This window comes from Ruegeria sp. C8 (genome assembly GCF_056537565.1).
This window is the reverse complement of sequence record NZ_JBQFRV010000012.1, coordinates 1-112,572: the sequence shown is the minus strand read 5'-3', so window position 1 is coordinate 112,572 and position 112,572 is coordinate 1. Positions and strand designations below refer to the sequence as shown.

Annotated in this window: 110 protein-coding genes (1 of these 110 only partly in view); 51 read left to right on the top strand and 59 right to left on the bottom strand. The window is 59.6% G+C overall.

Annotated elements, in window-relative coordinates; genetic code table 11:
* A protein-coding gene (locus ACR0KL_RS16095) for a BCCT family transporter (RefSeq protein ID WP_170555456.1) crosses the window boundary here: on the bottom strand, nt 1-770 show its 5' end (the start). 832 nt of this gene lie to the left of the window's left edge; the window shows 770 of its 1,602 coding nt (coding positions 1-770); it begins with the start codon at nt 768-770; its stop codon lies off the left edge, out of view.
* A gap of 426 nt (nt 771-1,196) precedes the next feature.
* Here ACR0KL_RS16095 and pnp point away from each other — a divergent pair, with 426 nt between their 5' ends.
* Entirely contained in the window at nt 1,197-3,344 is a 2,148-nt protein-coding gene (pnp, locus tag ACR0KL_RS16090) for a polyribonucleotide nucleotidyltransferase (RefSeq protein WP_170679404.1), read from the top strand.
* 87 nt (nt 3,345-3,431) lie between these two features.
* Nucleotides 3,432-3,821 (top strand): nuclear transport factor 2 family protein, encoded by a 390-nt coding sequence (locus tag ACR0KL_RS16085; protein ID WP_170679406.1) that lies wholly within the window; start codon nt 3,432-3,434, stop codon nt 3,819-3,821.
* A 3-nt stretch (nt 3,822-3,824) separates the two neighbouring features.
* Here the strand turns inward: ACR0KL_RS16085 and ACR0KL_RS16080 are convergent, their stop codons facing one another.
* Nucleotides 3,825-4,460, bottom strand: coding sequence for a DUF1326 domain-containing protein (locus ACR0KL_RS16080; RefSeq protein ID WP_170473102.1), 636 nt, complete (start codon nt 4,458-4,460; stop codon nt 3,825-3,827).
* 198 nt (nt 4,461-4,658) lie between these two features.
* Between ACR0KL_RS16080 and ACR0KL_RS16075 the strand changes: the two genes are divergently transcribed.
* Nucleotides 4,659-5,390: a glycosyltransferase family 25 protein gene (locus ACR0KL_RS16075; RefSeq protein WP_480777266.1), complete on the top strand. Its 732-nt coding sequence runs from the start codon at nt 4,659-4,661 to the stop codon at nt 5,388-5,390.
* A 68-nt stretch (nt 5,391-5,458) separates the two neighbouring features.
* Here ACR0KL_RS16075 and ACR0KL_RS16070 read toward each other — a convergent pair whose 3' ends face one another.
* Entirely contained in the window at nt 5,459-6,109 is a 651-nt protein-coding gene (locus ACR0KL_RS16070; protein WP_170459651.1) for a peroxiredoxin, read from the bottom strand.
* Nucleotides 6,110-6,312: 203 nt separating this feature from the next.
* Here ACR0KL_RS16070 and ACR0KL_RS16065 point away from each other — a divergent pair, with 203 nt between their 5' ends.
* Complete coding sequence (locus tag ACR0KL_RS16065; RefSeq protein ID WP_480777265.1) at nt 6,313-7,752, top strand: aldehyde dehydrogenase family protein; 1,440 nt, start codon at nt 6,313-6,315, stop codon at nt 7,750-7,752.
* 50 nt (nt 7,753-7,802) lie between these two features.
* On the opposite strand, the gene ACR0KL_RS16060 is transcribed toward ACR0KL_RS16065, so the two are convergent.
* Nucleotides 7,803-8,645, bottom strand: coding sequence for a bifunctional helix-turn-helix domain-containing protein/methylated-DNA--[protein]-cysteine S-methyltransferase (locus ACR0KL_RS16060; RefSeq protein ID WP_170679412.1), 843 nt, complete (start codon nt 8,643-8,645; stop codon nt 7,803-7,805).
* A 118-nt stretch (nt 8,646-8,763) separates the two neighbouring features.
* On the opposite strand from ACR0KL_RS16060, the gene nth reads away from it, so the two are divergent.
* Together nth and ACR0KL_RS16050 are read left to right on the top strand one after the other, a co-directional pair.
* Nucleotides 8,764-9,408: an endonuclease III gene (gene nth, locus ACR0KL_RS16055; RefSeq protein ID WP_480777278.1), complete on the top strand. Its 645-nt coding sequence runs from the start codon at nt 8,764-8,766 to the stop codon at nt 9,406-9,408.
* Nucleotides 9,405-10,394, top strand: a complete 990-nt coding sequence (locus tag ACR0KL_RS16050) for an adenosine kinase (protein WP_170643666.1) — start codon at nt 9,405-9,407, stop codon at nt 10,392-10,394. The genes nth and ACR0KL_RS16050 overlap by 4 nt, the downstream gene beginning before the upstream one ends.
* Before the next feature lie 175 nt (nt 10,395-10,569).
* On the opposite strand, the gene ACR0KL_RS16045 is transcribed toward ACR0KL_RS16050, so the two are convergent.
* From ACR0KL_RS16045 to ACR0KL_RS16035, 3 genes are all read right to left on the bottom strand, one after another.
* Nucleotides 10,570-11,409 (bottom strand): DUF547 domain-containing protein, encoded by an 840-nt coding sequence (locus tag ACR0KL_RS16045; protein WP_170679414.1) that lies wholly within the window; start codon nt 11,407-11,409, stop codon nt 10,570-10,572.
* Nucleotides 11,406-12,779 carry a radical SAM protein gene (locus tag ACR0KL_RS16040; protein ID WP_170679416.1) on the bottom strand — a complete coding sequence of 458 codons (1,374 nt, stop codon included), beginning with the start codon at nt 12,777-12,779 and terminating at the stop codon, nt 11,406-11,408. The genes ACR0KL_RS16045 and ACR0KL_RS16040 overlap by 4 nt, the downstream gene beginning before the upstream one ends.
* A 66-nt stretch (nt 12,780-12,845) precedes the next feature.
* Nucleotides 12,846-13,331, bottom strand: a complete 486-nt coding sequence (locus ACR0KL_RS16035) for an RNA pyrophosphohydrolase (RefSeq protein ID WP_170767870.1) — start codon at nt 13,329-13,331, stop codon at nt 12,846-12,848.
* Between the two features lie 137 nt (nt 13,332-13,468).
* On the opposite strand from ACR0KL_RS16035, the gene ACR0KL_RS16030 reads away from it, so the two are divergent.
* Nucleotides 13,469-15,496: a 2,4-dienoyl-CoA reductase FMN-binding domain-containing protein gene (locus ACR0KL_RS16030; RefSeq protein ID WP_480777264.1), complete on the top strand. Its 2,028-nt coding sequence runs from the start codon at nt 13,469-13,471 to the stop codon at nt 15,494-15,496.
* A 12-nt stretch (nt 15,497-15,508) separates the two neighbouring features.
* Here the strand turns inward: ACR0KL_RS16030 and ACR0KL_RS16025 are convergent, their stop codons facing one another.
* Nucleotides 15,509-16,441: a glycosyltransferase family 8 protein gene (locus ACR0KL_RS16025; RefSeq protein WP_480777263.1), complete on the bottom strand. Its 933-nt coding sequence runs from the start codon at nt 16,439-16,441 to the stop codon at nt 15,509-15,511.
* Nucleotides 16,442-16,556: 115 nt separating this feature from the next.
* On the bottom strand, nt 16,557-16,997 hold the full coding sequence (locus tag ACR0KL_RS16020) for a DUF4399 domain-containing protein (RefSeq protein WP_480777262.1): 441 nt from the start codon (nt 16,995-16,997) through the stop codon (nt 16,557-16,559).
* A gap of 227 nt (nt 16,998-17,224) precedes the next feature.
* Here ACR0KL_RS16020 and ACR0KL_RS16015 point away from each other — a divergent pair, with 227 nt between their 5' ends.
* Nucleotides 17,225-18,130 carry a LysR family transcriptional regulator gene (locus ACR0KL_RS16015; RefSeq protein ID WP_480777261.1) on the top strand — a complete coding sequence of 302 codons (906 nt, stop codon included), beginning with the start codon at nt 17,225-17,227 and terminating at the stop codon, nt 18,128-18,130.
* Between the two features lie 63 nt (nt 18,131-18,193).
* Here the strand turns inward: ACR0KL_RS16015 and ACR0KL_RS16010 are convergent, their stop codons facing one another.
* From ACR0KL_RS16010 to ACR0KL_RS15995, 4 genes are read right to left on the bottom strand one after another with little or no spacing between them, the layout of a single operon-like run.
* The gene (locus ACR0KL_RS16010) at nt 18,194-19,096 is read right to left on the bottom strand and encodes an OmpA family protein (RefSeq protein ID WP_480777260.1); all 903 of its coding nucleotides are present in this window, start codon (nt 19,094-19,096) and stop codon (nt 18,194-18,196) included.
* A complete protein-coding gene (locus ACR0KL_RS16005) occupies nt 19,093-19,665 on the bottom strand; it encodes a peroxidase-related enzyme (protein WP_480777259.1) in 573 nt (190 codons plus the stop codon). The genes ACR0KL_RS16010 and ACR0KL_RS16005 overlap by 4 nt, the downstream gene beginning before the upstream one ends.
* Nucleotides 19,666-19,681: 16 nt before the next feature.
* Nucleotides 19,682-20,392 (bottom strand): GNAT family N-acetyltransferase, encoded by a 711-nt coding sequence (locus ACR0KL_RS16000; protein WP_480777258.1) that lies wholly within the window; start codon nt 20,390-20,392, stop codon nt 19,682-19,684.
* Nucleotides 20,389-21,111, bottom strand: coding sequence for a molybdopterin-binding protein (locus ACR0KL_RS15995; protein ID WP_170679429.1), 723 nt, complete (start codon nt 21,109-21,111; stop codon nt 20,389-20,391). Before ACR0KL_RS15995 ends, ACR0KL_RS16000 begins: the two co-directional genes overlap by 4 nt.
* A gap of 51 nt (nt 21,112-21,162) precedes the next feature.
* Between ACR0KL_RS15995 and sfsA the strand changes: the two genes are divergently transcribed.
* Nucleotides 21,163-21,870: a DNA/RNA nuclease SfsA gene (sfsA, locus tag ACR0KL_RS15990; protein WP_480777257.1), complete on the top strand. Its 708-nt coding sequence runs from the start codon at nt 21,163-21,165 to the stop codon at nt 21,868-21,870.
* On the opposite strand, the gene ACR0KL_RS15985 is transcribed toward sfsA, so the two are convergent.
* Entirely contained in the window at nt 21,867-22,232 is a 366-nt protein-coding gene (locus tag ACR0KL_RS15985; RefSeq protein ID WP_170679433.1) for a hypothetical protein, read from the bottom strand. The two genes, sfsA and ACR0KL_RS15985, sit on opposite strands and share 4 nt — an antisense overlap.
* Nucleotides 22,233-22,331: 99 nt before the next feature.
* A complete protein-coding gene (locus tag ACR0KL_RS15980; protein ID WP_480777256.1) occupies nt 22,332-23,987 on the bottom strand; it encodes a tetratricopeptide repeat-containing sulfotransferase family protein in 1,656 nt (551 codons plus the stop codon).
* Between the two features lie 190 nt (nt 23,988-24,177).
* On the opposite strand from ACR0KL_RS15980, the gene map reads away from it, so the two are divergent.
* Nucleotides 24,178-24,990, top strand: coding sequence for a type I methionyl aminopeptidase (gene map, locus ACR0KL_RS15975; protein ID WP_170679438.1), 813 nt, complete (start codon nt 24,178-24,180; stop codon nt 24,988-24,990).
* Here map and ACR0KL_RS15970 read toward each other — a convergent pair.
* The 4 genes from ACR0KL_RS15970 to ACR0KL_RS15955 all read right to left on the bottom strand — a co-directional run bounded on the left by ACR0KL_RS15970 (nt 24,978) and on the right by ACR0KL_RS15955 (nt 27,452).
* Nucleotides 24,978-25,157 carry a hypothetical protein gene (locus ACR0KL_RS15970; RefSeq protein WP_170679440.1) on the bottom strand — a complete coding sequence of 60 codons (180 nt, stop codon included), beginning with the start codon at nt 25,155-25,157 and terminating at the stop codon, nt 24,978-24,980. The two genes, map and ACR0KL_RS15970, sit on opposite strands and share 13 nt — an antisense overlap.
* A gap of 42 nt (nt 25,158-25,199) precedes the next feature.
* The gene (locus ACR0KL_RS15965; RefSeq protein ID WP_170679442.1) at nt 25,200-25,547 is read right to left on the bottom strand and encodes a hypothetical protein; all 348 of its coding nucleotides are present in this window, start codon (nt 25,545-25,547) and stop codon (nt 25,200-25,202) included.
* 130 nt (nt 25,548-25,677) lie between these two features.
* Complete coding sequence (gene rsmD / locus ACR0KL_RS15960) at nt 25,678-26,244, bottom strand: 16S rRNA (guanine(966)-N(2))-methyltransferase RsmD (RefSeq protein ID WP_170679444.1); 567 nt, start codon at nt 26,242-26,244, stop codon at nt 25,678-25,680.
* Complete coding sequence (locus ACR0KL_RS15955) at nt 26,241-27,452, bottom strand: NAD(P)/FAD-dependent oxidoreductase (protein ID WP_170679688.1); 1,212 nt, start codon at nt 27,450-27,452, stop codon at nt 26,241-26,243. The genes rsmD and ACR0KL_RS15955 overlap by 4 nt, the downstream gene beginning before the upstream one ends.
* A 99-nt stretch (nt 27,453-27,551) precedes the next feature.
* Here ACR0KL_RS15955 and ACR0KL_RS15950 point away from each other — a divergent pair, with 99 nt between their 5' ends.
* The 4 genes from ACR0KL_RS15950 to ACR0KL_RS15935 all read left to right on the top strand — a co-directional run bounded on the left by ACR0KL_RS15950 (nt 27,552) and on the right by ACR0KL_RS15935 (nt 29,068).
* Nucleotides 27,552-28,037: a peroxiredoxin family protein gene (locus ACR0KL_RS15950; RefSeq protein WP_170679446.1), complete on the top strand. Its 486-nt coding sequence runs from the start codon at nt 27,552-27,554 to the stop codon at nt 28,035-28,037.
* A 103-nt stretch (nt 28,038-28,140) separates the two neighbouring features.
* Nucleotides 28,141-28,386, top strand: a complete 246-nt coding sequence (locus ACR0KL_RS15945; protein WP_170679448.1) for a glycine zipper 2TM domain-containing protein — start codon at nt 28,141-28,143, stop codon at nt 28,384-28,386.
* Between the two features lie 11 nt (nt 28,387-28,397).
* A complete protein-coding gene (locus ACR0KL_RS15940) occupies nt 28,398-28,742 on the top strand; it encodes an EF-hand domain-containing protein (protein WP_480555046.1) in 345 nt (114 codons plus the stop codon).
* A 14-nt stretch (nt 28,743-28,756) separates the two neighbouring features.
* Nucleotides 28,757-29,068, top strand: a complete 312-nt coding sequence (locus ACR0KL_RS15935) for a hypothetical protein (RefSeq protein WP_170679452.1) — start codon at nt 28,757-28,759, stop codon at nt 29,066-29,068.
* Here the strand turns inward: ACR0KL_RS15935 and ACR0KL_RS15930 are convergent.
* From ACR0KL_RS15930 to ACR0KL_RS15915, 4 genes are read right to left on the bottom strand one after another with little or no spacing between them, the layout of a single operon-like run.
* Entirely contained in the window at nt 29,065-29,358 is a 294-nt protein-coding gene (locus tag ACR0KL_RS15930; protein ID WP_170379422.1) for a 4a-hydroxytetrahydrobiopterin dehydratase, read from the bottom strand. The two genes, ACR0KL_RS15935 and ACR0KL_RS15930, sit on opposite strands and share 4 nt — an antisense overlap.
* Entirely contained in the window at nt 29,355-30,542 is a 1,188-nt protein-coding gene (locus ACR0KL_RS15925; RefSeq protein WP_170679454.1) for a GNAT family N-acetyltransferase, read from the bottom strand. Before ACR0KL_RS15925 ends, ACR0KL_RS15930 begins: the two co-directional genes overlap by 4 nt.
* Before the next feature lie 45 nt (nt 30,543-30,587).
* Nucleotides 30,588-31,355, bottom strand: a complete 768-nt coding sequence (locus ACR0KL_RS15920; protein WP_170679456.1) for a glycerophosphodiester phosphodiesterase family protein — start codon at nt 31,353-31,355, stop codon at nt 30,588-30,590.
* Entirely contained in the window at nt 31,352-31,807 is a 456-nt protein-coding gene (locus ACR0KL_RS15915) for a RidA family protein (protein WP_170679458.1), read from the bottom strand. The genes ACR0KL_RS15920 and ACR0KL_RS15915 overlap by 4 nt, the downstream gene beginning before the upstream one ends.
* Nucleotides 31,808-32,140: 333 nt before the next feature.
* Between ACR0KL_RS15915 and ACR0KL_RS15910 the strand changes: the two genes are divergently transcribed.
* Both ACR0KL_RS15910 and ACR0KL_RS15905 read left to right on the top strand, forming a co-directional pair.
* Nucleotides 32,141-32,911, top strand: a complete 771-nt coding sequence (locus ACR0KL_RS15910) for an MlaA family lipoprotein (RefSeq protein ID WP_170473255.1) — start codon at nt 32,141-32,143, stop codon at nt 32,909-32,911.
* The gene (locus ACR0KL_RS15905; RefSeq protein ID WP_170379430.1) at nt 32,901-33,509 is read left to right on the top strand and encodes an ABC transporter substrate-binding protein; all 609 of its coding nucleotides are present in this window, start codon (nt 32,901-32,903) and stop codon (nt 33,507-33,509) included. Before ACR0KL_RS15910 ends, ACR0KL_RS15905 begins: the two co-directional genes overlap by 11 nt.
* 183 nt (nt 33,510-33,692) lie before the next feature.
* Here the strand turns inward: ACR0KL_RS15905 and fliP are convergent, their stop codons facing one another.
* Genes fliP through fliF form a run of 4 tightly spaced genes read right to left on the bottom strand, consistent with a single transcriptional unit; the run spans nt 33,693 to nt 36,883 of the window.
* A complete protein-coding gene (gene fliP, locus ACR0KL_RS15900) occupies nt 33,693-34,424 on the bottom strand; it encodes a flagellar type III secretion system pore protein FliP (protein ID WP_170679461.1) in 732 nt (243 codons plus the stop codon).
* Entirely contained in the window at nt 34,424-34,702 is a 279-nt protein-coding gene (locus ACR0KL_RS15895) for a FliM/FliN family flagellar motor C-terminal domain-containing protein (protein WP_170459591.1), read from the bottom strand. The genes fliP and ACR0KL_RS15895 overlap by 1 nt, the downstream gene beginning before the upstream one ends.
* A complete protein-coding gene (locus ACR0KL_RS15890; RefSeq protein ID WP_480777255.1) occupies nt 34,695-35,291 on the bottom strand; it encodes a FliH/SctL family protein in 597 nt (198 codons plus the stop codon). Before ACR0KL_RS15890 ends, ACR0KL_RS15895 begins: the two co-directional genes overlap by 8 nt.
* The gene (gene fliF / locus ACR0KL_RS15885; RefSeq protein WP_170679463.1) at nt 35,291-36,883 is read right to left on the bottom strand and encodes a flagellar basal-body MS-ring/collar protein FliF; all 1,593 of its coding nucleotides are present in this window, start codon (nt 36,881-36,883) and stop codon (nt 35,291-35,293) included. The genes ACR0KL_RS15890 and fliF overlap by 1 nt, the downstream gene beginning before the upstream one ends.
* Before the next feature lie 119 nt (nt 36,884-37,002).
* On the opposite strand from fliF, the gene ACR0KL_RS15880 reads away from it, so the two are divergent.
* Genes ACR0KL_RS15880 through ACR0KL_RS15860 form a run of 5 tightly spaced genes read left to right on the top strand, consistent with a single transcriptional unit; the run spans nt 37,003 to nt 41,656 of the window.
* On the top strand, nt 37,003-37,500 hold the full coding sequence (locus ACR0KL_RS15880; RefSeq protein ID WP_480777254.1) for a flagellar basal body-associated FliL family protein: 498 nt from the start codon (nt 37,003-37,005) through the stop codon (nt 37,498-37,500).
* Between the two features lie 9 nt (nt 37,501-37,509).
* Nucleotides 37,510-38,013: a DUF6468 domain-containing protein gene (locus ACR0KL_RS15875; protein ID WP_170679465.1), complete on the top strand. Its 504-nt coding sequence runs from the start codon at nt 37,510-37,512 to the stop codon at nt 38,011-38,013.
* Nucleotides 38,010-38,594, top strand: a complete 585-nt coding sequence (locus tag ACR0KL_RS15870) for a MotE family protein (RefSeq protein WP_170679467.1) — start codon at nt 38,010-38,012, stop codon at nt 38,592-38,594. The genes ACR0KL_RS15875 and ACR0KL_RS15870 overlap by 4 nt, the downstream gene beginning before the upstream one ends.
* A gap of 45 nt (nt 38,595-38,639) precedes the next feature.
* Nucleotides 38,640-39,509 carry a flagellar motor stator protein MotA gene (gene motA / locus ACR0KL_RS15865; RefSeq protein ID WP_170679469.1) on the top strand — a complete coding sequence of 290 codons (870 nt, stop codon included), beginning with the start codon at nt 38,640-38,642 and terminating at the stop codon, nt 39,507-39,509.
* The gene (locus tag ACR0KL_RS15860) at nt 39,506-41,656 is read left to right on the top strand and encodes a hypothetical protein (protein ID WP_170679471.1); all 2,151 of its coding nucleotides are present in this window, start codon (nt 39,506-39,508) and stop codon (nt 41,654-41,656) included. The genes motA and ACR0KL_RS15860 overlap by 4 nt, the downstream gene beginning before the upstream one ends.
* A gap of 565 nt (nt 41,657-42,221) precedes the next feature.
* On the opposite strand, the gene betB is transcribed toward ACR0KL_RS15860, so the two are convergent.
* On the bottom strand, nt 42,222-43,676 hold the full coding sequence (gene betB, locus ACR0KL_RS15855) for a betaine-aldehyde dehydrogenase (RefSeq protein ID WP_170679473.1): 1,455 nt from the start codon (nt 43,674-43,676) through the stop codon (nt 42,222-42,224).
* 164 nt (nt 43,677-43,840) lie between these two features.
* On the opposite strand from betB, the gene ACR0KL_RS15850 reads away from it, so the two are divergent.
* The gene (locus ACR0KL_RS15850; protein ID WP_170679475.1) at nt 43,841-44,170 is read left to right on the top strand and encodes a hypothetical protein; all 330 of its coding nucleotides are present in this window, start codon (nt 43,841-43,843) and stop codon (nt 44,168-44,170) included.
* 103 nt (nt 44,171-44,273) lie between these two features.
* Here ACR0KL_RS15850 and ACR0KL_RS15845 read toward each other — a convergent pair whose 3' ends face one another.
* Both ACR0KL_RS15845 and trhO read right to left on the bottom strand, forming a co-directional pair.
* Nucleotides 44,274-44,774 carry a potassium channel family protein gene (locus ACR0KL_RS15845; protein WP_170379453.1) on the bottom strand — a complete coding sequence of 167 codons (501 nt, stop codon included), beginning with the start codon at nt 44,772-44,774 and terminating at the stop codon, nt 44,274-44,276.
* Between the two features lie 64 nt (nt 44,775-44,838).
* Entirely contained in the window at nt 44,839-45,744 is a 906-nt protein-coding gene (trhO, locus tag ACR0KL_RS15840; protein ID WP_480777253.1) for an oxygen-dependent tRNA uridine(34) hydroxylase TrhO, read from the bottom strand.
* Nucleotides 45,745-45,838: 94 nt separating this feature from the next.
* Between trhO and pncA the strand changes: the two genes are divergently transcribed.
* Nucleotides 45,839-46,435 carry a bifunctional nicotinamidase/pyrazinamidase gene (gene pncA / locus ACR0KL_RS15835; protein ID WP_480777252.1) on the top strand — a complete coding sequence of 199 codons (597 nt, stop codon included), beginning with the start codon at nt 45,839-45,841 and terminating at the stop codon, nt 46,433-46,435.
* On the opposite strand, the gene ACR0KL_RS15830 is transcribed toward pncA, so the two are convergent.
* A complete protein-coding gene (locus tag ACR0KL_RS15830) occupies nt 46,432-46,797 on the bottom strand; it encodes a hypothetical protein (protein ID WP_480777251.1) in 366 nt (121 codons plus the stop codon). The two genes, pncA and ACR0KL_RS15830, sit on opposite strands and share 4 nt — an antisense overlap.
* Nucleotides 46,798-47,094: 297 nt before the next feature.
* Between ACR0KL_RS15830 and pncB the strand changes: the two genes are divergently transcribed.
* Nucleotides 47,095-48,387, top strand: a complete 1,293-nt coding sequence (gene pncB / locus ACR0KL_RS15825) for a nicotinate phosphoribosyltransferase (RefSeq protein WP_480777250.1) — start codon at nt 47,095-47,097, stop codon at nt 48,385-48,387.
* Nucleotides 48,388-48,482: 95 nt separating this feature from the next.
* Here pncB and ACR0KL_RS15820 read toward each other — a convergent pair whose 3' ends face one another.
* From ACR0KL_RS15820 to ACR0KL_RS15805, 4 genes are read right to left on the bottom strand one after another with little or no spacing between them, the layout of a single operon-like run.
* Nucleotides 48,483-49,934 (bottom strand): aldehyde dehydrogenase family protein, encoded by a 1,452-nt coding sequence (locus ACR0KL_RS15820; protein WP_170679484.1) that lies wholly within the window; start codon nt 49,932-49,934, stop codon nt 48,483-48,485.
* 22 nt (nt 49,935-49,956) lie between these two features.
* Entirely contained in the window at nt 49,957-51,570 is a 1,614-nt protein-coding gene (locus ACR0KL_RS15815) for a dipeptide ABC transporter ATP-binding protein (RefSeq protein WP_170679486.1), read from the bottom strand.
* Nucleotides 51,567-52,382, bottom strand: a complete 816-nt coding sequence (locus tag ACR0KL_RS15810) for an ABC transporter permease (RefSeq protein WP_170640558.1) — start codon at nt 52,380-52,382, stop codon at nt 51,567-51,569. Before ACR0KL_RS15810 ends, ACR0KL_RS15815 begins: the two co-directional genes overlap by 4 nt.
* Complete coding sequence (locus ACR0KL_RS15805; RefSeq protein WP_170679490.1) at nt 52,379-53,326, bottom strand: ABC transporter permease; 948 nt, start codon at nt 53,324-53,326, stop codon at nt 52,379-52,381. Before ACR0KL_RS15805 ends, ACR0KL_RS15810 begins: the two co-directional genes overlap by 4 nt.
* 105 nt (nt 53,327-53,431) lie before the next feature.
* Between ACR0KL_RS15805 and ACR0KL_RS15800 the strand changes: the two genes are divergently transcribed.
* Nucleotides 53,432-53,758 (top strand): SH3 domain-containing protein, encoded by a 327-nt coding sequence (locus ACR0KL_RS15800; RefSeq protein WP_170379470.1) that lies wholly within the window; start codon nt 53,432-53,434, stop codon nt 53,756-53,758.
* A 9-nt stretch (nt 53,759-53,767) separates the two neighbouring features.
* Here the strand turns inward: ACR0KL_RS15800 and ACR0KL_RS15795 are convergent, their stop codons facing one another.
* Nucleotides 53,768-55,255: an ABC transporter substrate-binding protein gene (locus ACR0KL_RS15795; protein WP_170679492.1), complete on the bottom strand. Its 1,488-nt coding sequence runs from the start codon at nt 55,253-55,255 to the stop codon at nt 53,768-53,770.
* 170 nt (nt 55,256-55,425) lie between these two features.
* Here ACR0KL_RS15795 and panB point away from each other — a divergent pair, with 170 nt between their 5' ends.
* The 3 genes from panB (at nt 55,426) to glpK (ending at nt 58,661) form a co-directional block, all read left to right on the top strand.
* Nucleotides 55,426-56,262 (top strand): 3-methyl-2-oxobutanoate hydroxymethyltransferase, encoded by an 837-nt coding sequence (panB, locus tag ACR0KL_RS15790; RefSeq protein WP_480777249.1) that lies wholly within the window; start codon nt 55,426-55,428, stop codon nt 56,260-56,262.
* Nucleotides 56,259-57,110, top strand: coding sequence for a pantoate--beta-alanine ligase (gene panC, locus ACR0KL_RS15785; protein WP_170679496.1), 852 nt, complete (start codon nt 56,259-56,261; stop codon nt 57,108-57,110). Before panB ends, panC begins: the two co-directional genes overlap by 4 nt.
* Nucleotides 57,111-57,182: 72 nt before the next feature.
* Complete coding sequence (gene glpK / locus ACR0KL_RS15780) at nt 57,183-58,661, top strand: glycerol kinase GlpK (RefSeq protein WP_480777248.1); 1,479 nt, start codon at nt 57,183-57,185, stop codon at nt 58,659-58,661.
* Nucleotides 58,662-58,724: 63 nt separating this feature from the next.
* On the opposite strand, the gene smpB is transcribed toward glpK, so the two are convergent.
* From smpB to ACR0KL_RS15730, 10 genes are all read right to left on the bottom strand, one after another.
* The gene (gene smpB / locus ACR0KL_RS15775; RefSeq protein ID WP_170379480.1) at nt 58,725-59,201 is read right to left on the bottom strand and encodes an SsrA-binding protein SmpB; all 477 of its coding nucleotides are present in this window, start codon (nt 59,199-59,201) and stop codon (nt 58,725-58,727) included.
* A gap of 47 nt (nt 59,202-59,248) precedes the next feature.
* Nucleotides 59,249-59,791 carry an isopentenyl-diphosphate Delta-isomerase gene (gene idi, locus ACR0KL_RS15770; protein ID WP_170459547.1) on the bottom strand — a complete coding sequence of 181 codons (543 nt, stop codon included), beginning with the start codon at nt 59,789-59,791 and terminating at the stop codon, nt 59,249-59,251.
* A gap of 204 nt (nt 59,792-59,995) precedes the next feature.
* Nucleotides 59,996-60,409, bottom strand: coding sequence for a cytochrome c family protein (locus ACR0KL_RS15765; RefSeq protein WP_170679500.1), 414 nt, complete (start codon nt 60,407-60,409; stop codon nt 59,996-59,998).
* A gap of 109 nt (nt 60,410-60,518) precedes the next feature.
* Nucleotides 60,519-61,532: a P1 family peptidase gene (locus ACR0KL_RS15760; RefSeq protein ID WP_170679502.1), complete on the bottom strand. Its 1,014-nt coding sequence runs from the start codon at nt 61,530-61,532 to the stop codon at nt 60,519-60,521.
* Between the two features lie 81 nt (nt 61,533-61,613).
* Nucleotides 61,614-62,360: an SDR family oxidoreductase gene (locus ACR0KL_RS15755; RefSeq protein WP_170679504.1), complete on the bottom strand. Its 747-nt coding sequence runs from the start codon at nt 62,358-62,360 to the stop codon at nt 61,614-61,616.
* 60 nt (nt 62,361-62,420) lie between these two features.
* Entirely contained in the window at nt 62,421-62,840 is a 420-nt protein-coding gene (gene arfB, locus ACR0KL_RS15750; RefSeq protein ID WP_170679506.1) for an alternative ribosome rescue aminoacyl-tRNA hydrolase ArfB, read from the bottom strand.
* 264 nt (nt 62,841-63,104) lie between these two features.
* Nucleotides 63,105-63,752, bottom strand: coding sequence for a queuosine precursor transporter (locus ACR0KL_RS15745; protein WP_170379493.1), 648 nt, complete (start codon nt 63,750-63,752; stop codon nt 63,105-63,107).
* 91 nt (nt 63,753-63,843) lie between these two features.
* Nucleotides 63,844-64,728, bottom strand: coding sequence for an esterase-like activity of phytase family protein (locus ACR0KL_RS15740; RefSeq protein WP_170679508.1), 885 nt, complete (start codon nt 64,726-64,728; stop codon nt 63,844-63,846).
* A complete protein-coding gene (mepA, locus tag ACR0KL_RS15735; protein ID WP_170679510.1) occupies nt 64,701-65,564 on the bottom strand; it encodes a penicillin-insensitive murein endopeptidase in 864 nt (287 codons plus the stop codon). Before mepA ends, ACR0KL_RS15740 begins: the two co-directional genes overlap by 28 nt.
* The gene (locus ACR0KL_RS15730) at nt 65,561-66,928 is read right to left on the bottom strand and encodes an MFS transporter (RefSeq protein WP_170679512.1); all 1,368 of its coding nucleotides are present in this window, start codon (nt 66,926-66,928) and stop codon (nt 65,561-65,563) included. Before ACR0KL_RS15730 ends, mepA begins: the two co-directional genes overlap by 4 nt.
* A 129-nt stretch (nt 66,929-67,057) precedes the next feature.
* Between ACR0KL_RS15730 and ACR0KL_RS15725 the strand changes: the two genes are divergently transcribed.
* From ACR0KL_RS15725 to yaaA, 3 genes are all read left to right on the top strand, one after another.
* A complete protein-coding gene (locus ACR0KL_RS15725) occupies nt 67,058-67,345 on the top strand; it encodes a YggT family protein (RefSeq protein WP_170472916.1) in 288 nt (95 codons plus the stop codon).
* A gap of 78 nt (nt 67,346-67,423) precedes the next feature.
* Nucleotides 67,424-69,463: a DNA helicase RecQ gene (gene recQ / locus ACR0KL_RS15720; protein ID WP_170679514.1), complete on the top strand. Its 2,040-nt coding sequence runs from the start codon at nt 67,424-67,426 to the stop codon at nt 69,461-69,463.
* A 33-nt stretch (nt 69,464-69,496) separates the two neighbouring features.
* On the top strand, nt 69,497-70,267 hold the full coding sequence (gene yaaA / locus ACR0KL_RS15715; RefSeq protein ID WP_170679516.1) for a peroxide stress protein YaaA: 771 nt from the start codon (nt 69,497-69,499) through the stop codon (nt 70,265-70,267).
* A gap of 73 nt (nt 70,268-70,340) precedes the next feature.
* Here the strand turns inward: yaaA and ACR0KL_RS15710 are convergent, their stop codons facing one another.
* On the bottom strand, nt 70,341-72,548 hold the full coding sequence (locus ACR0KL_RS15710; protein WP_480777247.1) for a response regulator: 2,208 nt from the start codon (nt 72,546-72,548) through the stop codon (nt 70,341-70,343).
* A gap of 116 nt (nt 72,549-72,664) precedes the next feature.
* On the opposite strand from ACR0KL_RS15710, the gene ACR0KL_RS15705 reads away from it, so the two are divergent.
* Both ACR0KL_RS15705 and pbpC read left to right on the top strand, forming a co-directional pair.
* The gene (locus ACR0KL_RS15705) at nt 72,665-78,088 is read left to right on the top strand and encodes an alpha-2-macroglobulin family protein (RefSeq protein WP_480777246.1); all 5,424 of its coding nucleotides are present in this window, start codon (nt 72,665-72,667) and stop codon (nt 78,086-78,088) included.
* A complete protein-coding gene (gene pbpC / locus ACR0KL_RS15700) occupies nt 78,085-80,145 on the top strand; it encodes a penicillin-binding protein 1C (RefSeq protein ID WP_480777245.1) in 2,061 nt (686 codons plus the stop codon). The genes ACR0KL_RS15705 and pbpC overlap by 4 nt, the downstream gene beginning before the upstream one ends.
* Nucleotides 80,146-80,188: 43 nt before the next feature.
* Here pbpC and ACR0KL_RS15695 read toward each other — a convergent pair whose 3' ends face one another.
* From ACR0KL_RS15695 to ACR0KL_RS15680, 4 genes are read right to left on the bottom strand one after another with little or no spacing between them, the layout of a single operon-like run.
* Complete coding sequence (locus tag ACR0KL_RS15695; RefSeq protein WP_170767919.1) at nt 80,189-82,231, bottom strand: hypothetical protein; 2,043 nt, start codon at nt 82,229-82,231, stop codon at nt 80,189-80,191.
* The gene (locus tag ACR0KL_RS15690; protein WP_480777244.1) at nt 82,228-84,990 is read right to left on the bottom strand and encodes a DUF4159 domain-containing protein; all 2,763 of its coding nucleotides are present in this window, start codon (nt 84,988-84,990) and stop codon (nt 82,228-82,230) included. Before ACR0KL_RS15690 ends, ACR0KL_RS15695 begins: the two co-directional genes overlap by 4 nt.
* Nucleotides 84,987-85,862: a DUF58 domain-containing protein gene (locus ACR0KL_RS15685; protein ID WP_170679527.1), complete on the bottom strand. Its 876-nt coding sequence runs from the start codon at nt 85,860-85,862 to the stop codon at nt 84,987-84,989. The genes ACR0KL_RS15690 and ACR0KL_RS15685 overlap by 4 nt, the downstream gene beginning before the upstream one ends.
* Nucleotides 85,859-86,866 carry an AAA family ATPase gene (locus tag ACR0KL_RS15680; protein ID WP_170679529.1) on the bottom strand — a complete coding sequence of 336 codons (1,008 nt, stop codon included), beginning with the start codon at nt 86,864-86,866 and terminating at the stop codon, nt 85,859-85,861. The genes ACR0KL_RS15685 and ACR0KL_RS15680 overlap by 4 nt, the downstream gene beginning before the upstream one ends.
* Nucleotides 86,867-86,930: 64 nt before the next feature.
* Here ACR0KL_RS15680 and ACR0KL_RS15675 point away from each other — a divergent pair, with 64 nt between their 5' ends.
* Nucleotides 86,931-87,509: a DUF1285 domain-containing protein gene (locus ACR0KL_RS15675; protein ID WP_170679531.1), complete on the top strand. Its 579-nt coding sequence runs from the start codon at nt 86,931-86,933 to the stop codon at nt 87,507-87,509.
* On the opposite strand, the gene ACR0KL_RS15670 is transcribed toward ACR0KL_RS15675, so the two are convergent.
* The gene (locus tag ACR0KL_RS15670; protein ID WP_480555063.1) at nt 87,506-88,405 is read right to left on the bottom strand and encodes a DMT family transporter; all 900 of its coding nucleotides are present in this window, start codon (nt 88,403-88,405) and stop codon (nt 87,506-87,508) included. The genes ACR0KL_RS15675 and ACR0KL_RS15670 overlap by 4 nt on opposite strands.
* Before the next feature lie 217 nt (nt 88,406-88,622).
* Here ACR0KL_RS15670 and ACR0KL_RS15665 point away from each other — a divergent pair, with 217 nt between their 5' ends.
* Entirely contained in the window at nt 88,623-89,402 is a 780-nt protein-coding gene (locus ACR0KL_RS15665) for a TIM barrel protein (protein ID WP_170679536.1), read from the top strand.
* Nucleotides 89,403-89,451: 49 nt separating this feature from the next.
* A complete protein-coding gene (locus ACR0KL_RS15660) occupies nt 89,452-89,682 on the top strand; it encodes a DUF2798 domain-containing protein (RefSeq protein ID WP_170379529.1) in 231 nt (76 codons plus the stop codon).
* Nucleotides 89,683-89,725: 43 nt separating this feature from the next.
* Here the strand turns inward: ACR0KL_RS15660 and polA are convergent, their stop codons facing one another.
* The 4 genes from polA to ACR0KL_RS15640 form a co-directional block, all read right to left on the bottom strand.
* Nucleotides 89,726-92,524: a DNA polymerase I gene (gene polA, locus ACR0KL_RS15655; protein ID WP_480777243.1), complete on the bottom strand. Its 2,799-nt coding sequence runs from the start codon at nt 92,522-92,524 to the stop codon at nt 89,726-89,728.
* Nucleotides 92,525-92,594: 70 nt separating this feature from the next.
* Complete coding sequence (locus tag ACR0KL_RS15650) at nt 92,595-93,065, bottom strand: hypothetical protein (RefSeq protein ID WP_480777242.1); 471 nt, start codon at nt 93,063-93,065, stop codon at nt 92,595-92,597.
* Nucleotides 93,066-93,219: 154 nt separating this feature from the next.
* Entirely contained in the window at nt 93,220-93,882 is a 663-nt protein-coding gene (locus ACR0KL_RS15645; protein WP_170679542.1) for a YrbL family protein, read from the bottom strand.
* Between the two features lie 90 nt (nt 93,883-93,972).
* On the bottom strand, nt 93,973-94,152 hold the full coding sequence (locus ACR0KL_RS15640; RefSeq protein WP_170379537.1) for a zinc-finger domain-containing protein: 180 nt from the start codon (nt 94,150-94,152) through the stop codon (nt 93,973-93,975).
* Between the two features lie 87 nt (nt 94,153-94,239).
* On the opposite strand from ACR0KL_RS15640, the gene ACR0KL_RS15635 reads away from it, so the two are divergent.
* Nucleotides 94,240-95,232 (top strand): ABC transporter ATP-binding protein, encoded by a 993-nt coding sequence (locus tag ACR0KL_RS15635; RefSeq protein ID WP_170679544.1) that lies wholly within the window; start codon nt 94,240-94,242, stop codon nt 95,230-95,232.
* Here the strand turns inward: ACR0KL_RS15635 and ACR0KL_RS15630 are convergent.
* Entirely contained in the window at nt 95,229-95,693 is a 465-nt protein-coding gene (locus tag ACR0KL_RS15630) for a DUF1203 domain-containing protein (protein WP_170679546.1), read from the bottom strand. The two genes, ACR0KL_RS15635 and ACR0KL_RS15630, sit on opposite strands and share 4 nt — an antisense overlap.
* Nucleotides 95,694-95,804: 111 nt before the next feature.
* Here ACR0KL_RS15630 and ACR0KL_RS15625 point away from each other — a divergent pair, with 111 nt between their 5' ends.
* The 3 genes from ACR0KL_RS15625 (at nt 95,805) to ACR0KL_RS15615 (ending at nt 100,266) form a co-directional block, all read left to right on the top strand.
* A complete protein-coding gene (locus ACR0KL_RS15625; RefSeq protein ID WP_170679548.1) occupies nt 95,805-98,723 on the top strand; it encodes an error-prone DNA polymerase in 2,919 nt (972 codons plus the stop codon).
* Nucleotides 98,724-98,771: 48 nt separating this feature from the next.
* Nucleotides 98,772-99,185: a group III truncated hemoglobin gene (locus ACR0KL_RS15620; RefSeq protein ID WP_170679550.1), complete on the top strand. Its 414-nt coding sequence runs from the start codon at nt 98,772-98,774 to the stop codon at nt 99,183-99,185.
* A gap of 142 nt (nt 99,186-99,327) precedes the next feature.
* Complete coding sequence (locus ACR0KL_RS15615; RefSeq protein WP_170528657.1) at nt 99,328-100,266, top strand: DMT family transporter; 939 nt, start codon at nt 99,328-99,330, stop codon at nt 100,264-100,266.
* Between the two features lie 54 nt (nt 100,267-100,320).
* Here the strand turns inward: ACR0KL_RS15615 and ACR0KL_RS15610 are convergent, their stop codons facing one another.
* Nucleotides 100,321-101,433, bottom strand: a complete 1,113-nt coding sequence (locus ACR0KL_RS15610) for an S-(hydroxymethyl)glutathione dehydrogenase/class III alcohol dehydrogenase (protein ID WP_170379545.1) — start codon at nt 101,431-101,433, stop codon at nt 100,321-100,323.
* 130 nt (nt 101,434-101,563) lie between these two features.
* Here ACR0KL_RS15610 and ACR0KL_RS15605 point away from each other — a divergent pair, with 130 nt between their 5' ends.
* The gene (locus ACR0KL_RS15605; protein ID WP_480777241.1) at nt 101,564-101,851 is read left to right on the top strand and encodes an I78 family peptidase inhibitor; all 288 of its coding nucleotides are present in this window, start codon (nt 101,564-101,566) and stop codon (nt 101,849-101,851) included.
* Nucleotides 101,852-101,912: 61 nt separating this feature from the next.
* Entirely contained in the window at nt 101,913-103,565 is a 1,653-nt protein-coding gene (locus tag ACR0KL_RS15600) for a DUF6504 family protein (protein WP_480777240.1), read from the top strand.
* Nucleotides 103,566-103,581: 16 nt separating this feature from the next.
* Here the strand turns inward: ACR0KL_RS15600 and ACR0KL_RS15595 are convergent, their stop codons facing one another.
* Entirely contained in the window at nt 103,582-104,307 is a 726-nt protein-coding gene (locus tag ACR0KL_RS15595) for an SDR family NAD(P)-dependent oxidoreductase (RefSeq protein WP_480777239.1), read from the bottom strand.
* Between the two features lie 228 nt (nt 104,308-104,535).
* Between ACR0KL_RS15595 and ACR0KL_RS15590 the strand changes: the two genes are divergently transcribed.
* The 9 genes from ACR0KL_RS15590 to ACR0KL_RS15550 all read left to right on the top strand — a co-directional run.
* Complete coding sequence (locus ACR0KL_RS15590; protein WP_480777238.1) at nt 104,536-105,867, top strand: NAD(P)/FAD-dependent oxidoreductase; 1,332 nt, start codon at nt 104,536-104,538, stop codon at nt 105,865-105,867.
* Nucleotides 105,821-106,366, top strand: coding sequence for a hypothetical protein (locus ACR0KL_RS15585; RefSeq protein WP_170661786.1), 546 nt, complete (start codon nt 105,821-105,823; stop codon nt 106,364-106,366). The genes ACR0KL_RS15590 and ACR0KL_RS15585 overlap by 47 nt, the downstream gene beginning before the upstream one ends.
* Complete coding sequence (locus tag ACR0KL_RS15580; protein WP_480777237.1) at nt 106,366-107,589, top strand: MFS transporter; 1,224 nt, start codon at nt 106,366-106,368, stop codon at nt 107,587-107,589. Before ACR0KL_RS15585 ends, ACR0KL_RS15580 begins: the two co-directional genes overlap by 1 nt.
* Nucleotides 107,586-108,203 (top strand): DUF3833 domain-containing protein, encoded by a 618-nt coding sequence (locus ACR0KL_RS15575; protein ID WP_170679563.1) that lies wholly within the window; start codon nt 107,586-107,588, stop codon nt 108,201-108,203. Before ACR0KL_RS15580 ends, ACR0KL_RS15575 begins: the two co-directional genes overlap by 4 nt.
* Nucleotides 108,200-108,742, top strand: a complete 543-nt coding sequence (locus ACR0KL_RS15570; RefSeq protein WP_170679565.1) for a DUF3833 domain-containing protein — start codon at nt 108,200-108,202, stop codon at nt 108,740-108,742. The genes ACR0KL_RS15575 and ACR0KL_RS15570 overlap by 4 nt, the downstream gene beginning before the upstream one ends.
* A 1,134-nt stretch (nt 108,743-109,876) precedes the next feature.
* Nucleotides 109,877-111,001: a tyrosine-type recombinase/integrase gene (locus ACR0KL_RS15565; RefSeq protein ID WP_480777236.1), complete on the top strand. Its 1,125-nt coding sequence runs from the start codon at nt 109,877-109,879 to the stop codon at nt 110,999-111,001.
* Nucleotides 111,002-111,005: 4 nt separating this feature from the next.
* A complete protein-coding gene (locus ACR0KL_RS15560; protein ID WP_480777235.1) occupies nt 111,006-111,638 on the top strand; it encodes a hypothetical protein in 633 nt (210 codons plus the stop codon).
* Between the two features lie 503 nt (nt 111,639-112,141).
* Nucleotides 112,142-112,351, top strand: coding sequence for a hypothetical protein (locus ACR0KL_RS15555; RefSeq protein ID WP_480777234.1), 210 nt, complete (start codon nt 112,142-112,144; stop codon nt 112,349-112,351).
* A partial coding sequence (locus ACR0KL_RS15550) for a hypothetical protein (RefSeq protein WP_480777233.1) occupies nt 112,348-112,572 on the top strand: 225 nt, incomplete at its 3' end. The genes ACR0KL_RS15555 and ACR0KL_RS15550, both read left to right, overlap by 4 nt.

The following is a 112,572-nucleotide window of genomic DNA, read 5'->3' as shown; positions in this document are numbered from 1 at the left end:
GGTTCGATACCGAATACCTCGTACAATCCAGCAGCAACTTGCTGCGCCCCAAGACCCAGAGAGGTGGTAAGACCGAACAGCGTGGCAAACACCGCCAGTGTGTCGATGAGATGACCCCACCAGCCCCACACACGCTCACCCAGAAGCGGATAGAAAGCCGAGCGCAAAGTTAGAGGCAGGTCAAGGTTGTAGGCAAAGATCGCAAGGCTTAAACCAACCGCGGCATAAACCGCCCAGCCTTCAAGGCCCCAATGATGGATCGTGCCAACAATACCGATATACTCATTGCCGGGCACTGCGATGTCGATACCCAGGGGCCGGGCGTTCCCGCCTTCGGCAAAGTTGTAGTAAACCGGCTCCATCACGCCGAAAAACAGCAGACCGATACCAATACCGGCGGCGAACATCATCGCGATCCATCCGGCATAGGAATAGTCAGGCTTGGCGTCCTTGCCGCCGATCCTGACTTTGCCGACAGGCAGAACGATCAGAACCAGACAGAACAGGGTGATGGCGTTAACTGACAGGACGAGGAACCAGTCAAACGTGCTGGTGAGCCATGGCCTGAGCCAGCCAAAAAAGGCGGCCGCGGCCTCTTGATTGGCCAATGCGATCAAGACGAACGCAAAGATCAAAATACTCGAGATCAGGAAAACCGGGTTGTGGATATCTAAACCGAATGGCCGGACGTTGTCCTGACCCAATTCATACTCGGTTTCGAAATCGTAGATCCGCGGATCCGGATCCAGCATTTTCTTGGTTTGAGCCATACTTTGCCCCTTTGCTCGCAAGCTGCAAACGCCAAGGTAGTCGGCCGGCTGACGGATATGAGTATGTTACCCCCTTGGCGTATTCCCGTCTCTTCGACCGTGGGTTCAGTGGTAACAGTCTACACTGCATACAGTTTTTTCAAAACTCATTCATTTTTTTGAATCTTACGCCCCTTGGGAACTGACATTTCGCAGCCCCAAAAAAAGCGCAGCGCAGGGTGCTTAAATTCCAGTCTGCACGTTTCTGCCAATCGCAGCGGTTCCCCTTTCCTTTCAACGCATTCTCATGTATGCGCGCGGGTATCTGAGACGTTGTGCCCTGACCCCGGCACTCGAATGGAAGATAAAGTGGGGTCGGCGGCAATGGGGCCGCCATGCAAACCGGAGACCCGCAGGGGCGGGAGTGCTCCGTTCTAGGATACGCATATGTTTGATGTAACTAAGAAATCTATGCAGTGGGGCGAAGAGACGCTCACACTGGAAACCGGCAAGGTTGCCCGTCAGGCGGACGGCACCGTGATCGCCACGCTGGGCGAAACCAGCGTCATGGCCAATGTGACCTTTGCCAAGCAGCAAAAGCCCGGTCAGGATTTTTTCCCGCTGACCGTCCACTACCAAGAGAAATACTATGCCGCCGGTAAAGTTCCGGGTGGCTTCTTCAAGCGCGAGGCGCGCCCGACAGAGAAAGAGACGCTGACCGCGCGTCTGATCGACCGTCCGATCCGCCCGCTGTTCGTTGACGGCTTCAAAAACGAAGTTCTGGTGATGTGCACCGTGCTGAGCCACGATCTGGTCAACGACCCCGACATCGTTGCGATGATCGCGGCATCCGCTGCTCTGACCATTTCCGGCGCGCCGTTCATGGGCCCGATCGCCGGTGCCCGTGTTGGTTTCGTGGATGGCGAATACGTCCTGAACCCGACCGTGGACGACATGCAGGACCTGCGCCTGAACCCCGAGCAGCGTCTGGACCTGGTTGTCGCCGGTACCAAGAACGCCGTGATGATGGTGGAATCCGAAGCCTACGAGCTGTCCGAGGCTGAAATGCTGGGTGCCGTGAACTTTGCGCATGAGCAAATCCAGCCGGTTCTGGACCTGATCATTGATCTGGCCGAAGAAACCGCGAAAGAGCCGTTTGAGTTCGTCGCCCCCGACTATTCGGAGCTGTACGCCGCTGTTGCCGCAGCCGGTGAAGAGCAGATGCGCGCCGCCTTCGCAATCACCGACAAGCAAGAGCGCACCGCCGCTGTTGCCGCGGCCCGTGAAGCGATCAAAGAAGCGCTGACCGAGGAACAGCTGGAAGACGCGAACCTTGGCTCGGCGATGAAAAAGCTGGAAGCTGGCATCCTGCGCGGTGACGTCGTCAAGGGCGGCAAGCGCATCGACGGTCGTTCGACCACCGATGTGCGTGCCATCGAAGCCGAAACCTCGCTGCTGCCGCGTACACACGGTTCCGCCCTGTTCACCCGTGGTGAAACACAGGCGCTGGCCGTGACTACGCTGGGCACTGGTGACGATGAGCAGTTCATCGACGCGCTGCATGGCAACTTCAAATCGAACTTCCTGCTGCACTACAACTTCCCTCCGTATTCGGTGGGTGAAGTGGGCCGCGTTGGCTCGCCCGGCCGTCGTGAGATCGGCCACGGCAAACTGGCATGGCGTGCGCTGCAGGCGGTTCTGCCTGCGCCGACCGACTTCCCCTACACGGTTCGCGTGGTGTCTGAGATCACGGAATCGAACGGATCCTCATCAATGGCCTCGGTCTGCGGTGGTTCGCTGTCGATGATGGATGCGGGTGTTCCGCTGAAAGCACCGGTTGCCGGTGTGGCCATGGGTCTTATCCTGGAAGATGACGGCGAATACGCTGTTCTGACCGACATCTTGGGTGACGAAGACCACCTGGGTGACATGGACTTCAAAGTGGCGGGGACCGAAAACGGCATCACCTCGCTGCAGATGGACATCAAGGTCGCAGGCATCACGCCCCAGATCATGGAAACCGCTCTGGCCCAGGCTAAAGACGGCCGTATGCACATCCTGAGCGAAATGGGCAAAGCCCTGTCCGAGACCAACGAATTCTCGGTTCACGCTCCGCGCATCGAGACCATGAACATCCCGACCGACAAGATCCGCGAAGTGATCGGCTCGGGCGGTAAGGTCATCCGCGAAATCGTTGAGGTTTCGGGCGCCAAGGTCGACATCAACGACGACGGCGTCATCAAGATCGCCTCGCCCGATGGTGAATCAATTCAGAAGGCATACGACATGATCTATTCGATCGTGGCCGAGCCGGAAGAAGGTCAGATATACACCGGTAAAGTGGTCAAGATCGTCGACTTCGGTGCCTTCGTGAACTTCTTTGGCAAGCGCGACGGTCTGGTCCACGTGTCCCAGATCGAAAACCGCCGTTTGAACCATCCGTCGGATGTTCTGAAGGAAGGTCAGGAAGTAAAGGTCAAACTGCTGGGCTTTGACGATCGCGGCAAGGTGCGCCTGTCGATGAAAGTGGTCGATCAGGAAACCGGCGAAGAGATCGTTCCCGAGAAGAAAGAAAAGAAAGAAGACGCAGAGTAATCTGTTCCTCTTTCAAATGATTAAGGCCCCGGTGAAACCGCCGGGGCCTTTTTTGTGTTACAGTGCCGCCCAGCAGGAGGGTTGGCGATGTCTAACAAGGAGCAGATGGATGAACTGGCGCGGCTGTACCTACAAGCCATCGAAAGCGGTGACCTAACCGCGATGCTAAACCTGTTTGCCGAGGACGCGACGGCAACCTCTCCGATATCGGGCAAGCAACCGGCGCGTGACTTCTATACCAACGTTATGAACATCACGAGCGACCGGTCCACCCTTCACAAGAACACCTTTGCCGATACATCCGGTGCGCCGCAGATGGCGGTTCATTTCAACTACACCCGCACCATCCGAAACGGGCACCCTGAAACGATTGAATGCGTAGACCTGTTTGAACTGACCGAGGATCAAACCCGATTCCAATCGGTGCGGATCATCTACGACACCGCACCGGTTCTTGTGGATTTTGGAGAAGCCTGATCCTTAGTGCGCCACCCCCGACGGCCCGTGCTTCATAAGATGCCACTGCCCGTAACTGTCGTTCAGGTCCAGCTTGATCGCCGCGTCGGCCTTGGTCGAGGCACTGCCGATCTCGGCTAAAGTGAATTCAATCCCGCCGGGAATGTCGATCCGCACGCGATGTGGGCCACCACCATGCGGCGCTTCAATAGGACGGCCAGTCGAATTCAGCACATCACCGATAGACACCTTGGCCGTACGCTCCTCCATATCCATCTCGAAGTCTATCGGCAGAAACAGAGTCTCATGCACGGTTTTGCACATCGCACGGAAGACGAACCAATGGGTCGCCATCTCTTCGGTCTCTTCCCCGTGGAAGACCTTTTCTAGTGCGGCCCTCTGAGCGTCCGACGCACTTGGATCGATGATCACCTGCATCTCGCCGCCGCCCTCAAAGATCGGACCCGGCCAGGCATAGATCAAAGCGGCCTTGGCACCCGCTAAGTCGGTATCTCCAAAATGGCCTTTCGAGACTTCAAGCACTTCGAAACCACGGCAATTGCCCTGTGTTGGAAGTTCCTCGAACTGGCAAGGGCACGCGTAGCCGCAATTACAGTTCCCAAAAGCATCACCTTCGACATACCAATCTGTAAAAGCCATCGTCTTCTCCTGTGTGTCACAGTGTGATCGCCCGATGGTGCGGATGCCTGGTTCGTCTGCCTATCGCACCCTAGCATATTTCTGTCCTTTCAAGAACCGGTCGCCGACACCGCTCGCACTAGTTCAGCTTGCAAAATGAACGCCCATTTCTCTCGCGTTGCTCTTCCCCCTCACGCGCCCGTGTTCTATGCACGCATCATGCGATCCTTTGTCATCCATATGTCTTCCAGCACGGCCCGCCGCGCCAATGCAGACCAGCTGTGCAACGACCTGCCGAATGCCGAACTGTTTGAGGCTACCAATGGGCGCGAGCCGGACCAGATCGCAGATGTCCGCCTGCATCCCGGCACCCTGCACAAGCCGCACTACCCGTTCGACCTGCGCCCCGCGGAAATCGGCGTGTTCCAAAGCCACCGGCGTCTCTGGCAGAAACTGGTGGATGAAGATATTGATCTGGCCATCATCACCGAGGATGACCTGCGCGTCGATCCTGACAAAATGGCCGAAGCAGTCAAAATGCTGCACGCCATCGCCACCTTGGATCACTATATCCGCATCCCTGTCAAACAACGCGAAGTCGCGGCCAAAATATTGGCAGAAGAAAACGGCCTGAGCCTGATCCTGCCCAAAGTGATCGGCCTGCAATGCGTCTGCCAAATGGTCGGCCGCAATGCCGCAAAACGGCTCCTCAAGGCGACGGATCAAATCGACCGCCCCGTGGATACCTTCTTGCAAATGCACTGGATCACCGGTCAGCCAATTCACGCCCTTTTGGGCAGCGGCAACCGCGAAGTGGCCCGCGAAATCGGCGGCTCGACCATCCAGACAAAACCACCCTTCTCAGACAAACTGACCCGCGAAGTCAAACGCGCCGCTTACCGAGCACAGCTCCACCTGCACCCGCAGCGCCCGCCTGCTTCATCTGGCTGAAAATATCCTCGGGGGGAATCGCGCTCAAGCGCGATGGGGGGCAGACAGCCCCCCTGACCCGACCTAAATCAGGACGGAGCCTTGGTCTTGCGCAGATACGGGAAGATCGTCTCGAACTCACCAAACTTCGCCTTGGCGTCTTCGTTCGAAACGGTCGGCGGGATGATCACGTCCTCACCCGGCACCCAGTTCGCGGGTGTCGCAACACCCTTCGACGACATCTGCAGCCCGTCCAGCGCCCGCAGGATCTCAGCAAAGTTCCGACCAACAGTCATCGGATAGGTCATCGACAGTTTCAACTGCTTGTCGGGCCCGATAATGAAAACCGAACGCACAGTGGCGCTATCTGCAGGCGTTCGGCCATCGGGCAGGTAGGCCTCGGCGGGAAGCATGTCAAAGGCCTTGGACACCGCCAGCCCGTCATCTGCAATGATCGGGAAACCGGGGTTGGCCTTGCCATAGGCTTCGATGTCTTTCTTCCACTTCTTGTGGTCCTCGACACCGTCGACCGAAACACCGATCACCTTGGTATTGCGCGCCGCCCATTCGTCATTCAACTGGGCCACAGCCGAAAACTCGGTGGTGCAGACCGGGGTGAAGTCCTTGGGATGCGAGAACAGGATCGCCCAGCTGTCACCAATCCAATCGTGAAACTGAATGGTGCCCTGATCCGTCTCTGCGGTGAAATTCGGGACCGTGTCGTTGATACGCAAACCCATGGTGCAACTCCTTCTTTGGTTACTGACCGAGTCGAATGCTGTGAACCTAACCACTTTGCGCCAGAGTTAAACCTTCCGCAAAAGTCTTTTTCCGGGACGTCGCCAAACAAATTTGATCAAATTACCCCCTTGCCGCGCCTCAGAGCGAATGACAGACTGCGCGGCAAAACCAGTCTTTGACATCACGGCCCGGAGGATACGCCATGATCGAAAAACGCGATTTCTACATTAACGGTCAGTGGGTTGCCCCGTCTCAAGCGGCTGATTTCGAGGTTATCAACCCCTCGACCGAGGAACCCTGCGCGGTGATCTCCCTCGGCTCTCAGGCCGACACTGACGCTGCCGTTGCCGCGGCCAAGGCGGCCTTGCCCGGCTGGATGGCCACGCCGGTCCAAGAGCGTATCGCCTTGGTCGAAAAGCTGGCCGATCTTTACATGACCCGATCAGAGGACCTGGCGCAGGCCATGTCGCTTGAGATGGGCGCGCCGATCGACATGTCGCGCACGGCTCAATCCGGTGCTGGTATCTATCACCTGAAAAACTTCATCCGCGCTGCCAAGGCGTTTGAATTCGAGCGCCCTTTGGGCGATCACGCGCCCAATGATCGCATCATCTATGAGGCAGTGGGCGTCGCCGGTCTGATCACCCCGTGGAACTGGCCGATGAACCAGATCACCCTCAAGGTCGGCGCGGCGGCGATTGCGGGCTGTACGATGGTTCTGAAACCGTCCGAGCAGAGCCCCCTGAACGCAATGATCTTTGCCGAGCTGATGGACGAGGCCGGTTTCCCACCCGGAGTATTCAATCTGGTGAACGGCGATGGCGCGGGTGTCGGTTCGCAACTCTCTGCGCATCCGGATGTGGACATGATCAGCTTCACCGGCTCGACCCGCGCGGGTACCGCGATCTCAAAAAGCGCTGCCGATACACTGAAGAAGGTGCATCTGGAGCTGGGCGGCAAAGGCGCCAACGTGATCTTTGAGGATGCGGATGAAAAGGCCGTGAAACGCGGTGTGCTGCACATGATGAACAACACCGGCCAAAGCTGTAACGCCCCCAGCCGGATGCTGGTGCAGCGCCCGATTTATGACAAGGCCGTAGAGACAGCAGCCGAAGTGGCCAATGCTGTCACGGTCGGTCCTGCAACGGAGGAAGGCCGCCATATCGGCCCCGTTGTGAATGAGCTTCAGTGGACCAAGATTCAGGACCTGATCCAAGCCGGTATCGATGAAGGCGCGCGGCTGGTCGCGGGTGGCACAGGGCGGCCCGAGGGGCTGAACAAGGGCTACTATGTGCGCCCGACGGTGTTTGCAGATGCCAACAACCAGATGACCATCGCGCGGCAGGAGATCTTCGGCCCGGTCCTGACCATGATCCCCTTCGACACCGAGGAAGAAGCCGTCGAGATCGCCAATGACACGCCCTATGGCCTGACCAACTATGTCCAAACACAGGACGGCGCGCGCGCCAACCGCATGGCGCGGGTGTTGCGGTCCGGGATGGTTGAGATGAACGGTCAGTCGCGCAGCGCGGGATCTCCGTTCGGCGGGATGAAGCAATCCGGCAACGGCCGCGAAGGCGGCGTATTTGGTCTGGAAGACTTCCTTGAGGTCAAAGCCGTCGGTGGTTGGGTGCCCGAGTAAACACCCTTGGTGATCCAGCGGTGAGGCACCTCGCGGTGCCTCGCTCTATTTCAGGCATCCGCCTGCGCGGCCTCATAGGCGAGCATCGCGCGCTTCACCGGCAGACCCCAGTGGTATCCGCCCAGACCGCCCGACTTGCGCAGGGCCCGGTGGCAGGGGATTAGCCAGCTGACCGGATTGCGGCCAACCGCTGTTCCCACCGCGCGCACCGCCTGAGGCGACCCCACCCGCTGCGCAATCTCGGAATAGGTCGTGACCTGACCCGAGGGGATATGCATCAGCGCCTCCCAAACCTTGATCTGCAGCGGTGAGCCGATCAGATGCAGTGGTGTCTCGGACCGGTTCGCACCAAAAGAGGCCTCGACCCAAGAACGCAGCTTTTCGGGATCCTCGACGAAATCGGCCTTGGGCCAGCGCGAAGTCATATCCTCCATCGCGGCGGCCTCGCCGGTTTCGGCACCGAACGCCATGCCGCAGATGCCCTTGTCGGTCCCCATGACCAGCGCCGAACCAAAGGGGCAATCGAACCATCCCCAGTAGACCGTCAGCCCCGCGCCTTTGCGGGCGTATTCACCGGGGCTCATGGATTCCCATTTCAGGAACAAATCATGCAACCGGCCGCTGCCGGACAGACCGACGTTGTGGGCAGTCTCCAACGTGGTGAACCGTTCCCGCAGCAGGGCTTTGGCATGGCCCAGCGTCAGATATTGCTGGTAGCGTTTTGGCGACACCCCGGTCCAGCGCGAGAACAGGCGCTGGAAATGGGCGGGGCTCATGCCCATCTGGCTGGCCAGTTCTTCGAGGCTGAGGGTTTCGCCGCCCTGATCAATCAACTCGATCGCGCGGCGCATGACGTTGTAGTGGTATCCACTTTCGGGGGTCTGGACGTTCATGGCTTTCACCTCATCTGTTGATCCAAACCATAACGCGCCGGTCACGCCCCTGCGACCCGGAACTTGCGCATTGGCTTTGGGCTTGTGTCATTGGCCCTTGGGCGGCATTAAGGCTCGGATGGCAAAGCAACTCGATTATCACACGATCCGCGAGATCTTTACGCGCTTTCAAGAAGCAGACCCGGAACCCAAGGGCGAGCTGGAGCATGTGAACGTCTACACTCTGGTCGTTGCAGTGGCGCTTTCGGCGCAAGCGACCGATGCGGGCGTCAACAAAGCCACGCGCGCGCTGTTCAAGATCGCGGACACTCCGCAAAAGATGCTGGATCTGGGCGAAGAGGGCTTGATCGAGCATATCAAAACCATCGGCCTGTTCCGCCAGAAGGCGAAGAACGTCATCAAGCTCAGCCGTATATTGGTCGAGGACTACGATGGCGAGGTTCCCAATTCCCGCGCGGCGCTGCAATCCCTGCCCGGTGTGGGTCGCAAGACGGCCAATGTGGTTCTGAACATGTGGTGGAGGCAACCGGCGCAAGCGGTGGACACGCATATCTTCCGTGTCGGCAACCGCACTGGTATTTGCCCCGGCAAGGACGTAGACGCCGTCGAACGCGCCATCGAGGACAATATTCCAGCCGACTTTCAACTCCATGCACATCACTGGCTGATCCTGCACGGGCGCCATCACTGCAAGGCGCGCAAGCCGCAATGCCCGACCTGTATCATCCGTGATCTCTGTCAATTCGAGGACAAGACCCTATGAAAACCTACCAACTGACCGGCATCGGAAATGCCGTTGTGGATGTCATTTCCCAGGCCGATGACAGTTTCCTGGAACTGATGGGCATTGAAAAAGGCATCATGCAACTGATCGAGCAAGAGCGTGGCGAAGTGCTCTATGCCTCGATGGAGGGTCGGGTGCAGACACCGGGCGGCTCGGTCGCGAACACCATTGCGGGCGCGGGTGCGCTGGGTCTGGATGCTGCCTTTATTGGCCGTGTGCATGATGACGCGTTGGGTAGATTCTATGCCGATGCGATGAACGAAGACGGCGTGGATTTCGTGAACCCACCTGTGCCGGGCGGCGAGCTGCCGACCTCACGCTCGATGATCTTCGTCTCGCCCGATGGTGAGCGGTCGATGAACACCTATCTGGGGATTTCCTCGGAACTGTCGTCTCAGGACGTCTCGGACGAGGTTGCCGGAAACAGCCAGATCATGTTCCTCGAGGGGTATCTGTTCGACAAGGAAAAGGGTAAAGCCGCGTTTCTTGAGGCCGCGCGCGCCTGTCACAGAGGCGGCGGCAAGGCCGGTATCGCCATTTCCGATCCTTTCTGCGTCGAGCGTCACCGGGTCGATTTCCTGCTGCTGATCGAGAACGAACTGGACTTCGTGATCGGCAACGAGGCTGAGATCAAATCGCTGTTCGAAACCGACGATCTTGAGGACGCACTGGCCAAAACCGCCGCAATCTGCCCTCTGGTCGTCTGCACCCGTTCGGGCGACGGCGTGACGGTTCTGAACGGCGACACCCGTCACGATGTTGCGGTCGAAAAAGTAGTGCCCGTAGATGCGACCGGCGCAGGCGATCAGTTCGCAGCCGGTTTCCTGTACGGCATGGCCACCGGCCGCGACTATGAGACCTGCGCCAAGATTGGCAATGTCTGTGCACGCGAAGTGATCAGCCATATCGGCCCACGCCCCGAAGCCAACTTGCAAGAATTGCTGCGGGAAGAAGGATTGCTGTAAAGCGCTGAGCCGGGACAGCGCCGACCCGCGGGGTGGCGCATCCGGCCTCGGATATAAAAGCTTTATGGCAGTCAGATACTGATAGGTTCGAGCAATATTCAAGGCTGCAAAAGCGCCGCCCCGTTGGGGGCGGGTCGGCGCTGGCGCGGCGGCCTATGGCCTTTGCTCCGCGCCGTTAGGAGCCAGCCCCTGCATCGTTCAACGCCCAATCATACTCATAAGCGTTCACACGTCGCGCCTGTTTGAGGCGCTGATGCAACTCCGGGTCGGCTGCTGTTCCGAGATAGGCAATCACGGCCTGTTCATTCGGCCCAAAATCCTCGCGGAACCAGATGTAGATTTTCGACAGGATCAACCGCCCCTGATCATCAAACCGCACCCCACGCGGGTCGTTGACATAGGCGTGCTCGGATGCGGCGAGGTCACGTTCCAGCGTCTTGGCCTCCCACGCGCGGGCCATCAGGTTCGGACACCCCACCGCTGCGCAGTTCAGCGCGTAGTGGATGCGCGGCTCATTGAAAGTTGGTCGGATGATGCGGTGTTCGATGTCGTTCAGGGTTAAGCTCTGGCCAGAGACCACAGTCAAAGGGCGACCCCACGGGCCAATCGACAACGGCCCATCCTTGATGTCTCGGATCGAGGCGACCGGATAGGCCTCAAGCACCACATCCACCGTCAGCGCGTTATAGAGGTTGATCCAATAGGCCAATTGCTGATCGCGGGTCAGATTGGCCGGATCAACAGCCTGCAGCTCGGTCAGATAATCATCCAGCAGCGCACGATCTGCCGCGCTCACCTGCCCATAAGCCACCCGGTTCACTCCACGCGCATCGGGGGCTACGTAGCGGGTCAGAAAGCGGGTCCAATCGCCATGATCCACCCTTTCGCCCGGAGGGGGCGCGGCGCGGGTCAGGGCCGTGTCGGGCAAGGGCGTCGCGGCGGGCAAGGCCAGCCTCTCCACACTGGCGCAGGCGGTCAGAAGCGGCAGCAGCATCAGGATCAGAACCTGTCTCATGAAGCGTCCTTTCGGCTTTGACGAGCAGCGCGCAACTGCCCTTTGAGGCGTTTCAGCGGGGCCACCCTAGGGTCTTTCAGCGCGGGCAAGTCCGGGCGAGCCGACAGGCCGCGCGTCGCCGCGTTCCACCAATAGGTGCCCATCGGGCTGTCTACTCGATCCGGCGCGGCCAGATGCTGATCGCGCTGTGCGTTGTGGACACACATGGAGAGCGGCCCGTTGGCCGTCGCAACCATGAACACGCAGGAGGCGCAGCGGTCCTCCTCTAACGCATCCGCAGCCATGAAATTGTGGATGAACACGGCCTGCCGCCGTATCGGTCCGCGTAGCACCCCCGACCCCAGCCGCAAAAGGCAGCCCGCCAGATGGCCAAGCGCCCAAAGGGCCAGCAGTGGATGGCGGCGGATCAGGCGTCCCACGCTCGGGCGGATGCGGATATGAGCGTCTTGGCCTGCATCCACCTCCTCAAGCGCCGCAATCACCCGCTGCACCAGGCGCTGGTTCGACAGCAACGACACGGCCTTGCCCCCCGCCGAAACTACGCTGCTATACCGGTTGCAACTGGAATGCCCGACGGCTGCCGAGTCAAAATGTAAAGACGTGCCATAGCCTTGCTCGACCGCGCGGATGACGCTGTCTTGCGTGATTCCATCGGGTCGCACCCGCAACACGCCGCGCCCGGTATCCGCCTGCATCTGGAACGAAACAAAACCGACCTCGGGCTGGTCCCTCAGGAAGCGGGCCAAGGCGGGGATTTCAGCAAAGTTGCCGCCAAAAACGGTTGTGTTGAAGAGAATACGCAGCCCCAAACCGCGCGCCCGGTCGATATAGGCTTTGCGCACGCGGTTGAGCTCCATTTCGGAGGTGAACCCGTTGCGCTCTTGCGTCATGTCCACGTGAAAGGCCACGTCATCCAGCCCCGCTGCGGCCAATCGCGTCAGCATCGCCCGGCTGGCGCGGATGCCGTTGGTCATCAGGCAGGAGCGCATACCCAGCCGCCTGATCTCGCGGCAAAGCGCCTCAAGGTCCTCAACCTTGCGCAGGGTCGGGTCGCCGCCGGTCAATTGAACGGAAACGCCGCGGCCATAATGGCTGCGGATCGTGGCAATCCGCGCGAACAGGACCGAAAGCGGAGGATCATAAGTCATCTCGGCCCGGTCCGAGAGGTAGCAGAGCGTGCAGTCCAGATTACAGCGCTGCGTCACCTCAAGCGCGACGCAGGCCATCGGGTAGAACCGCCCTGCCGTCTGAGAGGGGCCGAACTCTCCGCACCCGCGCAATCCCTCACGCAGAGGCGCGCGCTGGTCCGAGCCCTGAAAGCGCCGTCCGGCGGGTTTGATGGTGATGGGGTCTGGCACGGTGTCTTTCATGCACCCAAGCTAGAGGCACGCCTTGACCCGAACCACGCCCCCTCACGGCAACGTGCAGGCTGGTGATCAGCTCAGATGATCCGCAAAAGCCGCGATCACCCGCTCGTAGACCGCGCGCTTGAACGGCACGATTTCTTCGACCAGTTTCTCCGGGGCCTGCCATTTCCAGCTGGTGAATTCTGGATGGTCTGTTGCAATATTGATCTGGTCGTCCTGGCCGGTGAAGCGCAGCAGAAACCACTTCTGCTCTTGCCCGCGATAGCGGCCTTTCCAGATTTTTGGAACGATGTCGTGGGGCAGATCATAGGGCAGCCAGCCGTCAGTCTCGGCCACCACCTCGACCAGATCAGCGGTCACGCCGGTTTCTTCCCACAATTCGCGCAGTGCTGCGTCACGCGGGTCCTCGCCCTTGTCCACCCCGCCTTGAGGCATCTGCCAAGCGTCCTTGTGACGGTCATTGCGCTGTCCGACGAAAATCTTGCCCTCTGCATTCATCAGCATCAGCCCCACACAAGGGCGATAGGGCAGTTTGGCGATCTCTTCCGGAGTCATGAGGGGCCTCTTGGATAGGGTTTGCGACCTCTCTATCAAGCCGCGCGACGGGCGCAAAGGGGATGACGTTAGGTTTCGCGTGACAATGTTTACGCGAACGTCAATCTATTCCTCAACTTCGGAAGGGAGAGTTCGCCATGACTGCGTACCCAAACATGCTGGCCCCGCTGGACCTGGGCTTTACCACGTTGAAAAACCGCGTGCTGATGGGCTCGATGCATACCGGGTTGGAAGAGACCGGCGACTGGAATCGCGTGGCCGAGTTCTATGCGGATCGCGCACGCGGGGGCGTTGCGCTGATGGTGACGGGCGGGATTGGCCCGAACCTCGAAGGGTCTGTCCTGCCGGGCGCGGCGATGATGACCACCGAAAAGGACGTGGCGAACCACTCGGTCGTGACTAACCGCGTGCATGAGGCGGGTGGCAAGATCGCGATGCAAATTCTGCACGCCGGACGTTATGCCTATGGTCCCAAATGCGTGGCGCCCAGCCCGGTGAAATCCCCGATTTCTCCGTTCTCGCCCAGTGAGCTGGACCAAGACGGAATCGAGAAGCAGATCAGCGACATTGTGAACGCGGCTGTTCTCGCCCAGAAGGCGGGATATGACGGGGTCGAGATCATGGGCTCCGAAGGGTATTTCCTGAACCAGTTCCTCGTGACCCACACCAACAAACGCGAGGATCGCTGGGGCGGCTCATACGAAAACCGGATGCGCCTGCCGATCGAGGTTGTGCGGCGCACGCGTGAGGCTGTGGGTACGGATTTCATCATCATTTATCGCCTGTCGATGATCGATCTTGTCCCGAATGGCTCGACCCATGAAGAGGTGGTCGAACTTGCACAGCGGATCGAACAAGCCGGCGCCACGATCATCAACACCGGCATCGGCTGGCACGAGGCTCGGATTCCCACCATCGCAACCAGCGTTCCGCGTGCCGCCTTTGCCTGGGTGACCAAAAAGCTGATGGGTAAGGTTGGCATCCCGGTGATCACCTCGAACCGGATCAATACGCCCGAGGTCGCAGAAGAGGTTCTGTCGACGGGCTGCGCCGACATGGTCTCGCTGGCGCGTCCGATGCTGGCGGATGCGGATTTTGTCAACAAGGCGATTGCCGGTCACTCCGCGCAGATCGCGCCGTGTATCGCCTGCAACCAGGCCTGCCTGGACCACACGTTCGGCGGAAAGCTGACCTCCTGTCTGGTCAACCCGCGTGCCTGCCATGAAACCGAACTGGTCATTGGCAAGGCCGAGACGCGCAAGACCGTTGCCATTGTGGGCGCTGGCCCGGCCGGCCTGTCTACCGCCATGACCGCCGCCCAGCGCGGCCATGACGTCACGCTGTTCGATCGCGCCTCGGAGATCGGTGGACAGTTGAACATGGCCAAACAGGTGCCGGGGAAAGAGGAATTCTGGGGGCTGGTCGACTGGTACCGCACCATGATGGATGATCTGGGCGTGAAGGTGGAACTGAATCGCGAGGTCAGCGCCGACGACCTGACCGGCTTTGACGAGGTCGTCATCGCCACCGGCGTCATCCCGCGTGATCCGGAAATCCCAGGTCAGGACCGCGACAACGTCATCAGTTACATCGACGTGCTGCGCGAGAAAGCAGAGGTCGGCAAATCCGTCGCCGTGATCGGCGCTGGTGGTATCGGCTTTGACGTGTCCGAGTTCCTGCTGGAGGACGGCCACAGCATCACCACCGACCTGCCCGCCTGGATGAAGGAATGGGGCGTGACCGATCCGGAGCAGCACCGCTCGGGTCTGGCACCGGAAGGCCCTCAGCCTGCAGCCCCAGCACGTCAGATCACGCTACTGCAGCGAAAGAAACAGGCGCATGGCAAAGGCTTGGGCAAGACCACCGGCTGGATTCACCGCGCGACGTTGAAGATGAAAAACGTCAACTTCGTGGGCGGCGTGAATTACGAGCATATCGATGATGACGGCCTGCATATCAGCTTTGGTGAAGAGCGCGCCGACCCGACGGTGATTGCTGCGGACACTATCGTCCTGTGTTCCGGTCAATTGTCCGAGCGTAGCCTTGCGGACGCCCTGATCGAACGCGGGATCACGCCGCATGTGATTGGTGGTGCGGATGTCGCGGCGGAATTGGACGCGAAACGGGCTATCAATCAGGGCACCCGTCTGGCCGCAGCCATGTAGGGGCGCTGAGGCCTACATGGTATAAGTCAGGCCTGTCTCTTTCTCGAATCGGGCCATGTAGGTTTCGTAGTCGCGGTAGGCGCGATGGAACAGCAGGCGCGCCATCCGCGTTGCGCGCCAAGGCTTTTTGCCTCCGACATAGTGCCAGATTTTCGGAGTCCTGCTTGCATCACTCAGATGCTGGCGGAACGTCTTGGACATTTTGCGGTATTTCGGACTGTGCGCGTCAAACCAGATCTGAGGCCGTGTGTTCCACTGAATAGGCAAGCGAAACCAACGCCCGTGAAACAATTGGTTCATTCTGTCCTGTTCGGGCAGGTAGGGAATGTGCGGAACCAGCTTCTCGAAATCGCTGATCTCGCGCAATTCGCGATCACCGTGAATGGCCAAACAGTCCATGACCATGATGCCGGCATTGAAGTATCCTTCACCGGGTATGAACCCCAGCCGAATGCTCTTGCTCACACGGCTGAGCGACTTTTTATGCTCACGCCCCGGTCTGAAAATCTGCTGCAGGGAGGGGCGCAGAAAATCCCCTCCGCCAAGCGTCACCAACCCCATATCCACACAAGCGGCAAAGGGCTGCCCTTCAAGGTCCATGTCCAGCAATTCCCAAACATCCGAAACAACCAGAGTGTCCGCATCCACAAAAATGCAGCGCTTTTCGCAAAGCTGGGGCAGAAACAAAGGCAGCATCGTGATCGCAGGGAACTTCGACTTATACTCGGAAAAGCCTGGCAGATTTTCCAGATCGAATTTCTGGTAAGAAATCGTCCCTCCCGTAAGGGATTGATTGACCTGCTCAACAATCGCAATGTCTTCGTCTGTGAAATCCTGCCCGAAGATTGTCACATCCAAAGGCTTGCTGGCGTTTTTGACAGCGGAATATGCGGAAAGCAGAGCCGGGAACAGAAAAGACCTGTTCACGCCATAGACTACTTGCATCGCGCTCCCCCTCGATCACGTCAATGTGATGAGAAGGAATAGCAGCGAAGAGCAGGCACTTCAAACCCTTAGCGGCCCTCAAAACTCCTGGTTTGCGGCGTTACCCGGCGCCCCCTTATTCGACCGAAATCGTAATCACTTCGGATACAATGGGCGGGTTGTGCGGCACGTGTCCAGCATCGCCCAGAACCAGTTGTAGCGTGTGCTGACCTGCGGGCATATCCAGAGTGACCTCGGTCTGGCCACCGCCGAAATGCATATGGTTGTCGTCTGCGGGCAAACCGTAAAGCAACTCATCCGCGCCGTCTTCGCCTTGACCCAGTGGTGGGCGGTTGATCAGCAGGTGGTGGTGGCCGGTATTGTCCGCTTCGGTCCCTGCAGGCGCGACACCCATGCCGCTGAGGCCAAAGACCACCGTGACCGGCGATTGCACTGTGTCGCCATCCGCAAGGTTCGCGAAATAGACCTGCGCACCCGGCGCGGATGGCGTTTGGTCCTGCGCTCCGGCGACTGTGGCAAACAGAGCAACTGAAATGGTTGTAAAAATGGCTTTCATGATCTCCTCCCTCGTCACAAAAATGCCATTCTAGATCTAGCACATCTTGAATATTTTTCAGAAAACGCCCGTTTGCAGGGCGATCACCATCGCGGGAAACAACTGTTTCCACGTTTCTGATACGCAAACGATCCGATTCAAAACCCTGATATTATCCCATGTCCGCCCCGATTCCGCCCAGATTGAGGGGCAAAGTCGTTGCAAGTAGCAAGACCTGGGGAACGAGAATGGATCGACTGACGGAAATGGAAGCCTTTGCCAACGTGGTGGACCAAGGTGGCTTCACCGATGCGGCCAAGAAGATGGGTATCTCCAAATCAGCCGTTTCCAAGCACGTGTCCAGCCTCGAGTCGCGGCTGGGGGCACGACTGCTCAACCGGACCACACGCCGCGTTTCTCCGACCGAGATTGGGTTGGCCTATTACGACCGCGCCCGCCGGGTGTTGAACGACGCGGGTGAGGCGGATTCGCTGGTCACCGCGATGCAATCGGCCCCTTCTGGCCTGCTGCGGATCAGCGTGGCGACGGATTTCGGGGTCAATCACCTGTCGCCTGTGCTGTCAGATTTTCTGGCCACCTATCCCGATATCACCGTGAACATGGTGCTCAATAACCGCTACGTGGAACTGATTTCCGAGGGTTTTGACGTGGCCGTTCGCATCGGGGAGCTGGAAGACAGCACTCTGCGCGCCCGCAAGCTGACCGAGACCGTCAAACGCATGGTCGCAGCCCCCAGCTATATCGAGAAATACGGACGGCCGCAGAAGATCGACGATCTGAACGAACACAAGCTGTTGCACTACTCCAGCCAATCCTCGGGCAATGTCTGGCGCCTGACTGCCCCTTCGGGCGAGAAACGTCAGGTGCGCACGGCCGGTTGGCTCAGCGTAAACGACGGGCAATCGCTGTTGAACGCGGCAGTCTCGGGCCTCGGGATCGCCTATCTGCCCAGCTATCTTTACGCCGAAGCGTTGAAAACCGGTGAGGTTGTGGATGCAATGCCATCCCTGCCGGACGAGGTGCAAGGCATCTACGCGGTCTATCCTCCAGGCCGCTTCACTCAGCCCAAGGTACGGGCCTTCATAGACTTCCTCGTTGACGCTTATTCCGAAAAAGGCGCGATGGACTGGTAATTCTCCCGGTGAACTGGATCGGCCCGTGCGTTCTGCGTGCGGGTCTTTTTTTGTGCAGACACGTCAGTTGACCAGCAAGACAGCCTCAACCCTACGGTTCAGATCGCGCCCTTCCGGTGTCGCGTTCGAGGTCAGCGGCGCAAGATATCCCACGCCCTGTGCTTCGATCCGATCCGCCGCGACGCCATGCTTGTCGATCAGGCGGGCACGCACCGCCTGCGCCCGTTCAGTGCTGACCTTTGTATTGGCCTGCAACGTGCCGGTATCATCAGTATGCCCCACCAACGCAAGCCGGGTTGACGGATTGTCGGCCAGGAACTGCGCCAGCAACGACAATGAAGCAAACGGGCCGTCGCCCAGTGCCACCTCGGCGGTGCGGAAATGCAAATCGTCCAGAATCACATGGCCCGACTGCTGCAACGCGTCCAAAAGGCCCTCCGTTCCGCTGGCGGATTGCTCAACGACCACAGGCGTTGGAGCCGGAGCATCAACGGGCGCAACGCGGATCAGTTGCACATAACCATCCGGCGGGTTGCGGCTGACCAGGAGGCTGAGCGCTTCATCGCCTTTGGTGGCGGACAGAAAACGATAGTCGCGAATAGCGACATACATATCCGGCGTTGGCACCACCTCGGTTCCGAAGCGGAAATCGAACCCGCCGCAGGTCCGGGCCTCACATTCGAACAGGATGTCAAAGCCTTGCGCCACGAGCTGATCCCGCAGCGGAGCCAGCAATTGCAGCGTCGTGCTAGAGCCCGCCTGCAAGCGCCATGTCAGCCGCTCGACCCGCCCCTCGACCGTTCGAGAGGGGACTATGCCATCTGCAACGGGCCCTGTGGGCAACTCATAGCTGTCCAGCGGCGAGGTCCTCTCGCTGATCCGACGCGCGCTGGCGGGCAGGGTCAGATCTTGCGCCAGAACGGGTCCGGCCATCAGACAAAAGGCAAGGGCGAGGCGTCGGATCATCGGGCTTGGGCGTGATATTCGGGGTTGGGCATCATTGCGGTGGCACTGGCCACCCGGTTGGACATGTTGAAGAATCCGGTGACGTTGGCGATGTCCCAGATATCCCGGTCACTGAAACCCTGATCGCGCAGGTGCTGGCGATCAGCCTCTTCAATCTCGGCGCTTGCGGTGGTCATCTTGGCAGCAAAATCCAGCATCGCACGCTGGCGCGCATCCAGGGGGGCGGTGCGGTAGTTCATCAACAGCATCTCGCCCAATTGCGGATCACCGGAAATCTGCCGCACCGCTGCGCCATGAGCAACAAGGCAGTAGAAGCACTTGTTGATCGAGGACACGACCACCGCGATCATCTCACGTTCAAGCTTGGACAGCCCGCTCTCTGCCAGCATCAGATCGTTATACATGGCCGTGAACGCGTTCAGCTTGTCGAGGTCGAACGCGTAAGCCTTCAGCACATTCGGTACCATGCCCAGCTTTTCGAGGCAGACATCAAAGTATTTCTGCGTCTCTGGCGGCAAAGGGTCGGCCATGGGCAGGTTCAGCGCGGTGGGTAGATCGGCTTGGGTCACGGGCTTTCTTAACTCCTTAGACACGTTGACGATAATGGTATTCCCCGACAATCTCCATCCCGAGCGCACGGTAGAGGCCATTCGCCCCAGCATTAGCCTTTGTGCAGATCACGCTGAGCGTTTTCGCCCCGTTGTCCCGCGCCCAGAAGGCTGCTGCCCGCATGGCCCATTGGCCCAGACCCTGACGGCGGTGATCTGGCAGGATCTCAAGCGCATGTACCATGGCCACATCGCCTTTCACGGCCATGAACACCGTTCCCGCCGGGCGATCAGAATGCCGCAGCAGGAACGAGGTCTTGGGGCCCGCAGCACGCTCCATCACGGCCAGCCGTTCGGGGCCGATACCACCTTTGGCCCAGATCTCCTCCATGACGGCAAGCGGTGGCCAGATGCCAAACGCGGTCACGCGGGGCAGAGGCTGATCGGTCAGTTGCTCCGGCTGGCAGGCGTAGATGTTGACCGGGTCCAGAACCTCATAGCCGCGCGCTTCCAGTTGGGCGTCGAGCTTGTGGTCATCGGGCCACAGACAAAAGATGCGTTTCTGGCCCATGGTCTGCATGGCACCCTCGGCTGCGATGATATCGGCCGCGGTCGCGTCACCCAGCGCATTGGCGGCAGACACGCGTGATCCACCGCCCTGCCCTTCGCGCAGGCGGAAGGGACCAAGGACGTCATAGCGCGCAGCGGGCCATGTTCCGTCAACGATGTCGGGCCAGTTGATGCTCACAACTCGAGTTCTTTTGCCAATTGGGTCATGGCCGCGTCGATGCGCGCACCCTCTGTCCCCCGGATTACCACGTTCGCGCCGAAGACACCGTTTACCTGAAACGGATAGCAGCCGATGGACAGGTCCGAGAACGCCTCGGCCAGTGCAGACAGCGTGGCAGCAATGTCGCCTTCGCCCCGATCCACCCGCAACGTCTGCGACAACAGCGGGCTACCGCCCGTCAGGCCCGGCAAAACACTGGCTACCATGGCTTGGAAGACCGAGGGCACCCCGGCCATCACATGCACATTTTCGATGGTAAATCCGGGCGCGGTTGAGACTGGATTGTCGATCAGCGCGGCCCCATCAGGAATGCGGGCCATCCGCAGTCGGGCCTCGTTCAACTCCAGCCCTGACTTGTCGTAATGCGCCTGCAACAGCGCCCGCGCATCATCGCGCACGTCAATCGGGGTCTCGAAAGCGCGGGCGATGCAATCGGCGGTGATATCGTCATGTGTCGGCCCGATGCCCCCGCTGGTGAAGACAGTGTCGTAAGACACCGACAGCGCTTTGACCGCCGCTTCTATAGCCGGGGCATCATCGCTGACAATACGCACTTCTTTAAGATCGATGCCATGCTTGGTCAGCTCCCCCGCAAGGTAATGCATATTCGCATCGCGCGTCCGGCCCGAGAGGATCTCATCCCCGATGACAAGCATTGCAGCGGTTGGATTGGCCATGGCGCGCGCCCCCTCTTGATCGGCTGTTAGGGCAGGTATAGGCCGTGGGGCATGAGATTTGAAACCCCCCTTGTCCCCGCCCGCCTGATCCGCCGCTACAAACGCTTTCTGGCCGATTGCACGCTAGAGGATGGCCGCGAGGTGACAGCCCATTGCGCCAATCCGGGCAGTATGATGGGACTGGCTGAACCGGGTGAGAAAGTCTGGCTGGAACCCAATGACGATCCGAAGAAAAAGCTGAAATTTGGGTGGCGGCTAGTTGATCACGAGAATGGCCATTTCACCGGCGTCGATACTTCGGTGCCGAACCGGGCACTGCGCGCGGCATTGGAGCGTGGCGAGATCCTCGAACTGGCCGCCTATCAAACAGTCCGGGCCGAGGTCAAATACGGCCAGAACAGCCGCATTGATTTCCTGCTGACCCAACCCGGTCTGCCGGATGCCTATGTCGAGGTCAAAAGCGTCACGCTTTCCCGCCAGCCCGGTCTGGCCGAATTCCCCGACAGCGTCACCGCCCGCGGCACCAAACATCTGCATGAACTGGCCTCCATGGCTGAACATGGCCACCGCGCGATCATGCTGTATCTGGTGCAACGCACCGATTGCGACCGCTTCGCGCTGGCATCCGATATCGACCCGGCCTATGCGGCGGCCTTTGAGGCAGCGCAGGCGCAGAGGGTTGAGCGGTTGGTAGTCGGCACGCGGATTTCGCCACAAGGGATCGAGGTCAATACGGAGAAGGCCTGGGCTATCGGCTAAGGCAGGAGAGTGAACTCGCCGAGATAAGAGCCTCGCCCCGGTGTGTAGCCCCGATAGGTGCCATCCTCTACCTGCCCCACCACGGCGCAGAGGTCCTGATCTTTGCGGAACGTCTTCCAACGGCTGCAGATCCTGTCGCCCTCTAACCACCAAACACCAGTGTCCCGGCCAAGCCGGGGAACCTCGACTTCAAAACTCTGGTCAGCGTTCACGCGTGCCGTGCCGGTGATGCCGGCACGATTCAACGCAATCTGGCGATCCTCTACCAAAAGCGCCGCAAGCTGATCCTGCGTCAGCATCGTCACCTCTTCGCGGCACCCACAGGTCAGAACAACCAGAAGAGCAGCAATCGCCTTGACCATCTCAGCCCCTGTTCCCGCTGATCCATCCTCCTTAGAACCGTGGCGCAAAGCCGCGCGGATGGCCACGCGCTGGCGGGATGATCAACGGAATTTGAACCTCTAGCTGCGAATTTCGGGCCAAAGTTCCGCGTCCAACCCTTTCACAAACGGTGCGAAGTGATCGGCCACGGCCTGCCACCCCCCGACCGAGGCGGTGTTGACCGGTCTCCGCGCCTGAAGGTTACTGGCCGTTCTGATCGCGTCCGAGGATTTGTCGGGCGACAGCATCGCCTGTTCAAAAGACAGGTCGCAGAACTGGGCCAGTTCCTTGGCACCGTCCTCGAGATTATTCACCAGATGTTCGTAACTTATGTCATGGATGCGTCCCGGAAGTACGGCATGCCAGTGCTGCATATAGCGGCGATAGCGGTTCGCCTCGGCCGCCATCCAGCCCAGATCATGCGTGTAATACAGACCACCCGCCCCAAAATGCGTGCGCCACATCGACAGCGCCACATCGCGCGGATCGCGCATGACATTCAGGATCACGGCGTTCGGGAAGGCCTGCGCAATCGGCCCCAGAAACGCATAGTTCCCCGGCGCCTTGTCGACAAAGGCGCGCGTTCCTTCTGCGGTCTGGGGCAAATTGTCTGCGTAGTAATCCGCCAGCGTCTGCGCGTCACTTCCAGCACCCGGCTGGCTTTCGACCTTGCGGGCCCAATGATGCACGCCCGCCAACTCTCCCAGCCCCTGAACGGTGGAGTGTGAGGCCAGAATCCGTTCGATCAGAGTGGTGCCCGAGCGCGGCAAGCCGACCACGAATACCGGGCGCGGGATATCGGCGCGCGGCGCTGAAGCGGGGGCGGGCAGAGGCGCGCTCAGACGCAGGCGGCAGGCTTTCTCGGCCCGGGTTTCCCAGCTTTTGAACCCATGCTGCAACTGATCATGCGCCTTGCGCAGCTGGAGCATCTCGGTCGCGGTATCGCCCTCCTGTTTCGCAAGGCTCGCGGCGGCGAAATGCACCATGGCCGCAGCTTCCCGGTTGGCATTGCCCGCCTCAAGCAAATGTGAGACCCGCGCCTGCAGTTCCATCCGATCCTCAGCCGACAGGTTCGGCAGAGTTGAGAAGAATTCCAGCGTTTCGGGATCCTCAGGCGCCAGCGCAAAAGCGGCGCGGCCATGGGTCAGCGCCTCAGACATACGCCCCAAACCGACCAGACCCTTGGCCAGCCGCAGTTGACCATAGTGGAATTTCGGGTGTTTTTCGACCACGGCGGACAAGACAGCAATAGCCTGATCCCACTTGTGCATTCCATCCATAATATCAGCCTTCAGGCAATGGGCCTGAAGATTGCCGGGTTGGTGACGCAGCACCTCGTCGATATCGGCCAACGCCTCACGCAACTGACGCTCACGCAACAGGGCCATGGCGCGAACGTAGATTTGTGGCGGGGTCAGAGGAGATTTGGCCGCTATTTTGTTCATCAGGATCAGCGCTTTGTCAGAATCACCACCCTGAACAAGGCTCAGCCCGAAATTCTGGATCAGGTCGGGGTTCTCCGGCTCCATCTTCCAGGCGCGCTCCAGATGGGTCTGTGCCTGTTTGAAATCCCCTTGGTGAATGCATGCAAGACCTGCCATCTGCGGCAATGCGGGCATCTTGGGCCACTTCTTGCCCGCCTTGATCGCTCGCTTCAACGCCCGGTCCGCGCGCCCGGTCTTGAGCATTTCACTAATGGTGGCAATCTCGGCCCTCAGCTGGTCGGCTTTCTGCATCTGACTGCCCTTCTATTGTTGTGGCATCCGGCTAAAATAAGTCCGTGCTAGTTGATAACGCCCTACAGGTCCACCTGAGATACATCCACCGGCCGCTTTGCTCTTGATCCTGCGACGCTGGACCCTCTGGAACTTTCTGCACAAGCAGCGTAAATAGAACATTGCGCGAAACATTTGGAGCCTCGCATCCATGAAAGAACACCGTGGCCGCCTGACCAAGGACGGTATCCGCATTTACGAACAAGGTGACTTTGCCGGCATGCATGCGGCAGGGGCTTTGGCTGCGCAGATACTGGATGACATCGCGCAACATGTCTTCCCCGGCCAAACCACCGGCGCGATCGACGGGATCATCACCCAGATGGTCGAGGACGCGGGCGCGACGTCGGCCACCATTGGCTACAAAGGCTATCAACACGCCAGCTGTATCAGCGTGAACCACGTGGTCTGCCACGGCATTCCCGGTGACAAAAAGCTCAAGGACGGGGATATCCTGAACATCGACGTCACCGTCATCGTGGACGGCTGGTTCGGCGATACCTCGCGGATGTATGTCGCAGGCAAACTGCCACGCAAGGCCGAGCGTCTGATTCAGGTCACCCATGATGCCCTGTTCAAAGGGATCGAGATGGTCAAACCGGGCAACACGTTCGGCGATATCGGCCATGCGATCCAGTCCTATGTCGAGGCACACCGCATGAGCGTTGTCCGCGATTTCTGCGGCCACGGGCTGGGCCGCGTGTTCCACGCGCCGCCGAATGTGCTGCACTATGGTCGCCCCGGCACCGGCTCCGTTCTGGAAGAGGGGATGTTCTTCACAATCGAACCGATGGTCAATCTGGGCCGCCCCGAGACCAAAACGCTGGCCGATGACTGGACGGCCGTGACCCGCGACAAGTCGCTCTCGGCGCAGTTCGAACATTCGGTCGGTGTAACCGCAAATGGGGTCGAGATCTTTACCCTGTCGCCCGGTGGCAAATACCACCCGACCTATTCTTCGTGATCGGCAACCTGATCCCGTAGCAGCTTCAGCAGCATCGTCTCAGCCCCCCACGGCGTGATCGCGTCGTGGATGAAGACCGGCGCGCGTGCAGGTTTGCGCGGCGGGCCGGTTTCTGTGTCAGTGTCCTGAGCCAAACCCCAGAACAAGGGTGGTAGGGCGCGGTCCATCCCGTGAGCCTAGCACAAACCGGCCCGCGCCTCAAAACCGGATCACGACGGCGTACAGCTGCCCCTGTCAAAACGCTGTGAAGTGCCTTTGATCATCATGTCATATTCGAGACTCACAAGATCAACGGCAAAGTTGACGACCTGACCATCCTGAATCAGCAAAAACGTTAGGTTGTCCAATCCCGGCAGAATGTCCGCCTCGCCCTGCAGATCTCCGACAGTGATGTGCCCTTTGTTGGACCCGCCCGAACGGGCCAACGTCACGCTTGATTGATCCACAGACGAGGTGCAATTGGCCATAAAATCATTCGCATCGAGTTTTGTTTGCCCTGCAACAACAGGGGAGGAGCTCAGCACGATGGCCGAGGTCAGGGCAGCTCTGAAAAGCATAGAGAGTCCTTTAAGGGTTGTTCCGCGTTTCCACGGCGCGTAGAGGCGAAATTGGCCGCAATTTTGGCGGAGATGCGTCAAATTACTGGCCGCCCACATTCAATTTTAAAACGAATTAGAACGGTCAGGATCAACCCACATGATCAAGTGATTGAAGCATCAGTGAGATATGCGTGTCGCCGTATTTTCGACTGTCCAACAACTGGAATCCATCCGGTGCCTGCATCGTGGCGTTTTCTTCCCACACGATAAACGCCCCCTCAGCGATCCATCCAGCCTCGGTCGCCTTAGCCAGCGCTTTTTGGCCCAGAGATTTGCCGTAAGGCGGGTCCAGAAAGATCAGGTCGTAGGGCGCATTGGGGTTTTCACCCAAACGCGTCGCATCCCGGCGGATCACATCGGTCCGGTCAGCGCTGCGGGTCAGGTCGATATTCTTGCGGATCAGGCCCTGCGCCACACGCCCGTCATCCACAAAGGTGACGTGGTCGGCACCGCGCGACAGAGCCTCAAGCCCCAGCGCGCCGGTGCCTGCGAACAGGTCCAATACACGCAGACCGTCAAAATCGATCTGATGGCTCAGGACGTTGAACAGGCTTTCACGCACTCGGTCGGTGGTGGGACGCAAATGGGCACCCGCATCCCCTTTGCCGACCGAGGCCAAGGCACGACCCCGGAACTCTCCGGCGATGATCCTCACGCTTTGAGCAACGGTTTCAGATCCGCAGCCGGATCGGCCACCACGGCAGGATCAGCGGTTTTGCCCGCGTCGATCAGGCGCTTGCCAACCATATAGGCGCGCGGGTCGTTCATCGCGTCGACTGCAATCAGCTGGTCACCCTTGTAGTACCAGAACGACACGGTCTGACCTTCGCCCTGACGGGTGACAACCTGATCATAACCCGTATTCAGACCTGCGATCTGCAGTTTCACGTCATACTGATCTGACCAGAACCACGGCGTTGCTGTATAGTCCTTGGCAGCCCCCAGCATGTTCTGAGCCACGATCTCAGCCTGATCGATTGCATTAGGCACGCTTTCCAAACGAATACGCCCCGCGCCATGCGGGAAGGAGGCGCAATCCCCTGCCGCCCAAATCGACGGATCAGATGTGCGGCCATGCGCGTCGGTTTTGATGCCGTTGTCCAGTTCAAGCCCAGCCAACTCGGCCAGTTGGGTGGACGGCGCGATGCCCACGCCGACGACCACAAATTCAACCTCGATTTCGGTTCCATCTGTCAGAACCGCGCCGACCACCTTGCCGTTTTCACCGATCAGACGATCAAGGCCCACGCCCTCGCGGATGTCCGCTCCATGACCCGAATGCAGCGCGCGGAAATAGTCGCTGGTTTCCTTGGCGGCGACGCGTTGCAGGATACGCTCGGCCATTTCTACCAGCGTCACCTTGACCCCGCGCTTAGCGCATACGGCTGCGGCCTCAAGCCCGATATAGCCGCCCCCGACGATCAGAGCGCGCGCGCCTTCAGTGACCCGAGGCTCCATCTCGTCGATATGAGCCAGATCGCGCACCACATGAACGCCCTGAAGATCACCGCCGATAGAGGCAGGCAGATAGCGCGGATCCGACCCGGTGGTCAGCGCCAGTTCGTCATAGGAGATGACCTCATCCCCCACGGTCACGGTCTTGGCCTTGGGGTCAATTGCAGTAACACGCTGCCCCAGACGCAGGGTGATGTTGTTGTCGGCGTAGAAGCTTTCGGGGCGCAAAAACAGACGCTCCAGCTCCATCTCGCCCAGCAGATAGGCCTTGGACAAGGGCGGGCGCTGATAGGGCAGATGCGGCTCGGCCCCGATCAGGGTGATATCCCCTTCAAACCCATCCTTGCGCAGTTTCGCAACAAGCGACGATCCGGCCTGCCCGGCGCCGATCACGACAATATGGCTCATGTTCATCACACCCTGTCGAATTCTCATGGTTACTTTTGTCCGACCACCTATATTGCGGCATAGCCCGACTCTGCAAATCCAAACGACAGGAGCTGATAAATGATTACAACAGGTGAGATGCTGCCCGACGCCACGCTGACCCAAATGGGTGCGGAAGGCCCCGAAGAGGTTCGGATTTCAGACAAAACCTCGGGCCGCAAAGTGGTGATCTTTGCTGTTCCCGGCGCGTTTACGCCAACCTGTCACTCAGCCCATGTGCCCAGCTTTATGCGCACCAAAGATCAGTTCGACGCCAAGGGCGTGGATGAGATCATCTGCATTTCCGTCAACGACCCCTTCGTGATGAAAGCCTGGGGCGAAGCGACCGGCGCAACCGAGGCCGGCCTGACCCTGCTGGGCGACGCCGCGTCTGAGTTCACTAAGGCCATCGGCATGGATTTCGACGCCCCACCAGCCGGGCTGCTGGCACGTTCGCAGCGTTACGCGATGCTGGTCGAAGACGGCAAGGTCACTGCGCTAAACCTGGAAGAAAGCCCCGGCGCTTGCGAGATTTCAGCCGGTGAAGGCTTGCTCGAAGTAATCTGACGCTGTTCGGCCCCGGCTAAACCGGGGCCGTCCTAACCCTATTTAACTTGATACAACGCCCCAGTGTGCGATTATCAAAGGCACATAGCTGGGGAGTATGTTTATGTATCTCAAAGCCATTTCACTCATTCTGGGCGGCGCAGGCGTTCTTGCAGCTTGCGGCCCGGCCCCGACACCACAGCAACAAGCGGCACGGCAACATGAAATCGCCTGCCTGAGCGGCACCTTGGGTGGTGCGTTGATCGGAGGCGCAATCGGCAATCAGTTCGGAGGCGGTTCAGGCAAGTCCATTCTGACTGGTGCAGGTGCGGCTACCGGAAGTATCAGTGGCGCAAGATTCGCATGTTGAGGGGGACAGCTATGAAACGAGTAATCTGTATCGCCGCGCTTGTGATAGCCAGTGCCGCAGCTGCGGACGACGTGGCAGAGTTGAATGAAAAAGAGCTGACAGCCATCGACTCGAACCACGATGGCTTTCTGTCCAAGGACGAGTTCAATGCCTTTTCAGACTACGCCTTTCAGGCGATGGACGAAGACAAGAACGGCACGCTCGGCCTGTCCGAGGCCAAACCGTTCCTCGACATAGAGCAATTTCAGGACGTTGACCGGAACGGCGACAGCCTTATCTCAAGAGCGGAATACGATGCGCAGATGAGCAACGATTTCGACTCTGCGGACAAGGATGGAAACGGCCGGTTGGACTAACCCCGGAGGGTGAGATGAACAGATGGATCTGGATCGGCGCGCTGGCCGTATTGGCGGCTTGTGACGTACCACAGGCCCCGGTTGTGACCGGTCCCGACGGGCAGACCCGCATCCAGATCAACACCAGCGGGCTGACCTGCTATGAGAGGCGGTGTCTGGACATCAACCCAGCGGCGCGCAGTGTCCGGTCTATAGGCAACAAAACGACCCGCATTCCGGGCAATATCGACGTCAGTAGTGGCACGGTCACGCCGGATGAGTTCCGCCAGATGGCGATCACGGCATCCTTGGCTGGCGGAATTGGGTCCGGACAGGATCGCGACTAGACCAGTCCGTCCATTTTGCGCGCCAGTTTCGCATCCAGCGAAGACAACCCGCCGACGTCATGAGTGGAGAGCACCACTTCGACCGTGCGGTAGACGTTGGACCATTCGGGGTGGTGGTTCCATTTTTCGGCCCAGATCGCCACTTGGGTCATCCATCCAAAGGCCGCGACGAAATTGTCAAAGATGAACGTTTTGGTGATCGCATCCCGGCCTTCAACCATGGTCCAGCCATTATTGAACAGCGGATCAAGAAGGGGGCCACGGGTCTCGGTCGACAAAAGCTCGGTCATTGCTGTTCCTCCGGGTTCGATTTTCTGAACGGGCCGTAATCCGTCAGAATCTCAATCTCTTCTCCCACCGCGCGGCCTTCGGCGTCCAGATATTTTTTGACGGCATCGGCGAATCCCGGATCGGCTATCCAATGAAGGCTGTGCGTGCGCGTTGGCAGGTAGCCACGTGCAAGCTTGTGTTCACCTTGCGCTCCGGCTTCGACCCTTTGCATGCCATGCGCGATGGCAAAGTCGATGGCCCTATAATAGCACAGCTCGAAATGCAGGCAGGCATGATGTTCCACACAGCCCCAATAACGACCATAGAGCGTCTCACGCCCGATGAAATTCAGCGCCCCCGCAATGGGATACCCATCGCGTTCTGCCAGCACCAAAGCCATATCACCGGCCATCGTCTCCTGCGCGATATCGAAGAACTGGCGCGTCAGGTAAGGTGAGCCCCATTTGCGCGCGCCGGTGTCCTGATAGAACCGCCAGAAGGCATCCCAATGCTCGGGCCGCAGGTCATCGCCGGTCAGGGTGAGGATCTCACCACCGAATGCGTTGGCCTGAGCGCGCTCCTTGCGGATGTTCTTGCGCTTGCGCGAGGACAGCGCGGCCAGAAAACCGTCGAAATCCGCGTAATCGTCATTCAACCAATGAAACTGCTGCGAGCTTCGCAGCATCAGGCCCATCTGCTCACCCGCCAACGCCTCGTCTTCGGTGCAGAAGGTCGCGTGAAGCGACGAGACCTGATTGTCTGCCGCCAGTTGCACAGCGCCTTGGACCAGCGCAGGCATCCCAATCCCTTCATATCCCGGACGCATCAGAAAGCGCCGCCCGGTGGCGGGCGTGAAAGGGGCCGCAATCTGTAGTTTGGGATAGTACCGCCCGCCCGCGTTTTCGTACGCATGGGCCCAGCTGTGGTCGAAGATGTACTCTCCCTGACTGTGCGATTTGGCATACATCGGGGCCGACGCGATCAGCATCCCATCCAGATAGGCCGTCAGGTATTGAGGCTGCCACCCGGTGCCTCGCCCAACCGAGCCGCTGTTTTCCAGAGCCAGCAAAAACCGATGCGTGGTAAAGGGATCCAGCGGACGCCCGCCATCTGCTGTTTCGGGGCAAGCGCAGGCATCCCACTCGGCCGCAGAGATTTGCGAGAGTGATCCAAGTATTTGAATTTCGATCTGCGCCTGATCCATGTGCCCTCCGCGTCTGGTCTTTATCTGTGACGAGGTGCGGCAGGTTCAACCCGGATGCTTGGCCAGATACCCCTCAAAGGTCACATTGTCGGCAACGGCGCGGGCCTCTGCCTCTTGTTCAGGCGACTTTACCGTCCAACACAGGATCGGCACACCGCGCGCTTTCAGCTCGGCCACGCGCGGACGGTCCAGATCATGAACCTCGTGGCTGATGAAACTGGCCCCAACCCGGTCGAAATCGGGAACATCGCGCAGGTGATCGCACACCGATTGCGGCAGCAGCTCGACACTCGGCTTATAGGAACAAGTCACGATCCCACGTGGCAGATGCGGGGCCAGACGGGCCAACTCGGCCACGCTGTTGGGATTGAACGACATCAGCGCCACCGGACCGTCGTAACCTTGTAGCGCTCGCACGGCATCCGCCTCGAGCGGGCCGACATTGGTGCCCATGGCTCCATCCTGATCCTTGAGCTCGATCAGCAGCGGGACTTTGCCCGCGACCATCTCAAGCACATCGTCGAGGGTGGGAATGCCATCCTCGGCGTGCAGCAGCTGCGTGGCCTGCGCCTGCGCGGCCGAGACCTGCTGGATCGGTCCAGACTGCCCGGTCAGACGCGCCATGTCGTAGTCATGAAACACCATCGCACGGTTGTCCGAGGTCCGTTGCAGGTCAATCTCGATCCCGTAGCCGGCCTCGATCGCGGCACGAATGGCCGCCCGGCTGTTTTCCGGGCGGTTATCTGTTTTGTCATGCAGCGCCCGGTGCGAGATCGGGGCCTCAAAGAACACAGGCGGCAGAGCAGGTGTCATTGGACTTCGAAAATACCTTCGATTTCGACAGCAACACCCAGCGGCAGCGATGCAGCACTAACCGCCGAGCGGGAATGACGACCCGCGTCGCCCAGCGCCTCAACCAGGAAATCGGATGCTCCGTTGACTACCTGCGGCTGCGCGGTGAAATCAGCGGTCGAGTTCACAAAACCGGTCAGCTTGATCACCCGCACCAGCTTCTCGATATCCCCGTCACAGGCCGCTTTGACCTGAGCCAGCAAGTTGATCGCACAGACCTTTGCTGCCGCCGCACCCGCGTCCACGTCCATGTCATCGCCCAATTTGCCGGTGATCAGGTCGTCCGCTTTGGAAATCTGACCCGAGACATAGACGATATTGCCCACGCGAACGAAAGGCACATAGTTGGCGGCAGGGGCCGGTGCGTCTGGCAGCGATACGCCCAGACTTTGCAGTTTTTCCGAGATGCTCATGTGATTGTCCTCACCCAAAATCGACTCGGGCGGACGCTAACCGGGATAATGCCGCTGGGAAAGCCGGAAACCGATTTTTCTGACCGTCGCGTTCAGTGGGCGTATCCTGTCCTATTTCGAACTGTTGAAGTCGTGTCACTTTACCTTCGTTGATTTACCGGGTTTAACGCTATGTGTTTCATTCAAGCTCTGAAACCTCTATGTGACAACAACTTGTGTCGGTTGGACACGCAGGTATTGATTGATCGCCCAAGCGTCGTGCCGGGCCGTATTGGAGTAGCTAAGACCGTGTTGAGCAAATTTGGCTTCAAACATCTTGTTGTTCTGTCACTTATGGCTGTGTTGTCGGCCTGTGCGACGCAACCCCCGGAACAGGCTGCCCGGGGTGAGATTTTCGACCCCTATGAGAACGCCAACAGGGGCATTCACAAGTTCAACCTTGGCGTCGACAGGTTTTTGTTTCGCCCCGCCTCAAAAGGCTATGTGAAGATCGTCCCTGATCCGATGGTGACCAGCTTCAGTACCTTTGCGGAAAACATCTCTCTGCCCGGTCAGGCGGTGGATTACCTACTTCAGGGAAACCCCAAGCAAATGGGCAACGCCTTGTTGCGGTTCGTGATCAACATGACCGTCGGTGGCTTTGGCCTGTCGGCCCCGGCGGATGAGTTGAACCTGCCCCCCGTCGATACTGATTTCGGCGAAACCCTGCACGTCTGGGGTGTTGGGGAAGGCGCCTATGTTGAACTGCCGTTCTATGGCCCATCGACCACCCGTGACGCTGTAGGTGTCGTTATCAACCTGTTCTCGAACCCGATTAACTTTACTCCGGTACGCCCTGCGGACAATCTGGGGGTTTATGCCGAAGTCGTACGTCGGATGGGGGATCGGGGTCGTTTTTCTGATACAGTGGACTCGATTCTCTACGAAAGTGCCGACAGCTATGCGCAGGCCCGACTGATCTACCTGCAAAACCGCCGCTTCGAATTGGCACGCGACGACGAGGACGCCTTCTTGGATCTCTACAACGATCCATATGCCGACGCCGGAACCGACCCTGTTAGTGACCCCCTTCTCGACCCCTACGAGGACCCTTATGCTGAGTAACGCTTTAAACCGAAGACATTTCCTGAAAACCTCTGTGGCCGGAGCAGCTATTGTTGCCCTGCCCTTGCCCGCTCTGGCCCTGACCGAGGCGGGTGCCAAACAGCTGGTTAACAGTGTTGTCGCGGATATCAACCGCGTGATCGCCTCGGGCAAATCCGAAAAAGCCATGCTGCGTGATTTCGAGAAGATTTTTGTGCAATACGCTGATGTTCCGATCATGGCACGCTATGCGCTTGGGGCAGACGCCCGTTCTGCCTCTCCGGCGCAGTTGAGACAATTCACCAAGGCGTTCCAAGGATATATCTCGCGCAAATACGGACGCCGGTTCCGCGAATTCATTGGCGGCCAGGTGGATGTACGAAACGCGCGCAGAATCAAAGCCGGCTATGAAGTGCGCACCTCCGTCAAGCTGCGGGGATCGTCGCCCTTTGACGTGACCTTCCTGGTTTCTGACAAATCCGGTCGCGACAAGTTCTACAACATGTTCATTGAGGGCGTGAACTTGCTGCTGACCGAGCGTACCGAAATCGGGGCGATGCTGGATGCGCGGAAAGGCAACCTGAACCAGCTTATCAAAGACCTCAACAGAACCGGGTAGCACCGCCTTTTTGTGTGCTTAAACGCCTCCGCGCTCTGTGCGTCGGAGGCGTCTTCGTTTCTATACCCACAAGAAAGTCATTTTACCTTGTGACCTAACACGCGCCGAAGTTGATGCGCCGCTTTCCAAAGCTCTCACTAAAACTAAGCTTGTACCCCGCTCCACGCCCAGCCCGCGGACCCTCTAGGGCATGTAACTTCGGACCAAAGCGCTGGCGATCAAAGCCCATCCATCTGCGATCACGAAAAACGCCAGCTTGAACGGCAGCGAGACGATTGCAGGCGGCACCATCATCATGCCCATCGACATCAAGATGGCAGCCACAACTAGGTCAATGATCAGAAAAGGCAGGAAAATCAGGAACCCGATCTGAAACGCCCGAGCGATTTCAGACAACATGAAGGATGGCATCAGAACTGAAAGTGGAGCATCCGGAGACAGGACCATCCCCTCGCCTCCGGGGCGCAGAGCGGCTATGGATTGAAACGTCTCAACATCCAGTCGCGCGGCCATGAACTCTCGGAACGGGTTCAGGGCGCGTTCCAGAGCCGTTTCAACCTCAAGCGTTTCATGGATCAAAGGCTCAATACCAATAGTCCAGGCTTCGGTGAAAACCGGCTCCATAATGAAATAGGTCAGGAACAGCGCAAGGCTGACGATCAGCATGTTTGGCGGAGATTGCTGCAACCCGATGCCCTGTCGCAGGATCGCGAGAACCGTGATCAGAAACGGAAAACAGGTGATCATGATCGCCAGCCCGGGCGCAAGGCTGAGAACGGTGATCAGCAAAATCAACTGGATCGTCCGGGCCGAGATGGACCCACCTTCCCCAAGCGACAGGGTCACGTCTTGAGCCGCAGCCAGCGAGGGCAGCGTAGCCACCACCGCCACAATCAGCCAGAGCCACAGGCGCATCAGCCGATCCCGTTCTGCAAATCCGCGATTTCGGTCAGACGCACAGCCAGTTGACCAGCCTGATCGCCCTCCATCTCTTCCAGAAGACCGCGAGCAACCAGTTGATCCCCGACATATAGATCCACGGGGTCTTCGATCCGTTTGTCCAGCGTCAGCACCGCATTTTCGCCCATATTCAGCAAGTCCCGGATCAACGGGCGGGCGCGGCCGACAGAAACTGTGACTTCGATCGGGACAGCATCAAAGGGATTGGTTTTCTGAGATTGGGTATCAGTCATGGGTCAAAGCCTCTTTCGCCTCAAACATGTAGGAGTCAAATGCCTGCTGCACCGAGGACAGCAGATCCACGCAATCCACCTCGCGTCGCGAGATACCGACCTGCAGCCGCGCTTGTCCGGGTTGCAGCGAGGAATCCTCAATCACACGCGGGGGCTGTGGCACATCCGATGAAAGCAAATCTTCGACCTCGGCTGCGCGCCCTCCTGGCACAAGTATCTGGATGGGTTGGTCGATCTGGGTTCGTGCCATGTCTTGCAGCTGTTCCGACAGGCGGTGAGCAAAGCTGCGGTCGATACAATCCGGCAGCACCAAGTTCACCAGGCTTTGGAACATCGGCTCCAGCGACAGGGTCATACGTGCCAGCGCTTCGTGATAGGTAAAGGACATGTCTTCCAACGCCTTGGCCAGTTCTGCCGAAACCTGGCTCCGGTTCTTCTCCTGCGCTTGAACAGCGTCTTCCCATCCGGCCCCGTAGCCTTGTTCGAAGGCGGCCAGGCGCTGTTCCTCTAGCGCCTCTTCATCCAGAAGATGCAGCTTGCCGCCTTCGACCTGCGCGGTGAAATCCTCAAGAAGGTGAGCAATCGACATCAGACCCGCTCCTCACCTTCTTCAAGCCAACTGCGCAGGATTTCGACCGTTTCTTCCTGTTTGCCACCGATCATCGCCCGCAACCGATCTACAGGATCTGCGTTGCTGTCCGACCCAAGCGCGGGCACGCCGGCCGACTGCGCTTGTCCTGGCAGAGCCGTGAACTCGGCCGACTCATCTGGCGCGATCTCACCGACCAAAACCTGGGTATCTTGAGTTTCACCACCACCTGCAGGCAACAAAGCTGGGGCTGCCGCCGGTTTCATCAGGACCGGGCGAATGACGAACAAGGCCAGAACCAGCGAAACCGCCGCAAGCACAGCCATCTGGATCAAAGACATCGCGTCCAGATGAATATTCTGCCACAGGGAGGACGAAACAAGCGTTCCCTGCGGCTCTACCACCGGCAGATCAAGCGATTTCAACGTGATTACATCGCCCCGAGCTGCATCGAAGCCAACGGCTGAAGCCACCAGCTCCTCAAGCGCGTCAAGCTCGGTCTGAGGCAGGGGCTCAAAGCTTTCCGCCCCGTTTTCATCTACCGACCGGATGCCATTGACCAACACTGCGACTGTCAGCCGCTTGATGGCACCGGGAGCGTTGTGAACCTCAAGCTCCGTTTCCGAGACCTCGTAGTTCACGCGCTCGCGGGTCTGGCTCGCGTTCGAGTTCGATTCGTCCCCGCCCGCTCCGTCACCATCCGGCAGGTTGGAGGCAACCGTCACATCGCCGGACTGATTGCGCGCACTGTCCGACCGTTCCTCGACATCCGTACTGATAGCGACCCGCCCCTTTGGGTCAAAGCGGCGTTCGCGGATAGATTCGGTCTTGGTTACCGTGTCGACGCTGACCTCAACTACTGCGTTGCCAGTACCCACACGCGCCTCGACAAGGCGCAGCACGCGTTCGCGCAACTGACGGGATTTGTCATCCGCGGTATCAGCCGCAACTGCCGTGTCCTGCCCGCCAATCACGGCGCCGTTCGAATCCACAACCGTCACGTTCTCCGGCGCAAGTCCGCTGACCGCCGAGGCGACCAGAAAGCGAATGGCCTTGGCCTGATCGCCCGTTATCTGCGCGCCGGATGGAACCAGATAAACCGAGGCCGTGGGCGCAACGCTTCGCTGAAACGGGTTGGCCGAGCCATTCGCGATATGCACTCGCGCCTGACTGACATGAGGACCTCCGACGATGGTACGCGCCAGTTCACCTTCTTTCGCGCGCCAATAGGCGGCGTCGAACATCTGAGACGTGGTGCCAAACCCGCTGAGCGAATCGAGCAGCTCGTAGCCACGATTGCCATTGGCAGGCAGGCCTTCGCTGGCCAGGGTCATGCGCAGCTCATCCCGCTGCGAGCCGGGCACGTAAATCGAGCCGCCCCTGATCTCATACGTGACGCCGCGCTGATCGAGCGCACGCACGATATCGCCCGCGGCCCCACTTTCCAGCCCTGCATAAAGAAGGGTCATCGAGGGTGCCGTCACAAGACGGGACATCCCGAGAACCCCCAGAAACACCAGCGCAACCGCGCCGACGACTATGATTTGCTTTCGCCTGTCCAAACTTGCCCAGACAGTTCCGATCTGCTGCACGGTCACCTCCGACTCGCCGACATTCTGCCCGGCGCATCCCTTGTTTGAACGATTGCCCTTAACAATCGGTTAGTCCCTGCCGGGTTATGACAGCTTCAGATCGAATGAATGAGGACGTCATGACTGACGCTACAGCAGAAGAGGCAGAAGCCCCTAAGAAATCAGGGAAAATGGGTCTGATCATCGGGGTGATTCTGGCGCTCGTCGGGGCGGGCGGCGGCTATTACGCGACCACGTCCGGGCTGTTGCCCTTTGGGGCTAAACACGAAAAGGCGGAATCGATGGATGCTGAAAAAGACAAACCGGCCAAGGCCCTGCCGGATGTAGGATTCGTCGATCTTCCGCCCGTGATTCTGTCGGTGAATGCGGGTGAGTCGCGACATCTGAAATTCCACGCGCAGCTCGAAGTTAACTCGGCCTACATCAGTGATGTGGAAAAAATGCAGCCGCGAATCATGGATGTGCTGAACGGATACCTTCGTGCGCTGGAGGTTTCGGATCTTGAGGACTCCTTAGCGCTGGTGCGTATCCGGGGGCATCTGCTGCGTCGCATTGAAATCGTCGTCGGAGAGGGTCGTGTGCGCGACGTTCTGGTGATGGAATTTGTTCTGAATTAGGAGGCGAAATTGGAGTTTATTGCAGATATTTTGCTGGTCGCGGGCGCGCTAGGTGCCGGTCTGTATTGCTTTGTCCTGTCACGCCGCCTGAAACGGTTCACGGATCTGGAACAAGGCGTGGGTGGGGCCGTTGCGGTGCTGTCCACCCAGGCAGAAGAGTTGAAAAAGTCACTGGACAGCGCGCGGGCTGCCTCGGACCAATCCGGGGATGAACTGAAAGAGCTGACGGAACGCGCGCAATCGGTTGCGCAGCGGCTCGAGCTGATGATGGCCTCAATGCATGACGTCATCCCCGAAGAAAATGCCGCGCCTCAACCGCCCGCGCCGGACGTATCATCAGAGCCGGATGAAGAGGCTGAGGGTGCCGCCGAGCCAGAGGGAGCGTCTGACACTCAGGATTCGGATGCAGACGACATGCCGTCCGAGGAGAATAAGGCCGAGCAACTAGTCAAAGCACCGGAAGGTTTGATGTTCTTCCGGCACAAACGGCAGAGTGTGGAGGCCACGGAATGAAACGCTCTGGCCCGCAGAAAGGCAGGGCGCGACCCCGCGGCGGCGTGTTGGCGGTGATTGCTCTGCTGATGATCGGGTCCGCCGCAATTCGCCTTGGGCTGGAAGCCGGGCCCGCATTGGCCAAGACCGTTGAACCGACAAAGGCCGATGAGCCTCCGATGTCAAAACCCGGTCCGGATCTGCAGGTTCTATTGACCGAACTTCTGCGCCGTGAAAAACGCCTGAAACAGCGGGAAGAAGCCCTGGAAGAAAAGGAAAAGGCGCTTGAGATTGCCCATGGGGCCATCGAAACGCGCTTGGCCGCGCTACAGCAGGCCGAGGAAGACTTGCGGGAAACACTGGCATTGGCGAACGAGGCGGCGGAAACAGACCTGACCCGGCTGACGGACGTCTACCAAAATATGAAACCCAAAGATGCCGCCGCCCTGTTCGAGACGATGGATCCCAGCTTTGCGGCCGGTTTCCTGTCACGCATGCCCGCCGATGCCGCAGCGGGCGTGCTGGCCGGCCTCAGCCCCGAAGCCGCCTATACGATCAGTGTCGTCATGGCGGGTCGAAATGCCAATGCCCCACAGGAATAACCGCATGCTTTTCAAAGCTATTTGGACACTTGTCGGAGATCGCAAATGATTGGAATTGTTGGAATTGTCGTCATCTTTGTGATGGTGTTCGGTGGCTATCTGGCTGCGGGCGGCAAGATGACGATTATCATGAAATCCCTGCCGTTTGAGATGATGATGATCGGCGGTGCCGCTGTTGGCGCCTTTCTGATCAGTAACGATATGGGCGGGATCAAACACACGATCAAAGACATGGGCAAGGTCTTCAAGGGCACAAAGTGGAAACCCGAAGACTACCGGGACCTCCTTTGCCTTCTATTCTCTTTGATCCGAATCGCACGCGCAAACCCGGTCGAGGTTGAACAGCACATAGAAGACCCCGAAAACTCAAGCTTGTTTTCCGCCTACCCGAAAATCCAGTCTGACAAAGAAGCTGTGGACCTGATCTGCGACACGATGCGCTCGGCCGCGATGAACTATGATGACCCCCATCAGGTCGAAGAAGTTCTAGAAAAGCGGATGGAGGCCAATTTTCATCACGCCATGCATTCCAGCCACGCGCTGCAAACCGTCGCCGACGGCTTGCCCGCCCTTGGAATTGTCGCCGCCGTTCTGGGTGTGATCAAAACGATGGGGTCAATCGACCAACCGCCCGAGGTTCTGGGCAAGCTGATCGGGGGCGCTCTGGTCGGGACATTTCTGGGGGTGTTTCTGGCCTATGGTCTGGTGGGGCCATTTGCGGGCAAACTGAAAACCGTCGTGGAAGAAGACAATCACTTCTACCAGCTGATCAAAGAGGTTTTGGTCGCCAACCTGCACAACCACAACGCCGCCATGTGTATCGAGGTCGGCCGCCAGAACACACCGACCCACAACCGGCCTGGTTTCTCGGAACTTGAGGATGCTCTCAAGGAACTCAAACAGGCTGCGGCATGAAAGGCCTGGCTCTCTTCACGTCGATCCTCATCACAGTGGCAACCTCGGCCACTGCTGAAACGTTGGTTGTCCGATCAGGAGAACATGACAGCCACACCCGCCTCGTCGTAAAGGTTCCGCCGGGCACCGAGTGGGTACTTGCACGCCGGAAAAACGGGGCGCGGCTGACCGTTTCAATCGACGACGTCCTGTTTCAAACAGAAGGCGTGTTCGGGCGACTGACATCAAATCGCTTGTCAGCCCTGTCTCAATCGGAACCAGGTGCCGCACTTGATTTGGAGTTTGGCTGCGACTGCGTGGCCATGGCCTTTCTGTTTCAACAATCAATGATTGTCGTGGATATTTCGCAAGGCACTTTGCCTCCGCCTTTGACTGCCAACATCCCTTTGCCACCGTCTCTGCCGCCGTTGGGAGTAGAAGATCCGCCTGAACCCTTAGCTTTGCCGCTTTTGACGCTGAACCAACAGGGCTTCAAAGATCAACTCTCAGCCAGCCTACTGCAAGGTGCCGACCGAGAGGTCCTTGACCTGGACCTGGCCGCCATCGGCCCCCGCACGTCAACACCTCCGAACGACACGGACATGCTGCCGAATTTTGCAGCGAATATGAGTGTCTCAACGATTGTGGACGAACTGGAAGGTCTTGTTGGCCCCGATGTCCCTCAAATTGAAAAACGTCCCGCCTGCATCAGCAGCGCTCGGCTAGGGTTCGACACATGGTCGGACGCGCGCCCGTTCGACGAACAGATCGCCGATCTGCGTTCTGGGTTGTATCAGGAGTTCGACCGCGTCGACGCCGATCTGGCGCTCAAGCTGTCGAAACTCTACGCTTTTTTCGGGTTCGGAGCGGAAGCTGTCTCCTCGCTTGCTCTGGTTGAAGGGCATTCCGAAGAGCAAAGCTGGGTGCAAGCCATAGCCGGGCTTGTGGATCACCGTGAGCCCGCAGAAGATAGCCCGTTTCGAGGTCTTCAGCGCTGTAGTAGCCATGCGGCTTTCTGGTCAGCACTAAGCGAGCAAACGCTGAGCCTTGATGCTGATCTGGACGCGATAGAGCAGTCTTTCTCCAGCCTTCCCCGACATTTGCGCCGCAGTTTGGGCCCAAGACTGTCATCGATTTTGGTTGAAGCTGATAAGCTGGAAGCGGCGCGGCGGGTGATGCGTTCCGTTGATCGCGTTGAAACGGAGGAACAGCCCAGTGTGGCCAAGGCTCGGATCGCTCAGGCCGAAGGCGACTCTGAGGTGGCCGATGCCATCTTGGAAGACGTCATTTCTGCGCCAGAAACAGCAACAGATGCCCCTCTGGCCTTGGCGCGTTTGGTCGAGAAGCGCTGGGCAGAACGAGGGGCCGTATCCTCTCAGGACGTTGCCCTTGCCGCAGCCTACGCGTTGGAGTTTCGTGGATCTGAAACCGGACCAATGATGCAGCACGCACATATCGTTGCGCTGAGTTTGAACAATGAATTCGATGCGGCCCACGACCTGATCCAAGCCCTGCCCGAGGGTGATGATCGCGCGGATGTTCTAAACCGTCACACACATCTGCTGGAAGAAAGGTCAAACGATGTAACCTTTCTGAAACAGGTGATGTCCATGTCTGATGGCGACTCGATGGCTTTGACCACACAAGCCGCTATTGCGATTTCTGGCCGCTTGGGCGCTTTGGGGTTTGCGGCTCAAAGTTCTGCCTTTGCCAATCGCACGCATGACACGACGGACCGATCCCAACGTGCACGATTGCGCGCGCGCGCGGCACTGTTGGACGAAAAACCGCACAAAGCGATGCTGGAACTGTCCGATGATGCCTCAGCAGCTGCAGATACCCTGCGCGCTCAGGCACTGGCGGCGATCGGTGATCTGAGCGCGACGGCAGACTTGTACCGAGACCTCGGCGAAACCGAGGTTGCGAACCGGTATTTCTGGTTGGCTGGATTGCCCGAAAATATTGAACCTGAAGGGCGATTTGCGAACCTGGCTGAGATCTCGGGCAAGCTTGCCTTAGCGCCTCGTCGTCGTCTTGAGACGCCTCTCGCCGATGCCAACAGCCTACTGGCCGACAGCGAGGAAGCCCGAGCGCACATTGCAGACCTGTTCGGTTTACTCTCCGATCCAGAACGCGCGCCCGATGAGGGGGCGGATCCCAACCAATGACACCAAAGGTCTAGCGCAGATTCCGAAAAATTTGTTTCGCTCTAATAGCTTAGTTCCCCTTAGTGCGACGCTGGATAAATACCTTGATGAAAATTCTGACAGGACTTCGCGCGTTCCTTCGACCGTTTGCCACAAAGAAACATGACCAACTTTACACCGCCGACCAAGGAAGTTGGCGACTTGCTGAGAGGTTCCGATAACAAGATTTTCCCAAAAGCGCCTCGGCACAAGACATTTTGCTTTCCGAGCCTGTGCATGGTTCACGACTTGGAAAATGAGGTAAAGGCCGATGTCTATACTAGTTTATCTCTAGGCCGTTGCTCTCGCCGTGACCGGCATCTACTGGGTTGGAACCCTGAGCCTAAATCACGTGCGATTTGGGAAATGGGTCTCAGGCGCGCTTAGTCGTTCTGAAAAAGAATGAACATCGGTGGTCAGCGAAACCCACGAAAAACGCAATTGCGCCCCATGGCGATACTCAGAGAAAACAAGATTCCAGATCGCGATAGAACGGCGCTCTGCCACTCGTGTATTGAAAAGAGCAGAGCGCCAATAAGACAGTTGATCAGTAAGGTGCCTCGACGTCGTTCATCGAGACGTAAACGGTTTTCATCTCGCTGAAATGATTGATGGCGAGTTTTGAGTTCTCGCGACCGACACCCGACATCTTGGACCCGCCGAACGGCGCCTCAACCGGGGCGAGGTTGTAGGTGTTGATGTAGCACGTCCCGGCCTCGAACCCGGCGACGATGCGATGGGCGCGGGTCAGATCGTTGGTGAAGACCCCAGCCGCAAGGCCGAATTCGGTGTCATTGGCGCGGGACAGAACCTCTTCTTCCGTGTCGAAATCCAGTACGGACATGACCGGGCCAAAGATCTCTTCGAGGGCGATGGTCATGTCGTCGGTCACGTCCGCGAATACGGTGGGTTGCATGTAGAACCCTTCACCCTCGATGCGCGCGCCGCCATAAACCAGCCGCGCGCCTTCGGCCGTGCCCTTTTCCACGTAGCCCAGCACGATGTTCATCTGATTTTCGCTGACCATGGGGCCAAAGTTGACCTCTTCATCCAGCGGATCGCCGATCTTGGCGGTTGCCAGACGTTCGGCCAAGCGGGTCAGAAACGCCTCTTTGATACCTTTTTGGACGAACACGCGTGTGCCGTTCGAACAGACCTGACCCGAAGAATAGAAATTGCCCAGAATTGCGCCTGAGACCGCGTTTTCGATATCGGCGTCGTCGAACACGATCATGGGGGATTTGCCGCCCAGTTCCATGGTCACATGCTTCATGCCATCGGCGGCCGCGGCATAGACCTTGCGGCCGGTCGGCACCGAGCCGGTCAAAGACACTTTGGCAACGCGCGCATCAGTCACCAGCGATGCACCCACATCGCCATAGCCCTGAATCACGTTGTAAATGCCCTTGGGTGCACCTGCCTCGATCAGGATCTCGGCCACTTTTAACGCAGAGAGCGGGGTCGTTTCAGACGGTTTGAACACCATCGTATTTCCGCAGGCCAACGCCGGCGCGCCCTTCCAACAAGCGATCTGGCTTGGGTAGTTCCACGCGCCGATCCCGACGCAAACGCCCAGCGCCTCGCGGATGGTGTAGACGAAGTCTCCACCGCCCAGAGGGATGTGTTCACCGGTCAGGGATGCGGCCAGCCCTCCGAAATACTCCAGCGCATCCGCGCCCGAGGTCGCATCGGCCGCCAGCGTCTCTTGCAGGGGTTTACCGGTGTCATGTGTTTCCAGAACCGACAGGTCGTAATTGCGGTTGCGCATGATGTCTGCGGCGCGGCGCAGAACACGGCCACGCTCGGTCCCGGACATGGCTGCCCATTCCGCTTGCGCCGCTTTTGCACTGTTCAAAGCCTGATCAACGATCTCGGGCGTGGCTGAATGCAGCCGGGCAATGACCTCACCCGTTGCAGGATAGATCACATCAATCGGCGCGCCGTTGGTGTCTTCGACATATGCGCCATTGATGAAATGGCTCGCCTTGGGCTGAAATTTCATGCCGGGTTCCTTTTCCGAAGCAATTTCCCAAGCGTGTATCTTTTGTTGATTGGTCAGTCAATAAAACTGAATCACGGCAAACGCCCGCTGATGTGAATCGCCGTGCCCTTGAAAAAAAGAGTTAGTGTTCTATTTATGTTCCACATAGTCAGAGGAACATTCCGATGTCTTACCACGCCCGAAATCAGGCCCTAAACGGCCCTTCGAACGACTACCACCTGCTGCCGGTCACAGATCGGCAGATGCGCTATGCCCGCGCCATCGCCGAGCAGACCGCACTGGAAATCCCGGTTGAGGCGCAACGTGACCGGAAGTCCATGTCTGCTTGGATCTCGGCTCACAAGCCCGAGGATCCATCGCCCTTTGCCAACTACCCGACCGGCAAGCAGGTCGCCTTTGCTGAACGGATATCGCGCAGCAAACGTCGCCCGATCCCGTCCGAGTGCTTTCGCGACAAACAGTTGATGTCGCTTTGGATCGACCAGAATAAATAGAGCCAAGATCGTTTTGCGTTTGATTTGAACCGCAATGCGCTGCCTCTCCCTGCGGTCGAACGCGCATTTCGATGGCTTTGCTTTAGGTAAAACGCAAAACGATTTAATGCGCGTGGTTTCGCGAATAAAGTGACACAGCAGCCGCTACGAACATGCCCAAAAGGATATACCCTGTGACGGCCTCGGACACGGCCAAGCCGCGGCACAGGCCTGTTGGGCTCATGTCGCCATACCCGACTGTGGTGAAGGTGACATAGGAGAAATACAGGATATCAGCAGGGCCTTCCGCCCCGAGAACGCAATTGTCGTTGTAGCCAAAGGCACCGTAAACGGCCGCAAACAGGAACGGCACGACCTGAATGAAAGAAACACCCATCAGGAACAACAACCTGCGCGGCGACTTCACCTGGGTCATGTAGTACCACGACTGCGACACCAGCCAAATCAGCAACGCGACCGAGGCAATGGTGCCGATCGTGTCCCCAGCGGTGGTCTCACTCAACCGCGACAGGCCGAACCATGCCAGGAAACTGGCCAGCACCAACCCGGCAGCGGCCAGGAAGGTCGATTTCCATTCCGCCAGAGTTGTCGGTTTGCGGGTCATTGAATCTCCATCACAGCAATCCGGCGATAATCATCGGGATTCCCCTCCGACCTGCAAGCGGAATTCAGACGCTGCCCAGATGCTCATCGCCGCGCGCGCGGGCCAGAAGGATCTGTTTCTGACGTTCGCGGAAACGCATCTTGTCGGCCTCCGACGTCTCATCCACGCAGAGATGGCAGGACACGCCATGTTCATATTCCGGGCGCTTCACATCTTCGGGCAGGATCGGGCGGCGGCATCCGTGGCACAGGTTGTGCGGCCCCTCGACCAGACCGTGGCCAACCGACACACGATTGTCGAAGACAAAACACTCGCCCTTCCAAGTGCTGTCCTCGGCGGGCATTTCTTCGAGATAGCGCAGGATGCCACCTTTGAGGTGATAGACATCCTCGACCCCCTGCCCCAGCAGGAAATTGGTGGATTTCTCGCAGCGGATACCACCGGTGCAGAACATCGCAACGCGCTTATTGTGGAATCGGTCCTTGTTCTGTTCCCACCAGTCGGGAAATTCGCGGAAGCTGGCGGTTTCAGGGTCTATAGCGCCCTCAAACGTGCCAATCGCCACTTCATAGTCGTTGCGCGTGTCGATCACGACCACATCGTCCGAGCGGATCAGGTCATTCCATTCCTCGGGTTCGACGTAGTTGCCAACGCGGGCACGCGGATCGACATCCAGCTGGCCCATGGTCACGATCTCTTTCTTCAGACGCACCTTCATCTTGCCAAAAGGCGGATGGTCGGAGGTGGCCTCTTTCCACTCCAGATCGGAGCAGCCCGGCAAGGCCTTGATATGCGCCAGAACGGCGTCAATCCCGAAGCGGGGGCCAGCAATCGTGCCATTGATCCCCTCTTGCGCCAGCAACAGGGTCCCTTTGACCGAATGCGCTCGGCACAGGTCCAGCAGCGGCGCGCGCAGGGCGGCGTGATCAGCGAAACGGGTGAAATGATAGAGGGCAGCGATCGTGTACATGCGCGCGGTCTAAACCTGACAGCGCAGAGTCGCAAGGGATCGGATTGACGCTTCCTGCACTGCACCGTACCGATAGACCAAAGGAGAGATTGCCATGACCCATGCCCTGCTTGTCATCGACGTCCAGAACGATTTCTGCCCCGGCGGCGCGCTGGCCGTGGCCGGAGGGGACGAGATCGTTGCCCCGATCAACGCCATGATGGACAAGTTCGATGCCGTCATCCTGACGCAGGACTGGCACCCGGCGGGGCATTCTTCATTCGCCAGTTCGCATCCGGGAAAGGCCTCCTTTGATATGACCCAGATGCCCTATGGCCCACAGGTTCTGTGGCCCGACCATTGCGTGCAAGGCACCGATGGCGCGGGTTTTCACCCGAATTTGCGCACGGATGGCGACCTGATCATCCGCAAAGGGTTCCGAAGCGCCATCGACAGCTATTCGGCGTTTTTCGAAAATGACCAAGCGACGCCAACCGGGCTGAAAGGGTATCTGGACACGCGCGGCTTTTCGAAACTGACCCTCGTGGGGCTCGCGACCGATTTCTGTGTACACTATTCTGCAGTTGATGCCGCGAAGCTGGGCTTTGACGTCACCGTCGTGCAAAGCGCCTGCCGTGCAATTGACATGGATGGTTCACTGGCTGCGGCGCAACAGGCTATGCAGGCCGCCGGGGTTACTCTGGCCGACTAAGGCGCTGCACCCGTTTCTGCGAGATACTTAAACACCGCGAACAGAATCACCGCAACTCCAAGACCAACACCAATCCGCCCCTTTGCCGTCCTGCGTTTGGGCATGTCAGGCCGTGGCACCGGAGGGCGCTGAACGGGAATAACCCGGACAAGCCCATCAACTGCCTCGGCGCGGCGAATGTGGCCGAGGAAGTGCCGCAGATCGAACTCACCACAATATTCGCCCCGCACACCGCGGGTTTTGATGTTGTCGAACAGGGTGCGCAGTATCCGGGTTCGGTCGGGCAGGTCTTCGGTTGGAAACTTGTCCGGTATGATGCCACTGACATGCGAGTCGAGTTCAAACCCCGCATCCTGGAACATCATACGAATCCCTGGGGAAGCCCCTCGCAACGCGTCAGAGGTCTTCACATCTCTGAACCGCGCACAGACCTGAGCCGGAACATCCCCTTCCGCCGGTCTTACAACCATATCAAAATCGTACAGCAAACTCATTAACAACCATCAGTTTTGTCTTTCCATCCCACCCCATCACTAATTGGTGAAAACACCGGACATTAAGCCCGCATTGTGACGTCAAACGGGCATTGTCACCGAATCAGCGACTCTTGCCATTCGCCGTGCTGATTGATCTAACAACGGAAATTGCAGGAGTTCCCCATGGTCGACATCGCGACCCGTGTCTACAATCACAAATGGAAGATCGACCCGATTGTGCGGTCTTTGATCGACACGGATTTCTACAAACTGCTGATGTGCCAGTCAGTGTTTCGCAACAAGCCCCAAACAGATGTCGCATTTTCCCTGATCAACCGCTCGAATCTCGTGCCACTAGCCCGTTTAATTGACGAAGGTGAACTGCGGGAACAGCTGGATCACATCCGTTCGCTCAGCCTCAGCCGGGGGGAAAGCACCTGGCTGCGGGGCAATATGTTCTACGGCAAACGGCAGATGTTCCGCTCTGATTTCATGGAGTGGTTCGAGAATATGCGCCTGCCGCCCTACCATCTGGAGCGTAAAGGCGACCAATACGAACTGACCTTCGAGGGCAAATGGCATGAGGTCATGCTGTGGGAAATCCCGGCGCTCGCGGTGCTGATGGAGCTACGCTCGCGCGCGGTGCTGAACCACATGCGTCGGTTCGAACTTCAGGTGCTCTATGCCCGTGCGATGACGCGTGTGTGGGAAAAGATCGAACAGCTGGGTTCCATAGACGGGCTTGGGATCGCGGATTTTGGCACGCGGCGGCGGCATTCCTTCCTTTGGCAAGATTGGTGCGTTCAGGCCATGATCGAGGGGCTGGGCAAATCCTTCACCGGCACCTCGAACTGCCTGATCGCGATGCGGCGCGAGGTTGAGGCCATCGGCACCAACGCGCATGAACTGCCCATGGTCTATTCCGCCCTCGCCGATACGGATGAGGCGCTGGCGCAGGCCCCCTATGACGTCCTCAGCGACTGGCATGACGAACATGAGGGCAATCTGCGCATCATATTGCCTGACACCTATGGCACCAAAGGGTTTCTGGATCACGCCCCGGACTGGCTGGCCGGATGGACAGGCATCCGCATCGACAGCGGCGATCCCGCAGCAGGTGCCGAGGTCGCGATCGACTGGTGGACGTCACGTGGCGAGGATCCTAAGCAGAAGCGGATCATCTTTTCGGACGGGCTGGACGTCGACAAGATCAAGGAGCTGCACAGCCAGTTCGCAGGGCGCACCAATATCTCCTTCGGCTGGGGCACATTGCTGACCAACGATTTCCGCGGACTTGTGCCGGATGACGCGTTGGCGCCGTTCTCGCTGGTGTGCAAGGCGGTGTCTGCCAATGGGCGCCCGACGGTCAAACTGTCGGACAACCCGGAAAAGGCCATGGGACCTGCCGAGGAAATCGAGCGCTACAAGCGGGTGTTCGGCGTTGGTGCGCAGAAACCGATCGAGGTGATCGTTTAGATCGCTTTGCGTTTTAACCGAGAGAAAGCCATCGAAATGCGCGTTCGACCGCAGGGAGACGCAGCGCATTTCGATTCAAATTAAACGCAAACGCTCTAGCCGTGCAGGGCGGCCACCGTCTTGAGTTGCGAAAAGCCATAGAGAGCCTCGAACCCTTTTTCGCGACCGTGGCCGGATTTCCCGACCCCTCCGAACGGTAGCTCTACGCCTCCGCCTGCGCCGTAGTTGTTGATGAACACCTGCCCCGAACGCAGGCGCTTAGCCAATCGCATCTGCCGCGCCCCGTCACGCGTCCAGATGCTGGCGACCAATCCATAGTCGGTGCTATTGGCTATGGTTAGAGCCTGTTCTTCGGTCTCAAACGGGATCAAGACCTGCACTGGGCCAAAGATCTCTTCCCGGGCCAGAGCGTGATCTGCTGGCACATCGGCGAAGAGGGTCGGGCGCACATAGGCCCCCGCTTCTGGTGCCTCCGGAACGATCTGCCCCTGGCCTGCAATCGCCAAATCCGCGCCTTTGGACAAAAACCCGGAAACAATTGCCTTCTGCCGATCCGAGATCAGCGGCCCTACTCGCAGGTCGTCTAACGCAGGCCCGACGGTCAGTTGCGCGTAGGCCTCGGCCATCTGCTCCTTGACCCGCTCATACAAACCGCGCTGCACTAGAATGCGCGACGATGCCGAACAGGTTTGCCCCGCGTTCTGAATGCCCGCATTGACCAGAAACGGCAGGGCCGCCTCCAGATCGGCGTCTTCGAACACCAATTGCGGGGACTTCCCGCCCAGTTCCAGTGTCACGGGAACGACATTGCGCCCTGCCGCCTGCTGCACCAAAGCGCCCGTCGCGACCGACCCGGTGAACGAGATATGATCGACCCCCGGATGCCCGGACAGCGCCGCGCCAGCCTCGGCCCCCAAACCGGGGACGACATTCAGCGCCCCGGTGGGTAAACCGGCCTCAACCGCCAGATGGGCGAAGGCGAGGGCGGTCAGGCAGGCCTCTTCTGCGGGTTTCAGAACGCATGCATTGCCCATGGCCAGCGCCGCCCCGACCGAGCGCCCAATGATCTGCATCGGGTAATTCCACGGCACGATATGTCCCGTGACCCCATGCGGCTCGCGCAGGGTGTAGACGGTGTATCCGTCTAGATAGGGGATAGTCTCACCCATCACCTTATCCGCCGCACCTCCGTAGAATTCGCAATACCGCGCGAAAGCGATGGCATCGGCGCGGGCCTGGGTCAGCGGTTTGCCCACGTCCATCGCCTCAAGCCGGGCCAGTTCGTCCACCCGGTTCAGAACCAATTGCCCAAGTCTGCTCAGGATGCGCCCCCTCTCAAACGCGGGCATCCGGCCCCAGTCTCCATCCAACGCAAATCGCGCGGCAGCAACGGCCACGTCGATATCGGCCTGCTGACCACGTGCGATCTGGCAGAGTTCCGACCCGTCCGAAGGGTTCACAAGCGGCAAGTATTCCCCTGCTTCCGGTCTTTGCCATTCCCCGCCGATCAGGCATTGGCTGGGGTCGAACCAAATCGGGTTAGTCATTGGGAACTCCTGTATTTAGGCTCTAACATAGAGAATAACATGCGATTTTGCGGCCGATCTCGGGCAATTGCGGCGCGGCAGAGATCAGCTTGCGGGTATAGGGGTGACCGGGATTGGCAAAGACATCCTCAGTCTCGCCTTGTTCGACGATTTTCCCGGCCTGCATCACCATTACCCGATCCGTGATCGTACGCACGACGCTCAGATCGTGGCTGATGAACAGGTAGGTCAGATCATAGGCCGCGCACAGTTCCGCCAGAAGATCGAGGATCTGCGCCCTGACCGACACGTCGAGGGCCGAGACTGCCTCATCAAAAAGGATCAGTTCTGGGCGGATGATCAACGCGCGGGCAATGGCGATCCGTTGGCGCTGCCCGCCCGAGAATTCGTGGATGTATTTCCCGGCATCATCCGGGCTGAGGCCGACAGCGCGAAGCATCTCGGCGATCCTGTCCTGACGCTCGGACCCGGTCGGAGGGGTTTCCAGCAGGTGAAACGGCTCCGTGATCAACCGCGCGACGCGGTGGCGCGGATTGAAGCTGCCATAGGGGTCTTGAAACACGACCTGCATCTTGCGGCGCACGTCGAGATTTGGCTTGTGGCCCGAGAAAACGGGTACGCCATCTAGCTGGATTTCGCCGGATTGAACCTCCTCAAGGCCAAGAATAGCCCGCGTTAGGGTCGATTTTCCACATCCTGACTCTCCGACCAGACCCAGACGCTCTCCGCGGTTGAGGGTAAAGCTGACCGTGTCCACCGCCCGCATATGAGCGGGCTTTGAGAACAGGCCCGTGCGCGGCAGGCGGTAGTCACGGACCACGTCTGTGACCTCAAGCAAGGGCGTTTCCTCCTCAGTCTCGGGTAAAACAACCTGATGGTTCGAGGCGTCAAACAGCATCCGCGTATAGGGGTGCTGCATGTTCTTAAGCAGATGGTCGGTTGCGCCGCTCTCGACCACTTCGCCCCGGCGCATGACCACGATCTGATCCGCCATATCGGCCACCACGGCCAGATCATGGGTGATCATCAGAAGCCCCATGTCGTATTCGCGCACCAGCCCTTTCAGCAGGTCCAGAATCTGGGCCTGAGTGGTCACGTCCAGGGCTGTCGTGGGCTCATCCGCAATCAGCAGTTTGGGCCTGAGTGCGATCGCCATCGCTATGACCACGCGCTGACGCTGACCGCCCGACAGCTCATGCGGGTAGCGGGACAGAGGGAAACGGTTAGGAGGCAGGCCAACACGGCTGAGAACCTCTTGCGCGCGGGCCTCAGCTTGCGCGCGGGGCATCGCTTTGTGGATCAGGATGGTCTCCATAACCTGATCACCGATGGTTTTGACCGGGTTCAGAGCGGTCATCGGTTCCTGAAACACCATTCCGATCGACGCGCCGCGAAGGGCGCACATTTCAGTCTCAGGCAGGTTTAGAATCTCTTGCCCGTCCAGATGTATCGACCCGTCGGTGCTCGCGCCGTCTGGCATCAGTTGCATGATGGCCAGCGCAGTCATGGACTTGCCCGAGCCGCTCTCTCCCGTGACCGCCACGATCTGACCGGGCGCAATTGACAGACTGACTTGCTTCAGAATCTCAGCTTCATGAATGGCCAGAGACAGGTTTTCGATCCGCAACAAACTCATGCCCGCGCCACCCGAATGCGGGGGTCCAGCCAGTCGCGCAGACCGTCACCCAGCAAGTTCAGACCCAACACCGTCACAATGATTGCCAGACCCGGAATTAGAGCCAAATGCGGGGCAAAACTGACCATCGTCTGCGCATCGGCCAGCATCCGGCCCCAGCTTGGCGTGGGTGGTTGCGCGCCGAGACCGACATAGGACAAGCCCGCCTCGGCTAGGATTCCAAGGCTGAACTGGATGGTTCCCTGAACGATCAGCAGGTTTGCGACATTGGGCAGGATATGCTCCGCCGAGATCCGTGCAGCTCCCTTGCCCGAGACACGGGCGGCGAGGATGAACTCACGCTCCCACAAGGACAGCGCCGCCCCTCGCGTGATGCGGGCGAAGACGGGGATGTTGAAGATACCGATGGCGATGATCGCATTGATCGCTCCGGCACCAAAAACGGCTGTGATCAGGATGGCAATGACCAGAGAGGGGAAGGCAAAGACCAGATCATTACCGCGCATGATGACTTCATCCAGCCAAGATCCCTTGCGTGCGGCCGCTGTCAGGCCCAAGGGCACGCCCAACGCCATACCGATCCCCACCGCCACCAACGCAACGGCGATGGACGTGCGCGCGCCGACCATGATCATCGAGAACATGTCGCGCCCGAAGTGATCGGTGCCGAACCAATGCTGCGCGTTGGGTGGCTGCAGTTTCGCGGGAATGTCCAGCGCGGCGTGGTCATAAGGCGTCCAGACAAACGAGATCAGCGCCGCCAGCAGAACCAGAGACGACAGCACTGCGCCAAGGATCAGGTTTCGGCTCATGTCCGGCTCCTCAGCCGTGGGTCAACGGCGGCATAGGCCAGATCGACCAGAAAGTTCACGGTGATGACGGCGAAGACCAGAAGCATCACCACGGATTCCACGACGATCAGATCACGGGCCGAGATCGCCTGAAACACCAAACGCCCGAGGCCGGGCAGATAGAAGACCTGCTCGATGATGATCGACCCAGCCAGCAGGAACGAAAACTGTAGCCCGATGATCGTCAGCACCGGGATCAGTGCATTGCGCACTCCGTGTCTCCACAGCGCCTGACGACGGGAAAGCCCCTTGGCTCGGGCGGTGCGCATGAAATCCTCGCCAAGTATGTCGAGCAGCGACGACCGCATCACCCGCGCCAGAATAGCCGCTTGTGGCAGTGCCAAAGCGATGGCAGGCAGGGTCAGAGAATGCATCCCGGTCCAGAACCCCTTGTCCCAACCGGCGAACCCTCCGGCGTTGAACCAGCGGAGGTTGATGGCGAAGATCAGCACCAGCATCATCGCGAACCAGAAGTTCGGCACGGCAATGCCCAGTTGCGTGGCCCCCATGACCGTCAGATCGCCCGGTTTCCCGCGCCGGGCGGCGGCGTAGATTCCCGCTGGAAAGGCAATCAGGGTGGACAGGGTCAGCGCATAGAGCGCCAGCGGTAAGGACACCCACAGCCGATCCGCGATCATCTGCGACACCGGCGTGCGATAGGTGTAGGAGGTACCAAAATCGCCGACCAGCATGCCACCAATCCAATTAAAGTACCGATCAAGTTTGGACATATCCAACCCCAACTCGGCCCTCAGAGCGGCCAGCGTATCGGGCTGCGCGTTGACGCCCAGCATGAATGAGGCTGGATCCCCCGGTGCGATCTCGATCACGGCGAAGATCACCACCGAGGCAACCGCCAGGCTGATCACTAGCGAAATCAGACGTTTGAGGGCATAGCGAAGCATCAGCGCCACGTTAGGCCGGGCCGCGCTTTGGGTCCAGCACCAGTTCCATTGTCGAGAATCAGTGCGGGCCCTATCCTGAGACCATTGTTTGAAAGGAAATTGATGATGAGAATACCTGTACTTGCGGCTTTGTTTTTAGCCGCAGCGGGCGCGGCGCCCGCTCAGCAACTGGATGTGGATTTCGTGATCACCGAAGACGGGCAAGCCGCAGGATGCGCGGCCAGTATCGTCTCGGGTCTGGATCCAAACGGTGATGGCTTTCTGGCTGTGCGCACGGGACCGGGGTCAAACTATTTCCAGGTCGACCAACTGCGCAACGGCGACACAGTCCGCACCTGTGCACAACAAGGGGAGTGGATCGGCGTCTACTATGGCCAGCCCCGTCGCAAGGGCTGGGTTCATAGCAATTGGCTGATTGATGGGGCGGGTTAGCCCCGAAGGTTACTCGGCCCAGCTGATCGCGGTCAGATCAATGGCGGCTGTTGGCGCATTCTGCCACAGCCCCTGAACGCCTGCTTTGGCCACGCCGAGCTTGGCCAATTGGAACAGGTAGCCGTTGACATAGTCGCTGGAGATCAGCCGCTGTGCCTCACCCATCAGGCGGGTGCGCTCATCCGGGTCGGTTGTGGTGTTCAGCAGATCCATCAGCGCCTGGAAATCCGAGCTTTCATACTGGAAATAGTAATCGGGCCGGGCGTAGATGCCGATATCCATCGGCTCGGTATGGCTGACGATAGTCAGACCGAAATCCTTGCCCTTGAAGACCGATTCCAACCACTGCGCCCATTCGACATTGATGATCTCGGCCTTGATCCCGACCTCGGCCAATTGAGCGGCGATGATCTCTCCACCTCGGCGCGCATAGGACGGGGGCGGCAAATGCAGGGTGGTTTCGAACCCGTCTGCCAAGCCGGCCTCGGCCAGCAGGGATTTAGCTTTTTCCGGGTCATAGGCAGATTGCCCGGTCAGATCGACATAGGCCGGGTGATGCGGCGCGAAATGGGTGCCAATGGGGGTGCCATAGCCGAACATGGCTCCGTCAATGATCGCCTGACGGTCAATCGCGTGGGCCAGTGCCTGCCGAACGAGGATATCGTCAAAGGGCTCCTGCTTGTTGTTCGTAGACAGGATCGTCTCCCCCTCGGTGGAGCCGACAAGCACCTGAAAGCGTGGATCGGCCTCGAACTGAGGCAGGTTCTCGGGCGCGGGGAAATTGTCGAACACATCCACATCCTCGGCCATCATGGCTGCAAAAGCGGCGGTCGGATCCGAGATGAACTTGAACGTAGCCGCCTCTAACGCGGGCTGATCGCCCCAATAATCGGGATTGCGGTTCAGCGTGATGCTGTCGCCCTGCACCCATTCGCCAAAGGTGAACGCCCCGGTTCCGACCGGGTTGGTCTTGATGTCGTCGATGCTGTCTGAGGCCACAATCACGGCGTCGCCCCAGGCCATGTTGAACAGGAAATTCCCGTTCGGCTCGGACAGGGTCACTTTGACGGTCAGGGGCTCCACCGCCTCGACACTTTCGATGCCAGAAAACAGCGCCTTCTGCGCATTCGCACTGTCCTCGGCCATGGCGCGATCCAGGCTGAACTTGACGTCCTCGGCATCCATCGTGGTGCCATCATGGAAGGTCACGCCATCGCGCAGCTTGAAGGTATAGACCGTGCCGTCATCTGAGATTTCCCAGCTTTCCGCCAGCCCCGGCACGACCGAGCCGTCGCCCATGAACCGGGTCAGACCTTCGAAAATATTGGTGTAAACAACCGAATCAATGGCCTGCGCTGCGGCACTGGTCGGGTCCAGATGCGGCGGCTCCAGCTGCATGGCAATGGTGATGTCGGATTTCGCCAATGCCTGCGTCGCCAGCACACTGGCGCTGAGCGCCAAGACCGATCCGAAGGTTCGAAACATCTGCTTTGTCATGAAAATCTCTCCCCGTTGATGTCAACGTAGCCGCGTATTTCGGGCCTATCGGAGGCCAGTGTTCCCTTAAACCTAGGGTCATTCAAGGAAATGTTCGCGCAACCGGGGTTTCGCGGGCCCGCTCCGATCTGTTATGCCGCGCTGCAACATGAACCGTGCCGGAGCCGAGCATGAGCGCCACAGCCCGCAAAAAAGCCCCGAACGCCGAGGATATCCGCGCGCGTAAAGGCGGCGATCCTTTGGTCAGTCTGACGGCCTACACCACACCGATGGCCCGACTGATGGACGCCCATTGCGACTTTGTCCTTGTTGGCGACAGCGTCGGAATGGTGCTGCACGGGTTGGAATCGACCCTTGGCGTAACGATGGAGATGATGATCCTGCACGGTCAGGCCGTCGCGCGCGGGCTGGAAGGCGCGATGATGGTGATCGACATGCCGTTTGGCAGTTACGAAGAAAGCCCCGCGCTAGCCTTCCGCAATGCCGCCCGCCTGATGGCGGAAACCGGTGCGGGTGCGGTCAAGCTGGAAGGCGGGGTCGAGATGGCCGAAACCATCCGATTTCTGGTCAAGCGCGGCATTCCCGTCATGGCCCATATCGGCCTGACGCCGCAATCCATCAACACTCTGGGCGGCTATAAGGTGCAAGGCAGGGACGAACAGGCCGAAGCGGTTCTGGCTGATGCCGCCGCCGTGGCACAGGCAGGTGCGTTTTCGGTCGTGTTAGAGAAGGTTCCGCAAGGTCTGGCCGACCGGATCACGGCTGAGGTGGAAATCCCGACCATCGGCATCGGAGCCTCGGCCGGCTGTGATGGACAGATTCTTGTGGTCGACGACATGGTTGGCTTTTTCACCGCGTTCAAACCGAAATTCGTCAAACGCTACGCCGAACTTGGCCCATTGGCCGAAGCCGCCATTGCCGAATACGCCGCCGAGGTGCGCGCCCGCACCTTCCCTGCGGATGAGCATGTGTTTGCGGATCAGGCCCCCAAGGGCGCCAGCACATGACCGCGCCTATTCTGCGCCGATTGGCGGACCTGCGGGCCTTGACCACGCGATGGCACCGTGACGGAGAGGTCATCGGCGTCGTCCCCACAATGGGCGCGCTGCATCAGGGGCATTTGTCACTGGTTGAGGCGGCCAAGGCCGGATGCGACCGCGTGATTGTCACAATCTTTGTGAACCCCAAACAGTTCAACAACCCCGAGGATCTGGCCAACTACCCGCGCACCGAGCATGAGGACGCCGAAAAGCTCTCCCCCTATGGTGTTGACGCGATCTATGTGCCGGACCCGGATCAGATTTATCCCGAGGGGTTCTCGACGACTGTAGCGGTCGCGGGCCTGACCGATGTGATGGAGGGGCCCTTCCGCCCCGGTCACTTCGAAGGCGTCGCCACCGTGGTCGCCAAACTGTTCCTGCAAACCCAGGCGGACCGAGCCTATTTCGGGGAAAAAGACTACCAACAGCTGTTGGTCGTGCGGCGCATGGCCCGTGACTTGGATATCCCGATCGAGGTCGTCGGCTGCCCCACCGTACGTGAGCCATCAGGCTTGGCGATGTCCTCACGCAACCTGCGCCTCTCAGCCGAAGGTCTGCAGATCGCGGCGCAGAAGAACCAGATCATGCGCGAAATGGCAGAGGCGCTGTCACAGGGCGCGGATTTCGCGCCGCTTGCGCAAGCTGCACGGGACACCCTGGTTGAGGCGGGCTTCACCGAGGTCGAATATATCGACCTGCGCTGCTCTGAGACGCTGCAGGCCCTTTCCCGCGCAGACCGCCCGGCCCGCCTGTTCGTCACCGCCTGGGCGGATGGCGTTCGGCTGATCGACAATATACCGGTCGCTGCAGCCTGATTTCTGCTCTGGCCCCTGCGCGAGTGTTTGCGCTAAAGTCCCGCAAAACACCACCGGGGGAGGAACGCGGGCATGACATATATTCTGGCTATTGATCAGGGCACGACATCATCGCGCGCCATTTTGTTTGACGCTCAGATGCAGCGCGTGGGCACGGCGCAGCAGGAATTTCCCCAGCATTTCCCGCAGGAAGGCTGGGTTGAACATGATGTCGAGGATATCTGGAACAGCGTTCTGAGCGTTTGTCAGGAGGTGATGGAAACCACGGGCACAACGCCTGCGCAAATCGCCGGGATCGGCATCACCAACCAGCGTGAAACCACCGTTGTTTGGGACAAGTCCACCGGCAAGGCGATCCACAATGCCATTGTCTGGCAAGACCGCCGCACCGCCGATATATGCGCCCGCTACAAACAAGCCGGGTGCGAGGATGACGTGACCCTGCAAACCGGGCTGCTTTTGGACCCGTATTTCTCGGGCACCAAGGTCAAATGGCTGTTGGATACCGTTCCCGGCGCCCGCGAAAAGGCCGAAGCCGGAGAGTTGCTGTTCGGCACCATCGACAGTTTCCTGATCTGGCGGCTGACCGAAGGGCGTAAGCACGTCACCGATGCCACCAACGCCGCCCGGACCCTGTTGTTCGACATCCACAAAGGCGCATGGAGCGTTGAGATCTGCGATCTGCTGGACGTCCCGATGGCGATGCTGCCAGAGGTGCTGGATTGCGCCGCTGATTTCGGCGCGACAACGCTGCTTGGCGGCAATGTCCCTATTCTGGGCGTGGCCGGGGACCAGCAGGCCGCCACTATCGGACAGGCTTGCTTCCAGCCCGGCATGATGAAATCGACCTATGGGACTGGCTGCTTTGCCCTGTTGAACACCGGCACGCAGCCGGTTGCCTCGAAGAACCGTCTACTCACCACGATCGGGTATCAGCTGGATGGGCAACGGACCTATGCGCTAGAAGGCTCGATCTTTATTGCCGGGGCCGCCGTGCAGTGGCTGCGCGACGCGCTACAGATCATCGACTCGGCCCCGCAGAGCGGCGATCTGGCCAAGCAGGCCGATCCGAACCAGCACGTGGTGCTGGTGCCCGCCTTCACCGGGCTGGGCGCGCCCTACTGGAAACCGGATTGCCGTGGCGCAGTGTTCGGGCTGACCCGCAACTCGGGCCGGGCCGAAATCACCCGTGCCACACTGGAAAGCATCGCTTTCCAGACCCGAGACCTGTGGCACGCCATGCAGGGCGACTGGGGGGCCGAGGCAGAGGTGATCCTGCGCGTCGATGGCGGGATGAGCGCATCTGACTGGGCCATGCAGGGACTCTCGAACATTCTGGGCGCGCCAGTGGATCGGCCCGTGATGCAGGAAACAACCGCCTTGGGCGCGGCCTGGCTGGCGGGCATGAAGGCTGAAGTCTACCCTGATCAGGATGGTTTCGCCGAGACATGGCAGTTGGATCAAAGATTCGAGCCTGACATGCCGCAAGAGGATCGCGACGCCGCCTATTCCCGTTGGAAACGCGCCGTTCAGGCGGCCATGGCGTTCTGATCGGTCTCCAAACACCAAGTAGGCCGGGCTTCAGCCCGGCACCGCCCTCAACAGCGTTTCAATTTAGCTGTGATCTTTCATCAGCCGCTGCTTCTGCCGCGACCAATCCCGCTTGGCCTGAGTTTCGCGCTTGTCATGCAGCTTTTTACCCTTGGCGATCCCGATCTTCAGCTTCGCCCGGCCCTTGTGGTTGAAATACAGCACCAACGGCACCAGCGTCATGCCCTTGCGCTGGGTTGCATTCCAAAGGTTTGACAGCTCTTTGCGCGACACCAGCAGCTTGCGGCGGCGGCGCTCTTCATGCTTGAACACCTTGGCTTGCTCATAGGGGGCAATGTAGCTGTTGATCAGCCATAGCTCACCGTCGTCGACCGAGGCATAGCTTTCGGCGATGTTCGATCCGCCCGCCCGCAGGGATTTGACCTCAGAGCCCTCCAGCATGATGCCGCACTCGATATCCTCTTCGATTGCGTAATCGAAGCGGGCGCGCCGGTTCTCGGCGATGACTTTGTAATTCGGGTCTGTCTTCTGCTTGGCCATGACGCGATGATGTAGGCGGCTTGGGCGGTCCTTGCAAGGCGCAGCGCTTACCTCTTGGCCGAGATGATCAGATCTGGGCCAAAAATCGTGTCGGCATGGTTGGCGAGGTAGATCTTGAGCCACGGCGTAAAACGGGTGGGATGGCGGCGCACTTCGGCCAGCAGATCATGGTAGTCGATCCAGCGGATATCCATCACTTCGTCCGGGTTAGGCTCGATTTTCAACGGTCCACGGACATGGGCGAGGAAGACGTCAACGACCTCATGTTCCACCATGCTGTTGCCAACATCAGCGTGATATTCCAGCCGGTGGCGGTATTCCGGGTAAAGGCCGGTGATCCCTAATTCCTCACGCAGGCGACGTACAGCGCAGGCTGAGGCGCTTTCGTTCCAGTCGGGATGCGTGCAGCAGGTATTCGCCCAAAGACCCGGCGTGTGATATTTGCCCATGGCGCGACGCTGCAGCAGAATTTCGGTGCCCCGCACGACAAAGACAGACACGGCCTTGTGCTTGAGGCCCTTTTCATGCGCCTCCAGCTTGTCGACGGGGGTCAATTGGCCATCAACCCAGGCCGGAATCATCAATCCCATCTGTCATCTCCTGATGCCGATCCGCCGGAACAGCGGGAATTTGGGGTTATGTAGTGGCCAGATCGGCGTGGCGGTTCGGTGTCATAAGGCTGAGCACAGGCACCGCATGGAACGAAAGTGGCAATGATTGGTCAGGTTATCAATCGCACGAAAGGCCGCAGGTGTGCGGCCTTTCGTCATGTCCAACAGGATTTTCGGCCGATTTTACTGGCCAGAGACGCTCACGATGTAGGCATAGACATCCTCGCCGCCTTTTTTCAGACGGAACGACATCTTGGATTTGGCCGAGGTCTCGCCCAGGTAATCCTTCAGGAACGCTTTAGGGTCCTGCGAATAAGCGACGAAACTCTCTTCGTCCCAAACCAGCCCGTTTTCACCGGCAGCAACGATGCTGTCACCGTATTTGAATCCCTCATAGGTGCCCGCAGTCCGACCCGCGATGCCATAGAGGTTCGGCCCGGTCTTGCCGCCCTTGACGATCACTTCGCCCTCTGGGTCTGCGATCATGTGGCAGGATTTGCACTTGTTAAAGGCTTTCTTGCCTGCTTCGGCGTCGCCTTCCGCATAGGCTGGCAGGGCCAGCAGGCCGATGATTGCTGTAGCTAGGATGCGATTCATATTTTGGCTCCGATACTTGGTGGCTTGCGCAGATGGTGCTTTTGAACGGCCCAGAGTCAACGCGCAGATTGCCGCGCATACGCGCCTATAGGCGCTTGTACAGGCGTTTCTAATCTGTCGCGTTTAGAGTCGACCAGCAAGGTAGCAAATCGTCGTAGACAGGTGTCGCAAGATAAACCGCCCGCGCGATCGCCCGCGCCAGACAGAGAGAGGCCGCATGGCCGATCTGCCCAAGCTCGACCTCCGAGGTCATGGGCTTTGCCCCGGTGCTGACGCCAAACACCAGATCGCCATCGCCCGGCGTATGCGCGGGAACGATTGCGCGCGCGATCCCATCATGGGCGGCGACCGCCAGTCTCTGACATTGAGGTTTGGAGAGGGCCGCGTCGGTGGCAACGATTGCTATCGTCGTGTTGGCCCTCTGCGGGTCGGCACGCATGGCCTGCGACTTACGGCTGATTTGCGGTTGGCCCAGTCCGGCGCTGGGATCAGGCCCTAAACCGCCAAATTCATCGCCAATCTCGAACGGGGCGGCCCAGAAGTGGCGATCACCCGGCGTTGTCACACTACCCAGCGGGTTCGCTGCCACCAAAGCGCCAACGGTCACTCCGTTGTCCAAAACGAATGAGGTCGAGCCCAGCCCGCCTTTGTGCATCGCCGCCAAGGCTCCGGTCCCTGCCCCAGTTGTGCCCAAGGTGAAGTCCTCGCTGGCGGTTTCGAAAGCCTTGCGTCCCAAAGCGCGGTAAGGGTTTTCGTCCCACGACTTGTCACCGCCGTTCAACAGGTCGAACAAGATAGCGCCGGGGACAATTGGGACCCGGATGTCCCCAACGGGAAACCCCCGGCCTTGTGCCCGTAGCGCGTCCGAGACGCCCGAGCAGGCATCCAAACCAAAGGCCGATCCGCCGGACAAAGCGATGGCATCGACATGGGTGACGGATTTGTCGGGGGCCAGCAGGTCGGTTTCGCGCGTACCGGGGGCTCCGCCCATCACGTGAACCGAGGCAGTGAATGGTGCATCGGCAGTCAGAACGGTTGTGCCGGACTTCAGCGCTGTGTCCTGTGCGTTGCCGACCATAAGGCCGGGGACATCGGTGATCAGGTTTCGGAGTCCGGGGGTCATTTTCACCTTTTGTGTTGGGCCGAAAGCGCGCTGGCGCGCGCTGCCTCCGGCGGAGGTATTTTTGGCCAGATGAAGAGCGGATCAGATGCAGCGGCCACCGTCGACCTCAAGCGCTGTGCCGGTGATCATGCTGGCCTCGTCTGAGCAGAGGAACAGGGCCGCGTTGGCCATGTCCTGTGGGGTTGAAAAGCGGCCAAGAGGGATGGTCGAGAGGAACTTGGTGCGAATCTCGGGCGTGTCTTCGCCCATGAAGGATTTCAGCAGCGGCGTTTCCCCGGCAACCGGGCAGATGGCGTTGACCCGCACGCCGGAGGGGGCCAGCTCGACCGCCATGGTTTTCGTCGCGGTGATCATCCAGCCCTTGGAGGCGTTGTACCAGTTCAGATTGGGGCGCGGCGACAGCCCGGCAGTTGAGGCGACGTTGAGGATCGCCCCGGCGCCGCGCGCTTTCATCGCCGGGACAAAGGCGCGGGCGGTCAGGTAGACGGACTTCATGTTCACGTTGAATACGCGGTCAAAATCCTCTTCGCTCACGTCTTCCAGCGGGGTGGGCATGTGGGTGACGCCCGCGTTGTTGACCAGAATATCGAGCTGCCCAAAGGTGGCCTCGACCGCGTCGGCCATCGCCTGAACCGACGCGCCGTCGCTGACATCCACCCGCTGCGCTATGGCGGCGGAGCTCAGTTGGGCCGCCAGGTCCTGCGCCGCGTCGCCGTTGATGTCAGCGATCATCACGCGCGCGCCCTCGGCCAGAAACGTCTGTACGATCCCGGCCCCGAATCCAGATGCGCCGCCGGTTACGATTGCCGTTTTCCCCTCCAGCCTCATGGCGTTACCCTCCTGCCGTTTTTGCGGGTCAGAGTATCAACAGGTCGGCAAGATACCAGATCAATCTTCAGATACTTTGCCGCGCAGCGCCTTTACGTCGCCACGGGCCTTTTTCGCGGCGAGACGGCGTTTGGCCGAGCCGTAGGTGGGCTTGGTGGCAATCCGCCGCTTGGGTTTGACCAGCGCTCGGGCGATCAGCTCTGCCAATCGGTTGCGCGCAATTTCGCGGTTGCGGGCCTGAGAGCGGGTTTCTTCGCATTGAATGATGATCGCGCCATCCTTGGTCCAGCGCCGCCCGGCCAGACGTTTCAAGCGGTTCTTCACCGGATCCGGCAGGGATGGAGAGCGCGCGGCCTCAAACCGAAGCTCGACAGCGGTCGAAACCTTGTTGACGTTCTGCCCACCGGGACCGGAGGAGCGGACAAAGCTCTCGGTCATTTCCCAATCCTGCAGAATGATATCGTCTGTGATGCGCAACATGGGTCAGACCTTACAAGGCGCGGGAGGAAACAGAAAGGGCCGCCCCGGTGGGACGGCCCTTCGAAAGTACAAGGAGGTCGGGTCGGTTAGATCAATCGACCAGCCGGAGCGAGCGCTCCGCCAAGGGCTGCCCTAGCAGGCTTTCCCCCCGGTTGTTCCAACACCTCTCTCCAATCTCTTTCTTGACACTGGATCACCTCCTTTTCTATCTGTTGCGGTTAGTTTTGAGCCTGACACAAGATGCGCCATTCTCAAAGCACTTTTTTACGCAGGCTGTGCGGCGGTCAGACGGGCGACGATCACCTTGAACGGGATCAGGGCAATCAGGGCCAGTGACAGCTTCACCAGCCAGTCCGCAAAGGCCAGCGTGACCCACAGCGGAGCCATCGGGCCGGACAGCATGAACGGCACAGGCTCCCATGCCCAGTTGATTGCTGCGTCAGCGTTGGCGCCGAAGAAAGTGACCGAGGCCGAGAAGGCCAGTGTAAAGAAGATCGCAGTGTCCAGCGCCGATCCGACCAGAGTCGAAACCAACGGCGCTCGCCACCAGCGGCCACCACGCATGGCGTTGAACACAGTGACATCGGTCAGCTGCGCGATCAGGAAGGCGGTGCCCGAGGCAACAGCGATCCGCAGCGGTACGGCGGCATAGGTGAAACCATCGCCCTGCAGCATGATCTGGCTACCGATCAGCGAGCAGATGATACCGGTGACAAACCCGGCGAACACGACCTTGCGGGCCGGACCCACGCCATAGACGCGGTTCATGATGTCAGTGACCAGGAAGGCCAGCGGATAGGTGAAAGCACCCCAGGTCAGCAGACCGTCGAGGATCAGGAACTGAACCAGAATGTTCGAGGCCACAACAATGGCGGCCATGGCAAGGATGCCGGGAATATAAGAGCGTTGCATTTTCAGATGCCCGTTTTGACAAGGTAGCGGCGACTTGGCCAAGGGCTCATCCCAAGGCAAGCCGTGCGTTTAGACCCTTGGTCTGGTCCTGTCAATCGGGCAGGAGGTATTCCACCAGCTCAGTCCGCTGTAGCGCCAGAAAGTTATCGTCCGAGATCATCGTGGCGCGCAGGCGGTTCTGATCGTCGCGCCAGACCGACAGACCTTCGAGGTTGTCATATGTGCCGGTTTCGGTTTCCAGCAGAACCTCCTCGGCGCGAGGTGTGTCATTTGAGACGTCCCATCGGCGCAGTCGGGTCCGAAATCCGATGAATGCGACCGAGCGCTCCAACACATAGAAGCGCCCATCCGGGCCGAAATCAGCGGCAACGGGCAGGAAGCGACCCCGCTGTGGCAGGGTAAAAGGGGTCGTCCAGGTGGCCCCGTCCCAGCGAAAAACCGGTATATCGCCGCTCGCCGTGCGGGTTTTCTCCGGCAGGGTATAGAGGAGCCCTTGCCTGTCAATCGCCAGCCCTTCGAATGAGCCGTTGCGATCCAGCGCGCTGAAGGCTTGAGGGCGCGGCAGAACCTGCGCGTTGGCCTCCGGAGAGCTATAATAGGCCACGCGATGAACACCTTCGAAGGACACGAAAAAGCCGCCACCTGGCGCAAGGGCGATTCCTTCGGAATCCCCCGCCCGGCCGCTCAGCTTACGCCCCATGCTGGACAGAAGCGGCCCGCGGTTTTGCACTTCGACACCCGATATCGCATCTCCATCGCGGGTGATCCGGGCCGTGGCCAAGGTCGCACGGTCGCTCAGAATCGCAGCGTAGGATCCATCTTCGCTCAGGTGAATGGCTGAGAAACCCCCGAACCAATCACTTGCCTCAACCCATGTATAGCTGCCCAGATATGTGGCGCTTTTGACCTCAACCGCTGCGACCTGACCGGCCCACAAAGCAGCGGCAATCAGTTGGATGACAAAACGGTAGCGCATTGCTGGGGCAGATCGGCCAAAACATATTCGCGACGTTTCTTGGGCGCAGGTGCGTTCGGATCGGGTGGCGGAGGGTTGAGGATATTGTTGACCCATTCCTGCGCTTGTGCGCAGCCATCACCCTTTGGCGGCGGGTCCTGATTGACGCAGCCTTTAGACCCGCGCGGGCATTTCAGGCGCACATGGAAGTGGTAGTGATGCCCCCACCAAGGCCTGATCTTACGCAGATAAGCCCGGTTACCCTTCTCTTCCTTGCACATCTGAACTTTGGCACCGGGGAACACGAAAATCCGCGCGACGCGCTTGTCCTTTGCGGCTGCACGCAGCACAGCATGGTGCTGTTTGGTCCAGTTGCCGTTCACGAATGCTCCGTTCGCGCGACGCAGGGAAATGGACGAGATATTCTCACGCGCGTTACGCGACAGCCGCATGTTGTCTCCGGGCAGCATCCAGATATCGATATCCAGCCCCAACTGGTGCGAGCGATGGCCCGAGGTCATCGGCCCGCCCCGCGGCTGGCTGATATCCCCGACATAGAGACCATTCCAGCCCGGCTGCTTGGCCGCAAACCGGCTGAGGTCCTGCACGTAATCGATCGCCTCGGGATGACCCCAGTTGCGATTGCGCGACAGGCGCATGGCCTGCCATGTGGGCCCGGTTTCAGGCAGTTGCACCGATCCGGCGGCGCATCCGCGCGAATAACTGCCGAAAGCGGCCGGTTTTTGTTGTGAGCTTTGCTTTTGCGCCCCGAACAATTGCTTGGCCAGAGGCTGCGCCCCCGCCGTGCCTGCCCATGTGATCGTGGCTAATAGTGCCAAAAAACGTAGTAAAATCATCTGCTCTGATCCCCTTCCGGCTTTACCCAGCGCATCAGGAATAGACCCAGAATAAACAACAGAATGATTGGTGACACCCCTAGTCTTGCACTACCGGTCACAGTCGTTGCCACCCCGATCAGCAACGGCGCGGCAAAGGCAGTCGCACGGCCGGACAAGCCATAAAGGCCGAAGCTTTCAACCGGAGCTTCGGGATCGGTATGGCGCACCATCATTGAGCGGCTGGCGGATTGCAGAACCCCGCCCATCCCGCCGATCAGGATGCCACAGCCGAAAAACACCATGTCGGGCAGTCCGGACCCTTCAGGTAGCGCTACGCCATAGATCTGCGTCCGGTCCATCGAAACGACGGTGACGCAGACAAAGATCAGCACCCAGATTGCAACCAGAATGACAGGTTTAGGGCCGTATTTCCGATCCAACTTGCCACCGATCCACGCAAAAATGGCGGAGGCCAGAACGCTGACAATCCCGAAGACACCGATCTTGATCAGATCCCACTCCAGAACCAGCCGCGCATAGACCCCGCCAAAGCTATAAAGCCCGTTCAACGCGTCGCGGTAAAACATCGACGACCCGAGATAGGTCGCCAGACTGACCCGGTGCCGTAGGTTCGAGATTGAGTGCCCCAGCAGGCGTAGCGCCTCGGCGAAACTGCCGGTTTTCTCGGCTTTCGGGTCATCACGTACCCACAGGAAATAGGGCACCATGAACAAAACGAACCACGCGGCGGTGAAAGGTCCAACAAAGCGCGTACCCTCACGAGTGGCGGCATCAAGTCCCAGCGCAGGCTCCATCCCGATCAATGTCTTACCGCTGGGTTGTTCGACAAACAGCGCCAGCATGATCGCCAGAGAAATCAGCCCACCAAAATACCCGAAGGCAAAACCCGAGCCCGAGATCTCACCCACCTGACTATCATCGCCCAGATCAGGCAGCTGCGAGTTGATAAAGATCAGCGCATACTCTGCCCCGACAAAGCCCAGCCCGAAGGCCGACAGCATCAGCCACATGTTTGAACCGTCGGGCATCGTGTACCAAAGTGCGGCGGACCCCACCACATACATCACCGAAAACGCAAAAATCCACGGTATGCGGCGACCCGAAACATCTGCCATTGCCCCAAGCAGAGGCGCGCCGAAAGCGATGATCAGCCCGGTGATGGTCAGGCAATTGGCCCAGACCGTCTGCGCCCGTGCGGCGGCGGCTTGCGGGTCCAGCCCGGCATCGGTGAAATACCCTGCGGCGACTCCGGCGAAATAGGGGCCGAAAACAAAAGTGACCAGCAGCGTATGATAAGGCTGCGATGCCCAATCAAAAAACCACCAGCCCCAGATGCGCTTGCGATTGGAAATCTCTGCCATGACTGCCCCAGTTATTCTTTTGTCCAATAAGACGGGTGTTTGGCCCATTTCGCAAGCTTTCAGTTGGCGCAGGCTTGCTCTTTGCGGCGTGTGTGCTTAGGTCTTTTTCGGTGAAAGAACGGAGTACCCATGCTGTCGCTGATCCAAATCCTGCTGCTGATCCTGGACATTGTCTGGTTCATCATCCTCGCCCACGTGATCATGAGCTGGCTGATCAATTTCCAGGTGCTTAACCTGCACCAACAGCTGGTCGCGCAGATCTGGTACGGCCTGAACCGCATACTCGAACCGATCTACGGCCCCATCCGACGCATCCTGCCGAATATGGGCGGGCTGGATCTGACCCCTCTGGTCGTGCTGATCGGGGTCTATGCGGCGCGGATCATCCTGATCAACAATGCGGGCTATTTCGTCTGACCTCTTGTTCACCGAATCTTAGTGTGTGATTGTCCTTTCTTAAGAGCAGATAAACCTTAAAACAGGGCAACCCCGCACATGTTCGACGCCGCACCCCTGCTGCGAGATGTCTTTGGATTCGACGACTTCCGCCCCGGTCAGGAAGAGATCGTCGATGCCGTGACTGCAGGCGAAAACGTGCTGGCGATCATGCCAACGGGCGGCGGCAAATCCCTGTGTTTTCAATTACCTGCACTGCTGCGCGACGGTGTGACGGTGGTGATCTCTCCGCTGATCGCTTTGATGCGCGATCAGGTCCGAGGCTTGCAGGAGGCAGGGGTTGAAGCCGGGGCGCTGACCTCGGGCAACACGCCTGAGGAAACCGATGCAGTATGGGAGGCGCTCGAAGCCGGGCGGCTCAAGCTGCTTTACATGGCGCCCGAGCGTCTGGCGGCCGGGTCTGCACTGGGCATGTTGCGTCGGATCAATGTCAGCCTGATCGCTGTGGATGAGGCGCATTGCGTCAGCCAGTGGGGACACGATTTCCGCCCCGACTACCTGCGGATCGGAGAGTTGCGGCGCGCCCTGAACGTGCCTCTGGCCGCGTTCACCGCCACGGCGGATGCCGAAACGCAGGACGAGATCGTCGAGAAACTGTTCGACGGTGGCACCCCTCGCAAGTTCCTGCGCGGCTTTGATCGGCCCAACATCCATCTGGCATTTGCCGCCAAGGATGGTCCGCGCAAACAGATCCTCGACTTCGCCGCTGCGCGCAAAACCCAATCCGGCATCGTCTATTGCGGCACCCGAAACAAGACCGAGGTGCTGGCCAAGGCTCTGCGCGACGAAGGACATTCAGCCTGTCACTATCATGGCGGTATGGACCCCGAGGACCGGCGCATTGTCGAAACGCGTTTTGCGCGCGAGGACGGGCTGATCGTCGTCGCCACCGTCGCCTTCGGGATGGGCATAGACAAACCCGATATCCGCTGGGTCGCCCATGCTGACCTGCCCAAATCCATCGAGGCCTACTACCAAGAGATCGGCCGCGCCGGGCGCGACGGCGGCCCGGCTGAAACCCTGACCCTGTATGGTCCCGATGACATTCGCTTGCGTCGGTCGCAGGTAGATGAAGGCCTCGCCCCACCAGAACGGCGCATGGCCGATCATGCACGCCTGAACGCACTGCTAGGTCTTGCCGAAGCGCTGGTGTGCCGTCGTCAGACTCTGCTGGGCTATTTCGGAGAAACAACCGAACCCTGCGGAAAGTGCGATCTGTGCGACACTCCACCCGAGGTTTTTGATGGCACAACTCCCGTCCGTATGGCGCTGTCGGCGATCCTGCGGACCGAGGAATGGTTTGGCAGTGGCCATCTGATCGACATCCTTCTGGCCAATGAAACCGACAAGATCCGCGCGCGCCGCCATGATACGCTGTCGACCTGGGGTATCGGCAAAGACTGGTCGCGCCCGCAATGGCAGGCGATCTTTCGGCAGATGATGGGCCATGATCTGGTCCGCCCCGACCCCGAACGCCACGGTGCCCTGCGCATGACCGAGGCCGCCAAACCGATCCTGAAGGGTGAGGCGCAGATCAACCTACGCAAGGATACGATCCGCAAAGCCGCGCGCCGCCCGGCGGTCAAGGAGATGGTTGCCGAGGAAGACGCTCCGCTGCTCTCTGCCCTCAAGGCCAAGCGCCGCGCTTTGGCCGAAGCCGCGCGCGTGCCTGCCTATGTCATCTTCCCCGACCGCACCCTGATCGAAATGGCCGAGAAACGCCCGCAAACACTGGACGGCATGGCCCGGATCGGAGGGGTCGGGGCCAAAAAGCTTGAACGCTATGGCGACACCTTCCTTGAGGTCATCGCCGGGGCCGTCGAAGCGGTCCACCCTGTGCGGCGCAAGCTGGCCGGGCGCGAGCAGGGCGAAATCTATGATCGCCTGCTTGAGGTGCAGTCACAATTGTCCCGCGGGCCAGATGGGATCGACAAGCCGCTCAGCTGCACGGCCTCGCAACTGGCGAAGGTGGCGCAGATGCGGCCCGATGACTCACGCGGGATCGAACAAGTGTTGGGCGATCGTCGTCACGAAAGGTTTGGGGCGGCCTTTCTGGACGTGCTGCGGCAAGAGGGCTAAATACGCCCTATCAGGCAAGGAACGAGGGCGGATATGCTGGTAGTGATTTCCCCGGCCAAGCGGCTGGACTGGGCAGAACGGGATGTTGAGGCCACGCAGCCCGACTTTCAGGACGATGCGATCCGTCTGTCCAAGACCGCGCGCAACCTGACACTGGGCGACCTCAAGAAACTGATGGACCTCAGCGATGATCTGGCCCGGCTGAACCGGGACCGCTATCGCGCTTTCGCCGACGCACCCGAGCTTGAGGCCACCCGCCCCGCCGCACTGGCCTTTGCCGGTGACACCTATCAGGGGCTGGAAGCGGCCTCACTGGACGCTGATGAGATGGCATGGGCGCAGGACCACCTGCGAATCTTGTCCGGCCTTTACGGCGTACTGCGCCCTCTGGACGCGATTCAGCCCTATCGGTTGGAAATGGGCAGTAAGCTGAAAACTCGGCGCGGCAAGAACCTTTATGAATATTGGCGCGATCAACTCAGCAAAGCACTGAATGCGCAAGGGGCTGAGGTTGGCAGCGAGGTCCTGATTAACTGCGCCAGTCAGGAATATTTCGGGGCAGTCGATCTGAAAGCGCTGAACCTGAAGGTCATCACTCCGGTCTTCATGGAAGACAAAGCTGGTACGCCGAAAATCGTCAGCTTTTTCGCCAAAAAAGCGCGCGGTGCGATGGCGCGGTATATCATTCAACATCGCCTGACCGATCCGGCCGGTTTGCTGGATTTTGACAGTGGCGGCTATAAATACCGGCCCGATCTATCGGAGGACGACAAGCCCGTTTTCGTGCGCCCTTACACCGCGTAGAGGGCAGGAAGCGAGGGGCCAGCCCCTCGCGCTCCCCGAGATATTTTTGGCCAGATGAAGGTGGAATCCCTTTTCAAGGTTCTTGTACCTGATCACTGCCTCCAGGCGTGATAGGTTTGGCGTCTTCGGGGCAATGGTCCAAGATCATTTGCTGGATGAGGGTCTTGTGCAACGGCTTGGTCAGGTAGTGATCCAGACCAGCCTCTAGAATACCTTGATCATCCCCCGCCATGGCGTGCGCCGTCAGGGCGACGATCGGCACGTGACGACCGGTTTCAACCTCGCGGCGGCGGATTTCGGCAGTGGCTTGTTTGCCATCCATCCGGGGCATCGAAATGTCCATGAAGATCAAATCGGGTGAAAACTCCTGATAGAGGTCGACTGCCTCTTGCCCGTTGCCGGCGAAACGCATGTCGATGTTCAGATCCTTGACCATTTTCTTCAGGATCAGCTGGTTGGTTCTGTTGTCCTCGGCGGCAAGAACGCGCATGATGCGGTTCCCGTTCGGCTGAGCCTCTTGCGTAGGCTGAGGCGACGTATCTGGCTGGGATGCGGCACCCCCCAAGGCGATCAGTCGGCTGTAAAGCTCGGACCGGGGGATGGGTTTTTGCAGAACACCTTCAATCAAATGCCGTGCAGGGCTGGCGTGAATGACCCCCGGATTGTTGGACATGATGACCACCGGCAACTCGGTCCAGCCGCGATCGTGCAGGATGGTTGCAAGTTCCATCCCGTCCATGTCGGGCAAGTCATGATCGCATAGGAACAGATCAATCGAGGGGTCCAGTTTCGACAGCGCTTCGCCTCCGGAAGCGCAGACTGTGACCTTTGCCCCAAGACGCCCCAGCTGCTTGGCGAGAATGGCTCGGTTGGCGGCAATATCCTCGACCAGCATCACGTGTTTCAGATGCCCTTGCAGGTCGGGCGGAGAGGGTTGAGGCCCCTCGGCAGTGGGCAGAGTCACCCGGAAGCCAAAACACGACCCTTGCCCAATTTCGCTTTCGACCCAGACATTGCCCCCCATCATGGTGATCAGGCGTTTTGTGATTGCGAGGCCCAGCCCTGTCCCTTCGAATTGACGATTGCGTTCATCTTCGACCTGATTGAACTCACCAAAGATGTGGTTGATCTTGTCGTCCTCGATCCCGATGCCGGTGTCTTCAATGGCGATGTGGACATCACACTCCTGTCGGTCCGTATGGGGGACACCTGTCACCCGGATCAACACATGCCCTTCGCTGGTGAACTTGACAGCATTGCCAACAAGGTTAGTGAGAACCTGCCGCACACGGCCCGGATCCCCCACGAACAACGTCGGCAAGAAGAGATCATAATCCACCAGCAGGGTCAGGCCCTTGTCACGCACGCTTGGCTGCAGCAGCATCGCAACCTCAAGGATGCAGCGTTCGAGATCGAATTGCTCGGGGTGCAGGATCAGCTTGTCCGCTTCGATTTTCGAATAGTCCAGTACATCGTTGATGATGACCAGAAGCGCCTCGCCCGAGTTGCGGATCGTATTGACATAGAGGCGCTGTTCTTCGTCCATCGGTGTTTCGGACAGCAACTCGGTCATGCCGACGATGCCATTCATGGGCGTCCGGATTTCATGGCTCATATTCGCGAGAAAGGCCGATTTGGCGCGGTTTGCAGCCTCGGCCCGGTCGCGTGCGGCCTGCAATTCGGCCTCATGCCGGACAGATGCGGTGATGTTCAGGGCGAGGCTGACCATATCGCCGCCACTGCCACGCTGGTCGATCAGGCGGACGTATTGACCATTCCACAATTGGATCACTTCAGGTGGCGGATTGGCCCGAGCCCAGCGTCTTTGCATCCGGGCCTGCCAGTCCCCAGCCTTTTCCGCACCGGTGTCAACGATGCCTTCGTTGGTCAACAACTCAAGAATGCGGGTGTACGAGATACCTGGCGCGACCTCATCCAAACCTTCGAACACGCTCAGATAGGCGGTATTGGCCCCGATCAGGCGACTGCCACCGTCGAAAAAGGCAAAACCGTCCTGAATGGTCTGGATCGAATGCCACAGGCGGCGCTCGGCCACTTCAACCTTGGCATGGGCCTCGGTCAGATCAGATTTGACCTTTTCATTCTCGTCCCTGACGGTCTCAACTTCAGCTTGGGTTTCGCCAATGCGCTTGGTCAACGCCATCGCATGGCGGCCCAATTTGCGGTTGGCCGAGGACAGCTCGGCCTGTTTCAGCGCCAACATCCGTTCCGCCGCCAGGCGCGCGCGTCGTTCCTGTGCCAGTTTTTGTGCAAGGCTCATGATGCGTGATTCCGGTCTGCTCTGCCGTCAGCATCCGGGCAATCGGTGAAAAAGTGTTTAAGCCGTTGCCTGAGGGGTGCCGCACGTGTCAAATTGACCCCAAACAGGAGGTCACAATGCACCGCTTTGTATTTTTTTCAATAACTTACATCATTTCAACTTTCGCCCTGACCCTGGGCGCGCTGGCTCAGACTGCCGTGCCCGAGTTCCGCTATATCACGACCCGAGACGCGGATTTTTACGGCTCGGATCTGGATGCGCTGTTCGATACGGATCTGAAGTCCTGCATCCGCGCGTGTTCGGCCAATCCAAGCTGCACGGCCTTCACCTATAACACTCGGTCGGATGCCTGTTTTCCCAAAAGCGGTGTGAACCGGCAGGAGCCCTATCAAGGCGCGGTGTCGGCACAGAAAGTATTCATCCCAGAACAGACCCTATTATTGGGGAAAACGCGCGCTGAGTCCCTCACATTCCTTCGCCAGAAAGACCTGAACGAAGCGTTTCAACAGGCCCGCGACCTTGGGTTTCGCCACTCTGCCGGAGGTCGTGACCTGCAGACTTTGCTGGAGTCAGCGCTGAACGCAGATACGGACCGACTTGCGATGTTGTGGACTGGGGAGGCCGTGACCCTCAGCGATGCGTCCGACCTATGGGTTGAATACGCCCGGCTGCTGCTGCGCCTGAACCCGAACGGATATCAGGAGCAGCAGGACTTCCGCACCCGCGCGTTGAACGCCGCCATCAACGGATATCTGCGCGCGGACACACCGGGGGCCCAAATCGCGGCGCTGATGGTGATGTCAGACGCGCTGGAAGCGGTCGAACGCGGTCGCGATATAGTGTCGGCACTGCGGCTGGCCGAACAGGTGCAACCGCGTGAGGATGTCCTGGCAGCTTTGGACGATGCCATCGGCAAATACGGGTTCCGCATCATCGACAGCACGGTGGAAAGCAACGCCGCCGCGCCGCGTATCTGCGTTGAGTTCTCGGAACCCTTGGTCAAGGCGGGGGTCGACTACGACCCGTTTGTGCAACGCAGTGACGATGGGCTGGTGGTGCAGGTCGATGGCAAAAGCCTTTGCCTGGACGGCGTTGCGCATGGTCAACGTTATCGCTTTGCCCTGCGCGAAGGGCTTCCGGCGGCCTCGGGTGAGGCCCTGAACCGTACTGTCGAACTGACGCACTACGTGCGTGACCGTGCTCCTTCGGTCCGGTTTCCGGGGCGCAGCTATGTGCTGCCGAAATCGGCGGATGCGGCCTTACCGGTTGAGACGGTCAATACCGGCTCTCTGGACCTGACCTTGCGACGTGTCAGCGATCGCAACCTGATCCGGGCCGTGCAGCAGGATTTCTTTGGCCGCCCCCTCAGCGAATGGCAGGAACGTGAATTCTCGGACGAGATTGCCGAGGATGTCTGGACCGGAACAGCCGAGATCGCAAACGAACTGAACCAAAGCATGACCGCCCGTCTGCCCATGGCCGAGGCGATTGCCGATCAACCCGCTGGGATCTATGCCCTGACTGCGCGCGTCCCCGGGGCAGATCCTTATGATGATCCAGGCGCAACACAGTGGTTTGTGCTGACCGACCTGGGGATCAGCACAGCCCTTGGTACAGACGGGCTGCATGTCACCGTACGCGGTCTGCACGACGCAACCCCGCGCGAGGGGATCGAGGTCTCGCTGGTTTCAAACGCCAACGCGGTGATTGCCAAGGCGCAGACAGATGACAGTGGCTATGCGCAGTTCGAAGCGGGCCTGACCCGCGGCAAAGGCGCCAGCGCACCGGTTTTGGTGATGGTGGCTGATGGGGAATCCGATTTCAGCTTCCTCTCTCTGACCGACCCTGCTTTTGACCTGTCGGATCGCGGGGTCGAAGGGCGTGCCCCTGCGGGTCCTGTGGATGTATTCCTGACCACGGACCGGGGCGCCTATCGCGCCGGAGAGGTCATTCACATCACAGCTCTATCCCGCGACAACAAAGCTCAGGCCATCGAAGGCCTGCCCCTGACTGCCATTCTCTATCGCCCCGATGGGGTGGAGTATCGCCGCGCGGTCTCGGATGGCGGTGTTGCGGGCGGCCATGTCTTCAGCCTGCCCGTCGCCCCGGATGTGCCGCGCGGGACGTGGAAGATTGAGATCAAGTCCGACCCCAAAGCCGACGCTCTGGCCCGTCAAACTGTGCTGGTCGAGGATTTCCTGCCCGAGCGCATCGACTTTGACCTCAGCCTGCCGGACGCCCCTCTGCGCCCCGGCGATACGCCGCCCTTGCAGATCGACGCGCGCTATCTTTTCGGCGCGCCGGGGTCGGATCTGAGCATTGATGGTCAGGTCATCGCCCGCCCAACCGACGCCGTTCCGGGCTTTGAAACTTTTCAGTTTGGGCGCTACGACGCCGAGACCTCAACCAAAAGCACCTATTTCGGTGATGCGCAGACGGATGCCTCTGGGCAGGCCTCAATTGCCATCGAAATCCCCGTGTTAGAGACAAATGGAAAACCTCTTGAGGTCGAAGTTATCACCCGACTGACGGACGGATCGGGCCGCCCTGTCGAACGCCGCCTAACTGCTTCGGTCCAATCCGCACAGGCGATGATCGGTATCCGCACCCTTTTCGAGGATGTGATCCCCGAGGGCACCGAGGCCGCGTTCCAAATCATCGGCCTGTCCCCGGACCTGACCGCTGAGCCCATGCGCCTGCGTTGGACGTTGAACAGGCTGGAAACCCACTATCAATGGTATCAGCTCTATGGCGACTGGAATTGGGAGCCGACCACGCGACGTACCCGTATTGCCACAGGTGAGGTTGAGACAGGTGCAGACCCACTGAACCTGTCGCAACCGGTCGACTGGGGCCAGTATGAACTGGTGGTCGAACGCCTCGATGGCGCTTACGCGGAAACCGCCGTGGAGTTCAGCGCGGGCTGGTACCAGGCGGCAGACGCCTCCACCTCGCCCGACCGGTTAGAGATGTCGCTGGACCGCGACAGCTATCGCCCGGGTGAGACGGCGCAACTGCGGATCGTGCCGCGCATGGCAGGCGTGGCGCAGATCGAGGTCCTCTCGAACCGTCTGATCCACCGCCAGATGGTCGACGTGCCAGAGGGCGAAACCGTGATCCCGATCGACGTGACCGAGGATTGGGGTGCCGGAGCCTATGTCACCGCCACCGTGATCCGCCCCATGGATGTCGCCGCCGGCCAGAACCCGGCACGGGCGATGGGCGTCGCCCACGCAACGGTTGAGCCTGTCGGGCGTCTGTTGGATGTGAGCATTGATGTGCCGCAGGCGACCTCTCCCAGAACGACGCAGAAAGCTTTTGTTAGGGTCGAAAATTCGCCCGAAGGTGAGCCTGTTTGGCTGACGCTGGCCGCCGTGGATGTGGGTATTCTGAACCTGACCGGTTTCGACAGCCCCGATCCGCAGGGTTACTATTTCGGCCAGCGCCGTCTGGGTGTGGACCTGCGTGACGTCTATGGCCGCCTGATCGACGGCATGAACGGTGCAATGGGCACGATCCGATCTGGTGGAGACAATTCGGGGATGCAGAGGCAATCCCCTCCGCCTACGCAAGACCTGATGGCCGTTTTCAGCGGCCCGGTTCAGGTGGATGCAAACGGAGAGGTCGAGGTCGACATCCCTCTGCCCGCCTTCAACGGAACCGTACGGCTGATGGCGGTCGCCTGGTCGGCGGCAGCCGTAGGACAGGCCGAGGCCGAGATGATCGTGCGCGACCCCGTGGTCGTCACAGCCAGCCTGCCCCGTTTTCTGGCCCCAGGCGACCAAAGCAGGATGTTGCTTGAAGTCGTCCACGCCGATGGCCCGTCAGGTGAGATGGGACTGGGACTGACCACCTCAACCGGGTTGGAGTTGGGAACAGCACCCGCCAGCTTTGTTCTGGAGGATGGCGGTAAGGCGGTGTTCGACATCCCGCTGCGCGCGCTTTCCGTCGGAGACCCGGAAATCAGCGTGGCGATCACGACGCCGGATGGCCGTGACTTGTCGCAAACCCTCCGGATGCCGGTACGCGCAAACGACCCTATTGTGGCTCAAACACGGCGGTTTTCGCTGGGTACAGGCGACAATTTCCTGTTCACCCAGGACGTGTTCGATGGCTTCCAGCCCGGCACCGCAAAGGCGATCCTGTCTGCGGGCGCTTTGGCAAAGTTCGACACGCCCGCCCTTCTGGATCAGTTGAACCGCTACCCCTATGGCTGCACTGAGCAGATCACCAGCAAGGCGCTGCCGCTGCTGTACCTGTCGTCCGTGGCGCAAGCGTCGGGGCTGGGTGACGGCCCGATTGTGGATCAACGCATCAGCGACTCGATCCGCAGTATCCTGACCCGGCAGGCTCCGAACGGAGCGTTTGGCCTCTGGCGGGCGGAGAGCGGAGATTTCTGGTTGGACGCCTATGTCACCGACTTCCTCTCGCGCGCCCGAGCGCAAGGCCACCCGGTGTCGGACCGCGCCTTCGCGCAGGCCATGGATAACCTGCGCAACCGCGTGAACTATGCCCCGGATTTCGACGAAGGCGGTGAAGATATCGCCTATGCGTTGATGGTGCTGGCCCGCGAAGGCGCAGCCTCGATGGGTGACCTGCGATACTATGCCGATACCAAGGGGGACGCTTTCGACACCCCATTGGCCGCCGCGCAACTTGGGGCGGCGCTGGCGTCCTACGGAGATCAGACCCGCGCCGATGCCATGTTCGCCCGCGCGGCCCAGCTGCTGCAGCGCCGACCCGCGCAGGAGCGCTACCTGTGGCGAGTCGACTACGGCACAGACCTGCGGGATGCCGCCGGGCTGCTAACCCTTGCCGTCGATGCGGGTAGTCAGGCGGTGGATCGCGACGCGCTGATCCAGCGTGTCACCTCAAGCCGCGCGCATTTGTCGACGCAGGAGGCTTCATGGTCCTTGTTGGCCGCGCATGCGCTTGTAACAGACCCATCCGACTCGGGGTTGATGGTGAACGGCGCGCCGGTCTCGGGCCCCTTCGTTCAAGTGCGTGAGGCAGGGTTTACGGATGACCTGAACATCTCGGCTACCGCAGCCAACCCAACCGATATCACGCTGACAGTGACGGGCATTCCAACCGCTCCGCCCGAATCGGGAGGCACCGGATACGCCATAAACAGAGCCTATTACTCGCTTGAAGGCGACCCTCTGGACCCGTCTACCTTCACCGCCAGTGACCGCTTTGTAACCGTTCTAACCGTCACACCGTTCGAGAGCGGCGGCGCGCGGTTGATGATCGATGACCCTCTGGCTGCGGGGATCGAGATCGACAACCCCAACCTGTTGCGATCAGGCGATGTGCGCGCGTTGGATTGGCTGGACCTGTCCGACGCGACCCATACCGAGTTCCGCGCAGACCGTTTCCTGGCGGCGGTCGATCTGTCCGGGGGCGAGACGGTGACTCTGGCCTATGTGGCGCGCGCCGTCACGCCCGGTACGTTCCACCACCCAGCCGCCTCGGTCGAGGATATGTATCGCCCGCAAAATCGCGCGCGGACGGATACTGGGCGCGTTGAGGTGCAGTGATCCTGCGCCCGTCATATCGGCGCAAGGGGTTCGCCCCGGTATTGCTGGCACTGGCCTCTGCGCTCTACCTGACCGCCTTTGCGCGGGACCAGTTGGATGCGTGGGTAGACGCGACCGTCCTGCCACCTGTACTGGCCGAAACCTCTGTCGAAGTCAGGGACCGGGACGGAGCCCTTTTGCGGGCTTTCCCGGTCGAAGATGGCATCTGGCGGATGCGCCCCGGCTCGGTGGACCCGGCGTTCATCGAAATGCTGGTCCGGTATGAGGATAAACGGTTCTGGTCGCATTCCGGCATCGACCCCTTCGCTTTCCTCCGCGCGGCTGGGCAAGCCCTATGGAACGGACGTACTGTTTCGGGTGGCTCAACCCTAACCATGCAGGTCGCGCGACTGATCGAGGATGGCTCAACCGGGCGCTGGAGCGGAAAGATTCGCCAAATTAGGGTCTCATTGGCACTGGAAGGACGGCTGAGCAAGCAGCAGATTCTAAACCTCTACCTGACTCACGCGCCCTATGGTGGCAATCTGGAAGGCCTCCGCGCAGGTAGCCGTGCGTGGTTTGGAAAAGACCCGGTGCGGTTGACCCCCGCGCAGTCCGCCCTGCTGATTGCCCTCCCGCAGTCGCCCGAGGTTCGACGCCCGGACCGCGCCCCTTTGGCCGCCCGAGACGCGCGAGATCGGGTTCTGAAGCGGATGCTGTCTTACGGGGTTCTGACCGCGTCCGAGACGCACAGCGCGCTGACCGAAGATATCCCGGATCAGATGCGCGCATTTCCCCGCTTGGCCCCTCACCTCACAGACCGAGCGCGGCGTGAAAACCCGGAAGCTGAGACTTTGGACCTGACACTGGATGCCGGGCTGCAGAAGCGGCTGGAACCTCTGGTGGCGCAGGCAGCGGCGCGAGCGGGACCGCGTATTTCGGGGGCGTTGATCGTGGCTGATCACCACAGCGGAGAGATTCTGGCCTCGGTCGGTTCTTCGGGCTACGCGGAGGCGCGGCAAGGGTTTGTGGATATGACACGGGCGCTACGCTCTCCGGGGTCGACGCTGAAACCTCTGGTCTATGGGTTGGCCTTCGATCAGGGGCTGGCCCATCCCGAAACTTTGATCAGCGACAGCCCGGTTATGTTTGGCCGCTACGCGCCGCGGAACTTCGATGGCGTCTTTCGCGGCGATGTACGGGTGCGGGACGCGCTGCAACTATCGCTCAATATCCCGGTTGTGCGGCTGACGGATGAGCTTGGGCCTGCGCGCGTGATGGCCGCCCTACAGCAAGCCGGCGCATCCCCACAATTGAACGGAAGCACCCCGGGCCTTGCCGTTTCATTAGGCGGCATTGGACTGAGCTTGCACGATCTGGTGCAACTCTACGCCACGCTGGCCGCAGGTGGGCGAGGACCAACGTTGCGCCATGACGCCTTGGCGAACCGCACTGAGACGCCTCGGGTTCTGTCAGATGTCGCGGCATGGCAGGTGAGCGATATTCTGGCCGGTCTTGCCCCCCCTCCGGGGGCCGCCGCGTTTGGTTTGGCGTATAAGACCGGCACGTCTTACGGGCACCGGGATGCTTGGGCGATTGGCTTTGACGGCCAGCACGTGATCGGCGTCTGGCTGGGGCGCGCGGATGGTACTCCAGTCCCCGGTGCCTTCGGCGGAGAGCTGGCAGCACCCCTGCTGTTCGAAGCCTTCGGCCATTTGAAACCGACTGCCACGCCATTGCGCCCACCGCCCCCTTCAACGTTGATCGTGGGGGCCGCTGAACTGCCTCAACCCTTGCAACGCTTTCAGCCCCGAGGGGCAGCGTTCGACGATGACCCAAGCGCCCCGGACTTGATCTTTCCGCCCAATAACTCTGTGTTAGAGACGGGTGGAGGCCCAGTGACCGTCAAACTGCGTGGCGGGGTTGGACCGTTTTCGCTTCTAGCGGATGGCGTTCCGGTGTTGACGGGGCAACGGCATCGCGAGTTCGAAATACCGAACCCGGGTCGCGGGTATTCCGCACTCGTGGTGGTAGACGCCCGTGGCGCGTCGGATCGGGTGTCAGTTCGGATCGACTAAAGCGTGGCAAGGTATCCGTATCGCAGGTTTAAACCGAAGCGATCTAGCGACGCCCTTCGCGCAGCCATCCGCCCAGTAAGAACCCACCGGCCAGCAGCAGAACCAGCCATGGCGGCAGCAGTCCGGCTTGAGTAACGTCCCGCGTCTCATAGGCCTCGCGCGGGGTCAGACCGATCCAGCCACGCCCCGCCGCCGGACGCCCAGCGCGGACGTTGCGGATTGAAGGTAAACCCTCTTCCAACCGGATCACGCCACCGCGCATGGCGGCGATCACAGGTTCCAGCACTTCCCCTGTTGCGATCGTACGCTCGAACTCTTTCGGTGCCGCGGGGCCGAGGCCGATTACCGCCATCAAATCACCTTCCTGCAGACGATAGAGGCCAATCTCGGGTCCGAAATACTGCGCCTCGAACCGTCCGGGCGAAACCTCTTCAAGGATGATCTCAAGCGTTTCACCATTGGGCCGGGTGATCGTGACCGGTCCGACCTCTTCCTCGAGGGTCTGGCGAATAATGCGCATCGACTGGCCGTTAGCCTCGGCCCAAAGCGCTTCTTCCTCAAGCTCGGGCTCTTTCATCATCCAATGGGCCAGTCGTCGCAGCAGTTCCAGCTGAGGCCCGCCGCCTTCAAAACCACGGCTCCACAGCCAAGCGTGGTCTGACGCCAACAGGGCCACCCGCCCCTCACCGACCCGGTCCAACACCAACAGCGGCCGGTCCTCAAGGCCGGTCATCAGCACCTGGCCCGAGCGCTCATTCACGTCGATCTGACGCAGCCATGCACCCCAATCCTCGGAATCGCCCAGATTGGTAGTCACAGGGTGCCGATGCCCCAGATCACTGACCATGGGAACGTAGCGCTCTTCGATCACCCGTGCCGTCGGTTGCGCTGGCAGGCTACCCGCAAGGGGCGAGCGGAAGATGCTGTCTGCGGTGGCGAAATCAGGGCCTGCGGCGATAAGCACAGCGCCCCCGTTGTCGATATAATCGGCCACGTTATCCAGATAGATCGCAGGCAAGATGCCCCGGCGTTTGTAGCGATCAAAGATGATCAGGTCGAAATCATTGATCTTCTCCAGAAACAACTCACGTGTCGGGAAGGCGATCAGAGACAATTCATCCACCGGGACGCCGTCCTGTTTCTCGGGCGGGCGCAGAATGGTGAAATGCACCAGATCGACCGAGCTGTCGGATTTCAGCAGGTTGCGCCAGGTGCGTCCGCCGGGATGCGGCTCGCCCGACACCAGCAGGACGCGCAGCCGGTCGCGCACGCCGTTCATCTGGATCAATGCAGTATTGTTGCGGTCTGTCAGCTCACCATCGGCCTCCGGGACCGTAAACTGGATGACATTCCGCCCCCCATGCGGCAGTGAGATAGGCAGTTCAACATCCACGCCGATTGGAATACGGAATTCCTCCGGCTCGCCCCCATCAACCGAGATCTCAAGCGGCGCGCTGGTGGCCCCGCCCGGAGCCGCGCCGCTGTCTTCGACGCGCAGGGTCAGGGTTACGGGTTCACCGATTATGGCAAAGGCAGGCGCATTGCGGACGATGAGCCTGCGGTCCCAGTCGCTCTCACGCCCGGTCTGCAAAAGGTGCAGCGGCGCGGGCAGGTCGGGCGCTTGATCAACGTCATGTACGATCCCATCCGAGACCACAAGTATACCGGCCACCCGCGCACGCGGCTCCTCGGCCAGGGCCGCATTCACAGCGGCCATCACCTGCGTGCCTTCGTCGCCATCGCCGTCGCCCACGCGGATGCGGCGCAGTTCGGTATTGTCACGCGACTCGATCTCGGCCGCCAAGACCTCAGCCGCTTGGGCGGTTTGATCGGCCCGGTCCGAGAGTGTCTGGCTGGCGCTTTCATCCTCGATCATCAGAACGATATCTGTCAGCGGCGCGCGATCTTCGACCTGATAGACCGGACCGGCAAGTGCCGCGATCACTACCAACACGGCCAACCCACGCAACGCCCATCCGGACAATCCCCGCCAGACCGCCAAGATCACACCTGCAACGGCGATCGAGGCGACCACAAGTAGTATTGGCCACGGGATCAGCGGATCAAAGATAACGGTTCCTGTCATTGTCCCAACCTGTCCAACAGAGCAGGCACATGGACCTGATCGGATTTGTAGTTCCCGGTCAGCACATGCATCACCAGATTGACCCCAAAGCGATTGGCCAGCTCGCGCTGACGCTCCCCCGCATAGCCACGCCCGACCGGCAGAAGGGCTTGCCCATTGCGATCCACCGCCCAGGCCCCGGCCCAGTCATTGCCACCGATCACCACGGGCGTCACGTTGTCGTTGAGGTTGCGGAAGGGCATGCCTTCGATCTGTTCGGCATCCAGCGGAGCGGCCTCGACCCAGACATCAGTTCCGGCGTAGCGTCCGGGGAAATCCTGCAGAAGATAGAAGGTCCGCGTTAGCACATGATCGTTCGGAATCGGCTCTAATGCTGGGATATTAAGTGGCGCCGCCAGTTGCTGCAGCTTGCGCCCATTGGGGCCGGAGGCACCGAAACCCGCGATATCCGCATCGCGCGTGTCAAACAGGATCATACCGCCCGAGCGCAGATAGGCATTCAGCTTGGCATAGGCCTCATCCGAGGGGCGCGGCTGATCCTGCGTGATGGGCCAGTAGAGCAGCGGGAAAAAGGCCAGCTCGTCCCGTTCCAGATCGACGCCAATCGGTGCAGCGGGTTCGACCGAGGTGCGGTAGTTCAACGTCTGGGCTAGTCCCCGTAACCCAGCCTGTGCGATGTCGTCCACCTGGCTGTCACCGGTCAGCACGTGCGCCAAAACCAGTTCATGGGTCGCGGCGAGGGCAAAGTCGGTCTCATCGGGCGACTGCGCCTGCGCCTCGGGTACCAGCAGCACGGCCCCCATAGCAACCGCTGTCGCCTTTGCCAGACCCAAACGGCCCGACAAGGCCAGAGACGCGATTACATCCACGGTCAGCAGAATCAATGCGAGGCTCAGCAGTATTCCCCCGAGAGGTGTCTCGGTTGAGACCTCCTGCCCGCGGATCGGCACATCTGCGGGCCATGCAACAGGGCTGAGCGTTGTCTCCTCGGACAGCACATTCCGCGCCAGCTTTTGCTTCCCACTTTCATAGAGGCCAGGACGAAGGTCGGGCCCAATCTGTCCTGACACCAGCTCAACCCCATCCACACCCGCCAGCGTACCGGCATCGGACAACGCGCCGAACCCATCCATGATCTGGACCGGCTCCCACGTGGTGCCCTCCAATTGCGCGACCTGACGCGATTTCGCGGCCGAGGCAACGGCCAGACGGTCCAGCATTTCCACGAACAGGCCAGACAGCGGCAGGCTAGACCATTCCGCATCTGCGGTCACGTGGAACAGGACAACCTGCCCCAAGCCCAGCGCCTTGCGCGTGACCAGAGGTGTACCGTCCGACAGCGACGCAATCACGCGATCAGCCAAGTTAGGGTCTGGTTGCGCCATGACCTGAGTGGATACGGTCACGTCCTTCGGTATCGGCAACCCATAGAAAGGTGAGTCCTCAGGGAACGGTGCCAGTGTCTTGGATTCCCCCCAGCTCATCGCGCCGCCAACGGTGCGCCCGCCGCTGCGCAGGCGAACGGGCAGCAGCGTATCCTCTTCATCGCGCCCCAGATCGCTCGCCGCCATGCGGGGCCCTGCAAATCGCAGCAGAAGGCCGCCCTGTTCGACCCATTCGATCAGGCCAACCTCTTCCGGACCCGAGATCTGGGCGACGTCCGACAGAACAATCACATCGGGATTGGCTGGCAGAACCTCGGGCAGGCCGCCCTCAACAAAATCGGCGGTCGGGATCAGAACCTGCGTCAGGTAGTGCAGCGGCGACAACAGCTCCAACCCTTCGCGGTTGAGGGTTCCTGCAATCAGCGCAACTTCGCGGCGTCGCAGGCTGTCATCGGTCAGTGTCACCGCCCCGGCCGAGCGCTGGCCCTGCAGCTCAAACCGTGTGATCCGGGCACGCAGCTCCGACGGCAGGGCGAGGTCAATCTGGGCCTGGGTCTCGCCAGCTGCGAACGTCATCTCGGCCGATTGCAATACCCGCGCCGTGCCCGCAGGGTCGCGGCCTTGCGCCAGAACGGTCACGCTCTCCTCCGGGCCCGGTTCGGCCCGTAATGCGGTCAATTGAATGACGCCGTCCTGATAAACGGCAGGCAAAAGCGCCAGCGCCGCCGCGTTCGAGCGGTAGACGGTGACTTGCCCTCGGGACTGCAGTTCAGACACTAACTCTGGGTGTTTTTCATAGCCCAAGCGGTCGCTGAACCAATGCGTATCAAACCCACCTTCGACCTGATCCAGTGCGGCGATGACCTGATCAACCTGATCCTCGGTCGGTTGCCACGGGTTCGGAACAAGGCCCGGCAAACGGTTGCGCCACGCCTCGGCCGCCTGGAACACGGGCGGCTCCGGCTCGGTCAGGCGCAGGATCGAGACTGGGCGGCCCGCGCGTCCGGCTTCGGTCAATTGCGCGTCGATCTGGTCCAACGTCGACGACCAGCGCGTCGCCCCGGCCCAGCTTGCATCCAGTACCAGCATCAGGGGGCCAGTGCCCGTCTGATCGCGCGACGGGTTCAACACGGGACCGGCCAAACCGATGATGATCGCCGCCGCCGCCAGCATACGCAGCAAAAGCAACCACCAGGGTGTCCGGTCCGATACGCTCTCATCGTCTTTGAGGCCGAGCAACAGTGTGACCGCAGGGAACATCCGACGGATCGGCGCGGGTGGGACCGCGCGAAGGATCAGCCACAGGATCGGAAGGGTCAGTAGCCCCAACAACACCCACGGCGCCGTGAAGCCGATGCCCGCCAAAACGGTCATTGAACACCCCCGTCCAGCGCACGATAGAGCCATAATAGAGCCGATTGCGCGCTTTCTCCGGTGTGGTGCAGACCCAATTGCCAGCCGGTCGCGCGGCACAGATGCGTCAGCGCATCCTTGCGCTCGGCAAGGCGATCCAGATACCGGTCGCGCAGCTCTCCGGCCTTCAGGGTTTCATGCCGAATGGTGCCGCCGACGCTTTCAAAAATGGTGCGGCCCGCGAAGGGAAACGTCTCTTCCCCCGGATCGAGGACTTGCAACAAAACGCCCCGAACGCCGCGATCTGCTGCTTTGGTCAGGGCCAGTTCGACCTCATCCATTGGGCCAAGAAAGTCCGAGATGAACACAGCACGGGCGTGCGGGATCATGGCCCGGTGTTCGGGTGGCGCGTAGTCGACCTCCGAGTCCTCTGACCAGGCCTCGGCCAAACGAATGATCTGTGCGTTCCCGCGTCGGGGCGGCAGGGTTGTACCCGTCAAGCCAACGCGCTCGCCCCCGCGCACCAGAAGGATCGCAGTCGCCAGACCCAACAGCCTGGCGCGATCCACCTTGGAGGGCAGCGCCTTGTCCGACGCAAAACGCATCGAGGCCCCCTGATCGACCCACAGCATGACCGACTGCGCGATCTGCCACTCGCGCTCGCGCACGAATTGCTGATCCCCGCGAGCCGAGCGGCGATGGTCGATCATCCGGCGGCTGTCTCCGATCTGAGCGGGCCGATATTGCCAGAAGTCATCCCCCATGCCGGATCGACGTCGGCCATGGTCACCCAACAGAACAGTGCCTGCCAGATGTTCGGCGCGCGCCAATAGAGGCGGCAGCCGGGACGCCTCAGCCTCGGAACGTTGGCGAAGGGTCAGCGCAGCATTCACGCGGCAGCCTCAGTGCGGATCAGGCCTGCCGCTGTGCCATCGATCAGGTCGGCAAGGCTGTCGCCCCGCGCGCGTGCCGCGAAGTTCAACGCCATCCGGTGGCTGAGAACCGGGCGCGCCATATCCAGAACGTCCTCGGCATTCGGGGCCAGGCGCCCCTGCAGCATCGCCCGCGCCCGCACGGTCATCATCAGCGCCTGCGCCGCACGCGGACCGGGACCCCAAGCAACGGTTTCAGCGACGCGATCCGAGACGCCCGCCTCGTCGGGGCGGAAGGCGCGGACCAGATCGAGGATCAGTTCCACAACCGAATCCCCCACAGGCATCCGGCGCAACAGGACCTGAGCGGCCAACAGATCTTCCTTGCTGAAGATCTGATGCGCCTCGTCCTCGGCCACACCGGTGGTGGCCAGAAGGATATCCCGCTCGGTCTGACGATCGGGGTACTCTACGTCGATCTGCACAAGGAAACGGTCCAGCTGAGCTTCGGGGAGCGGATAGGTGCCCTCTTGCTCAATCGGGTTCTGTGTTGCCAAAACGTGGAACGGTGTACCCAGCACGCGGTCTTCGCCCGCTACAGTCACCGTGCGCTCCTGCATCGCCTGCAACAACGCCGACTGCGTCCGAGGGCTGGCGCGGTTGATCTCATCCGCCATCAGCAGCTCACAAAAGATCGGCCCCGAAATAAACCGGAAATGGCGGGTGCCGTCATCGGCTGTATCCAGAACCTCGGATCCCAGAATATCGGCCGGCATCAGGTCGGGCGTAAATTGAATACGGTTGCCATGCAGGCCCATCACGGTCGACAGCGTTTCAACCAGTCGGGTTTTTCCCAGACCCGGCAAACCGATCAGCAGGGCATGCCCCCCGCACAGCAGCGCCGTCAGGGTCAGGTCCACGACCCTCTCCTGCCCGATGAAGCGGCGAGTGATCGAGGATTTTGCCTCTTGCAGCTTGTTTTCCAACGCTTCGATCTCGGACACGAGGTCGGCAGGTTCGGACATGACTTTCCCTTCCGTGGACTATTATAGATGAAGTCTATCGCGCTGAGAGGAAATGGCAAAAGCAATGAGCGGACAAAAACCTGTGAAACCTTCCCCTGACGGTCTTGCGGCCTCGATCAAAGCGACCAAAACCAAGGGTTTACCCCCCGTTCACCTCTGGAATCCCCCTTTTTGCGGTGATCTGGACATCCGGATCGCCAAAGATGGCACTTGGAGTTATTTAGGCTCGCCCATCACCCGTTTCGAGCTTGTGAAGCTTTTTTCCTCAATTCTTAAGCTGGAAGACGGGAAATACTATCTGGTGACCCCGGTCGAGAAGGTGGGAATCACCGTCGAGGATGCGCCGTTCATCGCGGTGGACGTCGATGCCTTGGGCGAGGGGCAGGCGCAGGCTCTGACTTTCACCACCAAAGTTGGCGATGTCGCGGTGGCCGGACCAGATCATCCTATCCGCGTTGTCATGGACCCGCAGACCCAGGAACCCTCTCCATACATACTGATCCGTGATGGCCTTGAAGCCCGGATTGACCGCAAGAGCTTTTACCGGCTGGTCGAGATGGGTACCCATCACGAGGGCTGGTTCGGAGTTTGGTCCGAACAGCGTTTCTTCCAGTTGATCAAGTCAGAAGACCTGCCGGACTAGGCCGGCTTTGCAACTTTGCGATCCTGCGCCAGCACGACGGCCACCGCAACGACACCTGCGCCCAAAGCGCGGGTCCAGTTCCACTCTTCCCCCAGCACCAGCATGATCAGCATCACGTAGAACGGTGCGATATTGATGTGGAACGAAGCCAAAGCAACGCCCAGTTTCCCAACGGATCCGACAAACAGAACCTGGCTGAGGCCCATAGACACCAGGGCATAGATCCCAAGCATTCCGATCTGTTGAACATCAATCTGCGCCGTTGGCATGACATCCATACCCACTTGGCGTGCCCCGAAGAACAGCAGCAAAGCGACAACCAAGCCGCCGAAGAAGGTGATGGTGCTGCGCCCGGTTTGACTCAGCTCGGGGAAATCCCTCGCTGTTGCCATGGTCGCCCAGCAGAACAACCCGGTGGACGCGATGGCGCAGATCGCGCCCAAACCCAATTGCGCGGGCGCCACTGCACTGGTCGCGATCATACCGCCAATGATCGACACCAAGACGCCCAGCGCGAAATTCCAGCGCAACCGCCGCGCCCCGGTTGCCAGTTCGATCAGTGTCGCAAACAATGGCGCGCAGGAGGCAATGATGGCAACCGTCACCGGATCTGTCAGCTTCTGCGCCACGATAATCAGGAACATCCCGGCCCCGAGCGTCCCTCCAACAAGCATCGCATGACCCCACCGGGCGCGCAAAACCCGGCTTGGCCCGTCGATCACAAACCACAAAGGCACCATGACCGCCACGGCAAGCGCCAGCCGCGCCACGAAAAGCGCGACTGGAGGCCAGGTCTGCAACAACACTTCGGCCGCGGGAAACCCCGCCGCCCAGGTCAGCATGGAGGCCACAGCCAAACCGTTTCCAGACAAGGCCGAGCTGCGGCCAGTGGACATAGGAAGAGTGTTCCCGCGCACAGGATCAGGGCTCATCGCCATGGGATCGGACCTTCTGTTGGAACGGCGCAGAAAAATGATTCGCCGTGTTAGCCCAAACATCTCTGGACTTGGGCCTGCCTTCTTGTCGATTTTCGACAATCTGTCGTTTTCAATCCCTTTCCTCGAAAATCGGTGGAGACTAAGCTTGGGCGGATCACCGACCCAAAGGCCTCTCATGCCCAAATTCGCCGCCAATATTTCTCTGCTCTTTGCCGAACTCCCGTATCTGGAGCGGTTCCAGGCCGCGGCCGAGGCGGGCTTCAAGGCCGTTGAAATTCTGTTCCCCTATGAGTTGGCCGCGAAAGAGACCAGCCGTGCCCTTCTGGCCAACGGGCTGGAGCTTGTGCTGATCAACGCGCCTCCCCCGAACTACACCGGGGGTGAGCCGGGCTATGCCGCCGTTCCCGGCGGTGAGGCGCGGTTCCAATCCGATATCCGCCGCGTCTTGCGCTATGCCGATGTGCTCAAACCCGGCCTGATCCACATCATGTCCGGCTATGCATCGGGGCCTGAGGCGCTGGATTGCTTTGTTCGCAACCTGCAATGGGCCGCCGATACAGCCCCCGGTCAAACCTTTACCATCGAACCTTTGAACCCCGTGTCCCAACCCGGCTATTTCCTCAACGACTACGATTTGGCCGCGGAGGTTTTGGACCGCGTAGATCGTCCCAATCTGGGCCTCCAATATGACAGCTTTCACTCAGAGATGATCCACTCGGATCCGTTGGAGATTTGGGATCGCTTTCACAATCGCGTCATCCACGCCCAGATCGGCGCAGCACCCCACAGGTCCGAACCGGGTAGCGGAGATCTGGATTTTCAGACTCTGTTCAAGGCGATGGAGGTCTCTGGCTATGAAGGATGGGTCAGTGCAGAATACACTCCCTCAACAGCTTTGACGAGCTCATCCCTGGATTGGATGCATAAGGCAGTTCTTGCCAATGCAGATCTCTGATCCGCAATTAACACCGTCCGTCGTACTGTAGATATCAAGGAACCGCCTCATGATCCCTGCCCGCTATGCCCGCGCCGTGTTCAGCCTGATCATGTCGGGGCTAATGTCCTGCATCGTCACCGGGATCGCAACAGTCAAAGCCATCGGCTTTGGCCCGTCCACCCTCAGCGATTGGATGGCCTCATGGGCCTTTTGTTGGCCCATCGCCTTTACCGTAATCCTTCTGTTTGGCCCCAGTGTGCAACGGTTCGTCAACCGCATGGTCAGGCCGCAGGACTGACCCGCAGCGAAGAGGGTCCGCCGGGCCTGATGAGCAGCGCCTTTTAATGCGCTTCGGCCCAGTTCGCCCCCTGACCGGCATCCACAACCAGTTTCACATCTAGCTTCACGGCAGGGTCCGAGGCGCCCTCCATCACATCCCGCGCAACGCCGATCACCTCATCCACCGCATCTTCGGCGACTTCGAACAGCAATTCGTCGTGGACCTGCAGCAGCATTTTCGCCGGCAACCCCTTGATCGCCTCAGGCATCCGCACCATCGCGCGCCGGATCACATCTGCCGCCGTCCCCTGAATCGGAGCATTGATCGCCGCCCGGCGCGAGAACCCGGCATGAGGCCCCTTGGCGTTGATCTCAGGCGTATGGATTTTTCGTCCGAACAAGGTCTGCACATAGCCATTCTCTTTGGCGAAGGCGACCGTGTCGTCCATATAGGCTCTAATACCCGGGAAACGCTCGAAATAGCGGTCGATAAACCCTTGCGCCTCGGCCCGCGGAATGCGCAGATTGCGCGCTAGGCCAAAGCCCGAGATGCCATAGATCACACCAAAGTTGATCGCCTTGGCCTGACGGCGGATATCCGGCGTCATCTCATCCAACGGTACATCAAACATCTCGGACGCCGTCATAGCGTGGATGTCCAGCCCGTCTGCAAAGGCCTGTTTCAAGGCCGGTATCTCAGCGATATGCGCCAGAATACGCAACTCGATCTGGCTGTAGTCGAGGCTCACCATCACATTGCCCGGCTCAGCGATGAACGCCTCACGAATGCGACGGCCTTCCTCGGTCCGGACGGGAATGTTCTGCAGGTTCGGATCGGTCGAGGCTAAGCGGCCCGTGTTCGCCCCGGTGATCGAATAAGACGTATGCACGCGGCCCGTGTCCGGATTGATATGGGTCTGCAGCGCATCCGTGTAGGTCGACTTCAACTTCGACAGCTGTCGCCAGTCCAGCACCCGGCGCGGCAATTCATGCTCGGTCGCGAGGTCCTCTAGAATATCGGCCCCGGTCGAGTACTTCCCGGTTTTCCCCTTCTTGCCACCGTCGAGGCCCATCTTGTCGAACAAAATTTCACCCAACTGCGCGGGGGAGCCGACATTGAAGTTCTCACCGGCCAATTCGTGAATTTCAGCCTCTAAACCGGCCATTTTCTGCGCAAAGGCATTCGACATCCGGCTGAGGACATCGCGGTCGACCTTGATGCCGTGCATCTCCATTTCTTTGAGAACCGGCACCAGCGGGCGTTCGAGCGTTTCATAAACCGTCGTCACCTGAACCTGATGCAGTTGCGGCTTGAACAACTGCCACAGGCGCAGCGTGATATCCGCATCCTCGGCTGCATAGGCCGTGGCCTCATCAATCGCGACCGTGTCGAAGGTGATCGCCGATTTGCCCGACCCCAGCAACGGTTTGATCGGGATCGGCGTGTGGCTCAGATAGCGCTCGGACAATGTATCCATCCCATGCCCATGCTCACCGCCATGCATGGCGTAGGACATCAGCATCGTGTCATCGATCGGAGCCACCTCGATTCCGTAGCGCGCAAAGATCTTGGCATCGTACTTCATGTTCTGCCCGATCTTGAGGATCGAGAGGTCTTCGAACAGCGGTTTCAGCAGTTTTAGAGCCTCATCCAGCGGCATCTGCCCCTTGGCCAGCGCATCCGAGCCGAATAGATCATCCGCTGAACCATCTCTATGGGTCAGCGGGATATAGCAGGCCTCCCCTGCTTCGATACAAAGCGAAATGCCGACTAGATCGGCGATCATTTCGTTCAGCCCGGTTGTCTCGGTGTCTACGGCAACCCAGCCGCGTTCATAGGCCTGATCAATCCACTTCTGCAAAGCGCCTGCGTCCCGAACGCATTCGTATTTCGACGCGTCAAACGGGATCGCCTCAGCAACAATCTCTTCCGCGATTGGCGCGGGCGCATCGGCGATAACCGGGGCCTCGGCCCCTAGTTTGTCGGCAATCCGTTTGGTGAGGGTGCGGAACTCCATTTCCGCCAGAAAGCCCAGCAAGGTATCGGGATCGGGGTCCTGTACTTCTAGGTCGTCGAGGGTGAAATCCAGCGGCGTGTTCTCATCCAGCTGTACCAACTTCTTCGATAGCTCGATCTGATCACGCTTTTCGATCAGCGTCTGGCGGCGCTTGGGCTGTTTGATCTCTTCCGCGCGGTCCAGCAGTGTTTCCAGATCACCATATTCGTTGATCAAAAGGGCCGCCGTCTTGACGCCGATCCCAGGGGCCCCCGGCACGTTGTCAACGCTATCCCCGGCCAGCGCCTGCACATCAACCACGCGATCTGGCCCGACGCCAAATTTCTCGAACACGCCATCCGTGTCGATGCGTTTGTTCTTCATGGCGTCCAGCATCTCAACGCCGCCGCCGACCAACTGCATCAGGTCCTTGTCCGAGCTGACGATGGTCACGCGCCCACCAGCCTCGCGCGCCTGCACGGCAAGCGTGGCAATGATGTCGTCGGCCTCATAGCCCTCAAGCTCTTTGCAGGCGATGTTGAAGGCCTTCGTCGCCTCACGGGTCAGCGGCATCTGCGGCCGCAAATCCTCGGGCATCGCCTCGCGGTTGGCTTTGTAGAGGTCATAGAGATCGTTGCGGAACGTATGCGAGCCCTTGTCGAAAATCACCGCAACATGGGTCGGCGCATCGGGGCCGGCATTTCCTTCGGCATATTTCTGCAGCATGTTGCAGAAGCCCGACACAGCGCCAATTGGTAAACCATCCGACTTGCGCGTCAGCGGAGGCAGCGCGTGATAGGCCCGAAAAATAAAGGCCGATCCGTCGATCAGATGCAGGTGACATCCTTTTCCGAAATTGCTCATGCGCGTGCTCCCTGTCGGTCAGGGACGGTTCTGCCACAGGGCCGCGCGACTGACCAGTGAGGAACGTCAGTTAACCGCCAAAGAGGCCGCCAAACACATCCGAGAAACTGTGAAGCAGCGCCATGATGACCAGCGCGCCTAGGAAAGCAAAAAACGTCATCGCGAAGAACTGAAACAGGATAGCGCCGACGCCAATACTCACTCCGGCGATGGCAGGCCGCATCCGTTCATGACGCAAGATGCCAATAACAGAGACGACAATGGCTAATCCGCCCAGCATGGCGACACCGATTTGCAGGAAATCGTCCAGATCACGGGTTTGGGCGACGGGTTCGGGCTGCTCGAGACCTGCAGCGGCACGCAGGGTGGATTTTCCAAGCTCGGCCGCCAGCTCCCCCAGTGACACGCCGGTGGACTGCTGCGGCGCAAACGGTCCGGCCCAAAACACCAGTAGCGCCGCAAACAACGCAACCGACGCCGTACAAAACCCGATCCATCCGAAAACCGGACGGGCAGTATCCGTAGCAGAAATGTCCGCCATCACACTCACCTATGCTGACTGCACCACCTTAGTACCACCACAATCGCGGCAAGATTTGGGCAGAGGGCGGGTAAGGAGCTCTTAGGGATCGTTTTGTGCCATGATAATCATGGAAAAGACCGCACCCGCTGCAGCGCCCCATTTATCGGGGCTGTCATGTAGTGCGGAAGACCCGCTGCGACTTGTCCCAGTGCAGCCCCGTGCGATCAGCGATATACTGCATCTGCTTGCTAAGCGAACGGTTGTTCAAACGACGGCTCAGCGTGCGCAAAGGAACCAGATTGCGCTCTCCGTACCCGTCAATTAGAACAAATATTCTGGTTTGATTGCGCAGCCCGTAGACAATGTTTTCCGGGTGGATGTCGCGCCCTACGATCTGAAGCTGAAACAACCGATGCACAAAACTGTTGAGTTCGCTCAGAACGTCGTCCGTCAACTGGCCCTGTTTGCACACCGATGACAGCTGCGGAGCAAGTTGCCCATCCTCAGACTGAATCCGCTCTACAATAATGCCCGGGCCGACATCAGTCTGAACAATTCCGAATGCGCGCGCGACAGGTAGTTTCGCTATGTCAGAGCCGCTTTTCAAGGCCGCCTTCAACTCGCATTCCATCTCTTTGAGGGCGTTACGATATTTTGCATCGGGAAACACCTGCTGGATCAGCCGCTTGGTGTACGACCGAATAGGGCGTTTACGCGGTCTGGTGATTTTGATCAGCAGCTCTGGCCGACCTGGGCACGCATATACGTTTCTTTGACCACCACGTGCCAAAAGATCCTGTTCTGACAGCTGTAAAGGCCGCGCTGGAAAGAGCATTTGGGTTCCGTTTCATACCGTAGACAAATGGCTGTACCGGCCATGAAAAGCCAAATCAACCACGGCCGCCGTTGATGTAACAGTTATGCGTCAGTTTTGTGAATGTCCATCCGCCAGCACATATTTACAATCACAATAAGGACATTCGACCCAGCCCGTGTCCTCTGGAATCTGCAGCCACACCCTCGGGTGTCCCAACGCGCCTTCGCCGCCATCACAGGCAACACGAGAAGTTTCCACGATCTTCGTTTCCGGCGCTTCGATTGTCACGGCTGGCGATCCTTCACTGGTTGTCGGCCTCGCGGGCATGCATTAGGTGCGTTTATGAGCGATGAGTAAACCGGGGGCAAGAGCCACATGAGCGATGCGGCAATCAGGATCGAAGGGCTGCGCAAGACCTATCGCAGCGGCAAAGGCCAGCCCGAGAAACACGCTTTGAAGGGCGTTGACCTGACCGTGCCACGCGGGTCGGTTTTTGGCTTGCTGGGCCCCAACGGGGCGGGGAAGTCGACCCTGATCAACATCCTTGCCGGGTTGGTGGTGAAATCCTCGGGCCATGTTTCGATCTGGGGATATGATCAGGACAAGAACCCACGCTCGTCCCGCGCAGCCATCGGTGTCATGCCGCAAGAGTTGAACCTCGACCCCTTTTTCACCCCTCGAGGCGCGTTGGAGGTTCAGGCTGGTCTCTATGGTGTGCCCAAGGCCGAACGCCGTAGTGATGAGATTCTGGAACTGGTGGGCCTAAGCGACAAGGCCGAGGCCTATGCCCGCACACTGTCCGGCGGGATGCGGCGTCGGCTGCTGCTGGCCAAGGCGCTGGTGCATCACCCCAAGATCCTTGTGCTGGACGAGCCGACGGCAGGCGTGGATATCGAGCTTCGCCAGATGCTCTGGGCCAATGTGCGCAAGCTGAACGAGCAAGGCATGACCATCATCCTCACCACGCATTACCTGGAAGAAGCGCAAGAGATGTGCGACGAGATCGCCATCATCAATCACGGTGAAAAGATCACCCAGGACAGCACGGCCAACCTACTGGGTCGCATGGACAGCCGGACGATGGTGATCGCACCTGACAGCCCCGTCACCGATTTGCCCATGACGGATGGTGTCGAGGCCACTCTGCGCGACGATGGCAGCCTTGTGCTGCAGTATCGCAGCGCCCAGACCAGCGCCGAACAGGTTCTGGAGTCGGTTCGTGCCGCCAATATCCGCATCCGCGACGTCCGAACTGAAGAAGCAGACCTCGAAGATGTGTTCCTTGCGCTGACCTCTTCGCGCGCGGATGACACCCCGGCCGATGATCAGGATCAGCCGCGCCGGGGCATGCACCGGGTCAAGCTCTAGGCCCGGTCGATCCGCGCCTGATAGCAATTGTTCCGCGCTGATCGGACGTGAATATAAGCGATGTCCGATCGAGCAAAGATATCAGCGATTTTGGCGCCCATCTGGTCCGTTGGCGTGATGGCACCCGTGCCGTAGACGATCCGATCATCCTCACCATAGCCCTTGATCAGGTAGTCGGGGGAAGACTTCAGTATCTCAGGCAATTCATCGCCTTCGTAGCGGTTGCATGGTTTGGCACACAGGAAGATCGGTCCGGTTTCTGCATAAGGATGTGGCTCTAAAAAGGGTCTATGCGCCAAAATCAGCATGTCCTGCCCCTCTGGGATGTTCTGCAAGCAATGGCGACAGGGATTGCCTGCGCCGGTGGAAACAGCCCGCTCTGGCGTGGCGCCGTAGGCATCTGGCCCGCCCGCCTGCAGGGCGCGAACTTCGTCAGTGGGAAGTGCGGTGATCTTGAACATTTCGGGTCTCCTTTTTTCCCAAACCATGCCCTCCTGATCAGCCGCAAGCGACCCGGTTCCTGCGCAAAGGACTCGAAAAAGAACAAAACGTGAATATAATAGTGACTCGCCATGTATGCCGAGCTGTCGATCACGTCAAACTTCACCTTCCTCACCGGGGCATCTCACCCCGAGGAGTATATGGAGCGTGCCGTGACCCTGGGCCTGCCCGCCATCGCGATTGCCGACGACAACTCGGTCGCCGGGATCGTCCGTGCCCACACCCAAGCCCGCGAGATCGCCCGTAAGGTGCGCGAACGGCTGGAGTGGGAGGCGCAGAACACGCGCCTAGGCCCGCCCTGCCCCGATCACATCCCCAAACCACCCTCGTACCCGATCCACGCGGTGCCGCGCCTGATCCCGGCAGCGCGGCTGATCTTCACCGACGCGCCAACCGTCACCGCTCTGCCCCTGAACCGGCAAGGCTGGGGAAACCTGTGCCGCATCCTGTCCAAAGGTCGCCTGCGTGCGGAAAAAGGCGATTGCATCTTGCACCTGTCTGACCTGCTGGAGTTTTCCGACGGCCTCCACCTGCTGCTCTGGCCACAAGCAGACCGGTCAAAGGGCGGCGCGAGCGCGTGGCGGACACAGGCGCAACAGCTGACGCGCCGCTTTGGTGGGCGGATGCATCTGCTGATGCACCCTCGGTATGATGGCGCAGATAGTACACATTTCTCTTTGTTAGAGACTGAATCAAAGCAACTCGATATCCCCACCCTCGCCAGTGCCGCGCCGATGATCCACCACGGCGCGCGTCGCAAGTTGGCCGATGTGCTGACCGCCATCCGCCTACGCCGCAAGGTGGATGAGCTGGGCCGCGACGCGCTGGCCAATGGCGAACAGCGGTTGCGCTCCGAGGGAGAGATGTTGCGGATCTTCAAAGGTCACGAGGGGGCCGTCACCCGCGCCCATGACCTCAGCGAGCAGCTCACCTTCTCGCTGGATGAGCTGCGTTATGAATACCCCAACGAAGTTAGCGAACAGGAAACCCCGACCCAACGCCTGCACCGCCTGGCGCATGAGGGGTTGAAATGGCGCTATCCGGCAGGCGCATCCGAGAAGGCCAAAAAGATGCTGGCCCATGAGCTGAGGCTGATCGGCAAGCTGAAATATGAACCCTATTTCCTCACCGTCCGCGATATCGTCCACTTCGCCCGCTCGCGCGATATCCTGTGTCAGGGGCGCGGCTCAGCGGCCAATTCGGTGGTCTGCTTCTGCCTCGGCATCACCGAGGTCAGCCCCGAGATGGGCACGATGGTCTTTGAGCGCTTCGTCTCCGAGGCCCGCGACGAGCCGCCCGATATCGACGTCGATTTCGAACACGAGCGCCGCGAGGAGGTGATCCAGCATATCTATGACCGCTATGGCCGCGAACGCGCGGGCCTCTGCGCCACGGTCGTTCACTATCGCGGCAAGCGTGCCATTCGTGAGGTCGGCCGCGCCATGGGTCTGACCGAGGACACGATCTCGGCCCTGTCCTCACAGCTCTGGGGCTTTTTCTCGACCAAAGGGCTTGAGGCGCATCGGATGCGCGAAATCGGTCTCGACCCTGAAGATCGACGGCTAAAACAGACTCTAATGTTGGTCTATGAGATCGACGGCTTCCCCCGCCATCTGTCACAACACGTGGGTGGCTTCATCATCACCGAGGGGCGGCTGGACGAACTTGTCCCAATCGAGAACGCCACGATGGAGGGGCGCACGGTCATCTGCTGGGACAAGGACGATATCGACTCCTTGGGTATCCTGAAAGTCGATGTCCTCAGCCTCGGGATGCTCACCTGTATCCGCAAGGCGTTCGACCTAATCGGGCAGCATCACCAGACCGGCTATACCCTCGCCACCCTGCCGCCCGAGGACCCCGAGGTCTACGATATGCTGTGCAAAGCAGACTCTATTGGGGTGTTTCAGGTGGAAAGCCGGGCGCAGATGAACTTCCTTCCCCGGATGCGGCCGCGCAATTTCTACGATCTGGTGATCGAGGTCGCCATCATCCGCCCCGGCCCGATTCAGGGCGACATGGTGCATCCTTATATTCGGCGGCGAAATGGCGAGGAGGAGGTCAGCTTCCCCTCGGACGCATTGGGGGATGTGCTGGGCAAAACACTGGGCGTGCCGCTGTTTCAGGAGCAGGCGATGCAGATCGCCATTGTCGGCGCGGGGTTCACCCCAGAACAGGCGGACCGGCTGCGACGCTCACTGGCGACCTTCAAGAAACATGGCAATGTCAGCGAGTTCCGCGCGCTGTTCTTACGCGGGATGAAGCGCAACGGGTACGAGCAGGATTTCGCGGAACGCTGTTTTTCACAGATCGAAGGGTTCGGGTCTTATGGCTTTCCCGAAAGCCACGCGGCCAGTTTTGCGTTGCTGGTCTATGCCTCGGCCTGGATCAAATGCCACCATCCGGGGATTTTCGCCTGCGCGCTGCTGAACTCGCAACCGATGGGCTTCTATGCCCCTGCCCAGATCGTGCGGGATGCCCGCGAACACGGCGTTCAGGTGCGCCCGGTCTGCATCAATGCCAGTTTCTGGGACAATGTGATGGAACCTGACGGCCATGGTGGGCTGGCCCTGCGGCTGGGGTTCCGCCAGATCAAGGGCCTCAGCGAGGAGGACGCCAGTTGGCTGACCGCCGCACGGGGCAACGGCTACACCCAAGTGGATGACGTCTGGCGCCGCGCGGGGCTGGGCCCGTCGGTAATCGAACGTCTGGCAGAGGCCGATGCTTTCGCCGCCTGCGATCTGACCCGGCGCGAGGCTCTGTGGCAGGCCAAGGCGATTGCGACCGCGAAGCCTCTGCCGCTGTTTTCACAGGATCTGGAGGGCGAGACGCTGGATGAACCCGAAGCCTACCTGCCGCAGATGACATTGGGCGAACAGGTGGTTGAGGATTACGTCGCCACACGCCTCAGCCTGAAGGCGCACCCGGTGGCCCTGATCCGGCACCTGCTGACGCCCGAGCCGCGCGACAAAACCACACCTGTTGCCTGACCTGCACCCCGGATATGTCCCGGGCTAGAGTCGAAACCCGAGACCACCATGACCAGACCCACCTTGCCCCCGCGCTTTCCTGCGACGCCGGACCAGATCAACGCGCAGGTCCGTGCCTTCTATGCCCGCGTGCGCGAGGATGCTGTTCTGGGGCCGGTGTTCAACAAGCACGTCCATGACTGGCCCGCGCATGAGGACAAGATCGCCGCCTTCTGGCGCAACGCCATCCTTTATGAGCGCAGCTACAACGGCAATCCGCAACGTGTACATAGCGAAAGACCCGACGTGCAGCCCGAGATGTTCGCTCATTGGCTGGACCTGTTCGAGGAGGTCGCCACCCAAACCCTACCTCAGAAAACAGCCACCCCCTGGGTCGCGCTGGCCCGACGGATCGGTGTGGGGATGAAGGCGGGCGTGCAATCCGCCCGACAGCCCAAGGACGCGCCGCCGATCCTGCGTTGATCTCACAACATGACGGCCTTGCTGTGTTAGCGGTAAAATAGGGGCTATGCGGTCCGGGAAAATGCGTCTACTCAGGGAAAAGACAGCCCATTTGGCTGCGCCGGCTTAAAGCCACCACACCGACATCACCTGAGGCCAGATCATGAGCACTCAAAACACCACCCTCCGGGGACTTGGTTTCGCGTTTCTGGGATTCGCGGTTTTTGCCAGCCATGACGCGCTGATCAAAGTGCTGGGCGGGACCTACTCGGTGATGCAGATCATCTTCTTCGCCACGCTGTTTTCCTTTGTGCCTATGGCGGTGACGATCCTGACAGACCGCACGACCGGGAATTTCCTGCCACACCACCCATGGCTGGTCCTGCTCCGGTCGGCGCTGATGGTCACATCCATGGTCTGCGCTTTCTATGCCTTTTCGGTCCTGCCTCTGGCCGAGGTCTATTCGCTGCTGTTTGCCTTCCCCCTGTTCGTCACAGTCCTGTCGATTCCGATTCTAGGAGAAGTCGTGCGTGTCCAGCGTTGGGCCGCGGTCGGCGTCGGCTTGATCGGCGTTCTGATCGTCCTGCGCCCTGGCGCAACGGATATCACCCTTGGCCACATGGCCGCCCTGACAGCCGCGTTTTGCAGCGCGTTAGGCTCTGTCTTGGTGCGCAAGATCGGGAATGAGGAACGCTCGGCCGTGCTGATCCTCTACCCGATGCTGCTGGCCATCGTGGTCATGAGCTTGATGCAACCGGCAGTCTATCAACCGCCATCGCTCCTACATCTGGCGATGATGGCGCTGGTCGGCGTGTTCTCGGTGATCGCGCAACATCTGATCATCCTGGCCTATCGTGCCGCGCCAGCGGGCGTTGTGGCCCCCAGCCAGTACAGCCAGATCATCTGGGCCACCTTGTTCGGCATGATCTTCTTTGGCGAACACCCGGACGGCTGGGTCGCGGTCGGCGCAAGCGTCATCATCGCCTCGGGCATCTTCGTCGTTTGGCGCGAAAGCCGGTCGAACACCACCTCGGCTAACACGCCGGTTCTGCGCGTGCGATCACCAAGGTCAGATACGGGCGCATCGCGACCCGGCGAATGAAAAACGGCGCGCCAGACAGCGCGCCGCTTTGGCGAATTCAACTGGTTTAGAGCCTTAGTAGACAACCACCGAGCGGATGCTCTCGCCTTTGTGCATCAGGTCGAACCCATGGTTGATGTCGTCCAGACCCATGGTATGGGTGATCATCGGGTCGATCTCGATTTTGCCTTCCATGTACCAATCGACGATCTTCGGCACATCGGTCCGGCCCCGCGCGCCGCCAAAGGCGGTGCCGCGCCAGGAACGGCCCGTGACCAGCTGGAACGGACGGGTCGAGATCTCAGCCCCCGCAGGTGCCACGCCGATGATGATCGACTCACCCCAGCCCTTATGCGCTGATTCCAGTGCGTCGCGCATCACGCCGACGTTGCCAGTCGCGTCGAACGTATAGTCTGCTCCGCCTTTGGTCAGGTTGACCAGATAGGGCACCAGATCGCCTTCGACCTCTTTCGGGTTAACGAAATCGGTCATCCCGAACTTGGTGGCCATTTCGACCTTTGATGGGTTCAGGTCGACACCGACGATCTGGTCGGCTCCGGCAAGGCGCAGGCCCTGGATCACGTTCAGGCCGATACCACCCAGACCGAACACGATGGCGCGGCTGCCGATTTCCACCTTGGCGGTATTGATCACAGCGCCGATGCCGGTGGTAACGCCACAGCCGATGTAGCAGATCTTGTCGAAAGGTGCGTCCTCACGCACTTTGGCCAGCGCGATCTCAGGCAGGACAGTGTGGTTGGCGAAGGTCGAGCAGCCCATGTAGTGCAGGATCGGATCGCCGTCCAAGGTCGAGAAGCGCGAGGTGCCATCGGGCATCAGGCCCTTGCCTTGAGTCTCACGGATTGCTTGACACAGGTTGGTCTTTGGATGCAGGCAGTATTCACACTCCCGACATTCGGGTGTGTAGAGCGGGATTACATGGTCGCCCGGCTTCAGGCTGGTGACGCCCGGACCGACCTCGACCACAACGCCTGCGCCTTCGTGGCCCAGAATGGCCGGGAAAAGGCCTTCGGGATCTGCGCCGGATAGGGTGAATTCATCGGTATGGCAGATGCCGGTGGCCTTCACTTCGACCAAAACCTCGCCCGCCTTGGGGCCTTCGAGGTTCACCTCCATCACTTCCAAAGGTTTGCCAGCCTGAACGGCGACGGCTGCACGGGTGCGCATGGTGCTTGTCTCCCAGTCTTGTTTGACCCGACCCTGCGTCAAATGCAGGGTGTTTTCAACTGCACTTTCATGGCAGATTGGCTAAACATTTGATATTGCAGAAACGACATTGTCATACTGGGGAACGCCAATGCACCGATTTATCCCGATCCTGATCCTTCTGGCCGCCTGCGCCGAAACCTCGACCTTGGAAGGAGCAGACCTTGCGCCCGAGGCTGCGCCTGTCGATCTGGCCTTCTGCAAAGGCGATCCGTTTGCGGATTCCATCGGCCAGCCGGTTTCTACCATTCAGGCCAGCCTGCCCGAGCGCGCGCGGGTGTTAGGACCCAATGACATTGCGACACAAGACTACCGCATCGACCGGCTGAATGTCTTTGTGAACGGTGCGGGCATCATTCAGCGCCTGACCTGCGGGTAAGCGTGGACTCCGGCACTGATTCTCGGATAAGAACAAAATGGGAACATTTTGATGTCTGCCGATGCCAAAACGCCGAATACTTTCACTCTGGTTTCCCCGTCTGGGGGCTGAACGGCTGATCCGCGCCGCGCGGGGGCTGCATGTCGGACCTTTGGCCGTGGTGGCCGAGCAGTCGAACATGCAGGTGATCACTTCACTGAACGCTGAGGCTCAGGCCGCTGGGCTGCAGGTGGGTCAGCCGGTGCGCGATGCCCATGCCATGTGTGCGTCTCTGATCACGCGGCACCGCAATGCCCCGGCCGAGGCCGCGTTCCTGACCGCGTTGCGCCGCTGGGCAGGCAAGTTCAGCCCTTGGGTCGCCGAAGAGGCTCCGGACGGGCTGATCGTTGACCTCTCGGGCTGCGCGCATCTGTTTGGCGGGGAAGAGGCCTTGCTGCGCGTGTTGGAGGTCGACTGCGCCGATATGGGTCTGAGCGTGCAGATGGGCATTGCCGACACATTGGGCGCGGCCTGGGCGCTGGCGCGCTATGCCGGGCAAGAGGCCATATCAGACCGCAACGGCGACGCCATCAGCCAAGAGGCCCGCGCAACCCGCGCCCGGGCCAGCAAGCGACGACACTGGACCAAGGGCGGGGCCGCGCCGCAGGTGGTGACCTTGGGCGGCGGGGCGCGGATCGCCGCGCCGGGGCAATCCTACAGCGCGCTCAGCCCGCTGCCCATCGCGGCGCTGCGGCTGGAGGATCAGGTGGTCGCGCAGTTGAACCGTCTGGGCCTGCGGAGGATCGGGGATCTGCTGGGGCAACCGCGCGCCTCCCTTGCCCGCAGGTTCGGGCGGGGGCTGGTTTTGCGGCTGGATCAGGCGATGGGTAGCGCGCCCGAGCCAGTTTCTCCGGCTCGTCCGCCGCATCACTTCGCGGTGCGGATGACTCTACCAAACCCGATTGGGTTGGTCGAGGATGTGATGGCCGCCATCGACCGGGTTCTGCCGACGCTCTGTTCCAAGCTGGAAGAAAAGGGCCGCGGCGTCCGGACCCTGCGGCTTGAGGCTCATCGTGCCGATCAGGCGGCCGAGGTCATCGAAGTTGGGCTGGCCCGGCCAACTCATGACAAACACCGCATTCGCCCGTTGTTAGAGATGAAAATCGACAAGATCGACGCGGGTTATGGCATTGACATGCTGCGGCTTGAGGCAGTGCAGACCGAACCCATCCACGCCCGCACCATTGCCGGTCATGCCGAGGCCCGCCGTGTGGCACGCAACCGGCTTGAGGGCAACACCGCCGTCGAAGACCTTATGGCCAAGTTGGGCGCACGGGTGGGGCTAGAGGTCATTACAAGGCGTCACCCCGCGGCATCGCATATCCCCGAGAAAACCGCGCAGGTGCTAGCGGCAGCATGGTCCGAACCGGCGCGAGACTGGCCTGCGCCGCCACGCCCGCGCCCCCTGCAGATGTGGCAGCCCGAGCCGGTAATGGCCCCGGAAACCCCGGATGTGCCCTCCGCCTTTCGCTGGCGCGGGCGTGATTGGCAATTGGCACAAGCCACCGGCCCGGAACGGATCGCGCCGGAATGGTGGCTGGATGACCCCAACTGGCGCAGCGGCGTGCGCGATTACTGGGTTGTGGTGACCGAACAGGGCGAGAGGCTCTGGCTGTTTTATGGCCACGGCGGCACCATGTCTGCAGGCTGGTTCTGCCAGGGGCAATTTGGCTAAAAACCCAAATTAGGGTCTATTTTCCACGATAAATCAGGATATCCGGCAGATAGTTCAGCAACCGGATCACCCAGGAAAACGGGGCCGGAAAATCGGTGCGGAACCGGCGGCGCGACATTGCTTTGACCACACGCTCTGCCGCGTCTTCGGCCGACATCAGCATGGGCATCTTGAAATTGTTCTTCTCGGTCAGGCGGGTTTTGATAAAGCCAGGATTGACGATCCGAACCGTCACGCCCGTACCCGCCAGATCAAACCGCATGGTCTCGGCCAGCGAGACCAGTGCTGCCTTGCTGGCCGCATAGCCCACCGCTGCAGGCAAACCACGATAGCCGGACAGAGAGCCGATCAGAGTGATATCCCCGCGTCCGGCGCTGACGAAAACCGGCACGGTCTCACCCAACACCCGAAGGGCACCGGTGTAGTTTACGTCGGTCATCGACAATACCGCCTCGGTATCCCAATCACCGGTGCGCATCGGCTCATAGGCTCCGGCGTTGTAGACAAGACCATCGACCTCTCCGACTTCAGCCACGGCGCGGCGCACGGCCTCAAGATCGGTCACGTCAAAAGGCACTGCACGCGCATTGGGAAGGGTTGCGCAAATCTCGGCCAGCCGATCCGCATTGCGCGCCGACAGGACAAGCCGCGCACCGCGCTCGCTGAGCGCTTGCGCCAAAGCGCGCCCGAGCCCTTCGCTCGCGCCTACAATCCAATACGTCTTTCCTTCGAAACCGGTCATGCCTGCCCTATCGTGGAACCATGAAACAACGCCCCATGCGCGGTTTCGGTTCTGCTTCAGCTATCATGTATATTTTACGACCAAGCCAACCGGTCGGATCATCCCCAGCTGAGTGAATTTTGCCACGAAGACACAATATAGTGCGTTGGGAAATATAATCTAACCTGATTGATCCGCGTCAGAACCTGCTACGTATCCCTAGATAAATGTCGCACTTAAGGGGATCACATGTTCGACGAAACGCGAGGCGAGCGCAAGAAAATCGCAGTCATAGGTGCAGGCATTTCAGGACTTTCCGCAGCCTACTACCTTTCAGAACAGCACAATATTACCGTTTACGAGGCCGAACCGCGCCTTGGTGGGCATGCCCGAACGGTAATGGCGGGCAAGAACGGAGACCAACCGGTCGATACTGGCTTTATCGTCTTTAACTACGCGACCTACCCCCACCTGACCAAGCTGTTTGATGAGCTGAACGTCCCCGTCGAGAAAAGCGAGATGAGCTTTGGCGCGACCATCGACAATGGCCGCATTGAATACGGTCTGAACACGCTGCGCACTCTGACAGCTCAGAAACGCAACCTGCTGCGTCCGTCTTACTACAAGATGATTTCGGACATCCTGCGCTTCAGCAAGGAAGCCCCGGATGCGGCGAAGGATGATGACACAACCATCGGAGAACTGGTGGACCAGATGCGTCTGGGTCATTGGTTCCGCCACAACTACCTCATGCCGATGTGTGGCGCGATCTGGTCCACGCCGGTTGAGTTTGTGGATCAGTTCCCAGCCCGCTCGCTGGTGCAGTTCTTCCGCAACCATGCTCTGCTGGCCAGCGGGCGCGCCAACCAGCATCAGTGGTACACGGTCAAAGGTGGCAGTATCGAGTATGTGCGCCGGATAGATGCCGCGCTGCGGTCGCGCGGATGCGACATCCGTCTTGCAGCTCCGGTAGATAACGTACAGCGGAATGAGACCGGCGTAACGGTTACAAGCCAGGGCCACGCCGATCAGTTTGACGAGATCATCCTTGCGACCCACTCGGACCAGTCGCTGGCCATTCTGGGCGACAATGCCACGGCGGATGAGGCCGCGGCCCTTGGCGCGATCCGCTATCAGCCCAATCACGCGATCCTGCATTGTGACGAAAGCCAGATGCCAAAGCGGCGCGCCTGCTGGTCCAGCTGGACCTATCGCTCGCAAGCCGGGGATGTCGGCGTGACCTATTGGATGAACCGCTTGCAGAACATCCCGGACAGCGATCCGCTCTTTGTATCGTTGAACGCGTCTTCGCAAATTGCCGAGGACAAGATTTATGACCAAGTCGAGTTTGCCCACCCGGTTTTCGATAAAGCCGCGCTGAAAGCGCAGGGGCAAATTCGCGACATGCAGGGACAAAATCACACCTGGTACGCCGGAGCTTATAACCGGCACGGGTTCCACGAAGACGGGATCGCCAGCGCGATGCATGTCGTCGACCGCTTGCGCGGCGCCCCGCACATAACCGGAGCTGACAATGGCATTCTTGAAAAAGATCCGGCCATCCATGTGGCCGCCGAATAGACCTACTTTCCGCGCAGCACTGCTGTCTCTCGCCTTGCTTTCGTCAGGTGAGGCAGTGGCATCGCCTCTGTCCAGCGAACTGAGCGATCCCAAGCTTTTGGGCAGCTCGACATTTAGGTTCTTGGGCCTGCCTGTCTATGACGCCAAGCTATTCACGCCCGCTGGAGCGGCATTCAATTGGACCGAGGATTTCGGGTTGCAACTGACTTATCGAAAAAACCTCGCACAAAAGGCTCTTGTAGAGTCGACGCTGGATGAGATGGCAAGGCAAGGCAATCCCGCGCCGACAAAAGCCCAGCTAGAGACCTGTTTTCAGGCAGTCAGCAAAGGTGACAGCTATCTGGCCATATCTGAAGGACCTAACAAAGTTGGGTTTTGGCGCAATGGTGCACAAACCTGCACACTAACCAACACCGGCATCAAGAAATCGTTCATGTCGATTTTTCTTGGCGACAACACTCGGTCCGCCAGTTTTACACGGCAATTGAAGGGGCAGTGATGCTGTATCCCCGGGTCAGCCTCTATGCGCTGATGCTCGCTGCGGCGGGTATCCCGCTCTATATTCACCTGCCGCGTTTTGCGGCGGTGAATTTGGGCATTGGCCTTGGGGTGATCGGAACCGTGCTGCTGGTGATCCGGCTGGTCGATCTGGTGCAAGACCCGCTGATCGGCTGGGCCATCGACCGCTGGCCGGGCGCGCAGCTGCTGTTTGCAGCTCTGGCGGCGCTGGGGCTGGCGGTCGGGTTTCCGCTGCTGTTCGGCCTGCCGGATGGGGCAAGCGTTGGCGCGCTGGTCGCCATCCTCGTGCTTCTGTTTTCGGCCTACAGCCTAGGCACCATCCTGCTTTACGGGCGCAGTGCAACTTTGGCCAAACAGGCCGACCCGCAAGAGCTGATGCGCCTCGCCGCCTTCCGCGAAGGCGGGCAACTGACCGGAGTCGTTCTGGCCGCCAGTGCCCCGGCTCTGTTCGTTGCCTTCGGCGCACAGGGACAGGGCTACCCCGCCTTTGGTCTGTTTTTGGGTGCGCTTGCGCTCCTAACTCTGATCGTAACCATACCAATGTGGCGTCGTACGCCAATCACGGGCGAGGGCATCTCATTCACCGCGCTCGGACAATCCGGCGCCCTCCGCCTGTTGGTTCTGGCGCTGATCAACAGCCTGCCGGTAGCCCTGACCGCCACGCTGTTTCTGTTCTTTGTCGAGGACAAACTGCAACTTTCCGGAATGGCTGGCCCATTGCTGATCCTGTTCTTCCTCAGCGCTGGGGCCAGCGTGCCCCTCTGGGCGCGACTCAGCAATCGGATCGGCCCGAAACAGACGCTGATGATCGCCATGCCGCTGGGCATCGCTTCCTTCATCGGCGCGGCCACCCTCTCAGCCGGAGAGCTGACCATCTTTGCCCTGATCTGCCTAGCCTCCGGCGCAGCCGCAGGGGCGGATATCGTGATCCTGCCCGCCATGTTTTCCGTGGTGCTGACACGCGCGGGGCTGAATGCCTCCGCCGCGTTTGGCATCTGGTCTTTCGCTGGCAAGCTGGGCCTCGCGCTCGCTGCCTTTTTCACCCTGCCCCTGCTGGAACGCAGCGGCTTTTCACCCGGTCAAGCCAACTCGGCACAGGCTCTAAACACACTCACATTCGCCTATGCCCTGCTGCCCTGCATCCTGAAGCTGGGCGCATTTGGGATGGTCTTAACCCTGCCTACGGAGGTCCCAGCCAAATGAATACGATTGTTGTGATTTTGCTCGCCATCCTCGTTATCGTGGCGGTCAAAAGACGGTTCCTGAGCTTTCGCTCACAATCTCCGGCTGACTATTCGGGAACGGGGCCGGAGTTTTCCCTGACCAAACACCTGAACGGAGATATCCTGTCCGAGGGGCTGATCTACGGCCCCAATGGCAAGATGTCGAACAGCTTTGTCGCGCGCATGGTCGGTGAATGGGATGGAAACACGGGCACTCTGGCCGAGTGGTTCACCTATTCCAACGGCAAGCAGATGACCCGAAAGTGGTATCTGACACTGGGCACCGGCAACACGTTCACAGCCACAGCGGACGATATCGTCGGTGAAGGCAAGGGCGTGATTTCGGGCTCGACCGTCAAGCTGTCCTACCGGATCATCCTGCCCGAAGACGCCGGAGGGCACACGCTCGACGTCACCGACTGGATGTATCTGACCGAAAACGGAGCGATCATGAACCGCTCAGAGATGCGCAAATTCGGCCTCAAGGTGGCGGAACTGGTGGCAACTATGCGACCCGCTCCCGAGGTGCAGACCGCGCATGTACCCGGAGCAAACGGGTATGATGCGGACGCTGAAAACAGGCCGCTACAATGACCCGGCTTCGTTTTCTGATCTCACTGGTCGCAATCACCAGCCTGACGCTGCTCGCGGCCTGCTCGGCTAAACCGCGGGTGCCCAAAAGCTTTCTGTCCGACCGGCATCTGAACCTCGAAGAGTTCTTCGAAGGCAAAACCGTGGCTTATGGTCAGTTCCAGGACATTCTGGGCAACGTGCCGCGCCGTTTCACGGTTGAGATTGACGGCACATGGGACGGAGAAACCCTGACCCTGGTCGAGGATTTCGTCTACGATGACGGCGCAACCGAACAACGTGTCTGGACCCTGACTAAAACCGGCGAAGACACCTGGACCGGCACGGCTCCGGGTGTTCTTGGTGTGGCCGAAGGGATCGAGCGCGGCGATACCTTCAACTGGAAATACAAGATCGACCTGCCAATCAAAGAGGGCACTATGCGGGTCAATTTTGACGACTGGATGTGGCTTCTGGAAGAGGACCGTCTGCTGAACCGCGCCTATGTTTCGCGTTTTGGCGTCCGTATAGGCGAGGTCATCCTGTTCTTCGAGAAACTGTGACGGCCCGACGGGGCCTCGGCGCGCTGATCTGGCTGCTCCGCCCTGTCGCGTTCATAGAAGATAAACTCATCAACCCAACCGAATATCTTGTTCGACTCGGGCTGACGCGACTCAGAGGGCGGTGGCGCGGCCTTGGCCTTCACTTGAGCACGCTCGACCTCGGCCCACAAGAAGAACAACCCGCGTCGGGTGCCGTTGAGATGTTCAGGTATTTTTACCCACACCACCTGTGAGGAATTTCCGGATTTCTGCTCGATTTTTGCCCCCGGGTTTCTAACGCCCTTTAGCCAAAGGATAGCAAATATTGCTGAATCTGCCAATTTTTTCGAATCGCGCAAGCGGAAATCCACTCGAAAGTCGCCATTGAACACGCTTGAATATTAATGGAAATTTCACAAGCAACCAAAGGTGGTATCACTGACCGGCACCTCTACCTCAAGCGCTTCCCGTTTTGGCGGAATCAAAACCGATCCACAAAAACCTGGCATTGACGCACAAGTGTTTCGCTTGGATACAAGTCTCCCACCATTAGCGAAAAGCACTCTTATCCATTCCTTCGATCTCTCTGAATGTCAGTAACGCATAAGAGTGCAATTTTTGACCCGCTCCAAACGAAATGCGGTTAACTAACTGATAATATGAATGAAATTCCAGAACTATCGACTATTTAACCATATGTGTGCAGGCGAAACTCATAACCTTGCAGAAACACATATATGCGTTCAAAACGCACTCTTATGCGTTAATGACACTGAAAAAAGTGGTGAGCCGTGCAGGATTCAAACCTGAGACCCACTGATTAAAGGTCAGAGATACCTAGAATTTGACGTGAAACCGCACTTCGTGTCATGTCGTATCACACTGGCGCGGTCACATACTTAAACACCAGTAAAATATAAACGTATACTATTGTCCCCCGGGTCATAGGGCGTCTAAAATAGTCTCACATTGTGTCATGCAATCTAGCGGATTTTGTCCCCTACAAGTCCCCCAGAGATGTTTTCGGTGAAGCTTGAGCTAAACGAACCTTATCTAAAGAGGCTGGAAGCGCCGGAGGCAGGTCGGCTTGAGATATCGGATAAGAAGCGCGCCGGACTGAGACTAAGGGTTTACTCGTCTGGTCGGGCGGTCTGGATGTACGAAAAGCGCGTAAAGGGCGGCGCGAAGCGGAAGCACACCCTTGGTGTCTACTGTACTTGGAATGCCGCAGGGAATCGTGAGACAGGTCCAATTGGACTGGCAGAGGCCCGCAGGCTCGCGCTCGATATTGAGGCTGAAGCTGTCCGAGGGTTTGACCGCGTCTTGGATGCGGAGAACGCACGGCGGGAAGAACAGAAAGCTGCAGCGAGCATACAAACGGTCCGGAATGTGCTGGATACATATGCTGAGTTGCACCTCTCTAGCCTGAAATCAGGAGATGAGCGAAAACGCCAGCTACTGGACGCACTTTCAAAGCACCTTGAGCATCCGGTTGGTGACCTGACCCGCGCCAGCCTCCAAAAGCCAATTGATGACAAGGCCAAGGAAGGCAAACTGTTTATGGCGAACCGCATCAGGGCCGCTCTTAAGCACTTCACGCGTTGGGCTTGGCGACGGGAGTACATCGAAGAGGATGTGGGCGACCGATTGGAGCGCGCCACGAAGGAACGTGTACGAGAGCGTGTGTTGTCTCTCGAAGAAGTTCGGGAAATCTGGTCGAAGTCTTTCGAACTCGGTGACCTGTGGGGGCCGTTGCTGCGGCTGCTCTTGCTAACTGTTCAACGCCGCAGTTCGGTCACTGGACTACGTAAGAGCGAACTGGATCTAAAACGCATCCGCTTCAAAAAAGCCATAGCCGATGAAAAGAATGACCGCGCGCATATCACACACCTTTCACCCCCAGCGTTGATCGAAATTGAACACGCTTTGAAACGACTGGAAAAGTTGGAAGACGCAGAAGAAGACTTCCTTTTCAGCACGACGGGACGAACGCCCGTATCCGGTGGGAGCAAGGCTAAAAGTCGGCTGGACATGCATCTAGACAAAGAGTTCGAACACTGGCGATTTCATGATATCAGGACAGCTTTTGCAACGCACATGGCAAAGCGCAGTGTATCTGAGTCCGTAGTGGATCGCGTCCTCAACCACGCAGCGACAGCGTCAAAGGCCAGCGCGGTTGCTCGTGTATACAATCAGGCTGAATTGCTAGCCGAACGCTCCGTTGCACTAGACCAGTGGGCGGAACTAGTTACTGAATGGGATATTTTGCTTGGAAAATAGATACTTGCCCGTTTTCGACGATAACGGTGCCTACGTGAATAACCCTGGGCTTACGTTATTGGCGTTGATGAACTGTCCAGAGGATGAAACAGAAGCGAGCCAGTTTCGCCAAATAATTCAGGCCGAGAGTGAGGCCAAGTTGAACGCCCCAAACAGGGACCAATCAGAAATCACGCAGTCTATATTGAATAGGTATGCACGCCGACTAAACAGAGGTGACCTTTCCGGCTACGTCACTTTGTTCATTGCCGAGCTTCATTCGATGGATAAAAAAGTCAGCCTTACTAGAGCTATCGCCAGCACAGTGGCATTTGCTGGAGACGCCGATGAGCAGTTTGGAGCCGGGCTCCCACTATCTGAGCGAGATGTACGAAAGCACTTTTACAAATACAAAAACGGTGCTCACTTTTGGGCTGCCAGACTGCAATTTCCAGAGACTTTTTTGGCAGCCGGGTCGACACTGGGCGGTTTGGCAGAGTTCATGGGTTATGCGAGGATCTACCAAGACCACCTTGAAGCGGTGCTTGACCCACAAACGAAATGGCACCCGTGGCGCGTGCCACCCTGTTTCTTAGCGCCTGCACGCCCTGTGCGTTCTCCGATGCCCAAGAAAAGCTACATTGATGAGGCGCAATAAACCCCTAATTTCGGGTGCGTACTTTTTCTCCCCATTCTATTTCCGCCCACAATTTTAACGCAGCTTCAACACATCACAAACAACCGTCAGGTGTTGAAAATGACCGCAGCCGCAGGAGACCGCCTGCTATCAGTGAGGGATACCGAAGCCATTCTTGGCTGTAGCGTCGCCACTGTATGGCGCAGGGCCGCCACTGGGAAAATCCCGGAACCAGTAAAGGGCTCAGATTTCGCAGTCGTCAAAGCCCCGATTCACAACCCAACCGGCAAACGCGGAAAAACAAAACCCTGTCTCAAAAACTGCGACGAGACCGTCGTAGAATTTGCGACGATAAAAACGGAGGCGACGCAATAAATGCGACGGGCCGTATCAATATTTGCGACGAAAACACCCGATTTCAGCAGGTCTCCCGTCGCAATATTTAAGACATCCTTAATCTTCCAGGGGGTCTGGGGGAAACGGACACCTTCCACACCAACAATCCTACGAATGAGGCAAGAGCAATGACGGACAATGATGAAGACAAAATCGGCAGACCTCTGACAGAGGCAGAAGACAAGGCTGTAAATATCAAAGACCTGCCGAAAGTTGGGGTAGCGTTTCGCGGCTCTCAAAGCGAGGGTCAGGTTGTGTCCCATAGCGAAGGGGCACTGAACAGATATTCGGCACGGATGACGACAATCTGGCTGCCGCGCTTACTCAGCAAAGCTTGAAGGTACTGGGCAAGTGGGAAGCGGGGGACGGGCCACAAGGCAATGACGAGCGCGACTTCATGATGTCGATTATTGCTGACCTACGCCCCAAAGATGCAATCGAACGTATGTTGGCGGTTCAATTGGCAGCAAGACGCCAAAACGCACAACCTTGTCCAACTCTGGTCTTGTGCGTAGCCTTTGGGGCCATGTGCAACCTCTACTCCAACACCATCCCAGCC

Excerpts from the sequence above, each read along its gene's own strand:
- pnp (WP_170679404.1), top strand. The coding sequence starts at position 1,197 with ATGTTTGATGTAACTAAGAAATCTATGCAGTGGGGCGAAGAGACGCTC.
- ACR0KL_RS16085 (WP_170679406.1), top strand. The coding sequence starts at position 3,432 with ATGTCTAACAAGGAGCAGATGGATGAACTGGCGCGGCTGTACCTACAA.
- ACR0KL_RS16080 (WP_170473102.1), bottom strand. The coding sequence starts at position 4,460 with ATGGCTTTTACAGATTGGTATGTCGAAGGTGATGCTTTTGGGAACTGT.
- ACR0KL_RS16075 (WP_480777266.1), top strand. The coding sequence starts at position 4,659 with ATGCGATCCTTTGTCATCCATATGTCTTCCAGCACGGCCCGCCGCGCC.
- ACR0KL_RS16070 (WP_170459651.1), bottom strand. The coding sequence starts at position 6,109 with ATGGGTTTGCGTATCAACGACACGGTCCCGAATTTCACCGCAGAGACG.
- ACR0KL_RS16065 (WP_480777265.1), top strand. The coding sequence starts at position 6,313 with ATGATCGAAAAACGCGATTTCTACATTAACGGTCAGTGGGTTGCCCCG.
- ACR0KL_RS16060 (WP_170679412.1), bottom strand. The coding sequence starts at position 8,645 with ATGAACGTCCAGACCCCCGAAAGTGGATACCACTACAACGTCATGCGC.
- nth (WP_480777278.1), top strand. The coding sequence starts at position 8,764 with ATGGCAAAGCAACTCGATTATCACACGATCCGCGAGATCTTTACGCGC.
- ACR0KL_RS16050 (WP_170643666.1), top strand. The coding sequence starts at position 9,405 with ATGAAAACCTACCAACTGACCGGCATCGGAAATGCCGTTGTGGATGTC.
- ACR0KL_RS16045 (WP_170679414.1), bottom strand. The coding sequence starts at position 11,409 with ATGAGACAGGTTCTGATCCTGATGCTGCTGCCGCTTCTGACCGCCTGC.
- ACR0KL_RS16040 (WP_170679416.1), bottom strand. The coding sequence starts at position 12,779 with ATGAAAGACACCGTGCCAGACCCCATCACCATCAAACCCGCCGGACGG.
- ACR0KL_RS16035 (WP_170767870.1), bottom strand. The coding sequence starts at position 13,331 with ATGACTCCGGAAGAGATCGCCAAACTGCCCTATCGCCCTTGTGTGGGG.
- ACR0KL_RS16030 (WP_480777264.1), top strand. The coding sequence starts at position 13,469 with ATGACTGCGTACCCAAACATGCTGGCCCCGCTGGACCTGGGCTTTACC.
- ACR0KL_RS16025 (WP_480777263.1), bottom strand. The coding sequence starts at position 16,441 with ATGCAAGTAGTCTATGGCGTGAACAGGTCTTTTCTGTTCCCGGCTCTG.
- ACR0KL_RS16020 (WP_480777262.1), bottom strand. The coding sequence starts at position 16,997 with ATGAAAGCCATTTTTACAACCATTTCAGTTGCTCTGTTTGCCACAGTC.
- ACR0KL_RS16015 (WP_480777261.1), top strand. The coding sequence starts at position 17,225 with ATGGATCGACTGACGGAAATGGAAGCCTTTGCCAACGTGGTGGACCAA.
- ACR0KL_RS16010 (WP_480777260.1), bottom strand. The coding sequence starts at position 19,096 with ATGATCCGACGCCTCGCCCTTGCCTTTTGTCTGATGGCCGGACCCGTT.
- ACR0KL_RS15995 (WP_170679429.1), bottom strand. The coding sequence starts at position 21,111 with ATGGCCAATCCAACCGCTGCAATGCTTGTCATCGGGGATGAGATCCTC.
- sfsA (WP_480777257.1), top strand. The coding sequence starts at position 21,163 with ATGAGATTTGAAACCCCCCTTGTCCCCGCCCGCCTGATCCGCCGCTAC.
- ACR0KL_RS15985 (WP_170679433.1), bottom strand. The coding sequence starts at position 22,232 with ATGGTCAAGGCGATTGCTGCTCTTCTGGTTGTTCTGACCTGTGGGTGC.
- ACR0KL_RS15980 (WP_480777256.1), bottom strand. The coding sequence starts at position 23,987 with ATGCAGAAAGCCGACCAGCTGAGGGCCGAGATTGCCACCATTAGTGAA.
- map (WP_170679438.1), top strand. The coding sequence starts at position 24,178 with ATGAAAGAACACCGTGGCCGCCTGACCAAGGACGGTATCCGCATTTAC.
- ACR0KL_RS15970 (WP_170679440.1), bottom strand. The coding sequence starts at position 25,157 with ATGGACCGCGCCCTACCACCCTTGTTCTGGGGTTTGGCTCAGGACACT.
- ACR0KL_RS15965 (WP_170679442.1), bottom strand. The coding sequence starts at position 25,547 with ATGCTTTTCAGAGCTGCCCTGACCTCGGCCATCGTGCTGAGCTCCTCC.
- ACR0KL_RS15955 (WP_170679688.1), bottom strand. The coding sequence starts at position 27,452 with ATGAGCCATATTGTCGTGATCGGCGCCGGGCAGGCCGGATCGTCGCTT.
- ACR0KL_RS15950 (WP_170679446.1), top strand. The coding sequence starts at position 27,552 with ATGATTACAACAGGTGAGATGCTGCCCGACGCCACGCTGACCCAAATG.
- ACR0KL_RS15945 (WP_170679448.1), top strand. The coding sequence starts at position 28,141 with ATGTATCTCAAAGCCATTTCACTCATTCTGGGCGGCGCAGGCGTTCTT.
- ACR0KL_RS15940 (WP_480555046.1), top strand. The coding sequence starts at position 28,398 with ATGAAACGAGTAATCTGTATCGCCGCGCTTGTGATAGCCAGTGCCGCA.
- ACR0KL_RS15935 (WP_170679452.1), top strand. The coding sequence starts at position 28,757 with ATGAACAGATGGATCTGGATCGGCGCGCTGGCCGTATTGGCGGCTTGT.
- ACR0KL_RS15930 (WP_170379422.1), bottom strand. The coding sequence starts at position 29,358 with ATGACCGAGCTTTTGTCGACCGAGACCCGTGGCCCCCTTCTTGATCCG.
- ACR0KL_RS15925 (WP_170679454.1), bottom strand. The coding sequence starts at position 30,542 with ATGGATCAGGCGCAGATCGAAATTCAAATACTTGGATCACTCTCGCAA.
- ACR0KL_RS15920 (WP_170679456.1), bottom strand. The coding sequence starts at position 31,355 with ATGACACCTGCTCTGCCGCCTGTGTTCTTTGAGGCCCCGATCTCGCAC.
- ACR0KL_RS15915 (WP_170679458.1), bottom strand. The coding sequence starts at position 31,807 with ATGAGCATCTCGGAAAAACTGCAAAGTCTGGGCGTATCGCTGCCAGAC.
- ACR0KL_RS15910 (WP_170473255.1), top strand. The coding sequence starts at position 32,141 with ATGGCTGTGTTGTCGGCCTGTGCGACGCAACCCCCGGAACAGGCTGCC.
- ACR0KL_RS15905 (WP_170379430.1), top strand. The coding sequence starts at position 32,901 with ATGCTGAGTAACGCTTTAAACCGAAGACATTTCCTGAAAACCTCTGTG.
- fliP (WP_170679461.1), bottom strand. The coding sequence starts at position 34,424 with ATGCGCCTGTGGCTCTGGCTGATTGTGGCGGTGGTGGCTACGCTGCCC.
- ACR0KL_RS15895 (WP_170459591.1), bottom strand. The coding sequence starts at position 34,702 with ATGACTGATACCCAATCTCAGAAAACCAATCCCTTTGATGCTGTCCCG.
- ACR0KL_RS15890 (WP_480777255.1), bottom strand. The coding sequence starts at position 35,291 with ATGTCGATTGCTCACCTTCTTGAGGATTTCACCGCGCAGGTCGAAGGC.
- ACR0KL_RS15880 (WP_480777254.1), top strand. The coding sequence starts at position 37,003 with ATGACTGACGCTACAGCAGAAGAGGCAGAAGCCCCTAAGAAATCAGGG.
- ACR0KL_RS15870 (WP_170679467.1), top strand. The coding sequence starts at position 38,010 with ATGAAACGCTCTGGCCCGCAGAAAGGCAGGGCGCGACCCCGCGGCGGC.
- motA (WP_170679469.1), top strand. The coding sequence starts at position 38,640 with ATGATTGGAATTGTTGGAATTGTCGTCATCTTTGTGATGGTGTTCGGT.
- ACR0KL_RS15860 (WP_170679471.1), top strand. The coding sequence starts at position 39,506 with ATGAAAGGCCTGGCTCTCTTCACGTCGATCCTCATCACAGTGGCAACC.
- betB (WP_170679473.1), bottom strand. The coding sequence starts at position 43,676 with ATGAAATTTCAGCCCAAGGCGAGCCATTTCATCAATGGCGCATATGTC.
- ACR0KL_RS15850 (WP_170679475.1), top strand. The coding sequence starts at position 43,841 with ATGTCTTACCACGCCCGAAATCAGGCCCTAAACGGCCCTTCGAACGAC.
- ACR0KL_RS15845 (WP_170379453.1), bottom strand. The coding sequence starts at position 44,774 with ATGACCCGCAAACCGACAACTCTGGCGGAATGGAAATCGACCTTCCTG.
- trhO (WP_480777253.1), bottom strand. The coding sequence starts at position 45,744 with ATGTACACGATCGCTGCCCTCTATCATTTCACCCGTTTCGCTGATCAC.
- pncA (WP_480777252.1), top strand. The coding sequence starts at position 45,839 with ATGACCCATGCCCTGCTTGTCATCGACGTCCAGAACGATTTCTGCCCC.
- ACR0KL_RS15830 (WP_480777251.1), bottom strand. The coding sequence starts at position 46,797 with ATGTTCCAGGATGCGGGGTTTGAACTCGACTCGCATGTCAGTGGCATC.
- pncB (WP_480777250.1), top strand. The coding sequence starts at position 47,095 with ATGGTCGACATCGCGACCCGTGTCTACAATCACAAATGGAAGATCGAC.
- ACR0KL_RS15820 (WP_170679484.1), bottom strand. The coding sequence starts at position 49,934 with ATGACTAACCCGATTTGGTTCGACCCCAGCCAATGCCTGATCGGCGGG.
- ACR0KL_RS15815 (WP_170679486.1), bottom strand. The coding sequence starts at position 51,570 with ATGAGTTTGTTGCGGATCGAAAACCTGTCTCTGGCCATTCATGAAGCT.
- ACR0KL_RS15810 (WP_170640558.1), bottom strand. The coding sequence starts at position 52,382 with ATGAGCCGAAACCTGATCCTTGGCGCAGTGCTGTCGTCTCTGGTTCTG.
- ACR0KL_RS15805 (WP_170679490.1), bottom strand. The coding sequence starts at position 53,326 with ATGCTTCGCTATGCCCTCAAACGTCTGATTTCGCTAGTGATCAGCCTG.
- ACR0KL_RS15800 (WP_170379470.1), top strand. The coding sequence starts at position 53,432 with ATGAGAATACCTGTACTTGCGGCTTTGTTTTTAGCCGCAGCGGGCGCG.
- ACR0KL_RS15795 (WP_170679492.1), bottom strand. The coding sequence starts at position 55,255 with ATGACAAAGCAGATGTTTCGAACCTTCGGATCGGTCTTGGCGCTCAGC.
- panB (WP_480777249.1), top strand. The coding sequence starts at position 55,426 with ATGAGCGCCACAGCCCGCAAAAAAGCCCCGAACGCCGAGGATATCCGC.
- panC (WP_170679496.1), top strand. The coding sequence starts at position 56,259 with ATGACCGCGCCTATTCTGCGCCGATTGGCGGACCTGCGGGCCTTGACC.
- glpK (WP_480777248.1), top strand. The coding sequence starts at position 57,183 with ATGACATATATTCTGGCTATTGATCAGGGCACGACATCATCGCGCGCC.
- smpB (WP_170379480.1), bottom strand. The coding sequence starts at position 59,201 with ATGGCCAAGCAGAAGACAGACCCGAATTACAAAGTCATCGCCGAGAAC.
- idi (WP_170459547.1), bottom strand. The coding sequence starts at position 59,791 with ATGGGATTGATGATTCCGGCCTGGGTTGATGGCCAATTGACCCCCGTC.
- ACR0KL_RS15765 (WP_170679500.1), bottom strand. The coding sequence starts at position 60,409 with ATGAATCGCATCCTAGCTACAGCAATCATCGGCCTGCTGGCCCTGCCA.
- ACR0KL_RS15760 (WP_170679502.1), bottom strand. The coding sequence starts at position 61,532 with ATGACCCCCGGACTCCGAAACCTGATCACCGATGTCCCCGGCCTTATG.
- ACR0KL_RS15755 (WP_170679504.1), bottom strand. The coding sequence starts at position 62,360 with ATGAGGCTGGAGGGGAAAACGGCAATCGTAACCGGCGGCGCATCTGGA.
- arfB (WP_170679506.1), bottom strand. The coding sequence starts at position 62,840 with ATGTTGCGCATCACAGACGATATCATTCTGCAGGATTGGGAAATGACC.
- ACR0KL_RS15745 (WP_170379493.1), bottom strand. The coding sequence starts at position 63,752 with ATGCAACGCTCTTATATTCCCGGCATCCTTGCCATGGCCGCCATTGTT.
- ACR0KL_RS15740 (WP_170679508.1), bottom strand. The coding sequence starts at position 64,728 with ATGCGCTACCGTTTTGTCATCCAACTGATTGCCGCTGCTTTGTGGGCC.
- mepA (WP_170679510.1), bottom strand. The coding sequence starts at position 65,564 with ATGATTTTACTACGTTTTTTGGCACTATTAGCCACGATCACATGGGCA.
- ACR0KL_RS15730 (WP_170679512.1), bottom strand. The coding sequence starts at position 66,928 with ATGGCAGAGATTTCCAATCGCAAGCGCATCTGGGGCTGGTGGTTTTTT.
- ACR0KL_RS15725 (WP_170472916.1), top strand. The coding sequence starts at position 67,058 with ATGCTGTCGCTGATCCAAATCCTGCTGCTGATCCTGGACATTGTCTGG.
- recQ (WP_170679514.1), top strand. The coding sequence starts at position 67,424 with ATGTTCGACGCCGCACCCCTGCTGCGAGATGTCTTTGGATTCGACGAC.
- yaaA (WP_170679516.1), top strand. The coding sequence starts at position 69,497 with ATGCTGGTAGTGATTTCCCCGGCCAAGCGGCTGGACTGGGCAGAACGG.
- ACR0KL_RS15710 (WP_480777247.1), bottom strand. The coding sequence starts at position 72,548 with ATGAGCCTTGCACAAAAACTGGCACAGGAACGACGCGCGCGCCTGGCG.
- ACR0KL_RS15705 (WP_480777246.1), top strand. The coding sequence starts at position 72,665 with ATGCACCGCTTTGTATTTTTTTCAATAACTTACATCATTTCAACTTTC.
- ACR0KL_RS15695 (WP_170767919.1), bottom strand. The coding sequence starts at position 82,231 with ATGACAGGAACCGTTATCTTTGATCCGCTGATCCCGTGGCCAATACTA.
- ACR0KL_RS15690 (WP_480777244.1), bottom strand. The coding sequence starts at position 84,990 with ATGACCGTTTTGGCGGGCATCGGCTTCACGGCGCCGTGGGTGTTGTTG.
- ACR0KL_RS15680 (WP_170679529.1), bottom strand. The coding sequence starts at position 86,866 with ATGTCCGAACCTGCCGACCTCGTGTCCGAGATCGAAGCGTTGGAAAAC.
- ACR0KL_RS15675 (WP_170679531.1), top strand. The coding sequence starts at position 86,931 with ATGAGCGGACAAAAACCTGTGAAACCTTCCCCTGACGGTCTTGCGGCC.
- ACR0KL_RS15670 (WP_480555063.1), bottom strand. The coding sequence starts at position 88,405 with ATGTCCACTGGCCGCAGCTCGGCCTTGTCTGGAAACGGTTTGGCTGTG.
- ACR0KL_RS15665 (WP_170679536.1), top strand. The coding sequence starts at position 88,623 with ATGCCCAAATTCGCCGCCAATATTTCTCTGCTCTTTGCCGAACTCCCG.
- ACR0KL_RS15660 (WP_170379529.1), top strand. The coding sequence starts at position 89,452 with ATGATCCCTGCCCGCTATGCCCGCGCCGTGTTCAGCCTGATCATGTCG.
- polA (WP_480777243.1), bottom strand. The coding sequence starts at position 92,524 with ATGAGCAATTTCGGAAAAGGATGTCACCTGCATCTGATCGACGGATCG.
- ACR0KL_RS15650 (WP_480777242.1), bottom strand. The coding sequence starts at position 93,065 with ATGGCGGACATTTCTGCTACGGATACTGCCCGTCCGGTTTTCGGATGG.
- ACR0KL_RS15645 (WP_170679542.1), bottom strand. The coding sequence starts at position 93,882 with ATGCTCTTTCCAGCGCGGCCTTTACAGCTGTCAGAACAGGATCTTTTG.
- ACR0KL_RS15635 (WP_170679544.1), top strand. The coding sequence starts at position 94,240 with ATGAGCGATGCGGCAATCAGGATCGAAGGGCTGCGCAAGACCTATCGC.
- ACR0KL_RS15630 (WP_170679546.1), bottom strand. The coding sequence starts at position 95,693 with ATGTTCAAGATCACCGCACTTCCCACTGACGAAGTTCGCGCCCTGCAG.
- ACR0KL_RS15625 (WP_170679548.1), top strand. The coding sequence starts at position 95,805 with ATGTATGCCGAGCTGTCGATCACGTCAAACTTCACCTTCCTCACCGGG.
- ACR0KL_RS15620 (WP_170679550.1), top strand. The coding sequence starts at position 98,772 with ATGACCAGACCCACCTTGCCCCCGCGCTTTCCTGCGACGCCGGACCAG.
- ACR0KL_RS15615 (WP_170528657.1), top strand. The coding sequence starts at position 99,328 with ATGAGCACTCAAAACACCACCCTCCGGGGACTTGGTTTCGCGTTTCTG.
- ACR0KL_RS15610 (WP_170379545.1), bottom strand. The coding sequence starts at position 101,433 with ATGCGCACCCGTGCAGCCGTCGCCGTTCAGGCTGGCAAACCTTTGGAA.
- ACR0KL_RS15605 (WP_480777241.1), top strand. The coding sequence starts at position 101,564 with ATGCACCGATTTATCCCGATCCTGATCCTTCTGGCCGCCTGCGCCGAA.
- ACR0KL_RS15600 (WP_480777240.1), top strand. The coding sequence starts at position 101,913 with ATGCCAAAACGCCGAATACTTTCACTCTGGTTTCCCCGTCTGGGGGCT.
- ACR0KL_RS15595 (WP_480777239.1), bottom strand. The coding sequence starts at position 104,307 with ATGACCGGTTTCGAAGGAAAGACGTATTGGATTGTAGGCGCGAGCGAA.
- ACR0KL_RS15590 (WP_480777238.1), top strand. The coding sequence starts at position 104,536 with ATGTTCGACGAAACGCGAGGCGAGCGCAAGAAAATCGCAGTCATAGGT.
- ACR0KL_RS15585 (WP_170661786.1), top strand. The coding sequence starts at position 105,821 with ATGGCATTCTTGAAAAAGATCCGGCCATCCATGTGGCCGCCGAATAGA.
- ACR0KL_RS15580 (WP_480777237.1), top strand. The coding sequence starts at position 106,366 with ATGCTGTATCCCCGGGTCAGCCTCTATGCGCTGATGCTCGCTGCGGCG.
- ACR0KL_RS15575 (WP_170679563.1), top strand. The coding sequence starts at position 107,586 with ATGAATACGATTGTTGTGATTTTGCTCGCCATCCTCGTTATCGTGGCG.
- ACR0KL_RS15570 (WP_170679565.1), top strand. The coding sequence starts at position 108,200 with ATGACCCGGCTTCGTTTTCTGATCTCACTGGTCGCAATCACCAGCCTG.
- ACR0KL_RS15565 (WP_480777236.1), top strand. The coding sequence starts at position 109,877 with ATGTACGAAAAGCGCGTAAAGGGCGGCGCGAAGCGGAAGCACACCCTT.
- ACR0KL_RS15555 (WP_480777234.1), top strand. The coding sequence starts at position 112,142 with ATGACGGACAATGATGAAGACAAAATCGGCAGACCTCTGACAGAGGCA.